Annotated in this window: 101 protein-coding genes and 2 pseudogenes; 49 read left to right on the top strand and 54 right to left on the bottom strand. The window is 67.8% G+C overall.

Annotated elements, in window-relative coordinates:
* The 6 genes from RMCN_RS28980 to RMCN_RS28955 form a co-directional block, all read right to left on the bottom strand.
* The coding region (locus RMCN_RS28980; protein ID WP_131808620.1) for a DUF222 domain-containing protein at positions 1 to 828 on the bottom strand (828 nt) is incomplete at its 3' end.
* A 187-nt stretch (positions 829 to 1015) separates the two neighbouring features.
* On the bottom strand, positions 1016 to 1402 hold the full coding sequence (locus RMCN_RS28975) for a hypothetical protein (RefSeq protein WP_067396557.1): 387 nt from the start codon (positions 1400 to 1402) through the stop codon (positions 1016 to 1018).
* 32 nt (positions 1403 to 1434) lie between these two features.
* Complete coding sequence (locus RMCN_RS28970) at positions 1435 to 2685, bottom strand: DUF58 domain-containing protein (protein ID WP_064413782.1); 1251 nt, start codon at positions 2683 to 2685, stop codon at positions 1435 to 1437.
* Positions 2682 to 3647 carry an AAA family ATPase gene (locus RMCN_RS28965; RefSeq protein WP_064413781.1) on the bottom strand — a complete coding sequence of 322 codons (966 nt, stop codon included), beginning with the start codon at positions 3645 to 3647 and terminating at the stop codon, positions 2682 to 2684. The genes RMCN_RS28970 and RMCN_RS28965 overlap by 4 nt, the downstream gene beginning before the upstream one ends.
* Positions 3644 to 4129, bottom strand: coding sequence for a hypothetical protein (locus RMCN_RS28960; protein WP_067396524.1), 486 nt, complete (start codon positions 4127 to 4129; stop codon positions 3644 to 3646). Before RMCN_RS28960 ends, RMCN_RS28965 begins: the two co-directional genes overlap by 4 nt.
* Positions 4126 to 5091: a DUF4129 domain-containing protein gene (locus RMCN_RS28955; RefSeq protein ID WP_067396522.1), complete on the bottom strand. Its 966-nt coding sequence runs from the start codon at positions 5089 to 5091 to the stop codon at positions 4126 to 4128. The genes RMCN_RS28960 and RMCN_RS28955 overlap by 4 nt, the downstream gene beginning before the upstream one ends.
* A 54-nt stretch (positions 5092 to 5145) precedes the next feature.
* On the opposite strand from RMCN_RS28955, the gene RMCN_RS28950 reads away from it, so the two are divergent.
* Positions 5146 to 5805, top strand: a complete 660-nt coding sequence (locus RMCN_RS28950; RefSeq protein WP_064413778.1) for an O-methyltransferase — start codon at positions 5146 to 5148, stop codon at positions 5803 to 5805.
* Here RMCN_RS28950 and RMCN_RS28945 read toward each other — a convergent pair.
* Positions 5798 to 6628 carry an efflux RND transporter periplasmic adaptor subunit gene (locus RMCN_RS28945; RefSeq protein ID WP_067396555.1) on the bottom strand — a complete coding sequence of 277 codons (831 nt, stop codon included), beginning with the start codon at positions 6626 to 6628 and terminating at the stop codon, positions 5798 to 5800. The two genes, RMCN_RS28950 and RMCN_RS28945, sit on opposite strands and share 8 nt — an antisense overlap.
* Before the next feature lie 87 nt (positions 6629 to 6715).
* Here RMCN_RS28945 and RMCN_RS28940 point away from each other — a divergent pair, with 87 nt between their 5' ends.
* Positions 6716 to 8626, top strand: a complete 1911-nt coding sequence (locus RMCN_RS28940; RefSeq protein ID WP_067396520.1) for a potassium transporter Kup — start codon at positions 6716 to 6718, stop codon at positions 8624 to 8626.
* 5 nt (positions 8627 to 8631) lie between these two features.
* On the opposite strand, the gene RMCN_RS28935 is transcribed toward RMCN_RS28940, so the two are convergent.
* Together RMCN_RS28935 and RMCN_RS28930 are read right to left on the bottom strand one after the other, a co-directional pair.
* On the bottom strand, positions 8632 to 9498 hold the full coding sequence (locus RMCN_RS28935; protein WP_067396518.1) for a rhomboid family intramembrane serine protease: 867 nt from the start codon (positions 9496 to 9498) through the stop codon (positions 8632 to 8634).
* Complete coding sequence (locus RMCN_RS28930; protein WP_067396517.1) at positions 9495 to 9914, bottom strand: VOC family protein; 420 nt, start codon at positions 9912 to 9914, stop codon at positions 9495 to 9497. The genes RMCN_RS28935 and RMCN_RS28930 overlap by 4 nt, the downstream gene beginning before the upstream one ends.
* Positions 9915 to 10208: 294 nt before the next feature.
* Between RMCN_RS28930 and RMCN_RS28925 the strand changes: the two genes are divergently transcribed.
* The 4 genes from RMCN_RS28925 to lipE all read left to right on the top strand — a co-directional run bounded on the left by RMCN_RS28925 (position 10209) and on the right by lipE (position 12923).
* A complete protein-coding gene (locus tag RMCN_RS28925; RefSeq protein ID WP_067396515.1) occupies positions 10209 to 10607 on the top strand; it encodes a heme-binding protein in 399 nt (132 codons plus the stop codon).
* Between the two features lie 100 nt (positions 10608 to 10707).
* Positions 10708 to 11196 (top strand): Rv1352/Rv1906c domain-containing protein, encoded by a 489-nt coding sequence (locus RMCN_RS28920; RefSeq protein ID WP_084377835.1) that lies wholly within the window; start codon positions 10708 to 10710, stop codon positions 11194 to 11196.
* Between the two features lie 9 nt (positions 11197 to 11205).
* A complete protein-coding gene (locus tag RMCN_RS28915; protein ID WP_064413774.1) occupies positions 11206 to 11688 on the top strand; it encodes a peroxynitrite isomerase in 483 nt (160 codons plus the stop codon).
* Entirely contained in the window at positions 11685 to 12923 is a 1239-nt protein-coding gene (gene lipE, locus RMCN_RS28910; RefSeq protein ID WP_067396514.1) for a lipase LipE, read from the top strand. Before RMCN_RS28915 ends, lipE begins: the two co-directional genes overlap by 4 nt.
* Before the next feature lie 38 nt (positions 12924 to 12961).
* Here the strand turns inward: lipE and RMCN_RS28905 are convergent, their stop codons facing one another.
* The 6 genes and pseudogenes from RMCN_RS28905 to RMCN_RS31925 form a co-directional block, all read right to left on the bottom strand.
* Positions 12962 to 14089: an FAD-dependent oxidoreductase gene (locus RMCN_RS28905; RefSeq protein ID WP_067396512.1), complete on the bottom strand. Its 1128-nt coding sequence runs from the start codon at positions 14087 to 14089 to the stop codon at positions 12962 to 12964.
* Between the two features lie 35 nt (positions 14090 to 14124).
* Positions 14125 to 15126 (bottom strand): tocopherol cyclase family protein, encoded by a 1002-nt coding sequence (locus RMCN_RS28900; protein ID WP_067396508.1) that lies wholly within the window; start codon positions 15124 to 15126, stop codon positions 14125 to 14127.
* Between the two features lie 37 nt (positions 15127 to 15163).
* Entirely contained in the window at positions 15164 to 15970 is an 807-nt protein-coding gene (locus RMCN_RS28895; RefSeq protein ID WP_067396505.1) for a glutaminyl-peptide cyclotransferase, read from the bottom strand.
* 48 nt (positions 15971 to 16018) lie between these two features.
* Positions 16019 to 19933 (bottom strand): ATP-dependent RNA helicase HrpA, encoded by a 3915-nt coding sequence (hrpA, locus tag RMCN_RS28890; protein ID WP_067396502.1) that lies wholly within the window; start codon positions 19931 to 19933, stop codon positions 16019 to 16021.
* 22 nt (positions 19934 to 19955) lie between these two features.
* The gene (locus RMCN_RS31930) at positions 19956 to 20225 is read right to left on the bottom strand and encodes an MmyB family transcriptional regulator (RefSeq protein ID WP_263987680.1); all 270 of its coding nucleotides are present in this window, start codon (positions 20223 to 20225) and stop codon (positions 19956 to 19958) included.
* A 67-nt stretch (positions 20226 to 20292) separates the two neighbouring features.
* Positions 20293 to 20463 (bottom strand): annotated as a pseudogene (locus RMCN_RS31925) (MmyB family transcriptional regulator); the annotation flags it as partial.
* A gap of 8 nt (positions 20464 to 20471) precedes the next feature.
* On the opposite strand from RMCN_RS31925, the gene RMCN_RS28880 reads away from it, so the two are divergent.
* A complete protein-coding gene (locus tag RMCN_RS28880) occupies positions 20472 to 21083 on the top strand; it encodes an SDR family oxidoreductase (RefSeq protein WP_234787824.1) in 612 nt (203 codons plus the stop codon).
* A 216-nt stretch (positions 21084 to 21299) separates the two neighbouring features.
* Here RMCN_RS28880 and RMCN_RS28875 read toward each other — a convergent pair whose 3' ends face one another.
* Positions 21300 to 22223 (bottom strand): aromatic acid exporter family protein, encoded by a 924-nt coding sequence (locus RMCN_RS28875; protein WP_067396500.1) that lies wholly within the window; start codon positions 22221 to 22223, stop codon positions 21300 to 21302.
* A gap of 37 nt (positions 22224 to 22260) precedes the next feature.
* Entirely contained in the window at positions 22261 to 23154 is an 894-nt protein-coding gene (locus RMCN_RS28870) for a mycobacterial-type methylenetetrahydrofolate reductase (protein WP_067396498.1), read from the bottom strand.
* A gap of 194 nt (positions 23155 to 23348) precedes the next feature.
* Here RMCN_RS28870 and RMCN_RS28865 point away from each other — a divergent pair, with 194 nt between their 5' ends.
* Genes RMCN_RS28865 through RMCN_RS28850 form a run of 4 tightly spaced genes read left to right on the top strand, consistent with a single transcriptional unit; the run spans position 23349 to position 26470 of the window.
* Positions 23349 to 23603, top strand: a complete 255-nt coding sequence (locus tag RMCN_RS28865; RefSeq protein WP_067396495.1) for an ANTAR domain-containing protein — start codon at positions 23349 to 23351, stop codon at positions 23601 to 23603.
* A 30-nt stretch (positions 23604 to 23633) separates the two neighbouring features.
* A complete protein-coding gene (locus tag RMCN_RS28860; RefSeq protein WP_067396492.1) occupies positions 23634 to 25091 on the top strand; it encodes a protein adenylyltransferase SelO in 1458 nt (485 codons plus the stop codon).
* 22 nt (positions 25092 to 25113) lie between these two features.
* The gene (locus RMCN_RS28855; protein ID WP_082680829.1) at positions 25114 to 25341 is read left to right on the top strand and encodes a hypothetical protein; all 228 of its coding nucleotides are present in this window, start codon (positions 25114 to 25116) and stop codon (positions 25339 to 25341) included.
* A 58-nt stretch (positions 25342 to 25399) separates the two neighbouring features.
* Positions 25400 to 26470, top strand: a complete 1071-nt coding sequence (locus tag RMCN_RS28850; RefSeq protein WP_067396489.1) for a M42 family metallopeptidase — start codon at positions 25400 to 25402, stop codon at positions 26468 to 26470.
* A 13-nt stretch (positions 26471 to 26483) separates the two neighbouring features.
* Here RMCN_RS28850 and RMCN_RS28845 read toward each other — a convergent pair whose 3' ends face one another.
* The 4 genes from RMCN_RS28845 to RMCN_RS28830 all read right to left on the bottom strand — a co-directional run bounded on the left by RMCN_RS28845 (position 26484) and on the right by RMCN_RS28830 (position 29226).
* Positions 26484 to 27140 carry a hypothetical protein gene (locus tag RMCN_RS28845; protein WP_067396486.1) on the bottom strand — a complete coding sequence of 219 codons (657 nt, stop codon included), beginning with the start codon at positions 27138 to 27140 and terminating at the stop codon, positions 26484 to 26486.
* 175 nt (positions 27141 to 27315) lie between these two features.
* The gene (locus RMCN_RS28840) at positions 27316 to 28011 is read right to left on the bottom strand and encodes a DUF899 domain-containing protein (RefSeq protein ID WP_067396483.1); all 696 of its coding nucleotides are present in this window, start codon (positions 28009 to 28011) and stop codon (positions 27316 to 27318) included.
* A 68-nt stretch (positions 28012 to 28079) separates the two neighbouring features.
* Positions 28080 to 28235 (bottom strand): DUF7218 family protein, encoded by a 156-nt coding sequence (locus RMCN_RS31170; protein WP_165595640.1) that lies wholly within the window; start codon positions 28233 to 28235, stop codon positions 28080 to 28082.
* Positions 28236 to 28359: 124 nt separating this feature from the next.
* Positions 28360 to 29226 carry an SDR family NAD(P)-dependent oxidoreductase gene (locus RMCN_RS28830; protein ID WP_067396480.1) on the bottom strand — a complete coding sequence of 289 codons (867 nt, stop codon included), beginning with the start codon at positions 29224 to 29226 and terminating at the stop codon, positions 28360 to 28362.
* Positions 29227 to 29318: 92 nt separating this feature from the next.
* Here RMCN_RS28830 and RMCN_RS28825 point away from each other — a divergent pair, with 92 nt between their 5' ends.
* Positions 29319 to 30920, top strand: coding sequence for a GMC family oxidoreductase (locus RMCN_RS28825; protein ID WP_067396477.1), 1602 nt, complete (start codon positions 29319 to 29321; stop codon positions 30918 to 30920).
* On the opposite strand, the gene RMCN_RS28820 is transcribed toward RMCN_RS28825, so the two are convergent.
* Positions 30907 to 32100, bottom strand: a complete 1194-nt coding sequence (locus RMCN_RS28820; protein WP_067396474.1) for a cytochrome P450 — start codon at positions 32098 to 32100, stop codon at positions 30907 to 30909. The two genes, RMCN_RS28825 and RMCN_RS28820, sit on opposite strands and share 14 nt — an antisense overlap.
* A 79-nt stretch (positions 32101 to 32179) precedes the next feature.
* Here RMCN_RS28820 and RMCN_RS28815 point away from each other — a divergent pair, with 79 nt between their 5' ends.
* From RMCN_RS28815 to RMCN_RS28800, 4 genes are read left to right on the top strand one after another with little or no spacing between them, the layout of a single operon-like run.
* On the top strand, positions 32180 to 33550 hold the full coding sequence (locus RMCN_RS28815) for an LLM class flavin-dependent oxidoreductase (RefSeq protein WP_067396471.1): 1371 nt from the start codon (positions 32180 to 32182) through the stop codon (positions 33548 to 33550).
* 54 nt (positions 33551 to 33604) lie between these two features.
* Positions 33605 to 34237, top strand: coding sequence for a TetR/AcrR family transcriptional regulator (locus RMCN_RS28810; protein WP_067396468.1), 633 nt, complete (start codon positions 33605 to 33607; stop codon positions 34235 to 34237).
* Between the two features lie 60 nt (positions 34238 to 34297).
* Positions 34298 to 35050: an SDR family NAD(P)-dependent oxidoreductase gene (locus RMCN_RS28805; protein ID WP_276019326.1), complete on the top strand. Its 753-nt coding sequence runs from the start codon at positions 34298 to 34300 to the stop codon at positions 35048 to 35050.
* Positions 35047 to 36399: a cytochrome P450 gene (locus RMCN_RS28800; RefSeq protein WP_067396465.1), complete on the top strand. Its 1353-nt coding sequence runs from the start codon at positions 35047 to 35049 to the stop codon at positions 36397 to 36399. Before RMCN_RS28805 ends, RMCN_RS28800 begins: the two co-directional genes overlap by 4 nt.
* A gap of 5 nt (positions 36400 to 36404) precedes the next feature.
* Here RMCN_RS28800 and RMCN_RS28795 read toward each other — a convergent pair whose 3' ends face one another.
* Genes RMCN_RS28795 through RMCN_RS28785 form a run of 3 tightly spaced genes read right to left on the bottom strand, consistent with a single transcriptional unit; the run spans position 36405 to position 38498 of the window.
* Positions 36405 to 36836, bottom strand: a complete 432-nt coding sequence (locus tag RMCN_RS28795) for a VOC family protein (protein WP_067396462.1) — start codon at positions 36834 to 36836, stop codon at positions 36405 to 36407.
* 1 nt (position 36837) lies between these two features.
* Positions 36838 to 37608 carry an SDR family NAD(P)-dependent oxidoreductase gene (locus RMCN_RS28790; protein WP_067396549.1) on the bottom strand — a complete coding sequence of 257 codons (771 nt, stop codon included), beginning with the start codon at positions 37606 to 37608 and terminating at the stop codon, positions 36838 to 36840.
* Between the two features lie 38 nt (positions 37609 to 37646).
* A complete protein-coding gene (locus tag RMCN_RS28785) occupies positions 37647 to 38498 on the bottom strand; it encodes a TIGR03619 family F420-dependent LLM class oxidoreductase (RefSeq protein WP_067396547.1) in 852 nt (283 codons plus the stop codon).
* Between the two features lie 97 nt (positions 38499 to 38595).
* Here RMCN_RS28785 and RMCN_RS28780 point away from each other — a divergent pair, with 97 nt between their 5' ends.
* Entirely contained in the window at positions 38596 to 39795 is a 1200-nt protein-coding gene (locus tag RMCN_RS28780) for a cytochrome P450 (protein ID WP_234787823.1), read from the top strand.
* Between the two features lie 81 nt (positions 39796 to 39876).
* Here the strand turns inward: RMCN_RS28780 and RMCN_RS28775 are convergent, their stop codons facing one another.
* Both RMCN_RS28775 and RMCN_RS28770 read right to left on the bottom strand, forming a co-directional pair.
* Positions 39877 to 40665: an SDR family oxidoreductase gene (locus RMCN_RS28775; RefSeq protein ID WP_067396459.1), complete on the bottom strand. Its 789-nt coding sequence runs from the start codon at positions 40663 to 40665 to the stop codon at positions 39877 to 39879.
* Between the two features lie 7 nt (positions 40666 to 40672).
* The gene (locus tag RMCN_RS28770) at positions 40673 to 41230 is read right to left on the bottom strand and encodes a nuclear transport factor 2 family protein (RefSeq protein ID WP_067396455.1); all 558 of its coding nucleotides are present in this window, start codon (positions 41228 to 41230) and stop codon (positions 40673 to 40675) included.
* A gap of 128 nt (positions 41231 to 41358) precedes the next feature.
* Between RMCN_RS28770 and RMCN_RS28765 the strand changes: the two genes are divergently transcribed.
* The gene (locus RMCN_RS28765; RefSeq protein WP_067396452.1) at positions 41359 to 42024 is read left to right on the top strand and encodes a nitroreductase family protein; all 666 of its coding nucleotides are present in this window, start codon (positions 41359 to 41361) and stop codon (positions 42022 to 42024) included.
* 87 nt (positions 42025 to 42111) lie between these two features.
* On the opposite strand, the gene RMCN_RS28760 is transcribed toward RMCN_RS28765, so the two are convergent.
* The 5 genes from RMCN_RS28760 to RMCN_RS28740 form a co-directional block, all read right to left on the bottom strand.
* Positions 42112 to 42978: a hypothetical protein gene (locus RMCN_RS28760; protein WP_067396449.1), complete on the bottom strand. Its 867-nt coding sequence runs from the start codon at positions 42976 to 42978 to the stop codon at positions 42112 to 42114.
* Positions 42979 to 42984: 6 nt separating this feature from the next.
* Complete coding sequence (locus tag RMCN_RS28755; RefSeq protein ID WP_067396447.1) at positions 42985 to 43410, bottom strand: cupin domain-containing protein; 426 nt, start codon at positions 43408 to 43410, stop codon at positions 42985 to 42987.
* 30 nt (positions 43411 to 43440) lie between these two features.
* On the bottom strand, positions 43441 to 44163 hold the full coding sequence (locus RMCN_RS28750; protein ID WP_067396444.1) for an SDR family NAD(P)-dependent oxidoreductase: 723 nt from the start codon (positions 44161 to 44163) through the stop codon (positions 43441 to 43443).
* 13 nt (positions 44164 to 44176) lie between these two features.
* Positions 44177 to 44785: a sigma-70 family RNA polymerase sigma factor gene (locus tag RMCN_RS28745; protein ID WP_064413746.1), complete on the bottom strand. Its 609-nt coding sequence runs from the start codon at positions 44783 to 44785 to the stop codon at positions 44177 to 44179.
* A gap of 105 nt (positions 44786 to 44890) precedes the next feature.
* Positions 44891 to 45556: a nitroreductase gene (locus RMCN_RS28740; protein ID WP_067396442.1), complete on the bottom strand. Its 666-nt coding sequence runs from the start codon at positions 45554 to 45556 to the stop codon at positions 44891 to 44893.
* A 163-nt stretch (positions 45557 to 45719) separates the two neighbouring features.
* Between RMCN_RS28740 and RMCN_RS28735 the strand changes: the two genes are divergently transcribed.
* On the top strand, positions 45720 to 47450 hold the full coding sequence (locus tag RMCN_RS28735) for an FAD-dependent oxidoreductase (RefSeq protein ID WP_067396439.1): 1731 nt from the start codon (positions 45720 to 45722) through the stop codon (positions 47448 to 47450).
* Here the strand turns inward: RMCN_RS28735 and RMCN_RS28730 are convergent, their stop codons facing one another.
* The 6 genes from RMCN_RS28730 to RMCN_RS28705 form a co-directional block, all read right to left on the bottom strand.
* Positions 47451 to 50246: an ATP-binding protein gene (locus RMCN_RS28730; RefSeq protein ID WP_067396436.1), complete on the bottom strand. Its 2796-nt coding sequence runs from the start codon at positions 50244 to 50246 to the stop codon at positions 47451 to 47453.
* A 167-nt stretch (positions 50247 to 50413) separates the two neighbouring features.
* Positions 50414 to 51169 (bottom strand): SDR family oxidoreductase, encoded by a 756-nt coding sequence (locus RMCN_RS28725; RefSeq protein WP_067396434.1) that lies wholly within the window; start codon positions 51167 to 51169, stop codon positions 50414 to 50416.
* A 230-nt stretch (positions 51170 to 51399) separates the two neighbouring features.
* Complete coding sequence (locus tag RMCN_RS28720) at positions 51400 to 52503, bottom strand: spore photoproduct lyase family protein (protein WP_067396431.1); 1104 nt, start codon at positions 52501 to 52503, stop codon at positions 51400 to 51402.
* A 2-nt stretch (positions 52504 to 52505) separates the two neighbouring features.
* A complete protein-coding gene (locus tag RMCN_RS28715) occupies positions 52506 to 53714 on the bottom strand; it encodes a flavin-containing monooxygenase (protein ID WP_084377833.1) in 1209 nt (402 codons plus the stop codon).
* Positions 53715 to 54791, bottom strand: coding sequence for an NAD-dependent epimerase/dehydratase family protein (locus RMCN_RS28710; protein WP_067396430.1), 1077 nt, complete (start codon positions 54789 to 54791; stop codon positions 53715 to 53717).
* A gap of 38 nt (positions 54792 to 54829) precedes the next feature.
* Entirely contained in the window at positions 54830 to 55951 is a 1122-nt protein-coding gene (locus tag RMCN_RS28705; RefSeq protein WP_067396427.1) for an alpha/beta hydrolase, read from the bottom strand.
* Between the two features lie 228 nt (positions 55952 to 56179).
* On the opposite strand from RMCN_RS28705, the gene RMCN_RS28700 reads away from it, so the two are divergent.
* Positions 56180 to 57151, top strand: a complete 972-nt coding sequence (locus tag RMCN_RS28700) for an aldo/keto reductase (RefSeq protein WP_067396543.1) — start codon at positions 56180 to 56182, stop codon at positions 57149 to 57151.
* Here the strand turns inward: RMCN_RS28700 and RMCN_RS28695 are convergent.
* The 5 genes from RMCN_RS28695 to RMCN_RS28675 form a co-directional block, all read right to left on the bottom strand.
* The gene (locus RMCN_RS28695) at positions 57148 to 58953 is read right to left on the bottom strand and encodes a fatty acyl-AMP ligase (protein ID WP_067396541.1); all 1806 of its coding nucleotides are present in this window, start codon (positions 58951 to 58953) and stop codon (positions 57148 to 57150) included. The two genes, RMCN_RS28700 and RMCN_RS28695, sit on opposite strands and share 4 nt — an antisense overlap.
* 56 nt (positions 58954 to 59009) lie before the next feature.
* Entirely contained in the window at positions 59010 to 60167 is a 1158-nt protein-coding gene (locus RMCN_RS28690; RefSeq protein WP_067396424.1) for a metallophosphoesterase, read from the bottom strand.
* A 142-nt stretch (positions 60168 to 60309) separates the two neighbouring features.
* Positions 60310 to 61401 carry an acyl-CoA dehydrogenase family protein gene (locus tag RMCN_RS28685; protein WP_067396422.1) on the bottom strand — a complete coding sequence of 364 codons (1092 nt, stop codon included), beginning with the start codon at positions 61399 to 61401 and terminating at the stop codon, positions 60310 to 60312.
* 7 nt (positions 61402 to 61408) lie between these two features.
* On the bottom strand, positions 61409 to 62581 hold the full coding sequence (locus RMCN_RS28680) for an acyl-CoA dehydrogenase family protein (protein WP_064413738.1): 1173 nt from the start codon (positions 62579 to 62581) through the stop codon (positions 61409 to 61411).
* A gap of 93 nt (positions 62582 to 62674) precedes the next feature.
* The gene (locus RMCN_RS28675; protein WP_067396419.1) at positions 62675 to 63394 is read right to left on the bottom strand and encodes an NUDIX hydrolase; all 720 of its coding nucleotides are present in this window, start codon (positions 63392 to 63394) and stop codon (positions 62675 to 62677) included.
* Between the two features lie 83 nt (positions 63395 to 63477).
* Between RMCN_RS28675 and RMCN_RS28670 the strand changes: the two genes are divergently transcribed.
* Genes RMCN_RS28670 through RMCN_RS28655 form a run of 4 tightly spaced genes read left to right on the top strand, consistent with a single transcriptional unit; the run spans position 63478 to position 66381 of the window.
* The gene (locus RMCN_RS28670) at positions 63478 to 63726 is read left to right on the top strand and encodes a hypothetical protein (RefSeq protein ID WP_064401961.1); all 249 of its coding nucleotides are present in this window, start codon (positions 63478 to 63480) and stop codon (positions 63724 to 63726) included.
* A 13-nt stretch (positions 63727 to 63739) separates the two neighbouring features.
* The gene (locus RMCN_RS28665; protein ID WP_067396540.1) at positions 63740 to 64984 is read left to right on the top strand and encodes a cupin domain-containing protein; all 1245 of its coding nucleotides are present in this window, start codon (positions 63740 to 63742) and stop codon (positions 64982 to 64984) included.
* Positions 64981 to 65883, top strand: a complete 903-nt coding sequence (locus RMCN_RS28660; RefSeq protein WP_067396417.1) for a ferredoxin family protein — start codon at positions 64981 to 64983, stop codon at positions 65881 to 65883. The genes RMCN_RS28665 and RMCN_RS28660 overlap by 4 nt, the downstream gene beginning before the upstream one ends.
* Positions 65884 to 65895: 12 nt before the next feature.
* On the top strand, positions 65896 to 66381 hold the full coding sequence (locus tag RMCN_RS28655; RefSeq protein ID WP_067396415.1) for a DinB family protein: 486 nt from the start codon (positions 65896 to 65898) through the stop codon (positions 66379 to 66381).
* Positions 66382 to 66384: 3 nt separating this feature from the next.
* Here RMCN_RS28655 and RMCN_RS28650 read toward each other — a convergent pair.
* A pseudogene (locus RMCN_RS28650) lies at positions 66385 to 67243 on the bottom strand (acyl-CoA thioesterase).
* A 28-nt stretch (positions 67244 to 67271) separates the two neighbouring features.
* The gene (locus tag RMCN_RS28645) at positions 67272 to 68336 is read right to left on the bottom strand and encodes a threonine aldolase family protein (RefSeq protein ID WP_067396413.1); all 1065 of its coding nucleotides are present in this window, start codon (positions 68334 to 68336) and stop codon (positions 67272 to 67274) included.
* A gap of 95 nt (positions 68337 to 68431) precedes the next feature.
* Here RMCN_RS28645 and RMCN_RS28640 point away from each other — a divergent pair, with 95 nt between their 5' ends.
* Both RMCN_RS28640 and RMCN_RS28635 read left to right on the top strand, forming a co-directional pair.
* Positions 68432 to 68914, top strand: a complete 483-nt coding sequence (locus tag RMCN_RS28640; protein ID WP_064413732.1) for a MarR family winged helix-turn-helix transcriptional regulator — start codon at positions 68432 to 68434, stop codon at positions 68912 to 68914.
* Entirely contained in the window at positions 68911 to 70161 is a 1251-nt protein-coding gene (locus tag RMCN_RS28635; RefSeq protein WP_064413731.1) for an MFS transporter, read from the top strand. The genes RMCN_RS28640 and RMCN_RS28635 overlap by 4 nt, the downstream gene beginning before the upstream one ends.
* Positions 70162 to 70173: 12 nt before the next feature.
* Here the strand turns inward: RMCN_RS28635 and RMCN_RS28630 are convergent, their stop codons facing one another.
* The 3 genes from RMCN_RS28630 to RMCN_RS28620 form a co-directional block, all read right to left on the bottom strand.
* A complete protein-coding gene (locus RMCN_RS28630; protein WP_067396411.1) occupies positions 70174 to 71013 on the bottom strand; it encodes an SDR family oxidoreductase in 840 nt (279 codons plus the stop codon).
* Positions 71014 to 71065: 52 nt separating this feature from the next.
* On the bottom strand, positions 71066 to 72424 hold the full coding sequence (locus RMCN_RS28625) for a WS/DGAT/MGAT family O-acyltransferase (protein ID WP_067396410.1): 1359 nt from the start codon (positions 72422 to 72424) through the stop codon (positions 71066 to 71068).
* Between the two features lie 144 nt (positions 72425 to 72568).
* Positions 72569 to 74146, bottom strand: coding sequence for an FMN-binding glutamate synthase family protein (locus RMCN_RS28620; protein WP_064413728.1), 1578 nt, complete (start codon positions 74144 to 74146; stop codon positions 72569 to 72571).
* A gap of 104 nt (positions 74147 to 74250) precedes the next feature.
* On the opposite strand from RMCN_RS28620, the gene RMCN_RS28615 reads away from it, so the two are divergent.
* Positions 74251 to 74982, top strand: coding sequence for a ZIP family metal transporter (locus tag RMCN_RS28615; RefSeq protein WP_067396538.1), 732 nt, complete (start codon positions 74251 to 74253; stop codon positions 74980 to 74982).
* Between the two features lie 9 nt (positions 74983 to 74991).
* Here RMCN_RS28615 and RMCN_RS28610 read toward each other — a convergent pair whose 3' ends face one another.
* Complete coding sequence (locus RMCN_RS28610; RefSeq protein WP_067396408.1) at positions 74992 to 75594, bottom strand: TetR family transcriptional regulator; 603 nt, start codon at positions 75592 to 75594, stop codon at positions 74992 to 74994.
* A gap of 230 nt (positions 75595 to 75824) precedes the next feature.
* Between RMCN_RS28610 and RMCN_RS28605 the strand changes: the two genes are divergently transcribed.
* The 7 genes from RMCN_RS28605 to RMCN_RS28575 all read left to right on the top strand — a co-directional run bounded on the left by RMCN_RS28605 (position 75825) and on the right by RMCN_RS28575 (position 81292).
* A complete protein-coding gene (locus RMCN_RS28605; protein WP_067396536.1) occupies positions 75825 to 76568 on the top strand; it encodes a hypothetical protein in 744 nt (247 codons plus the stop codon).
* Positions 76565 to 77314 (top strand): hypothetical protein, encoded by a 750-nt coding sequence (locus RMCN_RS28600; protein WP_067396406.1) that lies wholly within the window; start codon positions 76565 to 76567, stop codon positions 77312 to 77314. Before RMCN_RS28605 ends, RMCN_RS28600 begins: the two co-directional genes overlap by 4 nt.
* Before the next feature lie 109 nt (positions 77315 to 77423).
* Positions 77424 to 77942, top strand: coding sequence for a cytochrome c oxidase subunit 3 (locus RMCN_RS28595; protein ID WP_201029000.1), 519 nt, complete (start codon positions 77424 to 77426; stop codon positions 77940 to 77942).
* Positions 77943 to 77992: 50 nt separating this feature from the next.
* Positions 77993 to 78244, top strand: a complete 252-nt coding sequence (locus tag RMCN_RS28590) for a cytochrome C oxidase subunit IV family protein (RefSeq protein ID WP_067396534.1) — start codon at positions 77993 to 77995, stop codon at positions 78242 to 78244.
* A gap of 32 nt (positions 78245 to 78276) precedes the next feature.
* Positions 78277 to 79116, top strand: coding sequence for a class I SAM-dependent methyltransferase (locus RMCN_RS28585; protein WP_110765962.1), 840 nt, complete (start codon positions 78277 to 78279; stop codon positions 79114 to 79116).
* Positions 79117 to 79303: 187 nt separating this feature from the next.
* Positions 79304 to 79768, top strand: a complete 465-nt coding sequence (locus RMCN_RS28580; protein ID WP_064413725.1) for a hypothetical protein — start codon at positions 79304 to 79306, stop codon at positions 79766 to 79768.
* 54 nt (positions 79769 to 79822) lie between these two features.
* Complete coding sequence (locus RMCN_RS28575) at positions 79823 to 81292, top strand: amidase (RefSeq protein ID WP_067396403.1); 1470 nt, start codon at positions 79823 to 79825, stop codon at positions 81290 to 81292.
* On the opposite strand, the gene RMCN_RS28570 is transcribed toward RMCN_RS28575, so the two are convergent.
* Positions 81289 to 82437 (bottom strand): RNA polymerase sigma factor, encoded by a 1149-nt coding sequence (locus tag RMCN_RS28570; RefSeq protein ID WP_084377841.1) that lies wholly within the window; start codon positions 82435 to 82437, stop codon positions 81289 to 81291. The genes RMCN_RS28575 and RMCN_RS28570 overlap by 4 nt on opposite strands.
* 11 nt (positions 82438 to 82448) lie before the next feature.
* Complete coding sequence (locus RMCN_RS28565) at positions 82449 to 82856, bottom strand: YciI family protein (protein WP_067396397.1); 408 nt, start codon at positions 82854 to 82856, stop codon at positions 82449 to 82451.
* Between the two features lie 122 nt (positions 82857 to 82978).
* Between RMCN_RS28565 and RMCN_RS28560 the strand changes: the two genes are divergently transcribed.
* The gene (locus RMCN_RS28560) at positions 82979 to 83752 is read left to right on the top strand and encodes an enoyl-CoA hydratase/isomerase family protein (RefSeq protein ID WP_067396394.1); all 774 of its coding nucleotides are present in this window, start codon (positions 82979 to 82981) and stop codon (positions 83750 to 83752) included.
* A gap of 3 nt (positions 83753 to 83755) precedes the next feature.
* Here the strand turns inward: RMCN_RS28560 and RMCN_RS28555 are convergent, their stop codons facing one another.
* A complete protein-coding gene (locus RMCN_RS28555) occupies positions 83756 to 84571 on the bottom strand; it encodes a formate/nitrite transporter family protein (RefSeq protein WP_067396392.1) in 816 nt (271 codons plus the stop codon).
* Positions 84572 to 84764: 193 nt separating this feature from the next.
* Here RMCN_RS28555 and RMCN_RS28550 point away from each other — a divergent pair, with 193 nt between their 5' ends.
* The 8 genes from RMCN_RS28550 to RMCN_RS28520 all read left to right on the top strand — a co-directional run bounded on the left by RMCN_RS28550 (position 84765) and on the right by RMCN_RS28520 (position 94884).
* Entirely contained in the window at positions 84765 to 85193 is a 429-nt protein-coding gene (locus RMCN_RS28550) for a hypothetical protein (RefSeq protein WP_234787822.1), read from the top strand.
* A gap of 117 nt (positions 85194 to 85310) precedes the next feature.
* Positions 85311 to 86405, top strand: a complete 1095-nt coding sequence (locus tag RMCN_RS28545) for an acyl-CoA dehydrogenase family protein (RefSeq protein ID WP_067396386.1) — start codon at positions 85311 to 85313, stop codon at positions 86403 to 86405.
* 1 nt (position 86406) lies between these two features.
* Entirely contained in the window at positions 86407 to 87597 is a 1191-nt protein-coding gene (locus tag RMCN_RS28540; protein WP_067396382.1) for an acyl-CoA dehydrogenase family protein, read from the top strand.
* A gap of 42 nt (positions 87598 to 87639) precedes the next feature.
* The gene (locus RMCN_RS28535; RefSeq protein WP_067396380.1) at positions 87640 to 89943 is read left to right on the top strand and encodes a CaiB/BaiF CoA-transferase family protein; all 2304 of its coding nucleotides are present in this window, start codon (positions 87640 to 87642) and stop codon (positions 89941 to 89943) included.
* 64 nt (positions 89944 to 90007) lie between these two features.
* Positions 90008 to 90940, top strand: a complete 933-nt coding sequence (locus RMCN_RS28530) for a LysR family transcriptional regulator (RefSeq protein ID WP_067396377.1) — start codon at positions 90008 to 90010, stop codon at positions 90938 to 90940.
* Positions 90933 to 93464, top strand: a complete 2532-nt coding sequence (locus tag RMCN_RS28525; protein ID WP_234787821.1) for a DEAD/DEAH box helicase — start codon at positions 90933 to 90935, stop codon at positions 93462 to 93464. Before RMCN_RS28530 ends, RMCN_RS28525 begins: the two co-directional genes overlap by 8 nt.
* 132 nt (positions 93465 to 93596) lie before the next feature.
* The gene (locus RMCN_RS31920; RefSeq protein WP_263987676.1) at positions 93597 to 93728 is read left to right on the top strand and encodes a hypothetical protein; all 132 of its coding nucleotides are present in this window, start codon (positions 93597 to 93599) and stop codon (positions 93726 to 93728) included.
* A 61-nt stretch (positions 93729 to 93789) separates the two neighbouring features.
* Positions 93790 to 94884: an NADH:flavin oxidoreductase gene (locus tag RMCN_RS28520; protein WP_067396372.1), complete on the top strand. Its 1095-nt coding sequence runs from the start codon at positions 93790 to 93792 to the stop codon at positions 94882 to 94884.
* A gap of 60 nt (positions 94885 to 94944) precedes the next feature.
* On the opposite strand, the gene RMCN_RS28515 is transcribed toward RMCN_RS28520, so the two are convergent.
* Complete coding sequence (locus tag RMCN_RS28515) at positions 94945 to 95214, bottom strand: metal-sensitive transcriptional regulator (RefSeq protein ID WP_064413713.1); 270 nt, start codon at positions 95212 to 95214, stop codon at positions 94945 to 94947.
* A gap of 133 nt (positions 95215 to 95347) precedes the next feature.
* Here RMCN_RS28515 and RMCN_RS28510 point away from each other — a divergent pair, with 133 nt between their 5' ends.
* The 5 genes from RMCN_RS28510 (at position 95348) to RMCN_RS28490 (ending at position 101424) form a co-directional block, all read left to right on the top strand.
* A complete protein-coding gene (locus RMCN_RS28510; protein WP_067396369.1) occupies positions 95348 to 96727 on the top strand; it encodes a rhodanese-like domain-containing protein in 1380 nt (459 codons plus the stop codon).
* A 210-nt stretch (positions 96728 to 96937) separates the two neighbouring features.
* A complete protein-coding gene (locus tag RMCN_RS28505) occupies positions 96938 to 97711 on the top strand; it encodes a sulfite exporter TauE/SafE family protein (protein ID WP_067396366.1) in 774 nt (257 codons plus the stop codon).
* A gap of 17 nt (positions 97712 to 97728) precedes the next feature.
* Complete coding sequence (locus tag RMCN_RS28500; RefSeq protein ID WP_067396363.1) at positions 97729 to 99081, top strand: MBL fold metallo-hydrolase; 1353 nt, start codon at positions 97729 to 97731, stop codon at positions 99079 to 99081.
* Between the two features lie 59 nt (positions 99082 to 99140).
* Complete coding sequence (locus tag RMCN_RS28495; protein ID WP_067396361.1) at positions 99141 to 99935, top strand: TspO-related membrane protein; 795 nt, start codon at positions 99141 to 99143, stop codon at positions 99933 to 99935.
* Positions 99936 to 100164: 229 nt separating this feature from the next.
* On the top strand, positions 100165 to 101424 hold the full coding sequence (locus RMCN_RS28490; RefSeq protein ID WP_067396528.1) for an oxygenase MpaB family protein: 1260 nt from the start codon (positions 100165 to 100167) through the stop codon (positions 101422 to 101424).
* On the opposite strand, the gene RMCN_RS28485 is transcribed toward RMCN_RS28490, so the two are convergent.
* Entirely contained in the window at positions 101425 to 102096 is a 672-nt protein-coding gene (locus RMCN_RS28485) for a L,D-transpeptidase family protein (RefSeq protein ID WP_064413707.1), read from the bottom strand.
* Between the two features lie 186 nt (positions 102097 to 102282).
* On the opposite strand from RMCN_RS28485, the gene RMCN_RS28480 reads away from it, so the two are divergent.
* Complete coding sequence (locus tag RMCN_RS28480) at positions 102283 to 103563, top strand: HNH endonuclease signature motif containing protein (protein ID WP_067396526.1); 1281 nt, start codon at positions 102283 to 102285, stop codon at positions 103561 to 103563.
* The last annotated feature ends 99 nt before the right edge of the window (positions 103564 to 103662 follow it).

Raw genomic sequence — 103662 nt, 5'->3', positions numbered from 1 at the left:
CGGCGGTCCGATCTTGGACCACCCCGGACTTACACAGATGGAATGACACGCCCCGGCCGAGGGACATTGCGGGCTGCCGCACCGGCACGGCAGTCCTTGGGCACCCGCGGCGATGGCTCCCAGCGCTTCAGAGCGGCGCTGCCCGAGGGTGCGCGGATCATCGGGGCACACCTGGCTGATCATCTGCGCCAACCGACGCTCCAGCAGCACCCCATCAGTGGTGCTCAACCGGCCCCACAACGACATCGTGCCGGTCACGTCATCGCGCTTGCCCACCCGCACATCACGGTTCTGGGCGGCCTGACGCAAGCGCCGCCGCGCGTCGGGATCGTACTGATCGACCACCGCATCAATGGCGGCTTCCAACCGCGCCACCGACAACACCCCCCACGTGGCCGCACGCTCGGCGATCGCGGCATCCACGCGCGCAGCGACCGCCGAATCCACGATCAGCTGGGTGCGCCAGGTGATCGTGGACACCAGCCCCGCACTCAACTGCCCCCGCACAAACAGCGCTGCGACCTTGGGGAGCCGCTCACGCAAGGCCATCGCGATACACATCTGGCCCGAAGCGGCCCGATCCCCCACCCCCATCGCCGCCGAGATCTCCGCCGAGGCCATCCGCCACCCATCCACGGCGAAATGATCACGGTCCTCATCGGGTTCGGTGTAGCGCGCGGTCAACTCCGCCACCGCGGCCAACCGCCGCGCCGCCCACACCGCCTCGGTGCGCGCACACTCCTCGATCGCAGCCACCACGACCGCGTCGTCAGCACCCGCGAACTCCGACTCGAACATGTGTTCGAGTATGCCACCGGGGTCTGACACGTTGGCGGACTCTACGAAAATGCGTGCCAGCACCGCAGTGGAAAAGGACGTGCTTGAGGCTTCATTGACAGCCACCACTTGAACTCAGAGGCAGAACTGTCACCGATGTCCTGATGCACCAGAATCTGACACGTCAACTCATTGAAATGCGCGCGTAGACACGCATCTGCGTCGAGTGGCGCGGGGTTCACCGCCCCGAGGCGCTCAGCCAGAACGGCCGCGTCGCGAGCACCACAACCGCCAACACCGCGAGCGGCGCCGTCAACGGCAACCACGGCAACTCCGGTGAGAGTAGTACCGCCGTTAAGGCGATACCTGTAAACCCCAGTGCCCCCACGACAGTCGGCACGGTGACATCGCTGGTATGCCGCAACACCAGATACGCCGCACCCGACAAACCGCACAGTGCCGCCAACACCGGACTCGCCGATGCCACCACGATCGCCGCAGCGGCCAACAGCACCGCCACCGTGGCAGCTAGCCCAAACACATTGCCCAGCAGCACCATAACCACGGCAACGCCACACACCACCAGCGCAATATCGTCAGCGGATAGCGCGGCCGCAGCCACCATGACGAAACCGAACCCCGTCGACAGCGCGCGATTCACCGTCGCCTCCGGACCGGTCGGCGGTGCTGGGGCACCAGCTGCATGGCCTGGTCGAGCGTGTCACCCTCGCGCCACGCCACGATGTCGACGCCAACGGTGCCCATGTCTCGATACATGAAAGAGCGTTGCAGCGCCCACATCCGCGCCACCAACGCGTCACACCCCTCCTCGAACGGCGCACCCTGCAGGACGTCCACCGCCACGACGGTGTGGCCACGCTTGCACAGATCGATCAGCGCCAGCGCGAACTCGGTGTCGAGCATCGTGGAGAACGCGACGACGATCGCACCCGGCGGCACCGCCGCGCGCGGCGCCAGAGTCCCCGACGTGGTGTCGTAACCACCGCTGACACCGAGCATCGCGTCGAGCACCCGGTAGAACTGCCGTCGGCCGATGTCCGCGCTCAGCCACCGCGGGTGCCGGTCGCCGAGCGCGACGATCCCGGCCCGGTCGCCGCTGCGCAAAGCGCTCTGTACCACCTGCACCACACCGCGCGCCGTGCGTTCGGCGGCCTCGGTCGCCGGCCCCGCTGGCTGGGGGTAGTTGTCGATCAGCACGACCACGTCAACGGCGCGGTCGGTCAACCGTTCGGTGACGTGCAGGCTTCCCCTACGCGCGCTGACAGCCCAGTTCACCGTTCGCAGTTGATCTCCCGGCACGTATCGGCGAACGTCGGCGTACTCGACACCGGGGCCGATGTGGCGGGTCAGGTGGGTGCCGAGCCGGTCGAGCAGTTCGGTGCGCGGGACCGCCGTCGACTGTGGCGGCGCCATCGGGAACACGAAGACGTCGGCGACGTCGACCTTCCCGATCCCCTCGACCAGACCGCCGCGCGCAGCGACCGTCAAGTGTGCCTGCAGCGGATAGCGGCCCCAGCGTTGCGCTGTCGCCACCACCGTTTGTCTCGCCCTTCCCGCCTCGGCGACCTCGAGTGTCATCCCAGAGACGGTGCCGCTCAGCAGTTTCGCCGTCTCGCCATCTGCCTCCACCCAGATCGTGACGCGCGCCGGCTCGCCTTCGAAGCAGCGGTGGATGCCGGGCTCGGCGCACACGCGCACCGTGGGAACCTCTCGCTGCCACGCGACCGAGCACAGCACTCCGATCAGTGGTGCGGCGAACGCGATGAGCTCCCAACGTGACCCGAGAACCGCCACAGCCATGGCGACCGCCGCACAGGTCAGCAGCGCCTGGGCCAGAGGTGAAGCGCGCCAGCGTAACTCGGCCTCGGTGCAGCGGTTTTCGGTCACGGGTCGGTACGCGGCACCGGTAGCCGCCGCAGTAGCTCGTCGACCACATCGCTGCCCCGGACTCGTCGCACCCACATTTCCGGCCGCAACGTGATCCGGTGCGCAACTGCCGGAACGGCAAGCGATTTCACATCCTCGGGCACGACGTAGTCACGTCCCTGCAGCAGTGCGCGGGCGCGGGCCAGCTGGACGAGATCGAGTTCGGCGCGGGGACTGGCGCCGACGGCGATCTGCGGGTGGTTCCGGGTGGCGGCGGCCAACGACACCACATAGCGCAGCACGTCGTCGTGCACGGTGACCTGTTCGACCGACTCCCGCATCGCGACGAGATCGTGCGCGTCCACCACCCGGGCGACCGTCGGTTCGGCCGAGCCGCGGTCGAGGCGGCGGCGCAACATCGACACCTCTTCCTGTTCGGAGAGATACCGCAGTTCGAGCCGGATCGTGAAGCGGTCGAGCTGAGCCTCGGGCAGCGGATAGGTGCCCTCGTATTCGATCGGATTGTCGGTCGCCAGCACGATGAACGGGGCGGGCAGCGGGTGCGTCGCGCCGTCGATGCTCACCTGGCTCTCCGCCATCGCTTCGAGCAGCGCGGCCTGTGTTTTGGGTGGTGTGCGGTTGATCTCGTCGGCGAGCAGCAGATTGGTGAAGATTGGGCCGCGGCGGAATTCGAAACGGCCCGACTGCATGTCGTACACCGTCGAGCCGAGCAGATCGGCGGGCAGCAGGTCGGGGGTGAACTGCACGCGCTTGAACTCCAGCCCGAGCGCCGCGGCGAAGGACCTCGCAATGAGCGTCTTACCCAGGCCCGGCAGGTCCTCGATCAGAACGTGTCCGCCTGCCAGCACGGTCGTCAGGATCAGCGACAGCGCACCGCGTTTACCGACCACCACCCGCCCGATCTCGTCGAGCACCGCTTCGCAGTTGGCGGTGGTGGCCGCCGCAGGCAGTCCCGTGGTCATACCCGCTCCAACCGTTGCAGGATCTCATCGAGCGTCACCCGGCCGGGTCCGGGTTCGTCCGCCCCGCGTTTGGCGACATTCTCGGGGTTGACCCAACCCCACAGTTCCGGGCCGAACAGCATCTCGCCGGTGGCGTGGTAGGCGGTGCCGTTACGGGTGCGACGTTGGCCGGTCGCCAGCTCGAACTGCCGCGCGAGCATCGGCCGCAGGTGCCGGTCCCAGTCGGTGCGGGTGGCCTCGGCACGGTTGATCAGCGTCTCGGTGCGTGAGCGCCAGCGGCGCAGCGACTCTGCGGCATCGTCGGAAGTTGTTTGGACCTCACTGGTTTCAGCCTCCCGGGCCAGCTGCCACCGCAGACCCAGTAACGCCAGCGCCAGCGCGACGCCGGAAACGACCAGGATCAGCTCACGGTCACGGCTGGCGACCGCGATCAGTTCCGCGCCTGCCACAAACAGAAACGCTGCTGCCGCAATCCTTCTCACGTTGACACACCAGACATGCGTTGGGGTAGTTCGGTCAGCACCCGGTTGAGCACCCGCACCGCGGCGTCGCGGTGCTGCTCGCTCATCACGTGCGGCGAGAACCGCGCCTCCTCGAACAACTCGACCAGTTCGGTGGCGCTGTCGGAACGCAAGGCCCCGCTGGCGACCGCACGCGCGAGTACCTCGGTCGGGGTGTCGTATGCCTGCGGCGCCGCCCCGGGAACCCGCGTCAGTTCGCGTTCCATCGCGGCGTAGCAGGCGATGATCGCTTCCCGCGGTTCGCGGCTCAGGTCGCCGATCTCGGCGAGCCCGACCTCGGCGGCCCTGGCGAGCGATGCCGCGCTCGCCGGTGTCGCCGGCTCGTCGAGAGCCTCGACGAAGGGGGATGGGGTCGGGGGGCGCGCCTGTCGCCGCGATGCGACCGCCGTTCCGACGACGATCAGCGCCATCAGCAGGAGCATCGGGGGTATCAGGTAGTTCACGACGTTGCCGTCGGCGGCATCGTCCTCGACGGGACGCGGCGGGACGGGATCGCCGGGATCGCCGGAAACAGGAGCGTCGGGTGTGACGGCCGGCGGCGCCTCTTCGGTTGGCACCGGTAGCGAAAGCCGCGCCAGCAGCGCGACCAGAAGCACCAACCCGATGAGCACCGCCAGCGCGACAAGCGTGAACCGCCACGATGGCCGGTCGCCGGGCCGTCGGTCCCGAGGCAGACTCCCGGCCGGCGCTGGGAGCGGCCGCTTGTCCCGCATCCGCACGATGACCGCGAATCCGATGATCGCCACCGCCGCGCACAGCAGCACGATGACCGCCGCCAGCGCCAGCGGATTGCTCTGGCGTTGCTCCACCTGTTCGGCGGTTCGCTCGACGCCGGGAACGTAGCCGCGCAGTGCCCAGGCGGCAAGCACCATGAGCGCGATCACCGCGATCACGCGCCGCGTCGACGTGCCGGTTGTGCCCATGGCTCTGTGGTCATCCTGACACGAATGGCCGTCGGCCCGATACGTTCGACAACTATGACCATCACACTGCACGAGTCCCGCGTTGCCGGGGCGATCGACCGGATGTACGCCGAAGCGCGGTATCAGATGGAAGCACTCCGGCGCGCCGACTTCGCCCGCCTGTCGGAGGCCACCCCGCAGGAGCGCGCCGACGCTCTCAGTGAGTTCTACCTACCGGTGACGCCGGAAGCCGGCCGATTGCTGTACGCGCTGGTGCGGGCGAGTAGACCCGCCACCGTCGTCGAGTTCGGCATGTCCCTCGGCCTCTCCGCGATCCACCTGGCCGCGGCGGTGCGGGACAACGGCAGGGGCCGCGTGGTAACCACCGAGCTGAGCGCCGCCAAGGTCGCCGCCGCGACCAAGACGTTCGTCGACATCGGTCTCGACGACGTGATCACGGTGCTCGCCGGCGATGCGCTGCATACCCTGCAAACCCTGGCCGGCACAGTCGATTTCGTCCTTCTGGACGGATGGAAGGAGTTGTACGTCCCGGTGCTCGAGCTTCTGGAACCGCGCCTGACGCCGGGTGCGCTGGTCGTCGCGGACAACACGTCGATGGACGAACTGGTCCCCTACCTCGACTACGTCCGTGACCCGGCCAACGGCTACGTCAGCGTCCCGATCCCGGCGCGGGAGAGCGACAGTATGGAGATCAGTTGCCGCGCAATCACTTAACGCGACTCAGGCGTGTCTTGGCCTCCTTCACCGCGGCGGCGGCGTCCCGGCCGGCCTGCTTAGCCTTGTCGTAAGCGTCCCCGGCCGCGGCCAGTCCTTGCTCGGCTTCCTGCAATCGGCGTCGGGCGTCCTGGTGCCGCAGACGGGCGGCCGCCAGGTCGGACTGCAGTTCGGACAGTGCGTCGTCGGCTTCGGCCTTCGTGCGCTCGGCGGCGGCCAGTTCGGCGCGGGCCTGCTGCCGTTGTCTGCGCGCCTCCGCGTCCTTGCCGTCGCGTCCATCGTCGCTCGGCTCTGCGGGCTCGGGCTTGGGTTCGTGCTTCGGTTTACGTTTCGTGGTCGCACTGAAAACGATTGCGGTGTCTCCGAACTCGCCGAATCCGGACCACTCCTCGGCCTTGGTCAACCGGCCGAGCCGATCCGCCACATCGGGGTCGGCGACAGCGGCCTGCAGCGTGCCGGTGACGTCGTCGCGCAGCGCTCCCGTCGGGCTTTTGAGCTCAGCCTCCTCGAACGCGGTACGGGTCAGATCGTTGACCAGCCGGCGCTGTTCGGTGGACAGCTCCCGGATCCGCTCACCGTCCATCGCCGCGTGTGCGTCGCGCAACCGTTGACCGAGACTCTTCAGGCGTTGCTTGACATCGTCGTCGCCGAGCGCGAGCCGGTTGACCACCCATGCAGCGGTCGTGGGTTTGCGCGCTGCGGAGATCCGCTTGGCCGCCTCCGTGTCGCCACGTTTTTTCGCCTCACCCGCGAGCCTGGTGCGCAGCGCGGTGAAGTCCTCGAGCTTGGCGGCATACAGTTCGTCGAGCGCGTCGTCGGCCACGACCTCATCCTCCCAAAACCACGCGGGTGCGTGCCCATCCGTGAAGAAGGGCCGCGAACCGGTCCCCACTCGGGCCATGATCATCGGATGCGGGCAGGGCCGGATACCACGTCGCTGCGCCCTGCCGTGGTGATCGCCGCGCTCGGGATCGTGTTCGGCGATATCGGCACCAGCCCGATCTACACCATCCAGACCGTGTTCAATCCGCACGATCCGCATCCGGTACCCGTCGCGCACAGCCACGTCTACGGCGTCGTCTCACTGATCTTCTGGTCGGTGATGATCATCGTGACGCTCACCTACGTGACGCTGGTGATGCGGGCCGACAACCACGGCGAGGGCGGGATCATGGCGCTGATCACGCTGTTGCGCCGGTGGACCGGCCGGCGCGGACGACGGGTGACGGCGACGCTGGCCGCATTGGGTCTGTTCGGCGCCGCGCTGTTCTTCGGCGACAGCATGATCACGCCCGCGATCTCGGTGCTGTCCGCGGTCGAGGGCCTCAAGGTGATCGACCCGCAGCTGGCGGACTTCGTCGTTCCAGTCACCGCGGTGATCATCGTCGCGCTGTTCTCGGTGCAGCGCCGCGGCACCGCGACCATCGGGCGGTTCTTCGGCCCGGTGATGATCGTGTGGTTCGTCTCGATCGGGTTGTGCGGGGTACGCGGCATCGCCGGGCATCCGGAGATCCTCAAGGCGTTGTCGCCGACGTACGCCCTGACTTTCATCACCGAACACTTCCACATCGGGTTCTTCGCGCTGGCGGCGATCGTGCTGGCGGTGACGGGCGCCGAGGCGCTCTACGCCGATATGGGCCACTTCGGCAGGCGGGCAATCACTTTCGGGTGGCTCGGCCTTGTCCTGCCCGCGTGCACACTGAGCTACTTCGGTCAGGGCGCGCTGGTGCTGGGCGACGAGTCGACGGTGGCCGCCCCGTTCTTCCTGCTGGCACCGGAGTGGGCGCGAATTCCGTTGGTGCTGTTGGCCACCGCCGCGACGGTGATCGCCTCGCAAGCCGTCATCACGGGCGCGTTCTCGGTGACCTCACAGGCCGCCCGCCTCGGTTACCTGCCGCGGCTGCGCATCGAGCACACCTCGGCGTCCACCATCGGGCAGATCTACGTCCCCTGGATCAACGGCGCCCTGCTACTGGGAGTGCTGATCCTGGTGTTCGCCTTCCGCAGTTCGGCGTCGCTGGCCTACGCGTTCGGAATGGCGGTGACGGGCACCATCACGATCACCACGACGCTGTTCTTCTACTACGCGCGCACGCGGTGGCGGTGGCCGCTGTGGGCGGTGCTGCCCGGCGCCGGCGCGCTGCTGGTGGTCGACCTGATGTTCTTCGGCGCCAACCTCACCAAGCTGGTGCACGGCGCGTGGTTGCCGCTGACCATCGCCGTGGCGGCCTTCACGGTGATGACCACCTGGCAGCGCGGCCGGGCGGTCATCACCGCCGCACGGGAACGTGCCGAAGGCCCGTTACGTGAATTCGTCGCCGACCTGCCGAACCGCGAACCGCCGCTGATCCGCATACCGGTCACCGCCGTGTTCCTGAACCGCAGCATGCACACCGCACCGCTGGCCATGCGGACCAACGTCGAACACAACCGCGTCCTCGCCGAGCACGTGCTGATCGTCTCCGTCGAGACCGAGACCGTGCCGCGGGTGCCCGACGCCGAGAGGATGACGCACGACGACCTCGGCTACACCCGGGACGGGATCGTCCACGTCGTCGCGCGGTTCGGTTACATGGAACGGCCCAACGTGCCGCGGGCCCTGGCCCTGCTCGACCCTGCGGACACCGAGGGACCGGTCGACCTGGCCACCGCGTCCTACTTCCTGTCCAAGCTCGAGATTTCTCCCGGCGACGCCCCGACCATGGCGCCGTGGCGCAAACGGCTGTTCATCGCGACATCGCACATCACCGCCGACGCCGCGGCGCACTTCGGCCTGCCGCTCGACCGCACCGTGATCGTCGGCTCCCGCATCGAGCTGTAGCGGGTTCAGGCCAGACCGAGGGACGCCAGCAGATCGGCGGTACGCCACCAGATCAGGGCCGCGAAGATCACCAGAGCCGCCGCGCTGGCCCCGGCCTGGACCATATTGCGCGAGCCACGCGGCGCGTACACGTAGGCCGTCGCGATCGCGGCGCCCGTGACGAGTCCCCCGATGTGGCCCTGCCAGCTGATGTTCTGCGAGCTCACCAGCGGGATGATGAACGTGAACGCCAGGTTGATCGCGATGATCGCGCCCACCCACCGCACGTCCATGTTCAACCGCTTGCCCACCACGAATATGGCCCCGAAGAGCCCGAACACCGCGCCCGACGCCCCCGCGGTCTGCGCGACCGGCGAGGACAGCAGGTAGACGAGCACGGATCCGCCGAGCGCGCTCAACAGGTACAGGGCCGAGAACCGCAACCGGCCCAGCGCCGCCTCCAGCGGGGGGCCGACGACGTAGAGGGCCCACATGTTGAGCAGGATGTGGGCGGGCCCGTAGTGCAGGAACGCCGACGTCAGCAGGCGGTACAGCTCTCCATCAGCGACGGCGAAGGACTGCAGCACGAGTTCGCGCTGCAGACCGGGAACCGCCATCTGCAGCGCGAACATCACCACGTTCGCGGCAATCAACACGTAGGTGACCATCGGCTTGTCCGTTGGCACCCCGCCGAACTGCGTCCCCACCGGGCGCACTTGTTGAGCGCCGGCGTTCACGCACTCCACGCACTGATGTCCGACCGCCGCGTCACGCATGCATTCGGCGCAGATGTAGCGGTTGCACCGCGCGCAGCGGACATAGGTCACCCTGTCGGGGTGCCGGTAGCACGTCGGCGCCCCGGGCGGGGTCGGCGCGGGTTGGAAGCCGGTCACAGCGTTCCGAACATTTCGATCCAGTTGCCGTCCGGGTCGGCGACGAACATCCAGCCCATACCCGGCACCGGCGCGAACTCGGTCAGCGGTTCGACGACGTCGTACCCGGAGGCGGCGAATTCCTCGGCGATGCCGCGCAGGTTCTTCACCCCCACCGTGAAGTACCGGATCCCGGCCTGCGCCCTGCCACCTCCGGAAGCAACCGGTTGCGGCGGCGGTGTCTCGTAAGTCACCAGCTTGACCACGCTGCCCCCCAGTGAGTACCGCCGCTGCGAACCGCCGGGGAACTCGATCTCGCCTTGGGGTTCGAGTTCGAGGAACCCTTCGTAGAAGGCGACCATCTCGTCTCGGTTCGTGGTGACGAGGCCGACTTCGACACCGGGGCTCAGCAGGTCCAACTTCACGAGGACCACCATATGTTCAGGCTCATGTTCGGCGCCTGCGCCCATAGGCGCGGATAACAATTCGGTCACCATGCAGATCACGATCAATTAAAGATCGCCAGCTAATTCTCAGAGTTCTTGAAATTTCTGGTTGCACGCTTATCGAATTCGGCCGAAATTGCGGTACAGATCACGCCGCTGCGGTGTAACGCCTGCGTGTGGTTCGATTCCGCGTCTCGCTGCGGCGTTTGTCCGCATTTGCCATGGGTACCTTGGTTTTCGGGGACGGGGGAAACAGCGACAAACGCAATGAAGGAAAGAAACGATATGAAAATCCGTGGTATCGCCGCGCGCCGGCAGATCGCCGGCGCCTGTGCCGCCAGCCTGCTCGGCGGCCTGGCCGCAGCAACCATCGCCGCGCCGTCGGCGATAGCCGCACCGGACTGCAGCGCAAGCGCCGTGTCCGGCACCGTCAGCAATGTGACGGGTGCGGCCCGTACGTACCTGGACAGCCATCCGGGTGCCAACCAGGCCGTGACCACCGCGTTCGGCCAGCCTCGCAACGAAGCGTCGGCCACCCTGCGCGGGTACTTCAACGCCAACCCGCAGGAGTACTACGACCTGCGTGGCATCCTCGCGCCGATCGGCGACGTGCAGCGCACCTGCAACATCTCGGCGCTGCCGCCGGAGTTGGCGTCGGCCTACGACGAGTTCATGGCCGGCTGAGTCCGGTCGACTCCGTTGAACAGAGCCCGTCGCCGCAGCTCCCCGCTGCGGCGACGGGTTTTTTCTTTCCCAGGCCCGCTGTCCGTTTAGACTGGCTCGCATGACTTTGCCGCGACTGGCCGCCGTTGCCGCGACGGCGCTCCTCGCCCTCGGCGGGCTGGGTGTCGCGCAGGCCCAACCGGACGAGCCGCACCATCCCGATCCGGGGGCCCCGGGACCGTCGGCTGCGCCGGGCCCGTCCACTGAGCCGGGACCGCCCCCCGCCGGGCCGCTGACCTCCATCGACAAGGACGGCACCTACAAGGTCGGCACCGAAATTCTGCCGGGTACGTACTCGTCGGCGGGTCCCGTCGACGGCGGCGCCTGCTACTGGAAGCGGGACAACAACGACCAGGTCCCCGACAATGCGCTCACCAAGAAGCCCCAGGTGGTGCGCATCGAGGCGACCGACACCGCATTCACCACGCGAGATTGCCAGCCGTGGCAGCAGACGAACGCCGCGCCGCCGCCGCAGGCCTCCCCCACCGACCTGCTGAGCCAACTCGGGTCGTTCATCGGCAAGGGAATCCTGAGCGGCGGCCCCCGCTAGCCTGGCGGTGTGGTCGAACTCCACCCCGACATCGCCGTGCTGCGCCCACTGCTGGGCGTCTGGTCCGGCCGCGGCGCGGGCGAATATCCGACGATCGAACCGTTCAATTACACCGAGCAGATCGCGTTCGACCACGTCGGCAAACCGTTCCTGACATACCGCCAGGCGACCGCCGCCGACGATGGTCGGCCCCTGCACGCCGAGACGGGCTTTCTGCGGATGCCGTCGCACGGCCGCGCGGAATGGGTGTTGGCCCATCCGAACGGGATCACCGAGATCGAGGAGGGCACCCTCGTGGTCGAGCGCGCGGTCATCGAGCTCGAACTGACCGCGACCTCGATCGGCCTCACTTCTACCGCGAAAAACGTTGCCGCGCTCGGCCGTTCGATCCGGGTCGACGGCGACGAACTGGTCTACTCGTTGCGGATGGCGGCGATGGGCCTGCCCCTGCAACATCATCTCGGCGCGACCCTGCACAGGACGGCCGAATGACGGCAGCCGACGGCAGGATACGGGTGCCCGACGATCTCGACGCCGTGACCGCGGTCGGCGAGGAGGACCACTCCGACGTCGACCCTGCGGCGATCGAGCGCATCTGGCAGGCCGCCCGCCACTGGTATGCGGCGGGGATGCACCCCGCGATCCAGGTGTGCCTGCGCCACAACGGCACGGTCGTGCTGAACCGCGCGATCGGGCACGGATGGGGCAACGGTCCCTCCGACCCCCTCGATGCGGAGAAGGTCCCCGTCACCACCGAAACACCGTTCTGCGCGTACTCGGCGGCCAAGGCGATCACGACGACGGTCGTGCACATGCTCGTCGAGCGGGGCGTCTTCTCTCTCGACGACCGCGTCTGCGAGTACCTGCCCGGCTACACCAGCCATGGCAAGCACCGCACCACGATCCGGCACGTGATGACCCACAGTGCGGGCATCCCGATCCACACCGGCCCGCGACCGGATCTGCGCCGCATGGACGACAGCGAGTACACCCGGGAGAAGCTCGGCGAACTCAAACCGCTGTATCGGCCGGGCCTCGTGCACATCTACCACGGGCTGACCTGGGGACCGTTGATCCGCGAGATCGTCGGTGCGGCGGCCGGACGCAATATCCGCGACATCCTGGCCACCGAGATCCTCGAACCACTGGGCTTTCGGTGGACGAATTACGGCGTTGCGCCGCAGGATGTTCCGTTGGTCGCACCGAGCCACGCCACCGGCAAGGAGCTGCCCCAGCCCGCCGCCACGGTGTTCCGTTTGGCGGTCGGCGGTTCGCTGTACAAGATCATCCCGTTCTCGAACAGCCCGCAGTACCTCACCAGCGTGCTGCCGTCATCGAACACGGTCTCCACGGCCTTCGAGCTGTCGCGATTCGCCGAAATGCTGCGCCGCGGCGGCGAACTCGACGGTGTGCGCGTCGTTGCACCCGAGACGCTGCGCAACGCGACCGCGGAGGCCCGGCGGCTGCGCCCCGACGTCGCGGTCGGGCTGGCCCCGCTGCGCTGGGGCACCGGCTTCATGCTCGGGTCGAAACGGTTCGGGCCGTTCGGTCGCGGTGCCCCCGCCGCATTCGGGCACACGGGGCTGACCAACATCGCCGTGTGGGCGGATCCGCAGCGTCGGCTCGCCGCGGGGGTGATCAGCAGCGGCAAGCCCGGCCCGCACCGCGAGGCCAACCGCTACGGTGCCCTGCTGGACACGATCGCGGCGGAACTGCCGCGAGACTGAGCTTCTGCTCGACGGCTCGCGAAAAGTGATGCACATCTTCAGTTTCGCGACGCAGACTCCGGCCGCACGCCGCGGTAGAAACCGCGCCAGACGATCCACGGCATCAGCACGCGATCGATCGACCACCCGGGGAAGCGGAACGCCTGACCCTTCGGCGTGAACACCTCGAGGCCGTCGGCCTGCGGGCCGAGCACCGAACCCCACCGCCGGCTCGCGGGCCGATAGGCGCGCAGCGGTTTGCCTGCGAAGTGGGCGCGGATGTTGTGGGCGAGTAGCCCGTCGGCGCGGTTGCGGGCCGAGCTTCGCAGCGGGTCGGTCGCCGCGACGTCGCCGACCGCGAATACCCCGGTGGCCCCGGGCACGCGGAGTTCGGGGGTGACGCGCACGAAACCCTGCTCGTCGAGAAACTCGGGCGGCAGCCACTGGGTATTGGGCGAGACCCGGCCGATGGCCCACAGCACCGCGTCGGCCGACGACGCCGGCTGCCCGGTGCTCCACTGCACGGGTGCGTCGGTGATCTCGTCGCAGCCGAACCCGTCCGGGAGCACCGCGCGGTGGCACGCATGCAGGCCCACGCCGAGCCCGGCCAGTTGACGGCTGATCCGCTGCCACACCCGCGGGTGGTGGTGCACGAGCGCGCGCTCGGAAGGGAAGTAGAGGTCGACGCGCTTGTCGGGCCACGCCTTGGCCAGGTTGGCCGCGCTGCTGACGGCCGCGGCGCCCCCGCCGATGATGATCACCGACCGCGCGGACGCCAGCCGCTGGTGCGCCGTACCGAGTTCGGTGGTGATCTCGTCGGCCGTCTGCAGATGCGGTCGCCGCCAGAAGCCGTTGCTGACGCCCGTCGAAATCACCAGCGCGTCATAGGGTTCGGCGACCGCACCGCCGTCGGCGGTCTCGACGAGCACTTTCTGCGCCGACGGGTCGAGCCCGGTCAGTGTGCCGTGCACGGTGCGAACGTGGTCGAGTCCGCGGAACCGGTGGAACCCAATCCAGTTGTAGCGAGCCCAGTCCTGCGGCCTGCTGATGCGCATGCCGAGTTCCTGGCCGCTGAGCAGCCCCGGTTTGGCGGAGACACCGACGACGTCGGCGTGCCGCGCAAGCTTGATCGCGGTCAGCACACCGCTGTCGCCGAGGCCCGCGACGACCACCCGCGGGCGGGTCACCGCCCGCCGATCCTGCCGAGTCGCATTCGGTCACCCTAGCCACCGGGCAGGCTGCCGACCTCCAGACCCGCGATCTCGGATTCGCCGTCGAAGATCACCCGACCGAAATCCTTGACCACACAGCGCAACCTGCCGGCGAGGTGTTCGAAGTCGGTGTCGACGTTGCGCCGCTCGGCGGGCAGTGGCACCGGAAGCACGTGCGGCTCGAGATGCGTTCCGTCGCCGTGCAATTCGATCTGGTACCGAAGCGACATCGCCCGCAGGGTCCACGTACCCTCGCCGATGTCCGAGCGCACCCAGGCCGTCGGCGGGGTCAACCGCAGCACCTTGTTTCCGAGCCGTACCACGACGCCTGCCACGTCCTGTTTGAGCGGTCCGAGCGCGAGCAGCCCTCCCGAGAACGCCACCGAGACGTCGGCGTCGCCGAAGTCGTGTGCCTGCCCCCACCACCACCGCTGCGGGAACCCAGCACCCCAGTTGCGTTCGGTGTAGAGCTTGGCGCGGTCGAACTGCCAGCGCTCACCGTCGAATTCCACGGTGCCGCTGGCGGATCCGCCGAGCCGGTAGGGATGCCAGTACTGGTTGAGGAAGGGGACGACCGAGGCGAGCCCGCCGCCGGCCAGCGCCTTGGGCCAGCGGACCGGGTCGTCGAACCTCATGTCGACGCGCACGCCGGGGAGGTCGGCGCGTAGCCGGTCGTAGGTCGCGTGAAACCGTCCGTCGTCCGCGTCGAGCCGAAACGGCTCCGCCCCGGCACGGGCACCGTCCAGCGCCGCGCTGTACACCCGCTCGCCCGGGTGCAAAGCCACCGCGGTGGTCGCCCAGTCGCCGTCGGGATGCTTGTTCACGCTGAACAACGCCACCACGACGCGTCCCGACGCGGCGTCGGTCAGGCGCCAGAACCAGCCCTCCATCTCGGTGCCGTGCGAGGTCAGCGGGTCGCTGAAGGGCAGATCGGCGCCGGTGCGTCGATAAGCGCCGGCGATGGGCCCCGCGACAAGCCTCGTCGCGTCCCTGGTGGTGTCGAGAGCGGTCATGACCGCTACGTTGACGGTTCAGCCGTGGCGCAAACCCTCAGCTCGGCGGGTCGAGCCGAACCCGGTACATGGACGGCCAGAACTTGCCGGTCAGCAGGTATTCGTCGCCGTCGACGTGCGCGATGCCGTTGAGCACCTTCTCGGAGTCCTCGCCCTGACCGGGCCACAATCCGGCGGCGTCGACGACGGCGTCGACCCGCCCCGTCGCCGGGTCGATGCGCACGATTTCGTCGGAGTGCCACACGTTGGCCCACACCTGGCCGTCGACGCACTCCAGCTCGTTGAGGTTGCGCAGCGGCTCGTCGTCGCGAGTGACGGCCACCGAGCCTGTCTCGGCGAAGGTCGCCGGGTCGTGGAAGCGCAGCCGGTCGGTGCCGTCGCTGCGGACCAGCCGGTCACCGTCGTGGCACAGACCCCAGCCCTCCCCGTCGACCGCCGCCTCCCGCACCGGGGTCAGGGTGGCCCTGTCCCATTCGACGGCCACCCCGTCGCGCCACGTCAGCTCCCAGATGCGGTCGCCGACGACGGTGATGCCCTCGCCGTAGTAGTTGTTCGGGGCCGGTGCGGCGCGCCGCACGGCGCCGGTGGCGGGGTCGAGCTCGCGCAGCTGCGACCTTCCCGCGATGCCCGTGCCCTCGTATAGGGAGCCCCCGTCGAACTCGAACCCCTGCGTCCACGCCGTGACATCGTGTGGAATCTGCTCGAGCACAACTGGTTTGATGACCGGCGCAGGACCGGACGGGGTGGGTGTGTCGCTCTGGGCGGTCGGTGACGGGCCACCACACGACACCGTCGCGACCGTGAGCAGGACGGCCGCCGCGCTCCGGACCAGCGAGGCATACATAGGGTTAATGCCTACCGGATGGGCGGGCGTCGCGTGCGGCTATAGGGCTCAGCGGATCAGCGCCGCGTCGATCGCGCGGTAGATGCGCTGCTCGCTGACCGGGCGCGGAGTGCCCAACTGCTGCGCCCACAGGCTGACGCGTAGCTCCTCGATCTGCCGGCCGATGTCGCGGATGTCGGCACCGGCGGCGCGCGCGGGCGACAACGCGCGGACCAGCTCGTCGTACGCGTCCTCCACGGCATGCACGCGGTCCATCCGCTCGCGGTCGGCGGCAGGTCCGTGCGGCAGCCGTTCCAAGCGCTTGCTCATGGCCAGGAGATAGCGGTTCAGATCGGCCAGGTGAGCGGCTCCGGTGGCGGCGACGAAGCCGCGTGGCAACAACCGGGCCAGTTGTGCGCGGATATCGGCGATCGCGTCGGCCTGCGCGGCGGACGGCGCCGTCGGTAGGGCCACCTCGACGTCATGCGCCGCCGCGAGCGCCTTCTCCACGCGGGTGACGATTCCCGCGGTCGTCGGCACCAGGTCGGCGGCGACGCGGTTGCGCAGCGCGGTGAACTCCTCGCGTGTCCACGCCGGAGCGGGCGCGAGCAGATCGGTCGCGGCGTCGGCGCAGTCCTCGAGCAGCGCCTGCAGAGATCCGTCAGGATTGGCGCCGAGCATGAGCTTGGTGCGCGGCTGCAATTGCCGCTCAACGGCTTTCACGGGTGAGGGCACCGCGAGGCGCAACAGCCTGCGGGTGCCGGGCCCCATCGACGCCTGTTGTTCGGCGGCGGTCGGGAACACATGCAGGTCGACGGCGTCTCCCGTGTCGACCAGCGCCGGATATCCACGCACGGTGTGGCCGCCGACGGTGCGCTCGACGCTCCGCGGCACCTCGTCGAGATCCTCGGGCCACGTCCGCAATCCGGTGCGGTCCAGGCCGCCTGCCACCGCATCGGCGACCGCGCGCCGCACCGGCGCGGCGAGTTCATGCTGCAACGCATCGAGGTCCTTACCGCGCGCCAGCTCGGTGCCGTCGGCGCCCTCGACGGCGAAAGTGACCCGCAGATGCGACGGCAGCTTGTCGAGGTCGAACGCGTCGATCGGCACCAGCACACCGGTGCGGCGGTTCAGTTCGCGCTGCACGGCCTCGAGCAGTGGTTCGGCGCCCGGAGTGATCGCGGCCAGCACCGCGCGCGCCGTGTCCGGTGCGGGAACGAAGTTGCGCCGCAGCGCTTTCGGCAGGGAGCGGATCAGCGCGGTGATCAGCTCCTCGCGCAGCGCGGGTACCTGCCAGGCGAACTCGTCACCGCCGAGCCGGGCCAGCACCTCCACGGGTACGTGCACCGTCACACCGTCGTCCTCGGCGCCCGGCTCGAAGCGGTAACTCAGCGGCAGCGCCAGATCGCCGGCCCGCCACGCGTCCGGCTGGCCATCGGCCGCGTCCTCGGTACGCAGCAGATCGTCGCGGGTGAACGTGAGCAGCTCAGGCGTGACGTGGCGCTGCTTCTTCCACCACGCGTCGAAATGCCTCGCGGACACCACATCCGACGGGATGCGGGCGTTGTAGAACGCGAAAATCTCCTCATCGCCGACCAGCAGGTCGCGGCGGCGGGCCTTCTCCTCCAGTTCCTCGAGCTCCTCGCGCAGCCGGGCGTTGTCGCGGAAGAAGTGATGCCGCGTCTGCCAGTCGCCCTCGACCAACGCGTGCCGGATGAACAACTCGCGCGCCAGGTCCGGTTCGACCTGTGAATAGCCGACCCGTCGACGGGGAACCAGCGGCAGCCCATACAGGGTCACCCGCTCGTAGGCCATCACCGCACCGCGCCGCGCGTCCCAGTGCGGTTCGCTGTAGGTGCGCGCCACGAGATCGCCCGCGATGCGCTCGACCACTTCAGGTTGGATGCGGGCCCCGATGCGGCCGAACAGCCTGCTGGTTTCGACGAGGTCGGCGACGACGATCCATCGCGGCGGGCGTTTCGTCAGCGCCGAACCGGGCGCCAGGACGAACTTCGAGTTGCGCGCGCCCTGATATTCGCGGCCATCGCCGTCACGCAGCCCGATATGCGACAGCAGCCCGGCCAACAGCGCGGCGTGCACGCTTGCCGGGTCGGCGGGTTCGTCGGACTCCCTGATTCCGAGGTCGCGCGCGATGCTGCGCAGCTGCCCGGTGAGATCCTGCCACTCCCGGATCCGCAGATAGTGCAGGAACTCGTCACGGCACATCCGGCGAAAAGCATTGCCCGACAGTTCTTTGCGCTGCTCACCCAGGTATCTCCAGAGGTTGAGGTAAGACACGAAATCCGAATGCTCGTCGGCGAACCTGGCGTGCTTCTGCCGCGCGGCGTCCTCGCGGTCGGCGGGGCGCTCCCGAGGGTCGGGGATCGACAGCGCCGCGGCCAGCACCAGGATCTCCCGCACGCAACCCTCGGTGTCGGCCTGCAGGATCATGCGGCCCAGACGCGGGTCGACCGGAAGCTGCGCGAGCCTGCGCCCGACATCGGTGATCGCGCCGTCGGCGTCGAACGCGCCGAGTTCCTGCAACAGCTGCACGCCGTCGCGGATGCTGCGCCGGTCCGGCGGGTCCAGAAAAGGAAAGGTCTCGATCTCACCCAACCCGAGCGCCGCCATCTGCAGAATCACCGACGCCAGGTTGGTCCGCAGGATCTCGGGCTCGGTGTAGCGCGGTCGCGCCGCGAAGTCCTCCTCGGAGTACAGCCGGATGCACACCCCCGGTGCGGTGCGCCCGGACCGCCCGGCCCGCTGCGCCGCCGATGCTTGGGAGATCGGCTCGATCGGGAGCCGCTGCACCTTGGTTCGGCGGCTGTAGCGGGAGATGCGGGCGGTGCCCGGGTCGACGACGTAGCGGATGCCGGGCACCGTGAGCGACGTCTCGGCGACGTTGGTCGCGAGCACGATGCGGCGCCCGGTGTGGCGGGGCGCGAACACCCGTTGCTGGTCGGCCGTCGGCAACCGCGCGTACAGGGGCAGCACTTCAGTGCGCTCATCGACAACGCCGGCCAATACTTCACGGAGGTCACGGATTTCGCGTTCGCCGGACAGGAACACCAGCACGTCGCCGGGCAGCTCGGCCTCCAACTCGGCGATGGCGTCGACGATCGCCTCGGTCTGGTCGCGCATCTGCGTGCGGACCACCTCGTGGTCGGGATCGTCGGGGTCATCGGCGTCGTCGGCGGGGACAGCGACTTCCAAAGGGCGGTAACGGATCTCGACCGGATAGGTGCGCCCGGACACCTCGACGATGGGTGCTGGGCCGCCGACGGTGCCGAAATGCTCAGCGAAGCGCTCCGGTTCGATCGTCGCGGAGGTGACGATGACCTTGAGATCGGGTCGGCGGGGCAGCAACTCGCGCAGATAGCCGAGCAGGAAGTCGATGTTGAGGCTGCGCTCGTGCGCCTCGTCGAGGATCAGCGTGTCGTAGCGCAGCAGCCGGCGGTCCCGCTGGATATCGGCGAGCAGGATGCCGTCGGTCATCAGCTTGACCAGGGTGCGGTCGCCGGCCTGGTCGGTGAAGCGCACCGTGTAGCCGATCGTGTCGCCGAGCGGGCTGCCCACCTCGTCGGCGATGCGCTGGGCGACGGTGCGGGCGGCCAGGCGTCGCGGTTGGGTGTGCCCGATCGTGCCGCGTACGCCGCGGCCGATGTCGAGGCAGATCTTGGGCAGCTGGGTCGTCTTTCCGGAACCGGTTTCACCGGCGACGATCACCACCTGGTGCTCGTTGATCGCCCTGGCGATCTCGTCGCGGCGCTCACTGACCGGCAGCTCGGGATAGGTGATCGTCGGCACCGCGGCGAGGCGGGTCGCGACAACCGCTTCCGCCGCGGCGATCTGCTCGGCGAGTTTGGCGACTTTCTCTACCGGGGCGCCGCGCATTTGGCGAAGCCGCCTGCCGAACCGGGCCGCATCGCGAATCGTCAGCCCGTCGATGCGATTGCGAAGCTCAGCGACAGAGGGGCCCGACACTCCGGCCAGGATAGGCGTCCGGTCAGGAGGTCGGCAGGTCGGCGTCGCGGTCTGCCGTCGACGGGGTGCCCGTCCAGTTGGCCAACAGGCGAAGCGCGTTCTCCGAAGGCGACCCGGGCTCGGCGGTGTAGAGGCACAACGTCTGTTCTGGGTCGCCGAGCACGGCGACGCTCTCGTAGTTGATCGTCAGATCGCCGACCAACGGGTGGTGGTAGCGCTTGATCCCGTGCGTGCGTTCGCGGACGTTGTGGTCGGCCCACCACCGGCGGAACTCGTCGCTCTTGACGGCCAGCTCCCCCGACCAGTTCGGTCAGCAGCGGATCGTCGGGATGCCTCCCGGCGTCCAGGCGCAGGATCGCGACGTTGTCGCGTGCCACCTCTTCCCAGTCGGTGTAGAGCTCGCGGGCGGATTCGTCGAGGAAGGCGAACCGCAACAGGTTTCGCTCGCGCGGGGAGAGGGCCTCGAAGTCGCCGATCAACGCCCGCGCCAACCGGTTGGCTGCCAACATGTCCATCCGGCGGCCGAACACGAATGCCGGTGTCACATCGTCGAGCGTCTCGAGTAACCGGCGGATGCCCGGCCGGACCCACTGCACGGGCGCATGCCGCCGCCGAGCGGGTGTCCGACGAACTCGGCACGGTCGATGTGCTGTTCAACAACGCCGGAGTCATGCTGCCATCGCCGATCGACGAACAGCGCTTCGACCAGTGGCAGCAGCAAATCGATCTCAATGTCGCCGGGTTGATGAACACGATCGGCTCGTTCGTTCCCCAACTGGTGAAGGCGGCCGAAGACAAGGGCGTCGCCGACCTGATCAACACCTCGTCGATCGGCGCGCAGAACATCTTCCCGAACTTCGCGGTGTATTCGGGCACGAAGGCGTTCGTGACGCACATGTCCCGCACGCTGCGGGCCGAACTCGGCGCCAAGAACGTGCGGGTCTCGGCCATCGAGCCCGGCATCGTCGAAACCGAGCTGCAGGGCCACGTCACCGATGCCGGAGCCACGGAGTGGTTGGACGGCACCCGTGACCACATCGAGTGGCTGGACCCCGCCGACGTCGCCGCGGCGATCGATTTCCTGGTCGCCCAACCGGCGCGGGTCAACGTGCAGCAGCTGACGATCACGCCGACGCGTCAGGCGTCGTGACGCAACGGGGGCGCGGTGCGGTCCTACGCGGGCCGCACCGTGCGGCCGCGTCCGGGGGTCGCGTAAGCCTCACGGGCGGAGTCGATCTCGTCGCACAAGCGCTCGGCGTCGGTGTACAGCCCGCCGAAGATCGCCCACTGGGTTGGGCGGTCGAGTTCACGGCTCGCGACATGCGCGGTCAGTTCGTCGAACGCAGCGCGGCACCGGCGGGCCTCGTCACCCAGCGGCTGCCCGCACGGCCGTCAGCAGCGTGCCGTAGCGACGAAGGAACTCGTCGTGCTGAGCCTCCGACTCCTCCCGCGCGACGGCACGGGCGATCCCCGTGGCCACCCATCGCAACTCTTCGCCGATCCGCTCGAGCGCGTTGATCGTCACGCGCTGCTCCGCCATCGCGGTGCCCGGGTGGACCACCAGCCGGCGCACGTTGAGCTTCGTGGTGCGCACGGCGTGGTCGAGGGTGTGACGGGCCTGCGCCGCCTTGTTCGGCAAAATGTCAGCGCGCCACCGCCAGTCCCGCACGACCTCCTGGCTCATGTCGCCGTCCGCCAGCCCGTCGGCCATGTCCGTCAGCAGGTCGACCATCGAACCGCTGACCGATTCGACGGCGTACCGCGCGCTGCGATAGCGCAACGGCGGCGCGATGACCAGCGTCACCACGAGCGCCACCGAGGCGCCCAGCAGCACCATGCCCGCGATCGACGGGAGCGGGCTGCCGGCCGACGCATCACCGGAAGGCAGTGCGAAGGCGCCGTAGGCGAAGATCGCCGCCACCGCGACGTTGATCCCCTGGCTGCCCAGCCGATGCCACCGCCCGATCACCAGCGCCACGACGAGCATGGCCGGGAACAGCCACACCACCACACCCCACACCCACACCGCCGCCCCCGCCAGACCGATGCCGGCAAGCATCGCGGCCGTGTACCGAACGGCCTTCGCGATCGAGTCGGCGATCGTGATCTCGACCAGCATCAGGGCGGAGAATGCGGCGAAGGTGGCGTGCGAGGAACCGAACACCCTGGTCGCCAGGAGCCACGCGACCGTGCATGCGATGGCAGCTTTCAGCAGCGCCAGAGCGGTCTCGCGATCGAGCCGCACGTGATGGAACGCGTGCAGGGCGCGGGATAACAGACTGCCCACCACGTGGTCAGGCCTTCCCGCTGTCCGGAGGCCCTAACCGTCAGGGCTTGTCGGGCGCCCAGTAGTCGAGCATCTCGGCGAACGTCTCGAACGCCGGAACCGACACGCCGTAGGTGGCCTCGAGGTGGATGCTGAGCGGGAAACCGAGGTCGCCGACTCCGTCGATGACCCGCTTGTACAGGTCGACCATCAGCTTGCGCTTCTCCCCCGGCTCGGTGGCGGCGAGCTTCTTGACGAACTCCTGCTCGGCGGCGACGGCCGGGTTGCCCGGGTCCTGGATCAGCCAGTTGATCAGGCCGACCTTGCTCTCCATCTTCGGCACGAATCCGAAGGACAGCAGGATCTCCGGGCGGTGGTCGGTCTCCTCGGTGAAGTCACGCAAGAACCCGACGATCGCGTCGGAGTAGAGCAACTGGGTCATCCCGTAGGTGGCGCCCTGATCGCACTTGAAACGGAACCGGCCCTGCTCACCGTCGCGGGTGGGGATGAGGATCGCGCCCCGGTTGGGCACCACGTCGGAGTAGATCGACAGTGCGTCGGTCGGGGCGACTCCGGTGCCCTCGCCGTCGCTCATCGTGCGCGGAACCCCGACGAACGCGATGCCGTCGAACCCGGCGCCGGACAGGTCGGTCAGCCGCCGGCGCAACGTCGGTTCGTCCATGAACGCGGTGACCTGGGTGCACAGCCCGTTCATCCCGGACAGCTCGGGGGTGATGATCGCCCAGAAGTCCAGCACGTCCATCTTGGGCTTCATCTCGATGGGACGGTCGTCGTCCTCCTCGATCATGCCGGGGATCATCACGTGGCGGATGCGGCCGTCGAGACCCGTTTCCGCGGAGCATCGCAGCACCTTCTGCGCATCTTCCAACGCCTGCTCGTGCCCACGCTCGACGTTCGGCGGCACGAGCTCGAGCGCGATGGTGTTCAGCGTCACCGGGCTGCTCCTCATCAGACGGTTACTCCCCGCGCGCGGCAGGTCCTCTCTGACCACTATCCGCGCTCGCCAGGAAGCCTCACCATACAGACAGCGCCGTCCAGACCCGTTCCGGCTCCGCCGCTCGATAGCTCGCAGCTGTTTCCCAGCGTTTGACCACCTGACTACCGGCCGGCATCGGTATCAACGGAGCCATGACACCCGGACGACAATGCCTGGACACCGCGGAAGGTGTTCTCATCGCGCTTCGCCACTGCACGGTCGACGACGCTTTCCGCGAGATCGTCCGCGCGGCGCAACAGCATCAGGTGCCGCTGTTCACCCTCGCCGACGCGCTCGTCACGGCCGCGGGCGGTAAAGCGGACTGCCTGAATGCGGCGGCGCGGGCCGCGGTGCTCGCCGAGTGGGGTTCCCTGTTGGCAACTCCGGAGCGTTTCGCCGTCGGCTGAGGCGCCGGTGCCGCTCGTACTGTGGAAAGGGTGAGCACCGCACCGACCGCCGTCACCTTCGCCGACCGCTACGCGCGCGACCTACCCGAGCTGGCGGTCCGCTGGCAGGCCGAATCGGCGCCCGACCCGCGGCTGCTCGTCCTCAACGAACCGCTGGCGGCCGAACTCGGCATCGACGCCGAGTGGCTGCGCAGCGCCGACGGCCTGCAGCTGCTGGTCGGCACGCAGATTCCCGACGGTGCGAACCCGGTCGCGCAGGCCTATGCCGGTCACCAGTTCGGCGGATATGTCCCCCGGCTGGGTGACGGCCGCGCGCTCCTGCTCGGCGAACTCACGACGACCTCCGGCGAGCTTCGCGACCTGCATCTGAAGGGGTCCGGCGCGACGCCGTTCGCCCGCGGCGGCGACGGGTTGGCTGCCGTCGGCCCGATGCTGCGCGAGTACATCGTCAGCGAGGCGATGCACGCGCTGGGGATTCCGACCACCCGCTCGCTGGCCGTGGTCGCGACGGGCCGCCAGGTGCAACGCGAGACGCCGCTACCCGGTGCGGTGCTGTCGCGGGTGGCCAGCAGCCATCTGCGTGTCGGCACCTTCCAGTACGCCGCGAACACCGGCGACGTCGATATGCTGCGGCGCCTGGCCGACCACGCGATCGAACGGCACCACCCCGAAGCCGCCGGTGCGGGCAATCCTTATGTCGCGTTGTTGGAGTCGGTGATCGCGGTGCAGGCGACGCTGATCGCCAAGTGGATGCTGGTCGGCTTCGTCCACGGTGTGATGAACACCGACAACATGACGATCTCCGGAGAGACCATCGACTACGGGCCCTGCGCGTTCATGGAGGCCTACGACCCCGAGACGGTGTTCAGCTCGATCGACTCGTGGGGCCGCTACGCCTACGGCAACCAGCCGGCGATCGCGGTGTGGAACCTGGCCCGGTTGGCCGAGGCGCTGCTGCCGTTGTTCGCCGACGACCAACAGCAGGCGATCGCGATCGCCGAGGGCAGCCTGGGTGGTTTCGCGCCCAAGTTCCAGGACGCGTTGTCTGCGGGCATGTGCGCCAAACTGGGGCTGACGGACACCCCGGAGGAGATCGCGGTGCCGTTGATGAACGACCTGATCACACAGTTGCATCAGAGCCACGTCGACTTCACGTCGTTCTTCCGCCACCTCGGGCATGCGGCCCGCGGCGACGACGAACCCGCGCGTGGCCTGTTCCTCGATCTCGCCGCGTTCGACGAGTGGCTGTCGCGGTGGCACGCGTTGCGGCCCGACGCGACGGTGATGGATCGTGCCAACCCGATCTACATCCCTCGCAACCATCTGGTCGAGGAGTCGCTGACCGCCGCGACCGCAGGGGATCTCGACCCGCTGTACCAATTGCTGGACGCCGTGACCGCGCCGTATGACGAGCGTCCCGGTCTGAAGCGGTACGCCGAGCCCGCGCCCGAGGATTTCGGGAAGTACCGAACCTTCTGTGGGACCTGAGCCACGCACTTAGACTGCCCTCATGACTTTGCGACGGTCACTGATCGCGGGGCTCTTCGCGGCTGCACTGGCCGTACCGGTGTCCCCCGTCGTCGCCTCCGCCCAGCCGGGCAACTGTTGCTGCCCACCGGGGCAGACGGGCGTCATCTACGGTTGCGCATCGTTCTGCGTCGACGGAAAGGCCTTGGACACCAGCACGGGGTTGTGCGTGCCGGTCCCGCCGCCGTATCCGCATCCGCCGGTGGCCTGACGCACTTCGACCGGTCTGCCGAAGGTTAGGCCGACGCGGTGTCGGCAATTCAAGATCTATGCCCGACGAAACCCTGCGCCGTGACCTGCTGCAAGAACTGCTCCACGCGTACTGCCCCTGCGGTCAGGAAGATGACGTGCGCGAGGTGTGCCGCCGCGAGTTGGAGCCGCACGTCGACGAGATGTGGGTCGACGAGGCAGGCAATCTGATCGGCCTGCTCCGCGGTGAGGACCGCGAGGCCCAGCCGGCTCGGGTGATGGCCCACCTGGACGAGCTGTCGATGCTCGTCAAGCGGATCGAGTCCGACGGCACCCTGCACATGACACCGCTGGGCACGATGTATCCGGGCAACTTCGGCCTCGGGCCGGTCGCGTTGCTCGGTGACCAGCGGACGGTGTGCGGCGTGCTCACCCTGGGCTCCGAGCACACCACCAAGGAGAGTCAGCAGATCTGGGAGACCAAACCGGACCAGGGTGATCAGGCGCTCGACTGGCTTCACGTCTACGTCTTCACCGGCCACACTCCCGAGGAGCTGGCCGAGGCGGGCATCAGAGCGGGTACGCGCGCATGCGTCCACCGAAGCAAGCGCACGCTCATCGACGTCGGCCCCGACTATCTCGGGTGCTACTTCATGGACGACCGCGCTGCGGCGACCGCACTGCTCGATGTGGCCGGCCGGCTGGCTCCCAGCGACGGGCGCCCGGCGCGCGACACCTACCTGGTGTTCACGACCGCAGAGGAGGTCGGCGGTGTCGGGGGCTCCTACGCCAGCCGGACGCTGCCCGGTGACCTGACCCTGGCGTTGGAGGTCGGTCCGACCGAAGCCGAGTACGGGACCTCCTGCAGCGGCGGCCCGATCGTGGCGTACAGCGACGCCGAGACCATCTACGACAAGTCGGTGGCCGATGCGCTCCTCGAGGCCGCTACCGACCTGGGCTTGGCACCTCAGCCCGCAGTGCTCGGCGCGTTCGAATCCGACGCTTCGCACGCGAAGGCCAGCGGGCTCACCCCGCGGGCCGGTCTGCTGTGCCTGCCCACACTCAGCACGCACGGCTACGAAGTCATTGCGCGGCGAGCGATTCCGGATATGGCCGCGGTGCTCGCCGAATTCCTGCGACGGGGCGTGTGAACGGCCGGGTGCGTCAGCCGCCGAGTTCGCCGGCGATACCGCGCTCGATCGCGACGCGGGCCCGCTCGGGCAGCACCACCAGGCCCTCGAGTTCACGGCGGGCGAGCTCATAGCCGCGTTCGCGTTCCTGCGGAGTGGCCGCGGTGTCGGTCGCGACGCGCAACATGCTCTGGGCGCGGGCGATGCGCTGCTGGTCCTGTGCGGAGAAATCGCTGCGCCGACGACGGAGCGCCTCGATCTCGGCGGCCTCGAACGCGGTGACGTAGTCGGTGACGGCGTCGACGTACTCGCGCGCCGCTTCGACGTCGTCGACGAGATCCTCGGCCTTGCCCGGACGCAACAAGTCCGCGCGCAACTTGGTCCGATGGAACCGCTCGGTCAGCGGGTCGCGCATGTCGGTCATCAGCGGATAGTCGAGCAGCTTCGCGACGTCGAGCTCGTATCCGAGCCAATGGGTGTCGGTGCGGTCGTGCGCCTTCACCGCACGCGCGATCGCCTGCCACTGCATCGCCGTTCCGCTCGCGGGCTGCGGGGCCGTGTCGGCGGATTGCTCACGGCCGGCGTCCTGGCGTGCGCGCGCCGCCGTCAGCGCCCGCCACCCCCCGTAGAGCACGCCGGCGAGCGGAACGAGCACGATCAGCAGCTCGAGCAGGCGGATGATCAGGCCCATACCAACCCCATGAAGCCAGGATGCCACCGTCGCGCCGACCATGAACGCGGGCGGTCGCGGCAACAGCCGGTCGGGAGACCGTTGGGCTAGTGCCCGCCTAACAGCGAAACTTTCGTTGTCAGCGAATTATTCGCTGAGAGGTGGGCAGTCGCGCATCAGCAATGCCTGGAGAGTTTCAGCCCGGACCGTACGCTCGCGCGATGTCGGGCGAATCCAGCCAGCCCGAATACGTCGGCCGCTGCGGCCAACCCTCCGGCGAATCCTGCCACTCCTCCTGGCGGCCCCACGGCAGGAGGTCGATGAGCGCGAACGAGTGGCTGAGTTGTTCTGTGCCGCGACCGTTGGTGTGCCAGGTCCGGTAAACGGTGTCACCGTCTCGCAGGAACACGTTCACCGCGAAGCCTTCACCGGGCGCGGCGTCGACGTCGGCCCCGAACGAACTCTCCGACGACGAGTACCAGTCCATCCGGTTGCCGACCTTGGTGCGGTAGGCCAGCACCTCTTCGATCGGGCCGTTGGTGACGACGACGAAGCGGGCGTCGTAGTTGTCGAGGAATTCCAGCCGAGTGAACTGCGAGGTGAACCCGGTGCAGCCGCCGCACTGCCACTGCGCGCCGTCGGTCCACATGTGGTTGTAGACGATCAGCTGGGAGCGCCCCTCGAACACGTCGGCGAGCCGGACCGGCCCGTTCTCCCCGATCAACGTGTAATCGGGCATGCGGACCATGGGCAGCCGTCTGCGCTGGGCGGCTATGGCGTCCAGTTCGCGTGTCGCCGCCTTCTCGCGGCGGCGCAGGTCGTCGAGGGCGGCGCGCCAGGTCGCCTGATCGACGACGGGCGGTAGGGCGGCCGGTTGAGTCGGGACGGACATCCGATGTTCCTCCTGCGGTGGTGGTGGCACTCGCAGGTTATGACCGACTCAGCGGCCGAAAGTCATCGTCAGCTCTTCTTGGATCCGCCAGATTTCTTGCCGCCCTTCTTCGACGCATCGGGCGTGTTCGCGATGGCCGCCGCACGCGACTTGCTCATGCCCTTCTTGCGCAGGCCTTCGTACTGTTTGTCGTTCTTGACACTGGAACCGTGATCCTTTGCCATCGTGGCCTCCTCGCGGGTGGTTGCACGTTTGTACCGAATACCCGCGAGCGTGCATGTCTGCACACGACGCGCCGCGAAATTTCGGCGGTTCGCGCACGCTCACACCTCCGCCAGCGTGCGCAAATCACCGCATGACGTGCGGATACTGCTTGGCCGGGTGAACGTCGAACATGTCGCGGTATGACGGTGGCTGACGATCGCCGTCGTCTTTGATGCCGTACTTGACCGCCAACTCCGCCCCGATGAGCGTTTGGCCGCTCACCTCCGATAGATCCGGATCGCGATACAGCGCCCAGATGACATGCCCGGTCAGCTCGGGTGTTTCGGCGGTATCGGTGATGTGCCCGAACTTCTCGGGGTTGCTCGCGATGATCCCGCGGACCCGCTCGGTCAACAGCGAACCCATCCAAATGGACACCGCGGCAATCCCGAATTCCCGGAAGTCGAAAGCCATGTCAGCGGCCATCTTGTCGGTACCGGCCTTCGGCACTCCGTACGCCGGCCCGAACGCGTAATGCGCGGCGCCCGACGACGACGTGAACGCGACCAGGCCGCTGCGCTGGGGAAGCATCAGCGGCGCGGCATAGACGGTTGCGACATAGCTGCTGCGCAGCCCGACGTCGAGGGTGTCGATGACATTCAGCGGTTCTTCCCAGAACTTCGTGCGGCCCATCATCTCGTCGCGGATCAGCGCCGCGTTGTTCACCAGGATGTCGACGCGCCCCTGCTCGCGGGCGATCCGATCGAACAGCGCCTTGACCTGATCGTCGTCGCCGTGGTCGACGCGCACGGCAATACCCTTGCCGCCCGCGTCGGTGACCGCCTGCGCGGTCTCGTCGATCGTGCCCGACAACCGCGAACCCTCTGCGTTGCCGCCGTTCTGGGTTCGCCCCGTGACGTAGACAGTGCACCCGTGGCTACCCAGTGCGCGTGCGATACCCGCGCCTGCACCGCGGCTGGCCCCTGTCACCACCGCGACGGTTCCGCTCACCTGATCACTCTCCTCGAACGTCGGATCGACTTCGAGGCTGTACTGTACGCTCGTACAGCGGATCAGTTCGACCCGGGCTCGGAAGGACCAGAATGACCACGTACGACTACATCGTCGCCGGGGCCGGATCGGCCGGATGCGTTCTCGCCAACCGATTGTCAGCCGATCCCCGAGTCTCGGTGCTACTCGTCGAGGCCGGCGGTCCGGACCGCCATCCGTTGCTTCGGATTCCCAAGGGCTCCGGGATGCTGTTCGAGAACGAGAAGTACATGTGGCACTACACCACCACCCCCTTCGGCCCGGACCGCCATAGTGAACAGTGGATGCGCGGCAAGGTGCTCGGCGGCTCCAGTTCGATCAACGGGATGATCTACAACCGGGGCAACCGCGCCGATTACGATCACCTCGAACGGCTCGGCAACAAGGGCTGGGGTTGGGACGACATGTTGCCGATCTTCAAAGCCCTCGAGCACAACGAGTTCGGCGCCTCCCCCACCCGCGGCACCGGTGGCCCACTGCACATCTCGGTGCCCAAGAACCCCGATCCGTTGTGCGAAGAGATGATCACGGCGACCACCCGTGCAGGTTTCGGCAGGGTCCAAGACATAAACGAGTCCGACGCCGAGCGGGTCGGGTACGCCACCTCCACCATCCGCGACGGGCGGCGGGTGAGTGCGGCCCGTGCATTCCTGAAACCGGCTCTGCGGCGGTCGAATCTGACCGTCGCAACCAACACCGTCGCCCGCCGTATCCTGATCGAGAACGGCAGGGCGGTCGGATTGGTGATCCACGGTCCGCGCGGCGCCGCCGAGGTCCGGGCCCGCCGAGAAGTCATCCTTTCGCTCGGCAGCCTCAATAGCCCACGACTGCTTCAGCTGTCCGGGATCGGCCCGCGGGAGGTCTTGAAGGCCGCGGGCGTGCCCGTCGTCCTCGACCGGGACAACGTCGGCCGCCGGATGCGCGAACACCGCTGTGCGGCATTGCGGTTCAGGCTGAAGGAGGACCTCGGGTACAACAAGTTGCTCTCGAGCAACGTCGGCCAGGCCATCTCCGGCATGAAATACCTGGCGAGCCGGAAGGGCCCGCTGGCCGCACCGTCGTTCGACATCGTGGCGTTCGCCAAGTCACATGAGGACGCCGACCGCGTCGACGGCCAGATCATGATGGGCCCATGGACGCTTCCGCCCTACAACACCAGCGGCGAACCGGTGAGCATCGAACGTGAGCCCGGCATCTCCTGCCTCGGCATGGTGCTGCGCCCGACGTCACAAGGAAGCGTGGAGATCACCTCGAACCGGCCCGACACTGCGCTGCGGATCGACCCCAATTACCTGTCCAGCCCCGGGGACCGGGACACGACGGTGCGTCTGCTGCGCCGGATGCGCACCATCTTCGAACAGTCGCCGATCGCCGAGCGGATCAGCCACGAGACGTACCCCGGTCCCCAGGTGTGCAGCGACGATGAACTCGTCGATGCCGCCCTCGAGGGTGGATACTGCGGCTACCACGCCATCGGTACGTGCGCGATGGGCCCCGGCGACGACGACGTGGTCGACAACGAGTTGCGCGTCCGCGGAGTCGACGATTTGCGGGTCGTCGACTGCTCCGTGTTGCCGACCATGGTGGCGGGCAACCTCAACGGGCCGATCATGGCGATGGCTTGGCGGGCCGCCGACCGGATCATCGACGGCTGACGACCGCCGGCATGGTGTCCCACCCGCGCACGGTGGAAGACCGTGAGCGGCGGGCGTTCTCAAGGTCGATGTCCCATTCGGGCCAACGCTTGAGCACTTCCTCCAACGCGATCCGGCCCTCCAACCGGGCCAACGGTGCGCCGACGCAGAAGTGCGCCCCACGGCCGAAGGTCAAATGCCCGCCGGGCTTGCGGTGGATGTCGAAGCGGTCGGGGTCGGCGAAGTGGCGCTCGTCGCGATTGGCCGACGCCAGCATCATCAACAGCGCGCTGCCCGCGGGCACGGTTCGTCCCTGGAACTGCACGTCCTCGGTGGCGACGTAGCGCGCGACGTGCGGACCCGGCGGCTCGTAGCGCAACAGTTCTTCGATGGCGCCCGGCACCAGGGACAGGTCGGCGGCCAGCTCCTTGCGCTGAGCCGGATGTTCGGCGAGCACCTTGCCCATCCAGCCGAACAGCCGGCCGGTCGTCTCGACACCCGCACCGGCCACGACGGCCAGAAAAACGACGATCTCCTCTTTGGTGAGCCCGCGGACGGCGCCCGTCTCATCGGTGAACTCCACGTTGAGCAGTTCGGTGATCAGGTCGTCGGACGGGTTGTCCTCGCGCCACGCAACGTAATCGGCGAACATGTCTCCGTCGAAGTAGTGGTCCTTGTCCACCGGCAACGGCTTGCCCGGCTCGTTGCGCAGCGTCTCGTGGGCGTGGGCCCGGACCGCCGGTTGTTCGGCGTCGGGGATACCGACCAGCATGCCGATGGTCTTCATGGGCAGTTCGGCGCCGAGGTCGACCACGAAGTCGAAACGGTCGCCATCGATCAACGGGTCCAGACACGCGACGCAGAAGGCCCGGACCTTCTCCTCGACCGCCCTGATCCGCTTGGGTGTGAAGGCCCGGGACACGATCGCGCGGTGGATGGTGTGCAGCGGCGGGTCCTCGTTGATGAACACACCCGGCGGCATCACCGGGTCGACCATGACGACCTCGAGAATGTCGCCTTTGGCCGAGCTGAGCCGCGCCGTGTCCCGCAACGCGGCGTCCACGTCGTCGTAGCGGCTGACGGCCCAGAAGCCGTGGCGCTCATTGTGATACAGCGGAGCCTCGTCGCGCAGCCTGCGGTACGTCGGATAGGGGTCGAGATCGATTGCGACGTCCCAGGGGTCGTAGTAAAGGTCGCTCACACCGTTTCTCCTCGGAAAGTTTGTACGAGCATATAGCATCGGCTGTACGGTCGTATAGGGACGAAGAAGGAGCGAGTCGATGGCCAAGCGCATGATCTTCACCCTGCTCGTGATGAACTCGGTCGGTCACAACTTCCACGGTGGCTGGCGGCATCCGCGCGCCCGCAACCGGGATTTCAAGACCTTCGACCTGTGGACGGACCTGGCGCGCAAGGCTGAGGCCGCCAAGATCGACGCGTTCTTCTTCACCGACACGCTCGGTGTGCAGGGCGAGTACAACGGGTCGGGCGACGTGGTCTTCGAACAGGCCATGAACGTGCCGATCGGCGACTGCACGATGCTGATCCCCGCGCTCGCACGCGAGACCGAGCACATCGGGTTTCTCTACACGAGTTCGGTGATCCAGCAGCACCCGTTCGTGTTCGCCAGACAAGTCTCGACGCTCGACCATCTCAGCGGCGGCCGGGTCGGCTGGAACATCGTCACCTCGGCCAACGAACGCGCTTTCGCCAATCTCGGCGTGCCCGGCGGGATGTCACACGACGACCGTTACGAGTGGGCGAAGGAGTACGTCGACGTCGCCTACAAACTGTGGGAAGGGTCCTGGGACGTCGGCGCGGTGGTCGACGACCCGGCACGCGGTGTCTACACCGATCCGGCGAAGGTGCACGAGATCAATCACGTCGGACAGCGCTACAGCGTTCGCGGTTACAACCTGATGGAGCCGTCGCCGCAACGGGTCCCACTGCTGGCACAAGCCGGCGGCTCGCCTGCGGGCCTCGAATTCGCAGCCCGTCACGCCGAACTGATGTTCCTGTCGGCGTTCACCCCCGAGACCATCGCCCAGCAGGTCGCGACCGTGCGGGGATTGGCACGCCAGCACGGGCGCTCCGAAGCGGACATCTTGTTCCTGCAGGGGCTGATGTTCGTCGTCGGTTCCACCGACGAGGAGGCCAACCGCAAATGGATGGAGCTGGAACAGTGGCGCAGCGCCGAGGCGCAGACCGCGTACTTCGCCAGCCTGAGCGGCATGGACCTGGGCCAGTACGACCCGGCGACACCGCTGGTCGATCTCATCGACGAGATGCCGGGGATCCGCGGAGCGTTTCTCTCGTTGATCAACGCGTGGCCCGACGGCGGAACGCCGACCATCCACGACTTCCTGTCGACGATGTCGATGCCGCAGATGGTGGTCGGATCGCCGGAGACCATCGCGACCCGGTTGCTCGAGTTCCAGGCCGCCGGGTCGGACGGCGTGCAGATCATGAACATGCTGATGCCGGAGAGCTACGACGAGTTCTTCGACCACGTCGTACCGGTGCTCCAGGACAAGGGCCTGATGCAGGCCGAGTACCGTCCCGGCACTCTGCGGGAGAAGATCTTCGGCGCCGACGACCCCCACATCAGCCCACGACATCCGGCGTTCGGATATCGAGGCATGTTCAGCTGAGGGCCGCGGCGCGACGGGTGCGAGAATGTTCGTCAGCCAATCTGAGAGGTGACGATGGCAGCAGCGCCCCGCCGTGTCGGCGCGGAGACGTCCAAGACGCGTGACACCCTGCTCGACTCCGTCGAGAAGATGATGCTCGAAGAGGGATATGCCAGCGTGAGCTACCGCGCGCTGGCCGCCCGAGCGGGCGTCACCGCGAGCCTGGTGCAGTACTACTTCCCCTCGCTCGACGACATCTTCCTCGCCGCGATCCGCCGCTACTCCGAGCGCAACCTCGCGGTGCTGAGCAAGGCGCTCGAGACGCGGTCCGAGGACCCGTTGCACGCCCTGTGGGAGTACAGCTGGGACGAGGCGACCGGCGCACTGATCACCGAGTTCATGGCCCTGGGCAACCATCGGAAGTCCATCGCCTCGGAGATCGCCGAGGTCACCAACCGGGTCCGCAAGATCCAGATCGACGCGCTGGCACAGCGGTACGGCGCTCGCACCCGGTTGGATGGCGACCTGTCGCTGGGCGCCGCCGTCCTGCTGATCACCGGAATCCCTAAATTCCTCAACCTCGAAGAGGGTGTCGGCGTCGACGCCGCCCACACCGAGGTCGTCAAGGCGGTCGAGAAATACCTCGACGCGATCGAACCGCGGCCCGCGCGTCGCAAGCCGCGGAAGGGCTCGACCGCTCGCCGCTGACCTTGCTATACGACTGCATAGGTTGTACGTTCGTACAGCAGGAAGTGCTATGGCGAGGGGATGGACGACGTGAACCGCGTGGCAGTGGTCACCGGCGGCGGCTCGGGGCTGGGCCGCTCGATTGCCGAACATCTCGCCCGGGCAGGGCATTCCGTCGCGGTGCTGGATGTCAACGGTGACTCCGCATTCCAGGTCGCCGACGATCTGCAGGCTGCGAGAGCCCACGCGGTCGGTATCTGTGCCGACGTGTCCGATCAGGCAGCCGTGCATCGGGCGTTCGAGACGGCACGGAAGTCGTTGGGCCCGACTGAAATTCTCGTGACCAGTGCCGCGTTGGCCGGGTTCACCAAGTTCGAGGAGATCACCCTCGACGAGTGGAACCGCTACCTCGCGGTCAATCTGACGGGCACCTTCCTGTGCATACAGGCCGCGCTGCCCGACATGGTCGCATCGCAGTGGGGTCGGATCGTGACGATTTCGTCGGCCGCGGGTCAGAACGGCGCCGTCCGTCAGGGTCACTACTCGGCGACCAAGGGTGGGGTCATCGCGATGACCAAGACGGTCGCCGCGGAGTATGCGGCGAGGGGAATCACCGCCAACACCGTCCCGCCCTTCGTCATCGACACCCCGATGTTGCGCGAACAACAACGCGCCAACAAGCTGCCGCCGGCCGAGATGCTGGTACGCGCCATTCCCGCCGGACGCCTCGGCACCGGCGACGACGTGGCGGCCACCTGTGCGTTCTTGTGCTCGGAGGGTGCGGGTTACGTCACCGGTCAGGTCATCGGAGTCAACGGAGGAGCGGTGCTGTGAGTACAACCGACGAGATCGCACGGCGCGAGTACCACTTCGACCGCCACCGACCGGAGTACCGCAACCAATTTCTGAACATCACCCACGAGATGCATCGCAAATGCCCGCTCGCGTGGACCGGCACCTACGGCGGACACTGGGTCGCCGCGGGTGGTCACGAGGTCTTCGAACTGGCCCGGTGCCCGCACGTGTCCAACGACCACGATGTGCACAACGAGCGGCGCGGCTACAAGGGCATCTCGATTCCGACCATGCTCGATGCGGGCAATTTCCGCGGCGGCATGCTGGAAATGGACGACCCCGAGCACCGCTACTACCGCGACGCGTTGAACCCCTACCTGTCTCCGGCCGCGGTCAAGCGGTGGCAGCCATTCGTCGACGAGGTGGTACGCGCCTGCCTGGACGACCACATCGAGTCGGGGCGCATCGACTTCGTCGACGACCTCGCGAATGTCGTGCCCGCGGTGTTGACGCTGGCCATGCTGGGAGTCCCACTGGCCAAGTGGCGGATGTACAACGAACCGGCACACGCGTCGGTCTACACCCCGCCGGACTCACCCGATGCAGAACGCGTTCGGGAGCTGTACATGGCGATGGGCGTCGACCTGTTCACCAATCTCGCCGAGATCCGCGACAACCCGCGTCCGGGCATCATCGACGCGCTGGCCCGGTTACGGATCGACGGTGAGGCGCCACCCGATATCGAGCTCATCGGCATGCTCAACCTGCTCATCGGTGGAGGCTTCGACACCACGACGGCTCTGACCGCACACGCACTCGAGTGGCTCGGTGAGCACACCCACCAACGCGAGCGGCTCAGCACGCAACGTGCGGCGTTGCTCAACCCGGCCACCGAGGAGTTCTTGCGCTACTTCACCCCCGCGCCGGGCGATGCCCGGACGATCTCGGCGGACATGGATCTTGACGGCATCGCGCTGAAAGAGGGCGAGCGCCTGTGGCTGTCGTGGGCGATGGCGAATCGTGACCCATCTCTGTTCGACGATCCCGATGACCTCGTACTCGACCGGAAGGCAAACCGGCACTTCAGTTTCGGGCTCGGAGTTCACCGATGCATCGGTTCCAACGTCGCCCGGACGGTCTTCAAATCCATGCTGTGCGCGGTGCTCGACCGTATGCCCGACTACCGGTGTGATCCGGACGGCACCGTCCACTACGACACCATCGGCGTCATCCAGGGCATGCGTCACCTGCCCGCGACCTTCACGCCCGGCCGGGCGCTCGGACCGGGCCTGGACGAAACGGTCGACCGGTTGCAGCGGATCTGTGACGAACAGGGCCTGGCCCGCCCGATCACCGAACGCAAAGAGGCTGCGGTGATCGATTTCTAGCCTGATCAGGCGGGCGGCACCGGCCGCACCTTGTTGTGCACCAACTCGATCAGCTGCCCCTCGGGATCGCGTGCCATGCAGGCGAATCCGCCGCCGGGGTCGGCGACGATCGTGCCGCCTGCGGAGGTAACCGCGGCCTGTGCCGCGGCGATGTCATCGACGGCGATCGACAGGTGCGTCAGGCCCGCACCGACCATGCCGCGTTCGGGCTCATCGGGTGCCGGGTGCCCCGAGAACGTCAGCAGCTGCAGGACGAAGCCGTCATCCTGCTGCAGATAGGCGGCTTCGAACCCGATCGGCGGTGAGAGCGGAAGAAGCCCGGCTGCCATCTCGTCGGGGATGGTCAACCTTTTCACCTCGGTGAAGCCGAGCGCTTCGTAGAACCGCTTCGAGGCGTCGATGTCGCGCACGCGCAGACCGACATGACTGACACCCATGTCACACCCCCGCCGGACCGGGGCCGCCGTGCATGTACAGCGTCTGGCCCGAGCAGAAGCTGGAGGCATCGGAGGCGAAGAACAGCACGCCGTGGCCGATCTCGTCGGGTTCGCCGACACGCCCGGCACCGTTTGTCTGGCCGATCATGTCGATGTCGAAACCCTGGCGCGCAGCGTCGGATTCGAGGCCCGGCGTACGAATCGCTCCGCAGGCGATCGCGTTGACCCGCACGCCCTTGCGGGTCCAGGCGGCCGCCATCGATCCGGTCAGGTTGTTCAGTCCGGCCTTGGCCGCGGCGTACGCCACCGCCTGAGGCATGGCCAGCAGGCTGGCACCCGACGAGATGTTGACGATCGCCCCCTTGCCCTGCTTGATCATCGGCTCGACCGCGGCGCGGGACAGATACCAGGCACTGGACAGGTTCAGGTCGAGGACGTGCTGCCATTCATCGTCGGTCCACTTCATGATCGACTTCGTCTCACCGCCGCCGGCATTGTTCACCAGCACGTCGAGGCGGCCGAACTCGGCCAGTGTCGTGGCGACCAGCTCGCGGCATGCGTCGGCCTGGGTCACGTCCGTCGGCACGGCGAGCGCACGGCGCCCGAGCGCCTCGATCTCGGTGACGGTGGATTTCAGCGGTTCGGTCCGGCGGCCGGCGAGCACGATGTCGGCGCCGCGCTGGGCCAGTGTCAGTGCCGAACCGCGGCCGATGCCGGTTCCGCCGCCGGTGATGACGGCGACCCGTCCCTCCATCGAGAATCTGTCGTTCACATGCACGTCCTTTCTGGTGTGGTCTATCAGGTTGGCGGTCAACGGAGTTCGTCGACGACACGCGCGTAGCGGTCCAGGTAGTCCAGCGTCGTCGACGGGTCGTCGCCGTCGCGGCGGCCGCCGCCCAGCACGGCCCGGTTGAAGCCGAGATCCCGGTACCGCTTGAGCCGCTCGGGTTTCGGGTCGCCCCAGGCCATGACCGTCAGGTCCAGCGTCGCCGGGTCGCGGCCCGCGTCCTCGGCCGCATGCCGGTAGTCGGCCAGCGCCGCCGCAAGATCGCGGAACGCCGCATCTCCGGGCAGCCAGCCGTCGGCCCAGGCCAGACACTCGCGTGTCGCCTTCGGGCCGGTGGTGGCTGCCAACAGCGGTGGGTTCGGTCGCTGAAACGGCTTGGGCTGGGACCAGACCGGCTCGAATTCGTAGAATTCTCCGTGGTGTTCGGCTTCGTCGTCGGTCCACAGCTTCTTCAGCGCGGCGACCATGTCGGCCAGCGCCCGGTACCGGTCCCGCCACGCGATCGGACTGCTCGTCTCCAGCTCCGCGCGCATTCCGACCCCCACGCCGAGCACGAGGCGCCCCTGGCTCAGCTGGTCCAGGGTGGCGACCTGCTTTGCGAACGTGAACAATTCGCGCTCCAGCGGCAACACCACCGAGGTGCCGACCCGTAACGTCGTCGTCGCCCGCACAGCGACCAGCAGCGACAAGAATGGATCCCACATCTGTTTCTGCGCGTCGAGCAGGCCGGCGGGGAGCTGACCGCGTGCGGCCACGGGAATCTGCGGGTGTTCGCCGACCCACAGCGACTCGAATCCACGGGCTTCGAGCTCGACGGCAAGAACGTCGGGTTGGAGGTCGCGCGGTGTGTTGAGCGAGACGAAACCGAGGTCCACCGTCACGCTCCTTTACGCCGCCGCCTGTTGTGCCATACGATCGTACAATGCCATACGTTCGTACAACAAGCGCAGCTCCGGCTCGAAGGCTTGCATCGTGACCGCGCCCATCACCGACGAGCTGTATTACGACCCGTACGACGTGGCGATCGACGTCGACCCGTATCCGGTGTACCGACGGCTTCGCGACGAGGCACCGGTGTATTACAACGACAAGTTCGGGTTCTGGGGCCTGAGCCGGTTCGCCGATGTGGAGGCGGCGCTGCGCGACGCCGAGAACCTCAGCTCGGCCAAGGGCGACATCCTCGAGGTGGTCAAGGCCGAACCGGTTATGCCGCTGGGGGTGTTCATCAACGAGGACCCGCCCCTGCACACCGTGCACCGCCTGTTGGTCTCCCGCGCATTCACACCGCGCAAGATGGCGGCCATCGAGGACCAGGTGTGGAACTTCTGCAGGGCATGCCTGGATCCGTTGCGCGACGGCGATCGCTTCGACTTCACCACGGACCTCGGCGCCGAGATGCCGATGCGCGTCATCGGGATGCTGGTCGGCATGCCGGACTCGCTGCAGCGATCGGTGCGCAGCGTCGCCGGTCGCCGGCTTCGCAACAAGCCGGGTGAGCCGTTACCGGTCAGCAAGGACAACTACTTCAACGGCAACATGTTTGCCGACTACGTCGCCTGGCGCGAACAGAACCCGTCAGACGATCTGGTCACCGAACTGCTCAACGTCGAGTTCACCGACATCGACGGCACGGTGCGGCGGTTGAGCACCGACGAGCTTCTGGTCTTCCTCGGCGTGATCGCCAACGCGGGGACCGAGACCGTTGGCCGGCTGTTCGGCTGGCTGGGCAAGCTGCTCGGCGAACACCCGGACCAGCGGCGCGAGTTGAGCCGCGACCCGCGCCTGATCGCGAATGCCGTCGAGGAGGTGCTGCGTTACGAGCCGCCGGTACACCACATCGCACGTTACGTCGCCAATGACGTTGTGTACCACGGGCAGACGATCTCGGCCGGCAGCGCGTTGCTGTTGATGAGCGGCTCGGCGAACCGTGACGAGGCCAAGTTCGACGATCCGGACACCTTCGACATCCACCGGGTCGCCAACAACCACCTGTCGTTCGGGCGGGGCACGCATTTCTGCCTCGGCGCATCGCTGGCCCGGGTCGAGGGCCGGGTGGCCCTGGAGGAGATCCTCAAGCGCTGGCCCGACTGGACCATCGACGCGGACAACGCCGTGCGGGCACCGACGGCCACGGTACGTGGCTGGGACTCGATGCCCGCGGTGCTCGGCTGAGGCCTTCAGTGCGCCGACTGTGCGTTCAGCTACGCGACACGCCGGAAACCCGTCGCAGGACGCACAATCGGCGCGCGGTGATCAGCGTCGGGAGCGCCTCGCCGGCACGTTGAGCCGATTGTCGGGCGTGTCGAGTTCGGTGAATTGCATTGGCCACGGGTCGGTTCCGTGCTGGACGACCCAGCATGACCCGCTGGCGTCAAGTGGCGCCGTCGCCGCCGCGACGACGGCGTCCGCGCTGGCTTCCGGCTCCATCACCGGCACTCCGATGCCCTCGACCAGCGCCCGCCGGTCCCCGAGGGCGCCGGTTTCTGTGATGCCCGGGCAGATGGTGTGCACCGCGATGTGCTCGCCGGCGAGGCCCGGAGCGACCGAGCGCATCAACCCGACGACGGCGTGCTTGCCGAGCGAGTACACCGGGTCGGGATGCCACGGCATGAGTCCGGCGAGCGACGCGGTGGCCAGGATCGCACGGTCGCCCTCGCCCAGGGTCCGCATCGTGCGCACCGCGTTGACCACCCCGTACACCACACCGTCGAGGTTCACGCCCAACGATTTCCGGTACTCGGCCAGATCGAGTGTGCCGATGTCACCCGACCACCGCACGGTGATCCCGGCGTTCAGCAACGCGAGGTCGAGCCCGCCGAGTTCCTCGAGGCACTGTGCGAACGCCGTCGCCACCTGGTCGGCGTCGGCGACGTCGCACGTCAGCGACATCCCTCCGAGCGGCTCGGCCACCGCACGCGCGGCGTCGCCGTCGATGTCGAGCACGCAGACGCGCATACCTTCGGCCGAAAGGCGTTGAGCTGCAGCCCGTCCGATACCCGACCCGCCGCCGGTGATCAGCGCGACCCGCCCGGCCAGGTGCATCACCGCCTCACCACCGGTCGACGGGTTCGCTGTCCATCTGCAGCGGCCGGGCGTAGGACAGGTCGGTCCGATCCCACCTGCCCTTGATGAAGCCCTTCACCGCACCGGACGCCAGCACCGACGAGTCGCCCTGCATCATCCATTCGATCGTGCAGCGCCGCAGCGCGATCTTCCACTCATCGTCACGGCGTTCGAGGCGGTCGAGGTAGCGCCCGCCCATCAGCGCGACCACCTTGCCCCCCTTGGCCCGCATCGAGCCCATCACGTAACTCTCGGCATGGGCGACGTCACCGTCGATTTCACAGGTGTGGGTGGTGATGTTGTGCAGGTGATCCTCGAACACCGCGCTGTGTGCGGTGTTGGCGTATTCGGCGTACTCGGCTCCGACCTTCACCACGGGACCGTGTTCGTCGACGCCGTCGGAGAAGTAGACACTCGACATGAGTTCGGCGTCGTGACGGTCGTGGCCGCGGGCCTGATTCATCACGCAGTCCAGGATCGCGATCCTGTCCTCGACGTACTGCAGCCGGCTGCGCAGCTGGTCGAGATCGTCGGCGGTGGTCATGGCGGGCCCCTTCCGTGGCGTCTTATACGGGCGTACAGCACGTTATACGATCGTATAGCATTCCCTCAACGCGCCGGTCCTTCCCGCTAAGGTCGACGGGCAGGAGCAGGACCGCCGAACGGAGGAGCATGCCGCAGCCCACCAACGATGTCTGGGAGACGCTGGCCACCGCGCGGGCGATCCGCCGGTTCACCGACGAGCCGGTCGACGCGGCCACGCTTGACCGCTGCCTGGAGGCCGCGACCTGGGCTCCCAACGGCGCCAACGCCCAGCTGTGGCGGTTCGTCGTGCTGGACTCGCCCGAACAGCGGGCCGTCGTCGCGCAGGCGGCTCAGGCGGCGCTGCGGTCGATCGAGTCGATCTACGGCATGAGCCGGCCCGCCGATGACGACCACAGCCGGGCCGCCCGCAACAACCGCGCCACGTACGAACTCCACGACCGCGCAGGCGAACTCATTTCGGTGCTCTTCACCGCATTCCGCAACGAGTTCTCGTCCGAGTTCCTGCAGGGCGGCTCGATCTTTCCCGCGATGCAGAACTTCTACCTCGCGGCCCGCGCGCAGGGTCTCGGCGCGTGCTTCACCAGCTGGGCGTCCTACGACGGGGAGGCGCTGATCCGGGGGGCGGTAGGGGTGCCGGACGAGTGGGCGCTGGCCGGGCACATCGTCGTGGGCTGGCCGCGCGGCAGGCACGGCCCGGTGCGCCGACGGCCCATCTCCGACGTCGTCTTCCGCAACCATTGGGACGCCGACCGCAGCGACATCATCTACGGCGCAGGCGCCCGCAAGCGCTGACCACCCCTGGGGCGAGCGACCGTGTTTGCGCCCGGACACGCCGCGCTTTGGCGACATTCCGCGGTCGCTCGCGGCGCCTGAGGGGCCTCAGCCGGCCACCGCCACCCGCGCGGCGGGATGCAACCACGCAGCGACGTTGCGGACATAGTCCTTGAACGCATCCAGCCGCGACGGATCCTCCTTGATCTGCGAGCCGGGCCGCTCGGTCACGAACGATGGTGCGCCGCAGTCGATATCCCAGTTGTAGTCGGCGAAGTGATGAAACGTCGACTCGGCGACGGCCCGGCCCATCGGCCTGCCATCCGGCGCGCGTTCCCCGTCGAGCAGAACCGCGAGGTTGAACACCCGTCCGGTTGTCGCGCTCCGGCCTTGCGCGAGCACGGTGGCATTCGGCACGCCGTCCGCCGAGACCAGCCCTTCGTGCGGGTGCGCGGGGAACCACTCGATCCGCCCGCTGTCGGTGCACCCGGTGCGAAGCAGCTCGTGAGCCGGCTCGGACGTCAACACCCGCTGGTAGTCCCCGTTGGCCCCGGAGTGGTAGTTGGGCCACGAGATGGCAGGGGTGTCTCGGTCATCGCACATCGTCTCCGGATCGATTGTGGCGTCGTGAAACTCGTTGACAAGGCCGAGCGAACCGAGCCGATTGAGACAACAGCCGAGGTCCTGGTGGTCCCGCGCGGTGAGCACGCCACCGCCGGCGTAGCGAAACCGCATGATCGCCGCGGCTTCGGCTGCGGTCAACCCGCTTCCGACATCGACGGCCATCAGCCACAGCTGGTCGTAGCCGAGCCGGTCGAGGTGGCTGAGCACCGGATCGTCGTCTCCGTCGACCCGGTTGCGTGTGAGGACCTCGTGGCCTGCGGCGCGCAATTCGTCGGCCAACAGCGAAAACCTCGAGACGTCCCAATCTTCGGGGTGAGCACAGATCGTCGTCTGCAACAGGATTTTTGACATCGGAGTTCACTCCTGCACAGCGGACTCGGCGGGCACCCGAAGATGCTTGCGCGCTGCGAGTTCTGCTTCGTCGACCAGTACCAGCATCGGCTGATCCGGAGCGCAGAGCATCGTCACGGTGAACCGGCAGCGCGTGTCGTCGCGGTTGTTGGCGTCGGAGTAGTGGATGACGTCACCGCCGGGTTCCCAGAACGCCTCGCCGGCCCGGATCACCCGCGGCGGTTGGCCTTCCAGCTCGAACAACATCTCGCCTTCGAGCACATATCCGAACGCGGGACCACCGGGGTGCCGGTGTGGCGGGGCACCGGGACTCCCCGGCGGGTAATCGATCACGACGGTCATGGCGTGTGCGTCCGCGGGGATGAACGGCGGTTGCGCCCCCTGCACAACGGTCAGGGCGTTCTCCCACGAAGTGTCCTGATTTTCGGTCATTGTCGTTCTCCTACGGTCGTTTTGGATGGGTCATGTGGCCGAGCCGCCACCGTCGACGTGCAATACCGAGCCGGTGATGAAGCTCGCGCGCGGTGAGGCCAGAAACAGCACCGCCTCGGCGATCTCCCTGGGCTTCGCCGTGCGCCCCAGGGGCAGCGCGCGGCCGAACTCTTCATTGGTCTCACCCCATTCAGCCTCGACCCCTTCGGTTTTCGTCGGTCCGGGAGCGACGCTGTTGACACGAACGCCACCAGGGCCGAACTCAGCGGCCCACGTACGGGTCAGCGACTCGATGGCGGCCTTGGATGCGCTGTAGACCCCGGCTCCCGGCACGCCTTTGGACGCGACCATCGTGGTGACGTTGACGATTGAACCGTGTCTTCGCTGCAGCATTCCCGGGACCAGACCCGCCGCCAGAAAGTACGAACCACGCACGTTGGTGTCGAAGGTCAGCTCGAACGCGCCGACCTGCTGATCGACGGTGGTCGCCGCGGGAAAAGCGGCGGCGTTGTTGACCAGGATGTCGACGTCGCCGGCCTGCTCGAGCAGCGATGCGACCGAATCCATGTCCGAGAGGTCGGTCCGGACGAAGCGCACGTTGCCGTCGATACCGGATGCGGCCCGCTCCCCTCGTTTGCCGTCTCGACCGGTGATGATCACCGCGGCTCCCTCGCGCGCGAACAGCCGCGCACAGGCGAGCCCGATCCCGGCTGTGCCACCGGTGATCAATGCGTTCTTGTAGGCCAACTCCATTGGTGTTCTCCAGTCAGGCGATGCAGTGTTCGAGGGTTTCTGCGGGGTCGTGGGCGAGGTGGGCCAGCGCGACGCGCAGTCGCTGCCTGGCACGCGAGATCCGCGACATCACGGTGCCCATCGGGATGTCGAGGATCTTCGCCGTCTCGGCGTAGGTGTATCCCTCGACGTCGGCGTAGTAGAGAACCTCGCGGAAGCCGTCCGGCATTGCGGCCATCGCGGCTTTGACGTCGCCGTGGGGCAGGGTGTCGAGCACCTCGGCTTCCGCCGACCGCAGTGCGCCGGGTTGGTGTGCGGCGCAATCGAACAATTCGGCTTCGGTCATGTTGTCCGCCGGGACCTCGGTCACGCGGCGTTGTTTGCAGCGGTGCGCGCTGACCCAGCGGTTGTGGAGGATGCGGAACAGCCACGCCTTGAGGTTGCTGCCCTCCCGGAAGGACTCGAACCCGCTGTAGGCGTGCAGGAGCGCATCCTGGAGCAGGTCCTCGGCATCCGCGTCATTGCGGGCCAACCGGCGCGCTCCCCGCGCCAGTACCTCGAACAGGGGTTGAACGTCGCGCGTGAACCGCGCGGCGAGTTCTGGGTCCGGGGCGGTCCTGGTGGGAAGGGACGTGATGGTCATGATCCGGTCTCCTCGAGTCGCGGGTGTCACACCTCACGCTCGTCGCCGCTCAGGCAAATGGAACCCTTGAGAACCCGTAGTCCACGGTCCGTAGTCCGTAGTGGGTCAGTCGCCGACGAAGCTGACGGTCTCCTCGAGCGGGGCCCGGCCCGTGCGGATATAGCTCTCGTCGGGGTCCTGGTAGCCGATCGACATACCGCAGAACAACATGAGCTCGTCGGGCGGTTGTACGGCGTCCGCGACGGTCTCACGGACCTGGGACCAGGCCATCTGCGGACAGCTGTGCAGACCCTCGGCGCGCAGGAGCAGCATCACGGTCTGCAGGTACATCCCCAGATCCGCCCACTGCGGCCGGCCGAGATCGCGGTCGATGTAGCAGAACAGGGCCGCGGGGGCGCCGAAGCAGTCCCAGTTCGCGATCGCGGCCCGCTGCCGGGCCTCCCAGTCCTCGCGCTCGATGCCCAGTGCGCTGTAGCGCTCCCTGCCGAACGCCGATCGGCGTTCACCGTAGGGGGATTTCAGCTCTGGCGGGTACAGCTGGTACTCGCGCTCATCCCACGGGTCTCCCGCGGCCACCCGCTCCGTGGCGAGCTTCTTGAGCCGCTCCAGCGGTTCGCCGGTCACGACGTAGATCCGCCACGGCTGCAGGTTGGACCCCGACGGTGACCACCTGGCGGCGTCGAGCACACGCTCGAGCACCTCCAAGGGGACGGGTTCGTCGGTGAAGCCCCGCACCGCCCGTCTGCTCTTGACTGCGTCGTAGACGTCCATGGCTCCTCCGCTTTCTGAAGATCACGCCTTTCGTGACCACGCCTTTCGGCTGTGCTTCAAGCCTCGCTTGATCGGCGATCGGCCGAACCCTTGAACGCCCGTGGTCGCCGGGGTCTACGAAGTCCGCGGATGATTCGGTCGGCGGCCATCCGTTCTTGTCGACATGACCGGCGCAGAGCGGCAGATCGCGACCTCAGTCCTGGTGATAGGAACCGGCGGCGCGGGTCTGCGTGCTGCGATCGAGTTGGCGGAGCGAGGTAGCGATGTTCTCCTCATCGGCAAGCGGCCCATCGGCGACGCCCACACCACCTTGGCCGCCGGAGGCATCAATGCGGCGCTGGGCACGATGGATCCCCAGGACACTTGGCAGCAGCACGCGGCCGACACACTGACCGAAAGCTATCTGCTCGCCGATCCGGCCACGGTGCAGATCGTGACCGAGGGTGCGGCCGAATCGATCCGGGACCTGGAGCGCTTCGGTATGACGTTCGCCCGCGAGCAGGACGGACGGATCTCTCAACGGTTCTTCGGCGCCCACACCTTCCGCCGCACCGCGTTCGCCGGTGACTACACCGGGCTGGAACTGCAACGCACGCTGGTCAAAAGGGCAACACAGCTCGCGATTCCGATCCTCGACTCCGCCTACATCACCCGCCTACTCGTTCGGGACAACACGATCTTCGGCGCGTACGGTTTCGACCTTCGAGACGGCACCCGCTACACCATCCACTCCGACGCGGTCATTCTCGCTGCAGGTGGGCACACTCGGATCTGGCGCCGCACCTCGTCGCGGCGGGACGAGAACACCGGGGACTCTTTCCGATTGGCTCTCGAAGCAGGTGGGCGGATCCGCGATCCCGAACTCGTCCAGTTCCATCCGTCCGGTCTGATCGAACCCGAGGACTCGGCCGGGACGCTGGTGTCGGAGGCCGCCCGCGGAGAAGGCGGGATTCTGCGCAACGATCTCGGCGAGCGCTTCATGAAGCGCTACGACCCGGACCGGATGGAGCTCTCTACTCGCGACCGCGTCGCGCTCGCCGCCTACACCGAGATCAAGCAGGGCCGCGGCACCCCTCGCGGCGGGGTGTGGCTGGACGTCTCGCATCTGCCGCGCACTCAGATCATGGAGCGGCTTCCGCGCGTCTATCAAACATTGATGGATCTGCAATTGCTCGACATCACCACCACGCCGATCGAAATCGCCCCGACCGCCCACTATTCGATGGGCGGAGTGTGGGTGCGGCCCGAAGACCACAGCACGGACGTCACGGGGTTGTACGCGATCGGTGAGGCGTCAAGCGGTCTGCACGGGGCCAATCGACTCGGCGGCAATTCGCTGATCGAGCTGCTGGTCTACGGGCGGATCGTCGGACGGGCGGCCGCCGCCTACTCGTCGGGATTGGGAGCCCAACTACGCTGTAGCGCTGCAACTTCCGCGGCCCGCGACGAGGTCGACGAAGTGCTGCTCCGCAACGGCCAAGAGAACGTCCGGTCCCTGCAGCGCGCGCTGCGCAATGCGATGACCGAACACGCCGGCGTGGTGCGTGACGAAACCGGGCTGCGTACGGGTTTGACCGAGCTCGACGACATCGAACGGCGGCTTTCCGATGTCGGCGTGCACCCCGACATCGCGGGCTTCCACGATCTCGCCCACGCGTTCGATCTCAAGGCGAGCGTCATAGCCGCGCGCGCGACGCTCGAGACCGCACTGGAACGACGCGAGACCCGAGGCTGCCACAACCGCTCGGACTACCCGGAACTCGACGATCGACTCACCGTCAACCTGGTGTGGTCCGGGCCAGGGCGGATCGAGCGCGAAGCGATCGCGGGCATCCCCGCCGACATTGCCAGCAGGATGCGCGCGGTGTCGGCAGACGGCAAGCTCGTCGAGTGACTAGCTCGCCCACGACACGCCGCGAAGCTGTCTGCGCGAGGTGATTCCGAGCTTGACGAACACCTTGCGCAGATGCCACTCGACGGTGTGTGTGCTGATGAAGAGCTGGGCGCCGATCTCCTGGTTGGTCAGGCCGTCGGCGGCGAGCCGGGCGATCTGTGCTTCCTGGGCGGTCAGCTCGCCGCCCGGGCTCTGCTGCTGTTTGCGCACCTTCTCTCCGGTGGCCACCAGTTCGCGGCGCGCGCGTTCGGCGAAGGCCCGCGCGCCGATCCGCGTGAACGTCTCGTGGGCCTCGGTGAGTTCGCGGCGGGCGTCGATCCGCCGGTTGGCCCGGCGCAGCCATTCACCGTAGAGAAGCCGGGCCCGCGCGACGTGTACGACGATGCCGGCGCGCTCCAGGCGTTCGATGGCCTCGGTGAACAGCCGATCCGCGTCGTCGCCGTCGGCCACCAGGGCCTGCGCATTGGCCAGCGCGCCGAGTCCCCAGTCGGTGCCGCTGGCGCCTGCCCGCTCCTCGAGCCGGCCAACGGCCCACCTAGCCGCGTCGTCGGCCCCGGCGCGCGTCGCCGCCTCGATGAGCTCGAAAAGACACCACCCGTGGATTCCGAAGTCGTCGTAGTCGCATGCCTCGCGCGCTGCGGCGAGCGCCTCCTCGTAGCGGCCGAGCCCGTTGTACAACAACGCGGTCGCATAGCCGGTGAGCCCCAACAGGCGTCCCTCACCCCTGGCGATTCCGTCGGCCGCGGCGCTCTCGAGCAGCGAAACGGCCTCCGCCGCGTCGCCGCGCCACGCGCTCAGCAGCACCCAGTGGTACCGCACCGGGGAGTTGTGGTCGGTGGCCGCGGTGATCGACGCGGCCTCTTCGAGAAGCTCCGCTGCCGTGGCGAATTCACCGGCCAAAGTGTGCACGCCAGCCCGGTAGATGAGTGCCCGCGGCAAGCCCGCGAGCGCCCCGGTTGCACGGGCATAGCGCACCGCGGCGGTCGACAACTTTCGCAATGTCCGCTCGTCCCACAATTCGTGGGCCGAGGACTCCTGCAATATCGGGAATCCGGGTACCTTCAGCCATCGGCCGACCGCGGTTTCGTCGGACTCCGCCTGCTCACACATCGCCTCCAGCCCCGCCCGCAACGCGGCCCAACCCTGTCCGACCCCGCCGGTGATCCGTTCGGCCACCCCTTTGAGCAGATGGTCGATGGCGCGCGGCAGTTCCGAGACATCCTGCAGCGCAACGCGTGCATCCTCGGCGGCTCGTACGAGCGCACCGGACTCCCCCAGGCGGCCCGCGTACATCAAAGCCGCGATCCCCTCGAGGTAGCTCTCCCTGGACGAATAACCGTCGACGCCGTGGAGGCGGCGGGCGGCGTCCAGCAGCGGTGGCGCGGTCTGTGACAGTCGCGGCGCACCGGCTTCGCCTGCCCGGCTCCGGACGAAGTCCATCTGTGCCCGCAGCCGCGCTATCTGTGCCCGCTGCAGGTCGGTCAGGGGGCCGAGTTCGGCGATCGCGAGGAGTTCGTGCGCAGCTCCCGGTGCCGCGGCGTCCCGTTTGGCGTAAGCGGCCGCCAGCGCCCTCGCCCCACGCAGAAACGGGTCGGAGGTCAACGCGGTGGCGCGCTCCAAAAATGTTGCCGCCGCGGCCATTCCGCCCCTGCCCTGGGCCCGGGCGGCGGAGTTCTCCAGCTCGGCAGCGATCCCCTCGTCTGGGCCCGCCGCGGCGTTGGCCGCGTGCCACGCGCGACGGTCCGGGTCGACCGAAGGATCGGTGACGTCGGCGAGGGCGCGGTGGACGGCACGGCGGTCCGGCAGCTCTGCGGCACGGTAAGCGGCCGAGCGGATCAGCGGGTGATGGAACCGCATCCGTGGGCCGAAGTCGATGAGTCCGTCGGCTTCCGCGGGGGCGAGCTCGTCGACCGGGATGCCCAATTGCGCTGCAGCGCCGAGGAACAACGCCGCGTCGCCGATGGGTTCGGCGGCGGCGATGAGCAGCAATTGCCGGGTGGGTTGCGGTAGCGCCTGGATACGGCGGATGAAGCCCTGTTCGACCGCTGCCGCCGACGAGCGTTTACCCGATATCCAGAAACCACCCGAGAGTTCGGTCGCCGACACGCTGCGCGGCACCTCGAGGATGGCCAGCGGAATGCCGCGCGTCTCGGCGACGATGCGGTCACGTACCCGAGTGTCGATGCCGCCGAACATCACCGATTCCAACAGTTCTCGCGCATCGGTGTCGGACAGCCCGTGGATCGGCAGCTCCGGCAGGCCCGCCAGCAGTTCGGGTCGGTCACGGACGGCGAACACCAACGCGACGGGTTCGGCGAGCAACCGGCGCGCGATGAATCCGAGTGTTTGCACCGAAACCTGGTCAAGCCATTGCGCATCGTCGACGACGCAGAGCACCGGTTGTTCGTCGGCCGCGGCGGCCAGCACGCTCAGCACGGCGAGGCCGACGAGGAACCGGTCCGGCGTCTCCCCGACGCCGCGGCCGAACGCGACGTTGAGCGCTTCGCGCTGCGGTTCGGGAATCGCGTCGAGATGCGTCATCAGCGGAGCGCACAGCTGTTGCAGGCCCGCGAAGGCGAGTTCCATGTCGGACTCCACCCCGGCGACGTGCACGACCTGAAATCCGGACGCGGTTTCGCAGACGTAATCGAGCAGGGCCGTCTTACCGACGCCCGCCTCGCCGCGCAGGACCAGCACCTGACAACTACCCGATCGCACCGTCGCGACCAGGTTCTTCAGCGCCTCGCATTCGCGGGTGCGGCCACGGAGGGCTTGTGCTCCACCCTGGCCAGACATAGACACCACCGCGCTCTGGGGTGGACCCGCGACGGTCGCCGGTTTACCCGATCTGATCTTGGATCGTACGAGGCCCGCGACGACGGGTCCACACCGCGATTTGTGAGTGATTCCGCTCGCTGGGCAAACGTTTTCACTCACAAATCGCCCCCCGCCCGGGGGCCGGGTTAGGCCGTCGCGGCGGTCTCCAGGATCCAGTCCTCGAACCGAGTGCCGAACAGCGTCGCGCCCTCACCGGGCACCAGCGTGCGTTCGGCCAGGTCGATGCCCCAGTACTTCGCCGACGGGTCGGCGACGACCTGACGGGTATCGCCGCGGGCGGTCAACGCTGTCCGGATCAGGTCGGGAAGCAGGAACTCGACCGGTCCGCCGATCTCGACGATTCGGTTCACCGGCTCGTTCACCGCGGCGATTGCGAGCCCTTCGGCGACGTCGGCGGCGGCCATCGGCTGGAAGTACGCCGGCGGCATCCGCACCGTGTCACCCTCGGTCGCCGAGTCGGCGAGTGTCTGGAGGAACTCGAAGAATTGGGTGGCGTGCACGATCGTGAACGGGATCGGCCCGTCGCTGATCAACCGTTCCTGGTCGAGCTTGGCCTGGAAGTAGCCGCTCTGCGGGGCCATCTCATCGGTGCCCACCACCGAGAGCGCGACGTGATGGCCGACGCCTGCGGCCTGTTCGGCGTCGAGCAGGTTCGTCGTCGCGGTCTGGAAGAACTCTCGGGCCGAGTCGTCGAGTTGCGGCGAGTTCGAGACGTCGACCACCACCTCCGCCCCTTCGAGCGCGTCCCGCAAGCCCTCGCCGGTGAACGTGTTGACGCCGGTCGACGGCGCCGCAGCGACCGTGTCGTGGCCCTGCCGGTCCAGGATCTGCACCAGTTTCGAACCGATGAGGCCGGTTCCGCCGATGACGACGATCTTCATGATGAGCCTTCCGTTTGGTCGACAGCTTCCTGCCCACCAGAACGGATAGCCGCACGCGAACTCATCCCGGCCGCCCGGAAACCCCCTCCCGCGAGCGACCGGGTCTGCACGCGACACGCCGCGCACAGCTGGCGTTGCGCGGTCGCTCGCGGCACTTGAGGGACCCACTGGCGACAGTTGAGGGACCCGCTGGCGACAGTTGAGGGACCCGCTCGCGGCAGCTGAAACCGTCAGAACGCGTAGCGCACCCGGCACGTCGGCAGCTTGGCGGCGATCAGGTCGGTCAGCTCGCCCACCCAGCGGCCCTTCCACGGCGTCTTGTAGCGCACGTTCCACTGCCCGCTCTGGCTGCGCTTGGCCTGCTGAAGATCCGGCCGCCACAGCAGATCCTCACCTTTGGGATGCCAGCCGAGGTTGACGTCGTGCAGACCCTCGTTGTGGGTCAGGAAGATGATCTCGGCGGCCAGCTGCTGCTTGGTGCGGTCCGACGTGCCGTCGGCGACCTGCTCGAGCAGCTCCGCCCAGTCGGACAACCAATTCTCGTGGACGACAACGGGACTGAAGTTCAGGTGCACTTCGTATCCGGCGTCGACGAAGTCGTCGATCGCGGCGATCCGCTCGGCGATCTTCGACGTGCGCACGTCGAGCACCCGCGACGTCTCGGCCGGCATCAAGCTGAACCGCACGCGGGTTCCGCCCCGCGGGTCGTAGGAGAGCAGGTCGCGGTTGACGAGCTTGGTCGCGAAGCTGGCCTTGGCGTTGGGAATTCGACCGAACAGCGCGACCAGATCGCGCACGTTGTCGGAGACCATCGCGTCCACTGAACAGTCGCTGTTCTCGCCGATGTCGTAGACCCAGTCGACGGGGTCGCACTGGTTCGGTTGCGGCTTCACACCTTGGCGAGCGGCATGCCGCTCGAGGTATCCGGTGATCTTCTCGATGTTGGTGAACACCGTGATCGGGTTGGCGTAGCCCTTGCGGCGCGGAACGTAGCAGTATGAGCACGCCATCGCGCATCCGTTGGCGGTGGACGGTGCGATCCAGTCGCTGGAGCGCTCGTTGCGCCGCGCGCTCAGGCTCTTCTTCTCCCCCAGCACCAGGACTTCCCGCTTGTTGCGGACCCAGTCCTCGACGTTGCCCTCGTTTCCGTACAGACCCGGTATCGCCTGGTGCGAGGGCACTTCGATGCGCTCGGCGTCGGGGAAGCGCTCGAGCACCTGACGTGCGCGAGCGAACCGTTCGATGTCGGGCTCGTGGTAGATCCGCTTGATGTCGAGCAGCCGGTCGGCCAGCGCGATCGGGGTGCGTCGCGTCACGGAGTCTGGGTCGGCCATCGTCACGCCTCGTTCAACGAACGCCGGCCGCGCTCCGATGCAGTTGATCTTGTTGAGCTCCAATGATGTTTGTCACGTCCGCCGAGATGGCTGGCGATGTCGCGCGCGATCGGCGAGGCCTGCAGCCGGAAGGACCGCAGTGGCCCGATCAGCGGCTCGTCGTAACCGGCGAACCACAGCCCCGGCGCGGCGCACGGAAGCCCGTTGACCTCAGGCCGGCCCGCCTCGTCCAGCACGCCGTGGTGGCCGACGAGCGGTTCGAGTCCCCGCCGATAGCCGGTCGCGGCGATCACCACGTCGGGCGCCAGCGAGCTGCCGTCGGCGAGCACCACCCTCTCACCGTCGAACGACTCCACGGCGGCGACGATCTCGATGCGTCCCGCTTTGACGTGTGCGACGAGCTGGTCACCGATCGTCGGGATCTGTTCGTCGGTCAGCAGCGCCGAATAGATCCCCCGCCGCGGCACCGGCAGGCCCTCGCGACGAAGATCTCCGAGCCACACCCTGCGCATCAGGGCCGCCGCCTGATCGAGCACCGGCACCGGAAGACGCTCGAACGCGGGACTGAACGCGTCGACCGGAATTCCGGCGGCCGACCGCGGTACGAGATGCGGGGGCGTGCGCACCGCCATCCACACCCGGCGGGCCACCCCGTCGCTGAGCTGCAACGCGATGTCGGTCGCCGAGTTCCCCGCGCCCGCCACCAAAACGTCCCGGCCGGCGAAAGGCGCGGCGTTGCGGTAGTGCTCGGAATGCAGGACCTCGCCGGTGAACTCCTCGATTCCAGCCCACTCGGGTAGCACCGGCGTGTGATAGTTGCCGGTCGCGACGACGACGGCCGCCGCGGTGAAAGGCGCGCTGTCGGTCTGCAGCCGCCAGCCGCTCCGCCCCCGGTCTATTCGAACCACGTTGCACCCCAGAGCTATTCGTAGATGCTGTCGGCGCACGTACTCGTCGAAGTAGTCGACCATGTCGTCGCGGGTCGGCCAGCGTCCGTAGCGCAGTGGTATCCGCTGCCCGGGCAGATGTGACCACCACCCACAGGTGTTGAGCCGGAACCCGTCGTAGCGGTTCCGCCACGCCGATGCCACCGAATCCGCGCGATCGACGACGAGCGCGTCCACACCGCACTCGTGGCGCAACTGTCGTGCGATCGCCAGCCCGCAGGGACCGGCGCCGACGATGACGACGGACTCGTCGTGCTCGGCCATCTACGGCAGGCGTCGTGTCGTCAGCAGGCCCTCGGTGAGGTCGCGTTGGAACTGCTCGATCAGCGACCGGCGTCGCAGGGGCGGACTCTCGGTGTGCGCTTGTCGGGCCACCCCGCCGATGACGTCGGCGAGCGCGTCGACCGCATTCCACCGGGGGCTCCAGCCGAGTTCGGCCTCGGCGCGCCCGCAGTCCAGCAACGGAACGCTGAACGCCATGTCGAGCCAGCCCCGGTTGATCGGTTGCAGCCGCGCCCGCCAGCTGACATCGACCAGAGCCCCGAGCACTCCCGAGGGCACGTGGACCGGTTTCGCACCCAACACCTCGGCGACCTGCTCGCGGCCCACCGGCGGTTCGGCCGCCACGTTGAACGGCCCGCTCGCACCACGCTCGACCACCCTGGCCAATGCGTCGGCGACATCGTCGGCATGCACGAGCGGGATGCACAAGCGCCGGTCCAGCGGCAACACCGGCAACAGGGGAATCGCGAGCATCGGCACGTAACCGGGCAGCGCGTATCGCATCAGGCCGCTGGCCGCGTCGCGCTGCACGATGAAGCCGGGCCGCATCCGCGCGATGGGAACGCCCGCCTCCCCGTTCTCGCGTTCGTAGGCGTCCAGCAGCGCTTCGGCGTCCGATTTGTCGCGGCTGTAGGGGGAGGTCCGGATGCCGGTGGTCGGCCACGACTCGTCGACGTACTGCCCGTAGCGGCCCGGCGCGTACGCGCCCACCGACGACTGATGCACGAGCCGGCCGACCCGCGCGTCATGGGCCGCCTCGAGGACGGCCGTTGTGCCGCCGACGCCGACGCGGTTCAGGTATTCGGTGTTGCGGGTCGGTTGAAACCCCCATGCGAGGTGGACGACGGCATCCGCGCCGTCGAAGACCCCGCGCAGCTGGGTCCCCGCGTCCGGATCGGCGAGGTCGAGTCGGTGCCAGCGGACCCGACCGTAGACGCCGGTCGGCTCCGGCGGCCTTCGTACCACCCCGACGATGTCGTGTCCGGTGTCGCTTTCGGTGAGCCGCCGCAGCAGCGCGGTCCCGACGTTGCCGGAAGCCCCGGTGATGACGATGCGCATGCGACAAGACTTCCCGCATCGCGCCCGATCAACACGGGCTAGACGGCCGCGGCGGTTTCACCCTGCAGTTGGCGGGACCGGACGTCGTTGAGGAACCTGCCGACCTCGACCGCCAGCCGACGCGCATGCGACGAGTCGACGAGGTCGAACGCGTGTCCCGCACGCCGGATTTCGCTGTATTCCACGACGTTTCGTGACACCGCGCTGAGCTCTTCGGCGAACACCCTGGCCTCGTCGACGGGGATGATGGTGTCCTGGTCCCCGTGGATGAGGAAGAACGGCGGCGCATCGGAGTGGATGCGAGCCCGCGGTGACGCGGCAGCAAAGATGTCGGGGTGCCGGGACTGCTTGCGTCCCACGACAACTCGCTCCAGGAAGTTCTGGAAGTTCTTGCGGGCAGGGGTCGACCGGTCCTGCCAGTCGTAGCGCCCGTAGATTCCGACCACTGCGTCCACCGTGGTGTCGGCGTCCTCGGTGAGCTCGCCGCGGAACGCCGGGTCGCCGGGAGTGAGGGCCGCCAGGGAGGCCAGGTGCCCGCCCGCCGAGCAGCCCGCCACCGCGACGAAGTTCCGGTCGCCGCCGAACTTGTCGACGTTGGCCCGCGCCCATGCGATCGCCGCGTTGACATCGGCGATATGGCGGGGCCACCGGTTCACCGGGGAGACCCGGTAGTCCATCGTCAGACAGACCCAGCCCTGCTTGACCAGGTGGTGCAGCATCGTGTGGCCCTGCATGACGCGGGAGCCCTGCACCCAGGCGCCGCCGGGAACGAACAGCAGCACCGGGGCGTCGGGCGGCAGGTCCGGCAGCCGCCACACGTCGAGCAACTGCGCGGGGTGGTCGCCGTAGCGCACCGAGCTGCGATAGAGGCATCGCTGACGCTGGGCGCGGAAGCGCAGGTAGGGCGGCATCCGGTTCCCGCGCCCAGGCGTGATGGCCTCATCGGAGACATCGGCGGGCGCGGCGGCCGCGGGATCGGCGCTGAGACGACGCGACACCATGCCACGCAGCGCTGCCGGTGCGTAGTGGTGGCCGTACATCATCATCGCGGTCAGGCCGGCGAACGGCTCGAGGTGCCTGCCGACCACGGGGAGTGACGCGTACATCCGCGTCGAAGCCATGACCAGGTCGAACGGATGCAGTGAGCGGTAAACAGACATGGTCAGCCGGCCATCGCCAGGTCGGTGTCGCCGGCCCGGCCGCTGCAGGACTCGCAAACCGCCTCTTCGAGATTGAAAAACCCGCACGTGGGGCAGATGAACTCGAGCATGCGTTACGCCTTTCGAGACTTGTGTCATGCCGACTTTCTGCAGCCCGCCTCACATACCCCGGCCTCGGGGCGCCAAAACCCGCCGTTATCGATCTGCCGCGTCAGTACTGTGGCCAACGTGAAGTACTTAGACGTCGAGGGTGTGGGGCGGGTCAGCCGTATCGGGCTCGGGACCTGGCAGTTCGGGTCTCGGGAGTGGGGGTACGGCGACAGCTACGCCGCCGGTCCCGCTCGAGAAATCGTGCAGCGTTCGCTGGCGCTGGGCGTCACGTTGTTCGACACGGCGGAGATCTACGGTTTCGGCAAGAGCGAGAGGATCCTCGGCGAGGCGCTGGGCGATCAGCGCGCCGACGTGGCCGTGGCCAGCAAGGTCTTCCCGGTGGCCCCGTTCCCGGCGGTGGTCAAGCAACGCGCGCACGCCAGCGCGCAGCGGTTCGGGCTGCAGAAGATCCCGCTGTACCAGATCCACCAGTCCAACCCGGTGGTGCCCGATTCGGTGATCATGCCGGGGATGCGCGACCTGATCGATGACGGTGTGATCGGTGCGGCGGGTGTGTCCAACTACTCGCTGTCGCGCTGGCAGCGGGCCGACACCGCGCTCGGACGACCGGTGATCAGCAATCAGGTGCACTTCTCGCTGGCCCATCCCAAGGCGCTCGATCGTCTGGTGCCGTTCGCCGAACGGGAGAACCGCATCGTGATCGCCTACAGCCCGCTGGCGCAGGGACTGCTCGGTGGCAAGTACGGTCCCGACAACCGGCCTGGCGGCGTGCGCGCGACGAACCCGCTGTTCGGTACCGAGAACCTGCGGCGCGCCGAACCGCTGCTGCAGACGCTGCGCGATGTCGCCGCCGACGTCGGTGCCAAACCCGCGCAGGTCGCGTTGGCGTGGCTGATCCACCTGCCCAACGTCGTCGCGATCCCCGGTGCATCCAGCGTCGAACAGCTCGAGTTCAACGTTGCAGCCGCCGACATCGAGCTCAGCGCCGAGGCGCAGGAGGCGCTCACCGCCGCTGCCCGCGCGTTCCGCCCGGTGTCTGCAGCCCGCTTCCTCGCCGACACGGTGCGTGAGAAGCTCGGTGTTGGTTAACCTTTCAGCTTCCCACTGAGGTACTCGCTGCGGCAGGCTCCGCGAGCCAGCTTGCCGCTGGTCGTGCGCGGGATGACACCTGCGGCGACAAAGCGGATGTCAGCGACCGGGATCCCGTGCCGCACAAGCACATCGGCGCGGATCGCGTCGATCTCGGGCGCCGGATCGTTGCGCGCGGTTCCGGTGGCGCGTTCGGCGACGATCACGAGCGCATCGCCGTGGGGGGCGGGCACCGTGAACGCGGTGACGTGGCCTGGGCGCACCATCGCCGAGGCGCCTTGGGCGGTCGCCTCGATATCCTGCGGATAGTGGTGCCTGCCGTCGATGATGATCAGATCGGCACGCCGTCCGGTGACGAACAGCCCGCCGTCGAGGTAGACGCCGAGATCACCGGTGCGCAGCCAGTTCGCCTGCTCGTCAACACCTTCCGCATGGCTCGCAGATAGGCGGGACGTGAGCCGGGCCCCGAAGGCGTGCCGCGACTCGTCGGGCCGACCCCAGTAGCCGCGCCCGAGATTGTCGCCGTGCAGCCAGATCTCACCGACGGTTCCGTCGGGCAGTTCGGCGCCGGTGTCGGGATCGACGATGACGGCCCACTGGCTGCGCGCCACCCGTCCGCAGGACACGTGGGCCACCGCATCGGGTGAATCGGCGGCGACGGGTACCGCGCGGCCCCCGCTGAGATGCGTGCGGTCGAGGTACACCGCGGCGGCGTGGGCGTCGGGTTCAATGGTGGCGACGAACAGCGTGGCTTCGGCGATTCCGTACGACGGCCGAAACGCGTTCGGCGGCAGACCATATGGCGCGAACGCGTCGTTGAAGGCGGTGATCGCGTCGATGCTGACCGGCTCCGAGCCGATGATCAGCACCGCCTTGCTCAGGTCGAGGTCCTCGCCGTCCGTGGGTCGGCCGCGTTGCGCCGCGTATTCATAGGCGAAGTTCGGCGCGGCCGTGACCACCCGGCCCTCACGCGACCCGTCCGAGAGCGCCCGAAGCCAGCGTTGTGGGCGGCGGATGAACGCGGTCGGGGACATCAGCGTCGAATGTCCGCCGTACACGGCGGGAAATCCGATCATCGACAGGCCCATGTCGTGGAACAGCGGTAACCAGCTGACGCCGTGCACTTTCCGGTCGAGCAGATCGATGGACAGGATCATCTGGATCAGGTTCGTGCCGACCGCGCGATGCGTGATCTCGACGCCGGCGGGAGGCCGCGTCGCACCGGAGGTGTACTGCAGATGGGATACGGCGTCGAGCGCCAGCTCGACCGGCTCGAAATCGCCTGTCGCACCGATATCGTCGATCACGACGACCCGAGGCGCCGGTACGCCGTCGAGGTCAGACAGGAAGCTGCGCACGTTCGAGGCCGCGGCCGCTGTGGTCACCACGACGGACGGTTCGCAGTCGCTCAGCGCGGTGTCCAGTCGTTGCGCGTGCCCCTGCAACTCGGGTGCGAACAGCGGGACCGCGATCGCGCCCGCCTTGATCACACCGAAGAACGCGACGAGGTAGTCGAGTCCCTGCGGCGCCAGGATCGCGACCCGGTCGCCTCGCCGGGTCACGCGCTGCAGGGTCGCGGCGACCGCCCGCAGGCGTACCCCGAGTTGTCTCCAGGTGAGTTCGTCGACCCGTCCGTCACCGGTGTGATCGAGGTAGCGGTAGGCCGGCGCGTCGCCGACGTTGGCGATGTTGCGGTCGATCAGGGAGATCAGGTTCACCCCGGCGGGTACCGCCACCCGGCCGTCGGCGTCCAGGCAGTCCTCGATCCGCAGCAGGCCGTCGTGCGGTACGGAACGGGCCATCATGGGAGCAGTCTAAGGAGCGCCCGCGTCGTTCCTGGTACGGCCGTACCAGGCGACTATGGCTCCAGCGCGAGCACCGTGATATCCGGCGGAGCCCCGATGCGCACCGGCGGACCCCAGAACCCCGCGCCGCGGGTCACGTACAGCTGGGTGTCGTCGACTGTCGAAAGGCCCGCGAGCGAGGGTTGCACGGCGCGCACGAGGTAGTGGAACGGCCACATCTGCCCGCCGTGAGTGTGCCCGGACAGCTGCAGGTCCACTCCGCGCGCGGCGGCCTCCTCGACGAGCACCGGTTGGTGCGCGAGCAGCACCGTCGGCCCGGCCGAGGAGACACCCCTCAGGGCGCGGTCGAAATCCGGTCCGTCCGAGACTCTTTCACCGGCGATGTCGTTGACCCCCGCCAGGTTGAACACGGCACCGCCGCGGCGGACCACGGTGTTCTCGTTGCGCAACGGTTGGATGCCCAACCGCTCCATCTCGCGTAGCCACTCGAGTGTGTCGTCGACGAAGTACTCGTGGTTTCCGGTGACGAAGAAGGCGCCCTCTCGTGCGCTGATATCACCCAATGGCGCTGCGGCCGGGCCGAGTTCGGTGACCGAGCCGTCGACCACGTCACCGACGATCGCGACGAGGTCGGGGCCGGTCTCGTTGATCATGTCGACGATCCGCTCGGTGTGCGCCCTGCCTGCCAGCGGTCCGAGGTGGATGTCGGACACCACCGCGACGCGAAACCCGCGAAACGCCGGGTCGAGATTGCGCAGCCGCACCGGTACCCGCAGCACATCGGGCGGACTCAGCGCGGTGGCCGTCCCGACACCGACCAGACCCACCGACGCTGCGCCTGCGGCGACGGCACTCGCGCGGGCCAAAAACAACCGGCGGCTCAGCACGTTCGCGTCCTCGGGTTCTGCAGCCGCATCCCCGCGGACCCACCGCCGCAGCGCCAGTCGCACGGGTTCGAGTACCAGCAGCGCCAACAGCAGGTACGCGGCCAGGCCGAACCACACGTAGCCCGGCCAGGCGTACCAGCCCGCGTCGGCCGGACCTGTCAGGCGGGGCAGGAAGAGCGCGGCGAGCAACAGTCCTGCCAGCCCGGCGAAGGCGGCGCTCAGTATCCAGCGCACTCGACCGGGCCGGGTGGTGTCCTTGATCAGCCGCTTCCACAGATAGGCGTGCATCAGCACCAGCACCGTGCCGAGGATGACGATGAACATGCACACCCTTCGCTGCCGAGCATCCGCGGCGATGCGCGGGCTCACCCATCATGCCCTCAGCCCAACAAGCCGCCGGGCCGAGCACTCGCCTCGTACAGCTACGCGGCCGGAGACCGTACAAGGGTGCGCGCTCGCGCAGGACCTACAGCGACACCGTTCCGTAGTCGCCGACGTGTCCGATGAGCGTGCGGAGCTGGTCGTCGGTGGTGCCGAACGTGTTGTCGATGGCGGTGAGCCGCGCCGCGTAGTGGCCGACGGGATACTCCGCGGTCATCCCGATGCCGCCGTGCAATTGGATCGCCTCCTGCGCGATGTGCCGTCCGGACCGTCCGATCTGGAACTTGGCCCGTGCGGCGATCAGCGGGTCGAACCTGCCGTCGGCGATCGACATCGCGGCGTAGAAGTTCATGCTTCGCGCGAGTTCGAGCGAGACGTACATGTCGGCCGCGCGCTGCGTCAGGGTCTGGAACTTGCTCAGCGGGACGCCGAATTGCTTTCGGCTGGTGAGGTATTCGGTGGTGAGCCGCAGCGCCTCCTCCATCGCTCCGACCGCCTCCGCGCACAGCGCCGACTGATAACGGATGACCGTGCGGGTGACGTGTTCGGTCGCATCCCCGCCGTCGCCGAGGGGTTCGGCCGGTGTGGAGTCGAAGTCGATTTGGGCACCACCGCGGCCGTCGAACGTCCGATACGGCGCCCGGTTCACCGCCGCACCGTCGACGACGAACAGCCCCACCCCACCGCCGGGCAGCGCCGCGGTGACGACGATGGTGTCGGCGGTGTCACCGGCCAGCACGGGATTCTTGCGACCGGTGAGCGTCCAGGCATCGCCGCTCTGTTCGGCGCGCGTGGTGGGTTCGGCGGCCGGAAGCCGCGACCCGGGCTCCGCGTGGGCGAAGGCCAGCAGGGTCTCACCGGCCGCCACGGCGTCGAGGATCTCCTTCTGCTGGTCGCTGCCCACCTCGGCGATCAGGACGCCGGGGATCATCGCGGCCTGGGCGACCGGTTCGGGCGCGAGCCGTCTGCCGATCTCGGTCAGCACCACCATTGCCTCGATCTGGCCGGCCTCGTCGGGATCGAATCCGAGCCCGAGGATGCCGACTTCGGCCAATTGGCCCCAGACCTCACGGCTCCAGCCCGGGTCCCCTTCGGTCCGGACGCTCTCGCGGCCCGCCAGCACGTCGCGGGTGACGTCACGCAGTAGTTGCTGTTCCTCGGTCAGGTCGAAGTCCACGGCAGGCTCACAATCCCAGGATGGTCGAAGCGATGATGGTGCGTTGAACCTCGTTGGTACCGCCGTAGATCGACGTCTTCCGATAGTTCAGGTAGCGGGGCGCGGCGTCCTGCGCCCAGGTCGGCACGTCGAGGTCGCCGGCGTCGAACGGTAACGCCTCCGGCCCGGCCACCTCGACGAACAACTCGGTTGCGGCCTGCTGCAGCTGGCTGCCGCGCAGTTTGAGGATCGACGACGCGGGGTTCGGCTTGCCGTCGGCCTCCGATCCGCTGACCCGCATCTGCGTGAGCTCCAGCGCGAGCAGTCCGGTCTCGATCTCGGCGACCCGCGCGGCGAACAACGGGTCCTCGAGCAGCGGTGTGCCGTTGACCTCGAGCTTGGCGGCGTGTTCCTTCACCTGTGACATCCACAGTTTCGTCAGCCCGATGCGGGCGATGCCGGTGCGCTCGTTGCCGAGCAGGAACTTGGCGTAGGTCCAGCCCTGGTTCTCCTCGCCGACGAGTTGATCGGCGGGAATTCTCACGTCCTCGAAGAAGACCTCGTTGACCTCGTAGCTGCCGTCGATCAGCTCGATCGGCCGCAGCGTGATGCCCGGGGTCGACATCTCGGCCAACAGGAAGGAGATACCGGCCTGCCGCTTGGGCGCGTTGGGGTCCGTGCGCGCCAGCAGGAAGATCCAGTCGGCGTACTGACCGAGCGTCGTCCACGTCTTCTGGCCGTTGACGACGTAGGTGTCCCCGTCGCGGACGGCCGTGGTCCGCAGCGACGCGAGGTCCGAGCCGGCCTCCGGTTCGGAGAAGCCCTGACACCACCAGATGTCGATGTTGGCCGTCGGCGGCAGGAAGCGTTCCTTCATGGCCTGCGAGCCGAACTGGGCGATCACCGGGCCGACCATCTTGGTGTTGAATGCCAGCGGTTCGGGCACGCCGGCCAGCTGCATCTCGTCCAGCCAGATCTGGCGCTGCAGCGGCGTCCATTCCTTGCCGCCCCACTCGACCGGCCAGTTCGGCACGGCCAGCCCGTTGGCGTGAAGAATCCGCTGGCTGGTGACCATGTCCTCGGGAAACTTCGAGTGCCCGGTCTTGCCCCGCTCGCGGATGTCCTCGGGGATCTCGGAGGTGTAGAACCGTCGCAGCTCCTCGCGGAATGCCGCGTCCTCGTCACTCAACGCCAGTTTCACGGTCTACCCCGTTCCTCTCGTGCGGTTGCCGGCCGGATACCCGCCTTCGGCCCCGCTTGCCCATCCATGTCGCTTCATCGCATTGTGCTCGTTCTACTTCCAGGCGAAGACCGGTTGCTCGAGTTCGTCGACCGGATCGTGCCGGCCCTCCAGTCCCAGCCAGCGCAGCTGCAGGAGCACCGCTCCGGTCGGAGCGTGGATCAGGTCGTTGCCCAGCGGGACCTGCACCACCGGCCGTGGGCTCTCGGGGATCTCGATGAACCGCGGGGAGTCGGGGCGCTGCAGCTGATGCAGCCCGACCCGGTACACCGCGACGACCTCGTCGGGCGCCGGGCGCGGAGCGAGCCGTCCCCCGCCCCAGATCACCACCGGGGTGATGACGTATCCCGACCGCGTCGGGTAGTCGTCGAGCAGACCCAGCACCGTCGAATCCGGCAGCCTGACGCCGACCTCCTCGTCGAGCTCGCGCAACGCCGCGTCGACCACCGTCTCGCCCGGGTCCAACCGGCCACCGGGCAGCGCCCACTGCGCGGCGTGTGAGGTCAGCCGGGATGCCCTGCGGCACAGGAAGAAAGCAGCGCCCCCGGAGACGTCGACCATGCGGCCGTCCAGACCGGCGTCGGGCATCCCTCGCCCGTCGTTCCAGCCGTCGACGTCGACCGGGTCGACCCTGTCCTCGCCGACCTCGGAATCGACGAGCACGACGGCGACCGCGGCGTGCCTTTTCGTCGGGTCGCTCACGGCGCGACGTTCGTGTCCCGACAGGTTCGCTCGGATCCGCTCGCGCAGCGACTCGTCGTAGGAGATCGTCACCGCTCGACCATAGTTTCGCGGTGTTTCGTCGGCACCGTCCGGGGCAACTCCCTGGGGACCACAGCCCAATGGAAGGGATCGACATGGCACTCGACGATGACGACATCACCACCTCGGGCGCAGGCGGCGAGGGTACCGCCGACGGCGGCTCCAACCCCGAAGGCCACGACGGGGGCGCCGACGGCACAGCCGGTGGTGAAGGCCCCGCCGACGGGGGCTCCAACCCCGAAGGCCACGACGGCGGCGCCGACGGCACAGCCGGTGGTGAAGGCCCGGCCGACGGCGGCTCCAACCCCGAAGGCCACGACGGGGGCGCCGACGGGACCGCGTGATCCTCACCCGATGATGCTTGGGCGCTGCGCTGCGGTTGACGCCCGGCGGTTCGCCGACGAGTACTGGGGCCGTCAACCGTTGCTCACGCGGGCCGAGGCGTTGCCCCGCGACTTCAGCGATCTGCTGTCGCCAGAGGCGGTCGACGAACTGATCGCCGAGCGCGGGGTGCGCGCGCCGTTCATCCGGCTGGCCAAAGAGGGCGACGTCCTGCCCAGGGACTGCTATCTCGGGCCCGCCGGCTTCGGCGCGGAGATCGGCGACCAGATCGACTCGGCCAAGCTGCTGAGCCAGTTCGCCTCGGGCGCAACGATAGTGCTGCAGGGCCTGCACCGGCTGTGGCCTCCGCTGATCGATTTCGTCCGGCAGGCGGTCGACGATCTCGGTCATCCGGTGCAGGCCAACGCCTACATCACCCCGCCGGTCAACCGGGGTTTCGATCCGCACTACGACGTGCACGACGTCTTTGTTCTGCAGGTCTCGGGTCAGAAGCGCTGGATCGTGCACGAGCCGGTGTTCGAGCACCCGCTGCCGTCGCAGCCGTGGACGGGCCACCGCGCTGCCATCGAGAGACGAGTCGCCGAGGACGCACCGATCATCGACACGGTGCTCGAGGAGGGCGACGCCCTCTATCTGCCGCGCGGGTGGGTGCATTCGGCTCAGGCGATGGAGATGACGTCGATCCATCTCACCATCGGGGTCTCCCCGGTGACGGCGCTCGACGTGGCGCGCGCCGTCGTCGACCAGTTGGCCGCCGACGCGACCTTCCGTGAGTCACTGCCCATGGGTGTCGCCGATGCCGATGAGACGATGGCGACGGTGTCGAAGGTCATGGCGGAAATGGTCGGCTCGGTGCGAGACGATGCGGCGACTCTGGGCGCGGGAGCTGCCGCGCACTTGTCACGGCGTCACGCCGACCGGACCCGCCCGGTGGCCGTGCGGCCACTGGCCTCTCTCGCGGCGGCTGATCGGGCCGAGGAGACGATGGTGCGGTGGCGACATGGGCTGAGCGCGACCGTCGACCGGTCCGGTGACCGGATCGTGTTGCGCCTGCCCGATCGGACGATCACGTTTCCGAAGATGTGCGCCGAGGCCGTTCGGGCCGTGCATCAGGGCAGCACCGTGGATGCCGCGAACATGCCCGGCCTGGACGCCGCCGATGCGGCGGTCCTCATCCGGCGGTTGCTGCGGGAGGGCGTCCTCGTTCCGGTGAACAGCGCCGTTCCCGTGCAACGAAACTCTCCGGCAGATGCCGGATGACGGCCGCCAAGAGAATCCCGTGCAGCGACCAATCGCTGGCCCGCGACGACCCGATGTACGGCACCGCATCGGCGGGTTCGTCGTGGTTGCTGCTGGAGCTGAACGGCGCCTGGGGACCGTCGGCGTTTCTGCAGTCGCCCAACTGCATTGACCCGCAACTCGGCCGTGCGATCGTGCGGCGGGTGGAGAAGGCGGGAATGCGCATCACCGCGATTCGCAAGCACGGCCGCCGACCCGATACGCCGCGATGGCGCTGGTATGTGGCGCACTGCGGGGTCGGGGACGAGGCGCTTCACCACGGTGAGGTCGACGACCCCCGAGATTTTCTCGAGCTCGCGCTGGACGGCAGTGACGGCAGCGTGACGACCGATCCGGTGATCGCGATCTGCTCGCACGGCAAACACGACCAATGTTGCGCGGTGCGCGGTCGCAGCGCGTGCCGCGCGATCGCCGCCGAGTATCCGGAATTCACCTGGGAGTGTTCGCATCTCGGTGGTGACCGGTTCGCGGCCACCATGCTCATCCTGCCTGAAGGCCTGTGCTACGGCCGGGTCGACTCCGCCGACGCCGCGGGGCTGGTACGCCTGTACCTCGAGGGGCGGTTGGACAACCGGTTCCTGCGCGGACGCACATCGCTACCGCACGCCGTGCAGGCCGCCCAGTATTTTGCCCGCGAGCGCTACGGCGACGATCGTATCGATGCGCTGCACCCTCTGCACGTCGAACGCGGTGAACACCGCATCCAGGTCCTGCTCGACGGTGAAGCCGGGCCCATCGAGGTGATCCTGCACGAGGAGTTGTCCGAACCCCTTCTGTCGCAATGTCATGCGAAGGTCGCCGGCCAGGTTCGCGTCTTCACGCTCGGGTCATTGGGCGAGACCGCACACCAGCCGGGATGAGATAGTTCGACGGTGTCGCAACGACGTCGAGATCATCGGCCACCCTCCACCGGTTCGACCGAGAAGGAGGTACTGGTCGGGTTTCTCGATTATCTGCGGACCTGCGTCGTAGACAAGGTGCGAGGTGCACCCGAACCCGCGGCGCGCGCCGCGGGTGTGCCCTCCGGCACCAACCTGCTCGGGTTGCTCAAACACCTTGCGTACGTGGAGCGCTACACGTTCCTCGGTGAGCATGTCGATGACTGGTCGGCGACCTTTCACGCCGGACCGGCCGAAACCGTCGACGGTCTGGTCGACGCATACCGAGCTGCCGTCACCCGGGCCAACGCCGTCATCGCCGCTTGTGAGGACCTGGAGTCGCGCGCACCACGACCGGCCAAGGGCGGCTCCGGGCCCTCGATGCGGTGGGCGCTGGTGCACATGATCGAGGAGACCGGTCGGCACGCGGGCCACATGGACATCCTGCGTGAACAGATCGACGGGGCGACCGGGCGCTGACGTTCAGGCGGCCGCCCGGCCGAAATACAGTTCCTGGGTGGCCAGGCAGACGAGCTGTCCCGCCCGGTTGTACATCGTCGAGGTGCTCAGCCCGCGCCCGGCGATACCGCTCGGCGAAAACTGGTCCGACAGCACCCAATCCGACATGTCGACCGGCCGGTGAAACCACAGCGCGTGGTCGATCAGCGCGTTGAACGTCCCGATCGGGGTGGCGCCGCGCATGGCCAGCGCCGTTTCGACCATGGTGGTGCCTGACAGATAGGCCAGCAGGCAGCTGTGCAGCACCTCGTCGTCGGCTACCGGCTCACCGGGCCGCCACCACATCCGCATCCGCGGCGACGGCTCGCCGAGCTCGAGCGCCAGGCGCGGCGGCGCGTCGACGTAGCGCAGGTCGAAGGGCTGTGGCCGTACCCAGAAGCCGTTGTGTTCGTCGGCGAAGTCCGCCAGTTGCTCCTGCACCGGCGGGAGCGAATCCGGTTGTGGCACATCGGGTATCGGCTGTTGGTAGTCGAGTGAATCGACGGGCGCGCTCAGCGACACCAGCGCCTCGAGCAGGATCTGGTCGTCCTGGCGGGCGGTGACCTGGCGGGTCGACAGCGTTCCGCCGTCGCGGGCGACGTCCACGTGGAGGTCGACCGGATAGCGGGGCATCGCCTGCGCGGACGTAGTAGACGTGAGCACTGTGTGGGGTGCGGCCGGGGGCCGTCCTGCTGGCCGCCATCAGGGCTTGGCCGGCGATGTGTCCGCCCACGATGTGGTGTGCCGGGTTGTCGAGTTGCGTCGCGACGAAGTGGCGGTCGCCCCGTCGGTCCACCTCGAGCGTGGCGACGATCTCGGCGAGGGTCGGAACGCGATAAGTCACCCCGGCATCATGCCAGTGCGGTTCGGCGTCACAGCTCGGCGACGATCACCGCCACGAACTCGTCGACGTCGGCCTCGGTGGTGTCCCACGCCGTCATCCAGCGCACCTCGCCGCGCGACCGGTCCCAGTCGTAGAACCGCACCCGCCGGCGGATGCGGTCGGCCGCGTCGGTCGGCAGCGTCGCGAAGATCGCGTTCGCCGGACTGTCCTGGGTGAACGCGAGCCCACTCAGCCGTCCCTCGGCCATGTTCGCCTCGAGCACCGAGCGCAGCCGCGCCGTCATCGCATTGGCGTGCGCGGCGCTGCGCAGGCCGAGGTCGTTCTCGAAAAGCGTCAGCAGCTGGACCGAGGCGAAGCGCATCTTGCTCGCCAGCTGCATCGTCAGCTTCCGCAGATACCGCAGGCCATTCGCGCGGGCCGCGTCGAGCACGACGACGGCCTCGGCGCCGAGCAACCCGTTCTTCGTCCCGCCCAAGCTGAGGATGTCGACACCCGCGTCCGCGGTGAACGCCCGAAACGGCACGCCCAGCGCGGCCGCCGCGTTCCACAGCCGCGCGCCGTCCATGTGCACCGCCATTCCGTTGGCATGGGCGAAGTCGGCCACCGCTCGCACCTCGGCCGGGGTGTACACGGTGCCCATCTCGGTCGTCTGGGTGATGCTCACGGCGAGCGGCTGGGCCCGGTGCTCGTCACCGAATCCCCACGCTTCGCGGGCGACGAGTTCGGGGGTCAGCTTGCCGTCCGGTGTGGACACGGTCAGCAGCTTGATCCCGGTCATGCGTTCGGGCGCGCCGGCTTCGTCGGTGTGAATGTGGGCGGTCGACGCGGTGACAACGGCACCCCATCGCGGCAGAACGCTGGTCAGCGCAACCACATTCGCGCCGGTGCCGTTGAAGACCGGATAGACCTCGGCGCCGGCGCCGAAGTGTTCGCCGACCACCTCCTGCAACCGCGCGGTATAGGCGTCCTGCCCATATGCGGGTTGGTGACCGCCGTTGGCGGCGGCGAGCGCGGCGAGCACCTCTGGATGCACGCCGGCATTGTTGTCGCTGGCGAAACCTCGCCGGTCGGGATCGTGCAGACGAGACGTCACGCCTCATCCTTTCACCGTCCGGGTGCGGCTCCGACACGCGAGGAGCGACCCCACTCGGTCCGATGCCCATCGACGATTTCCCGCCGAATATATGTATGTGCTATGCATACTTAGTGCCACCGTCCCGATACGACCAACTCGACGAACTGCTGACCCGCATCGCGGTCGCGCGGCAGCGGCCGGGCTGGCGGGATCGCCTTCTCGTCGGCGCAGGCCCCGTGACCAGCGCCTCGACCCTGCGGGTGCTGCGCGCGGTCGAGCAGTGCCAGCAGCTTTCCGGCGGCGCCTCCATTCGCGACGTCGCCGATTTCCTTGCCGTCGACCACTCGACCGCGAGCCGGTCGGTGGCCGCGGTCGTTTCCGCCGGCCTGGTGACGAAGACCTTCGCCGCCGACGATCAGCGCCGCTGCATGCTCGTGCTGACCGAATCCGGTCACCAGGCGTCGCAGACGGTGACCGATCGACGGCGCGAGTTGGTCGCCGAGATGATCGAGGACTGGCCCGACACCAGCGTCGACACCCTGGTCGATCTTCTCGACCGGTTGGCCGAACGGTTCGAACGGGCGTCGGCCCGATGACCGCCGAAGCCACCGCCCCACCGCAGGCCCGCGGTGCGTTCGGGTTGATCTTCGACCCGGTGTTCGGCGCTCTGTTCTGGGGCAAGATCTTCTCGGTCGTGGCCGTGTGGACGCACGGCATCGTCGCCGCGATCGTGATGTACGACGCGACGCGATCGGCCCTCATGGTGGGTTTGGTCGGCGTGGTCCAGTTCGCACCGCAGTTGATCCTGAGTCCCATCAGCGGCAAATGGGCCGACACCGGGGACCCGGCGCGACAGATCCTGCTCGGCCGCGTGTTGTGTGTGGCGGGCTCCGGCTTCACCGCGGTGTGGTTGCTGGCCGATCCCGCCGGACACGACATCTCCGATGCCATTCCCGTGCTCCTGGGCACCTTGCTGGTCGGCTTCGGATTCGTGGTGGGGGGACCGGCGATGCAGTCGATCGTGCCGAACCTCATCCGCGACGGTGAACTGTCGACGGCGATGGCGCTCAACAGCTTTCCGATGACCGTCGGACGCATCGTCGGGCCCGCCGCGGGCGCGTACATCGCCGCGCACCTCGGTGCCGGTGCGGCGTTCGGAGTCAGTGCCGGACTGCATCTCGTGTTCGCGCTGTCCCTTCTCGCGGTGCGATTCCCCGCACCGCCGACCCGGCACGCCGACACCGACTACCGCGTGCGCGTGGCGCTCCGATACGTCTGGCGGGATCGCCCGCTGTTCCTGGCGCTGCTCGCAGTGACCACCGTCGGGCTGGCATCCGACTCGTCGATCACCCTGACCCCGTCGATGGCCGACGAACTGGGTGGCGGCGCCAGTTTGGTCGGGACGCTGTCCGCCGTGTTCGGTGTCGGCGCGGCGGTCGGGATGGCGACGCTGGCGCTCATGCGGGGCCGGATGGCGTCACAGAACGTGTCTGCATTCGGTATGGCCGGGCTCGGCGCGGGTTGCGCATCGCTGGCCGTAGCGCCGACCCCCGCGCTCGCGCTGGCCGGGTTCGCGCTCGCCGGGCTGGGGTTCGGCTGGGCCATGACCGGGCTCAGCACCCTCGTTCAGGAACGGGCACCCGAGGTGCTGCGCGGCAGGATCATGGCGCTGTGGCTCGTCGGCTTCCTGGGTTCACGGCCCATCGCCGCGGCGCTGCTCGGCGGCGCGGCCGACCTGTTCAACGTGCAGGTCGCCTTCGGGGTGGCGGCGGTGTTCTGTCTGACCGCCGCGCTGTGGAGCCGTCCCGCCAAACTGGTGGGCCCGCTACCGTCGCACATCTGAACCAACTGCGCCTCAGGCGCTTTCGGCCGCCTTACGCGCCCGCTCCGTCATCGAGGCGACCACTCCGCCGTCGTTCAGGATGTCGGTGCCGGTGAGGTAGCTCGCCTTGGAACTGACGCAGAACGCGAACAGCTCGGCCATCTCCTGCGGTGTGCCCCATCGCGGGACGGCGGCGTCGGCGACCATCGCGCCGGCGCCTGCCTGCTCCTCCAGCCTGCCCATCTCGGTGTCGACGGATCCCGGTGAGACCGAGACGATGCGCAGGCCCTTGCCGTTGAACCGTTCGGCCTGAGACGAGCTGTACCACCGGACGAAGCTCTTGCTGATCGCATACGCGATGCCCGAGCGCGCCTCCGGCCCGGCGATGTCGCATGCGGCCAGCATGTCCTCCATGAACGCGTCCTGAGCGACCATCGCTTGCGGGAACTTGCCTTTGGGGATCATCTCGTCGGGCAGCATGTGCGCGGCCATGGATGCGACGTTCACGATCGCCGCGCCCTCGGAGGCCGCCTCGAAGAACGCCTCGTTGACGTTGACCGTGCCGATCGCGTTGGTGCGCATCACATATTCGGCGTCACCCATGCTGGGGCTCACCCCGGCGGTGTGGATCACCGAGGCGATGGTTCCGAGCCCGGTCGCCGTCTCGAACAACCGGTCGACCGCCGCCCGGTCGGTGACATCACAGTGCACGGCGGTGGCCGCGATCCCCGCGTCGGCCAACTCCGCGGCAGCGGTGTCGAGCCGGTCCTTCCTGACGTCGCACAGGACCAGGGCATGGTCGTGGCCGAGGATGCGGGCGGTCGCCTGACCCATCCCACCGGCACCGCCCGTGATGATCGACACTCGACTCATAGCGGGAACGGTATACCGAAAGCGCGACGGGATGCCCGACGGGTGGCGCTCGCTAGACGCCGACCGCGCGCTCCAGATCCTTCAGCGACGTCTCGAGGTGGCCGAGCAGCCGCTGAAGCGACGGCACGCTTCGCCGGTCGCCGACCAATCCGAAGTCGAGGTTGTCGGCATTGTTGGCCAATGTGATGTTGAGCGCCTGCCCGTCGAGCGGAATCGAGAACGGGTAGTTGCCGTCGAGTCGCGCGCCGTTGAGATACATCGGCTGCCTCGCGCCGGGAACGTTGGAGATCACGATGTTGAACGGCGGTGGCGAGGTGGAGACGAAGCCCGGCAGCAACCCGAGCGCCAGCCCGCCCACCAACACCGCCGACACCGCCAGCTGCTGAACCCGCGGCAGCTCGGAGAAGACCCTCTTGTTGTCGCGCATCGACGTGGCGATCGCGTCGAGCCGTTGCACGGGATCCCCGAGATCGGTGGCGAGATTGCACAGGACCGCGCCCACCAGGTTCCCGCCGCCCTCGGCGTCCTTCTCGGTGCGCAGGTTCACCGGGACCATCGCAACCAGTGGCGCGTCCGGCAACGCGTTCTCCTCCGCCAGATACTCCCGCAGTGCCCCCGCGCACATGGCCAACACGACGTCGTTGACGGTCACGCCCGCAGCGCTTTTGACCTTCTGGATGCGCTCCAACGCCCACGACTGGGCCGCGACTCGTCGCGCCCCGCCGATGCGCACGTTGAACATGGTCTTCGGCGCGCGAAACGGAAGGGTGAGCTCCTGTTCGATGAGGGCGGCTCGCGCCAGCGACAACGTGGTCGGTGCGAGACCGGCGACAGAGCTCGCGGCCTCGCTCACCGTCCGCAGCAGTGACGGACCGGATTTCGAGCCCGACCGGCGCCGCGGCGGCAGGCTCCACAACGCCTGAACGGATGTGTCGGTGGGGTCGGTCGTCAGCGACCGCTGCATCAGCTTCATCGCCGATACGCCGTCGATCAGCGAATGGTGGAACTTCGTGTAGATCGCGAAACGTCCGTCGGCCAGTCCCTCGATCAGGTGGGCCTCCCACAACGGGCGATGGCGGTCGAGCAGCGTGCCGTGCAGTCTCGAGACCAGCTCCAGTAGCTCACGCACCCGGCCGGGCGCCGGGAGCGCCGATCGGCGCAGATGGTATTCGAGATCGATGTCCTTGTCGGAGGACCACACCAGGTTGGTGAGCCCGCCGAAGAACGCCGGATGTTTGCGGAAGGTCGGCTGCACGTCGGTCTGCTGCACCAGGGTGTCGTAGAGCTCGTGCAGGAAGTCGGGTCCGGCCCCCTCCGGTGGCACGTACAGCGTCAGACCGCCGACATGCATTGGGTGTTCCCGGGATTCGCCGAGCAGAAAGATCAGGTCCGTCGGTGATATCGGTTGCATGCGGGCCTCCGGCTTCGATGCTCGAGAACGCTCGAGACTTGTCTGTACATCCCCCGCGCGCTCGTAGCACAAACGTGCGTTGCGGCCGCGCAACGCCGAGGGGCACCGCTCCCAGCCTTGCACTCACGGTGCGACCGCGCGAGGTCATCCGACGGCGGACGACGAAGGCGGCGCGGAGTGCCCCTGCGGCTCGACGTCCGTCATCAACCGGACGATCTCCTTGCGGTCGGCCTCCGACGGCAGACCCATGTCCGGCGTGTAGCCGTACACCTCGTGCAGCGGTGTGGAATCGGTGCGGGTGTCGAGGATGTCGACATCTTCGGTGCTGATCAGTCCGGGATGTTCGACGCCGCACGCCTCGGCCACCTTGACCAGGTCGCGGCGCAGCGTCTTGACGTAGTTGGCGACCCGCTCGGCCTTGACGTCAGGCACCAGGCCGCGCGCCAACCATGCGTTCTGGGTGGCGACTCCCGTCGGACAGGTGTCGGTGTGGCACTTCAGCGCCTGGATGCACCCGATGGCGAGCATCGCCTCGCGCGCGACATAGACCAGGTCGCAGCCGAGCGCGAAGCCGACGATGGCGTTGTCCGGCAGTCCGAGCTTGCCTGCGCCGATGAAGACGACATCGTCGTGCAGACCCCGCTCGGCGAAGATCCGGTACGTGCGCGCGAAGCCGAGTTGAAAGGGCAGCGACACGGTGTCGGTGAAGATCAGCGGCGCCGCGCCGGTGCCACCCTCGCCGCCGTCGATGGAGATGAAGTCGACGCCGCGGCCCGTGTCGCGCATGAGATCGGCCAGATCGCACCAGAACTCGAGATCACCGACGGCCGACTTGATGCCCACCGGCAGGCCCGTCTCGGCGGCAAGCAACTCCACCCAGTCCAGAAGGCTGTCGACGTCGGAGAATTCGGCGTGCCGCGACGGGCTCACGCAGTCGCGGCCCTCGGGGATCCCGCGCGCGGCCGCGATCTCGGCGGAGACCTTCGGTGCCGGCAGCAGCCCTCCCAGCGTCGGCTTGGCGCCCTGGCTGAGCTTGATCTCCAGTGCCCGCACCGGCGCGCCCGCCACGACGTCCTTGAGCTTGGCCAGATCGAAGCGACCGTCGGCGTCCCGGCACCCGAAATAGGCGGTGCCGATCTGGAAGATCAACTCCCCGCCATGGCGGTGGTAGCGCGAGATGCCGCCCTCACCGGTGTTGTGCAGACAGTCGGCCAGTGCCGCGCCCCTGTTGAGCGCCTCGATCGCGTTGGCCGACAGCGATCCGAAACTCATCGCGGAGATGTTGACCACCGAGTTCGGCCGGAATGCGCCCGGCCGGCCACGCGCCGCCCCGATCACCTTGGCGCAGGGCACCTGTATCTCGCGGCTGGTTCCCGGCGACGACGGCGGGACGGCCCTGGCGAACGTGCGATGTTTGATCACCGGATAGCCGGCCGTGTACTCCAGGTCGTTGTCCGTGCCGAAGCCGAAGTAGTTGTTCTGTTTCTTGGCCGACGCGTACACCCACCGTCGCTGGTCCCGGGTGAAGGGCCGTTCCTCGTCGTTGGCCGCGATGATGTACTGCCGCAACTCCGGTCCGATGGCTTCGAGTAAGTACCTCGCATGCCCGACGACGGGGAAGTTTCGCAGGAGTGCGTGCCTGCGCTGGAACAGATCACGCGCGGCCACGGCACCCAATGTCGAGGCGGCCGCGGCGGCGAGACCACGTACGGTCCGGCCCATGGCGTCAGGGTTTCCGCCCAGCCGCGGGCCGAAACCCGGCCCGTCGCTACGCGCCGCCAGGTCGCGCTGGTTTGAAGATCGGCATGCCGGGGCATCAAGGCGCCGTGCTGACCGCAGTGTGGTTCGGCCTGGCCGCATCCAGCGCCCTCGTCATCGGCTCGCTGGTGGGAGCGAAATGGAACCCGCCGAAACGGGTGACCGGTGTTCTGCTCGCCTTCGCGAGCGGGGCGCTGATCTCGGCGCTGGCTTTCGAGCTGTTCGAGGACGCGTATCACATGGGCGGTGCGGTGCGCTCGGGTCTCGGCCTGCTCGCCGGCGCCGCCACGTTCGTCGCCGTCGACACCGCGTTGGACAAATACATCAGCGGGAAGTCCGGGCCCGACACCCGGGAGGTCGCCACCTCCGGAGCGAGCGGAGGGGTCGGTTTCGCCTTGTTGGCCGCGGTGACGCTGGACGGTGTGCCCGAGAACCTCGCGCTCGGTGTCTCGCTCGTGGGCGGTGTCTCACTGTCGCTGCTGGTGGCGATCTTCTTCTCGAACCTGCCCGAGTCCCTGGTCGGCGCGGTCGCGATGCGCGAGTCGGGAACCAGCGCCCGCGCCGTCATTCTGACGTGGTCGCTGTGCGCGTTGTTGCTGGCCGCCGCCGTCGTGCTGGGCCGTTCGGTCGCTTCCGGGCTCGACGACACCCTGCTGGCGGTCGCGTTGTCCTTCGCCGGCGGCGCGGTGCTGGCCTCCCTCGCCGACACGCTCATGCCCGAGGCCTTCGAACACGGCCGGCCGCTCAACGCGTTCGCCACCGCCGGTGGGTTCTTCCTGTCGTTCGTGCTCGCCGGCTGATGGCGCCCCTCATTGGGCGCGCAACCCGTACATGTACGTGGTGAGGTATTCGTCGATGACCGGACGGCGGATCTTTTCAGCCTCGGGCATGGTGATGAGCAGCGCGTAGAGGCCGACCAGGAACGAGATCCCGTTCAGCGTCACATCGACGTCGCCGGGAATCTCGCCGCGTTCCTGCGCCCGGCGCAGCTCCTCGACGACGGCGACGATGACCGGGTGTACGGTCCACTCTTCGGAGGGGGCTCGAGTCGTGGAGAAGTGCAGGGCGAGAAAGTCTTTGAACAAGCGTGGGCCGAGCCTGCGTTCGAGCGCCTCGAGGGCGGTGACCGCCTTCGCCAGCGTAGCCCGCACATCGTGAGGCCGTCGGTAGTACCGCGTCAGCTCCGCGGCCATGCGCTCCTGTTCGCGTAGTTCCAGCTCGAGAAGGACGTGTTCCTTGGTCGGGAAGTGGAAGAAAAAGGTGCCGTGCGCGACGCCGGCGGCCGAGACGATGGCACCGATGTCGGCCGCCGCGATACCCCCGCGCTTGAACTCGGCGATCGCCGCGCCGAGCAGGCGCTCACGCGTCTGCAGCCCCTTCCTACCGCGCTCGGTCTTCTCGATTTTGGGCACTGATGTCCGTTCCGTCCTCGGGGGCTCCGCTTGCGGAGACTCTACGCGTGTCACACATATAACTGACTCAAATCAGGTTTTGGGGTTCCCATTCGGGTCGCGAACCGATACGGTCCTGCAGGAACACTGGCGGAATGCCAATGCTTTTGGTGGTCAGCTCGAGGTGGGGAGCGGTTCACTCCGCGCCATCCGAGCTGCGCAGAATTGACTCTAGTCAAATGGAGGGTGCGGTGCAGATCCTGGAAGAGGTGCAGGACCTGCCGAAGGCGGGCAACATCAGGGCACAGTGGGTGAGCCTGTGGACCGGGCCGGCGGTCGGGGTGGTGCTGTTGGCCGCACTGCTGGCGTTCCCCGGTTTCTGGCCGCCACTGTCACCGTTGCTGTCGGCCGACCAGGTGGCGGCGTTCTACGCCGACAACACAGCGTGGATCCGATTCAGTCAGGTGACGTTCAACCTGTGCGGGATCATGATCCTGCCGTTCTTCATGGTGATCGTCGTCCAGATGAAACGGATGAAGACGCAGAGCCACGTCTTCGCCTACTGCTATCTCACCGCGATCGTGAGCGGCGCAACGATTTTCGCGTTGTCGAACATCTTCTTCCTGGTCGCGGCGTTCCGGCCCGACCGTAACCCCGACGTCGTGCTGGTGCTCAACGATCTGGCGTGGATCGTGTTCATCGCCCCGGTCGGCATGGTCGTCACGCAGTTCGTTCTGCTGGCCGTGGCGGTCTACTTCGACGACGGGCCCGACCCGGTCTTCCCGCGCTGGGTCGGGCATTACTCGCTGGCGACCGGCGTGGCGATGGTGCCCGCGGCCGGTGCGGCCGTCTTCCACACGGGCCCGCTGGCCTGGGACGGGCTGCTGTCCTTCTGGGTGCGCAACGGGGCGTTCGCGGTGTTCGTCGTCGTGATGTTCTTCGTGCTGCGGCGTGCGGTGCTCAAACAGGCGCACGACGAAGGCGTCACGCGGTGACCACGCTGCTCACGCGCCGGTTCACCCGGGAATCCGACGGGCCACCCGGCGGGAAACCCGATGTGCGACTGGTCTGCTGGTTCTTCCCCGCCTGGTACGCGGTTTTCGGCGTCATCATCTGCGTACTGGCCAGGGTGACGCCGCCGCCGCGTCCCGACGTCACCGCCGCCGACAAGGTCGCGTTCTTCGCCGAGAACGGGCTGACGATTCGCGTCGGCTTCTGCGTGTTGCTGATCCTGCTCGGCGGGGCGGCCGTCACCAACGGTTTGGTGGCGTACTTCATCCTGCGCATGTCGGTCGGCTCCGTGTTCGCCTACGGCTACATCGGCGGCATGGGGGTCGGGGCACTGCCGGGGTTCCTTCTCGTCGCGGTCTGCTTTCTGACCGCCACCTTCCGGGTCGACCGCGACCCCGAACTCGTCAGCATGCTCTACGACCTCGGGATGCTGTCCTACAACGGCTCGCTGGGGTGTTTCTCGGCGGCCTATCTGGTGTTCGCGCTGGCGATCCTCTACGACAAACACGACATCTTCCCGAAATGGTTTGCCTACGTGACCATCTGGCAGATCGTCACCGAGGTCATCGCCACCCAGATGTTCGTGGCCTACTCGGGTCCGTTCGCCTGGAACGGTTCACTCGCGTTCTGGTGGTCGGTCGTGGTGTTCAGTCTCTGGCTGGGCGCGCTGATCGTCCTGCTCAAACGGGCCACCAACCGCGAGCCGATCGATGCTCCGGCCCTGGATTGAGGATTGCGCTGTGACACAGTCTGATTCACGGGAACTACCGACTCACGCCGGCGCCGCGCCGGTGTCCGCCACGGCCCCATCGGCCGGTCATCTCCCCGGCGACATCCACATGTGGGTGATGGTGCTCGGTGACCTGATCATCTTCGCGGGATACTTCGTCATCTTCATGGTCTACCGGGCCATGAACCCCGACGAGTTCCTGGCCGCTCAGCAGCACCTCGACATCAACATCGGGGTTCTCAACACCGTGATCCTGTTGACCAGTTCGTGGTTCATCGCCCGGAGCGTGCTGGCCGCCCGGAGCGGTTCCCACATCCGAGCGATCAGGTTCGTCTACGCGGGCGGCTTCTGCGGACTGCTGTTCATCGGGTTCAAGGGCTACGAATGGGCCAGCAAGATCTCGGCGGGCCACACCAACTCCGAGATGTTCTACTCCTTCTACTACGTGCTGACCGGGGTGCACCTGGTGCACGTGCTGATCGGCCTGATCGTGCTCGGGGTCATCGTGCGCGAACTGAACAACCCCGGCAGGCGCAGGACATCGATGGTCGAGTCGGGCGCCGTCTACTGGCACATGGTCGACCTTCTCTGGGTGATCATCTTCGGACTGCTCTACGTGATGAGGTGACGGTGACCAGCACATCGCAGACTCGACGGCGGGGCACCGCGACCCGCACCATGGCGTGGACCTGGCTCGTCCTCACCGCGATCACGGTCGGCGCATGGTGGCTGGCGCCGGCTCACTTCACCGACACCGTGCATGCGAGCACGTCGATCACCGCGCTGGTTCTGGCACTGACCTTCGTCAAGGCGCGGTTGATCATTCGCAACTTCATGGAGGTGAACACCGGTCCACGCTGGCTCAAACGGTCCACCGACGCCTGGCTGGGCCTGCTACTGGTGACGGTGTTCGTGATCTACCTGGTCTGACATCGAGCTCGTCGGCACCGGGTACGTTCGGTGTGGTGGATGACGCAGACGACCGGAAAGCCGACAACATCGCCCTCACCGGGGTGTCGGAGACCGCGCTGCTGACGCTGAACGGCAGGGCGCATCAGGCCCGTCACCCGAATGCGATCATCGATGACCCGATGGCGATCCGCCTGGTCGACGCGATCGACTTCGACTTCGACAAGTTCGGCCGCAAAGGCCAGGAGATGGGCTTGCGCTCGCTGGCGTTCGACCGGGCGGCCGGCCGCTACCTGTCCGAGCATCCGCGCGCCACCGTCGTCGCGCTGGCCGAGGGGCTGCAAACCAGCTTCTGGCGCCTGAACACCCTCCTACCTCATGCCGAATTCCGTTGGCTGACAGTCGATTTACCGCCGGTCATCGACCTGCGCGAGCGCCTGCTGCCCGCATCGCCGCGGATCACCACTCTGGCCCAGTCGGCGCTGGACTATTCGTGGATGGAGAAGGTCGACGACAGCAACGGCGTCTTCATCACCGCGGAGGGCCTGCTGATGTATCTGCAGCCCGACGAGGCCATGGGGCTGATCGCCGCGTGCGCGGCTCGCTTCCCCGGCGGCCAGATGGTCTTCGACCTTCCGCCGGTCCTGGTCAAGAAGCTCGCGCCCAAGGGGATGCGGTCGTCGCGCCGATACCGCGTGCCGCCGATGCCCTTCAGCCTGTCCGCGGCGCAGTTGGCCGCACTCCCCGACACCATCCCCGGGATCCGCGCCGTACACGACCTCCCCATGCCGTCGGGGCGGGGCTGGTTCTTCGAGAAGGCCTTTCCCGCGTTCTGGCGGTTCAAGCCGACGCGCAACTTGCGCGGTGCATACACCTTGCTCGAGTTCGGCTGACCCCGATCGCACCCCGGCCAACGCGCTCTCGACCTGGAAAACCGGCTCTGAGCTGCGGCTACGCACACCTTCGACGTGATTGAATCGTTACCGAGGTTTGTCACTTTCGTCACTCGGGTAACTTTGATAACAGACCGGTCACACGGCCGGCGCCCACACCGAAGAAAGAGACGAATGGGAATTCGCCATGAACACCGTCCTGTACTTCAGCACCAACGGCCCCGTTTATGAAACCCGCGCGTACACCACCGCGGATATCGACCAGCTCGTAGAGGATCAGGGCCTGCAGTGCCTGACCAGCGCCGACCGGCAGTTCGACTTCTGGTTCAGCCCGTCGACGCAGCGCTGCCAGCGGCGCCCCAACCGAAAGGCCACCGAGCTGCTGCTGGCGACCAGCACGTTCACTGCCAAGACGGTTCCCCTGCTGCGGGGATGCGTCGTCGTCGCCACCCATGACGAGGACGGCGAGCTCGACGGGCTCAGCTGGCAGCAACTCGATCTCCTGGTCAGCCGCAGGCGCGCGCTGACCAAGCGCGAGGAGCGAGCGCTGCACAGGCGAATCGCGCGCGATGAGCGTAAGCAGCAACCGATGGTCCCGAGTCTGGCGCCTGTCGCCGTCGGCTGCGCCAGGCCGCGCTCGGCCGTGCACTGACCCGTCGGCCGAGCAGGCGCCCACCGTCGCGGCGGCGCCACGTACGGTCGAACGGTGAACTTCGAGGAATACCGCCGTCACGACGCCACCGGGTTGGCACAGCTCGTCGCCGACAAAGAGGTGACCGCCGCCGAATTGCTGGACCTGGCGAGAAACCGTGCCGCCGCGGTCAACCCGCGGATCAACGCGGTCGTCCGTGACGTCCCGGCCTCGCCGACGGATGCGGCGGAAGGCCCGTTCTCGGGCGTTCCGTTCCTGATCAAGGACCTCGCCCAGGACTACGCGGGGTTGCCGACGTCGCGGGGATCGCGCGCCCTGATGTCGACACCGGTGGCCGAACACTCGGAGATCGTCCGGCGCTGGCAGGACGCCGGCTTGGTCATTTTCGGTAAGACCAACACCCCCGAGTTCGGGGCCAAGGGGATCACCGAACCCGACGCGTGGGGCCCGGCGCGCAATCCGTGGGACCTGACCCGGACGCCGGGCGGCTCGTCGGGTGGGTCGGCCGCCGCGGTCGCAGCCGGGATCGTGCCGTGCGCGGGGGCGAACGACGGCGGCGGTTCGATCCGCATACCCGCGGCATGCTGTGGACTCGTCGGGCTCAAACCGGGCCGCGGGCTGACCCCGTCGGGACCCGCGACCGGTGAATCCATGCACGGTGCGGCCGTGCAGGGCGTGGTGTCACGCACTGTCCGGGACACGGCGGCGATGCTCGACGTCGTTCGCGGTGGCGAGCCATGGGGTCCGTACGTGCCCGGCATGCCGTCCTCGACATTCGCGTCCTGTGTGGGGGCCGATCCCGGCGCCCTACGTATCGGTGTGCGGGTGCCGTCGGCGATCAATCCGTCACCGCATCCCGAGGCCGCGGCCGCCGTCGAGGCGACCGTACGGACACTGACCGAACTCGGCCACCACGTCGACGAACTTCCGCGTGCCCCCTTCGACGACGCGGCCCTGGCGCGCGACTTTTTGCTCACGTGGTTCGTCTACACCGCGTGGGAACTCGATGAAGCCAAACGCATCTCGGGCGCCGGGGACGACGCGTTCGAACGCGACACGCTCATCCTTGCCGCGCTCGGCCGGGCCACGAGCGGCGTCGACTACGTGGACGCCGTGCAGCGGCGCCACGAACACACGCGCAGGCTCACCACGTTCTTCGAGTCGTACGACCTGCTGTTGACGCCCGCGCTGGCGACACCGCCGCCGACCATCGGCGAGTTCGACCTGCCGGTCGTGCTGCAGCGCGCCGCGGATGTGCTGATCAAGACGCGCACGGCAAAAGTGTTGCGCTACACCAAAATCGTTGACGACATGGTGGACAAGAACCTCGGTTGGGTGCCCTACACCCAGCTCGCCAATCTGACCGGACGCCCGGCGATTTCGTTGCCGCTGCACTGGACCGCGGGCGGGCTGCCGCTGGGCGTTCAGTTCGTCGCACCGCTGGCGGGCGAGTCGCTGCTGATCCGGCTGGCCGCCCAGTTGGAGCAGGCGATGCCCTGGTCCGATCGCTTGGCACCGGTCTAGGGGCCCGACATCCGCTGACGCAGCTTCGCGGCCTGCAAGGTCAGATGGTTGCGCTCGGCCAGGTCTTGCGCTTTGTCCGCAGCCTCCACGTAAAGCGCTGTGGCCGTAGCGAGGTCCCCGGCTCGCTCGGTGAGGTAAGCGGTCGCGGCGGTGTGGCGCGGCAGGGCCGGATCGAGTTCGGACAGTGCCGCCAATCCCGCTTGCGCCCCGTCGGCCTCGCCGACCGCGACGGCGCGATTGAGTCGCACCACCGGGCTGTCGGTCAGGCGGACCAACTCGTCGTACCACTCCACGATCTGCACCCAGTCGGTCTCGCCGGCGGTCTGCGCGTCGGCGTGCAGTGCGGCGATCGCGGCCTGCGCCTGGTACTCCCCCAACCGGTCCCTGGCCAACGCGGCCTGCAGGACGGTGACGCCCTCGGCGATCAGGTGGCGCCGCCACAGCCGCCGGTCCTGTTCGGCGAGCGGTACCAGACTCCCGTCGGAGCGTGTGCGCGCCGGGCGCCGCGCATGGTGCAGCAGGAACAGGGCGAGCAGGCCCGCAACCTCGGGATCGTCGGTGGCCGAGGCGAGTTGGCGGGCGAGCCGGATCGCCTCGGCGGCCAGGTCGACCTCGCCGGTGTAGCCCTCGTTGAACACCAGGTACAGCACGCGAAGGACGGTGTGAAGATCGCCGGGACGGTCTAAGCGGACGTCGCTCACGGTGCGTTTGGCCCGGCTGATCCGTTGCGCCATCGTCGATTCCGGTACGAGGTAGGCGGCGGCGATCTGGCGGGTCGTGAGGCCGCCCACGGCCCGCAGCGTCAGCGCGACGGCCGACGCCGAGGTGAGGCTGGGATGCGCGCACAGGAAATACAGCTGCAGCGTGTCGTCGACGGGCGCGGCCGGGCCCGGGGCGGGTTCGTCGGCGGCCTGCTGCTCGCGCCGGTGCCGGGCGACGTCGGAGCGGGTGAGGTCGAGGAACCGGCGCCAAGCGGTGGTGATCAGCCAACCTTTCGGGTCCTCCGGGTACCGGTCATCCCAGGTGTCGAGCGCGCGCAGCAGGGCCTCCTGGACCGCGTCCTCTGCGGTCGCGAAGTCCGCACCGCGGCGGACGAGGGTCGCCAGGACCGCGGGAATCAGGTCCCGCAGCGCCGCCTCGTCCACCGCGCCGGACTTCACTCGGTGACCGTCGGCGGCGTGGTCAGGAACGGCCGGACCTCGAGCCATTCGTGGATCGGCCGCCCGCCCGCACCCGGGGCCGCCGACAGTTCTCCGGCCAACTCGACGGCGCGTTCGTAGGAATCGACGTCGATCACCATCCAGCCGGCGACCAGATCCTTGGTTTCGGCGAAGGGGCCGTCGACCACGGGCGGCTTACCTTCTCCGTCGGAGCGCACCCAGGCGCCCTCCGGCGCCAGGGCCGCATGGGTGACGAACTCGCCTGTGGTCTGAAGGCGCGCCGCGAAGTCGTTCATGTACTTGATGTGCGCCTCGATCTCCTCGGGTGTCCACCGGTCCATCGGCACGTCGTTGACGCTGGCCGGTGCGCCTCGGTAGTGCTTGAGCAGCAGATACTTGGCCATGGTTGTTCCTTTTGTCGTTCGGGTCGCGACCCTAGTTGGTCGCTCATCCCTGGGACGGAGCCATCGCGGGATTCTCGACATCGTCAGACATCGGCGCGATGTCACCTGGCTAGGGTGCAGCCATGAGCCTCGTCACCTACGAGTTGGACGATCACATCGCCACCATCACCCTCAACCGGCCCGAAGCGCGCAACGCGATCAACGGCGCGCTGCGCCGCGACCTGAACGCGGCCTGGGAGCGGTTCCGCGACGACGAGGACGCGTGGGTGGGGATCCTCACCGCCAACGGCGACGTCTTCTGCGCCGGCGGCGACCTCAAGGACGGCGAGGGCTCGGTCGGCACCTTCGGGGGCACGTTCTGGGAGAAGCCGACGATCAACTCGTTCGAGAGCGGCATGGAACTGTTCAAGCCGACGATCGCGGCGGTCAACGGCCCGTGCATCGGCTACGGTTTGACCGGCGTCCTGTTCTGTGACTTCGTGATCGCCTCCACCGCAGCCACTTTCGCGTTCCCGGAGGTCTCCATCGGCGTGCCCACGATCGTCGGCGCGATCCGGTTGCCCGAACGCGTCCGGTGGGCCGATGCGATGGAGTTGCTGTTGACCGGCAAACCGATCGACGCCGAACGCGCCAAGGAGATCGGGTTGGTGTGGCGACTGGTCGAACCCGGTGACCTGCGAGCCGAGGCACAGTCGTGGGCACGCACACTCACCGAGGCCGCCCCGCTGGCGCAGCGCGCCACCAAGGAGGTGGCCTGGCGCACGGCCAACATGGGCTGGATCGAATCGGTGCGGTTCGGCGAGACGATGCGCAAGGTGGCCGCCGCGACCGAGGACGTGCGCGAGGGCATCACAGCGTGGCAGGAGAAGCGCGCACCGCGATGGCGCGGCCGCTGAGGTTCACGACTCCTCCGCATCCTGTCGCTCATCTTTCAGACGGTCCTTGCTGCGCAGCAGACGTAGCAGGGTCACGAGCAGCAGACCGCCCACCACGTTGCCGACGACCGTGTAGCCGAACCACGTCGCCCAGTCGCCGTACCCGAACGGGGCACCGGCGATGAGCGCACCGAAGATCAACAGCGAGTCCAGAATCGAATGGAACATCTGCAGGCCGGCAAGCAGGAAACCACCGGCGACCGCGGCGGCGATCTTGCCGAACGTCGACTCGGTCCCGTGCTGCATGCGCGTCATCAACGTGATGACCATGCCGCCGAGCAGCGACAGCGTTACCGTCTCCGCCGACAGCGGGGCGGTGGCGAAGTGGGTGGCCGACTCGATGGTCTGCGCATGCAGTTTCGGGTAGGCCGTCATGATCAGCCACATGATCGCCCAGCCCCCAACGAGATTGGCGATCAGCGTCCCGCTCCAGAGCTTCAGCAACTGCCCGACGCTGGCGCGTTTGGCCACGACCGTGGTGACCGGCACCAGGAACCCCTCGGTGAACAGCTCGCTGCGGCCGAGCAGCAGCGCGAGGAACCCGATCGAGAACGCGATACCGGCGAGCAGGTGGTTGTGCGTGGCGGCCAACACCGACAGGTAGGCGAGTACGCCGACCGCGACCTCGGTGCCGCCGAAGAAGCCGGTGACCAGAACTTCGCGCCAGGTCCGGTGCAGACGCTGGGTGCCTTCGTCGACCATCCGCGCGAAGGCGCCCTCCAACTCGTCCTCGATGGGGCTGTCGGTATCGCCCAGTTGACGCTTACGCGTATCGCTCATGTGCGGCCCTTCCCGATTCGATGACGGTCAGGGGTACCCGTCCACCGCCGCGCCGAAGCACCCCGGCCCGTGCTCACGGCGTTGTGGGACGGCGACAACCGGCTGCGTCGGGGTTGTCGGGCACCGGCAAGCGAGCGTCGGCGATCAGGCTCACCATGGGATGAAAGAGGTAAAAGCGCGAGAGGAGAGCACGGTGTACCGCCCGGGTGGCAACGATCAACCCCAGACCACCGCTCGGTTGGGTGACGACCAGGGGTGGGCCACCTTCACCCTCCGCGTGCCCCGGTGGCCGGCGCTGATGCGTCTGCGGGGGCGCGATCCCCTGGTCCGCTCCGTGGATCGGATCGAGGCCGTGATCATCACCGTGGCCGTCGCCCTGTCACTGTTCGCCGTGCCTATCGCCGGCGCCGTCGGCACCGCACTGTTCGACTCCAAGCGCGGGGCTCCCCACGCGGCGATGGAAGCCGTCACGGCGGGCGCACTCGTCCTGCTCGCCGCCCTCGGGACGGCGGCGGCTGTCATCCTGATCACCCGCGCGGTGTGTAACCGCGTCCGCTCCGCCAGGTGGCAGCGGGGCCTCGACAGCCTGATCGACGGCCGGGGCCAGGCTCATATGCAGTAGCGACCCGGCCGCCTCTCGGATGTCCCAATCGGAAACCCCCCGGTGTCGCGATTCGTGATTTACACCCGGCCGCCGGGGCCCAACCATGGACCCAGCTAGCCAGGAGAGGCGGTTGGGATGACGATCAGTGCGGCCGAGCGCGCACAACTGCGTTCGGCGGTGCGCGAGTTGCTGGGTGACAGGTGCACCGAGGACGACGTGCGCGGGGTGATGACGTCCGACGACGGCTTCGACCGAGACTTGTGGCGCCGGCTCGCCGATCAGGGCTTGCTCGGCATGCTCGTCGACGACGAACTCGGCGGTCTGGGCTTCGGTGCACTCGAGCTCGAGGCCGTCGCCGAGGAGACGGGTGCGGCACTTCTGCCCGCACCGTTCATCTCGAGCGCCGTGTTGGCGGTGACGCTCGTGCAGGCCGCGGGCTCCGACGAGGACAAGCGCCGACTCCTGCCGGGGCTGGCCGACGGCACGGCCATCGGCACCGTCGCGGTCACCGGGCAGTCCGGCTCCTGGACGGCGCAGGGTGTCGACGTCGAGGCCGGCGCCGACGGCTCCCTCACCGGCGCCGCACACTACGTCACCTGGGGTCAGGTGGCCGATGTCGTGCTTGTCGTCGCGCGTACCGCCGAGGGCGTCGGTGTCTTCGAGGTGGCGCCCGACGCCGAGGGTCTCACCCGCACCGCGGTCACGGTTTTCGACCCGACCGTGCGGTTGTCGACGTTCACCTTCGCTTCCACACCCGCGCGGCGGCTCGGCACCGCCGGGTGGGACGCCGTACAGGAGGCCCTGGACCACGCCGTGATCGCCTCGGCAGGCGAGCAGGTGGGCGGCTCGCGCCGGCTCTTCGAGTTGACCGTCGACTACCTCAAGACCCGCGTCCAGTTCGGCCGCCAGATCGGCAGCTTCCAGGCGCTCAAGCACATGGCCGCCGACCTGCTGATCGAGGTCGAGAACGCGACATCGGCCGCCCAGCACGCGGCCGCCGAGAAGGCCGCGCGCAGTGAAAGTGCCGACGGGGCGGTCGCATTGGCCGGTTTCGCCTGCGCCGAGGCCTACGAGACCATCGCCATGAACGCGATCCAGATGCACGGCGGTATCGGTTTCACCTGGGAGCACCCCGCCCACCTGTTTCTGCGGAGAGCGCGCACCGGCCTGCAGTTGTTCGGCGGTCCGCGCCTGCATCGCGAGCGCTACCTCGTCTCGAAAGGTGCCTGACATGACCAGCCCGCTGCCCACCGCCGACGAGCTCCGCGCCGAGGTCCGGGAATGGTTGCGCGACAACTGGACTCCACTTCCCTCCTCCGACGACCCGTGGGTGTCGTCACCCGAGCGGATCGCCTGGCTGGAGAAGGTGCTCGACGCCGGTTACGCCGTGCCGACCTATCCCACCGAGTGGTTCGGCCGCGGATACCCCAGTGACCTCGCGGCCGTCATCGGCCAGGAGTTCTCGGCGATCAAGGCGCCGGGGTCGCGGCAGGACAAGTACAACATCCCGGCCAACACCACCCTCAAGCTCGGCACCGAGAGAATCAAAGGCGATCTGCTGCGCGATTTCCTGGTCGAGCGGTCCCGCACCTGCCTGCTCTACAGCGAACCGGGCGCCGGTTCCGACCTGGCCAGCGTGCGCACCACCGCCGTCCGCGACGGCGACCAGTGGGTCGTCAACGGGCAGAAGGTGTGGACGTCGGGCGCGCTCACGGCCGATTACGCGCTGCTGCTGGCCCGCACCGATTGGGATGTGCCCAAACACAAGGGCCTGAGCCTGTTCATCATGCCGATGAAGCAGCCGGGCATCGAGGTGCGCCCGCTGGTGCAGATCACCGGTGAATCGCACTTCAACGAGGTGTTCATCAACGATGCGACCGTCTCCGACGACTACCTGCTGGGCGGCGAGGGCAACGGATGGCGCGCGCTTCAGACCGCGCTGGCCTACGAACGGTCCATCATGGGTGACAGTGGTCGCGGCTCGCGTAACCGCAAGGCGGACAGTCTGATCGAGCTCGCCCGCGAGTACGGCGTCCTCGACGATCCCGCGGTGCGCTACCCGCTGGCTAAGGTGCTGGCAATGCGGGAGCTGAACCGGCTCAACAACGCGCGCGCGAAAGCCAGTACGTCACAGGGCACGTCGAGCTCGATCATGTCGCTGGGCAAGCTTGCGATGTCGAAGATCCTGCACACCGAGGCGGCGATGAAGACACAGATCATCGGCGCGCAGGCCTTGTTGGCCGGCCCCGAGAACCCGGTGGCCGACGATGTCAACTTCCTGACTCTCAACGCGTTCTTCACCTCGATCGGCGGCGGCACCGACCAGATCCAGCGCAACATCATCGGCGAGCGCGTGCTGGGGCTGCCCAAGGAGCCCGAGGCCGACCGCGACATCCCGTTCCGTCAGGCCCGCAGGAGCTGACCCGTGTCCCACGCTGCCGCATACGATCCGCCGCTGTCGGGGATGCGGATCCTCGACCTGAGCTCGGGCCCGATGAGCGCAATCGGCCGGCTGCTCGCCGACCTCGGGGCGCGGGTGACGGTGCTGCGCCTGCTCGGTGTCACCGACGACGACGTGGTGGGACCGCACCTGGCAGGGGTAGGTGTGCAGACCGCCATCGACCGGCACGGCATGGAGACCGTCGAGCTGGCTCCGTCGACCGCGGCGGGGCGCGACGGGTTCGCGAAAATGGTTGCCGGGGCCGACATCCTGATTGAGAACACCCGGCCCGGGTCGCTCGCCGAGGCGAAACTGGCGGTGCGTGAGATCCGCGTACAGCATCCGGCGCTGGTGATCCTGTCGCTCAGCGACTTCGGCCGCGACAACGACTACCGCACCTGGCAGGGCACCGGTCCGGTGTTCCACGCCTTGACCAGCGAGCTGTCGCGGTCCGGCATCCCGGGCCGCGAGCCGTTGGTACCGCCGGGCGAACTGCCCTACCACGTGGCCGCCGCGCAGGCCGCGGTGATGGCCGTCGCGGTCTACCTCGACCGCTTGCGCACCGGCGAGGGTGACCTGATCGACTTCTCGATCCTCGACGGGGCAATGCAAACGCTCGACCCGCCGTTCGGCTCGGCGGGCAGCGCCGCGGCGGGCGTCGCGGTGAAGCTGCAACAGCGTGACTGGGACGCCGAACGCCAGCGTTATCCGATCATCCCCTGCAAGGACGGCCACGTCCGCATCTGCATCCTGGCCAAACGGCAGTGGCGCGGAATGTTCACCTGGATGGGCAGCCCCGAGCAGTTCGCCGACCCCTCCTACGACAAGCTCGGAAAGCGGTTCCGCTCACCGCATCTGCTCGATGCGATCGCCGCTTTCTGCGCCGACAAGACCCGCGTGGAGTTGGAGTCCCAGGGTCAGGCCCACGGTGTTCCCACGGCGGCGGTGCTGACCCTGTCGGAGGCGTTGACCGCCGAACACTTCAGCGCGCGTGGCTTTTTCCGTGACGTGGAGCTGGCACCCGGCGTGGTGGCTCCGATCCCGGTGGGCGTCAGCGAGATCGACGGACACCGGGCGAGCGCGCTGGACATCGCGTCCGAACGCTCCGAACGCCTCACCGCCGCTCCGTTGTTGGCTAGCCGCCGGCGCCAGGGCGAGGGCCGCCCACTGGAGGGCATCCGGGTGCTGGACCTCGGGGTCATCGTCGTCGGCGCCGACACCGGGCGGCTCTTCGGTGATCTGGGCGCCGACGTCGTCAAGATCGAGCACTCCGCGCATCCCGACGGCCTGCGCGTCGGCAAGCTGAACACGATGACCCAACCGTTCGCCGCGGGGCACCGCAACAAGCGCTCGATCGGACTCGATCTGCGCACGGAGGAGGGCCTGGAACTCGCCCACCGCCTGGTGCGGGTCTCCGATGTGGTGCTGACGAATTTCAAACCCGGCGTCGCCGAGGCGTTGGGCATGGATTATGCGACGCTGCGACGGATCAACCCGGGCATCGTCGTGGTGGACAGTTCCGCTTTCGGTCCCAGCGGTCCGTGGGCCAACCGCCTGGGCTACGGGCCGCTGGTGCGCGCCGCCGTCGGGTTCACCAGTCAGTGGGTGTACCCGGGCGAGCCCGAGACATTCTGCGACACCGTCACCGTCTACCCCGACCACGTCGCGGCCAGGATCGGCGCCCTGTCTGCGATTGCGCTGCTCCTGCGCCGGGAACGCACCGGCGAGGGCGGGTCGGCGAGCATCGCCCAGGCCGAGGTCATGCTCAGTCATGTCGCCGCCGACATCGCCGCCGACGCTCTCGAGCGTGCCGGACACCCCCGCTCCGGCACGGGAGGCAGGACACCGTGGGGACTGTTCCCGGCCGCGGGCGACAACGAGTGGATCGCGATCACCGTGCGCGACGACGCCGAGCTGCAGGCGCTGCGCTGGGTCATCGGCCTGCCCGGCGACGGTGAGGTCGACCCCGACGCCGTGCGCGCCTGGACCACGCGGCATTCGCGGACCGAGGCGATGGAAAGGCTGCAGGCCGCGGGCGTGCCCGCGGGTGCCGTCATGCACGCCGACGAGCTCCCGTCGTGGGGGTACTACCAGCAGCGGCGATCGTTCCGCGAGGAGCTTCACCCGCACGCAGACGTCCCGTTCACGATGGAGAACGTGCAGATCCACTGCGATCACGTGGCCGATCCCCCGTTGCTGCAGGCCCCGCTCATCGGCGAGCAGACCGCCGAGATCGCCACCGAACTTCTCGGCCTGAACCCGGCGGAGATCGAGGCGCTGCATCGGCTAAGGGTGCTCGAGACCACCACAGGCGACGTGCAGGTCTGACCCGGGTGCACCGGTGATCTCGTAGCATTCGGGTGGCACGGCACCCGTACGAGACACCGCAGGAATGGACATCGACTTCACCAGGCTCAGGTACTTCGTCGCCGTGGCCGACGAACTGCACTTCAAGCGGGCTGCCGACAAGCTGATGATCACGCCGCCCCCACTGAGCAAGCAGATCAAGCTCCTCGAGAAGGAACTCGGCGGACCGTTGTTCGAGCGCGGTTACCACGACGTGCGGCTGAGCCCGCTCGGCGAACGGTTGATCGGCCCGGCCCGCGAAATCCTGCGACAGGTCGAAGAGTTCAAAGCCACCGCGAAGCACGGTGTGCAGGGTCCGGCGCCGCTTCGGCTGAGCGCCACCGCCTATGCGCCGTCCGACCTGCTCGCGCAACTGGAGACGGTGCTGACCGACCTGCCCGTCCCGACGGAGTTCGGAGTTCCCGGGTCGGGTACCGAGGTCGCCGCCAAGCTGATCGCCGGACAAGCCGAGCTGGGCCTGATCCACCTGCCCGCCGGTGACAAACGCCTGCGTCACAAGGTGGTGGCCAGCTATCAGGGTGCGGTCGCGGTGCGCTTCGACGATCCCCTGGCCGCCAAAGACCTTGTGGCGATCGAGGAACTGCTCGACCGGGAGGTCGTGATCGACTTCGCCCGGCCCAATCCGGTGGTGCTGGCCGGGCTGACCCGACAACTCAACAGCCGCGGTGTGCACCGCATCGTCCGCACCACCAACCAGCGCGGCGGCGAACTCGAGATGGCCACCGCCGTGTTCAACCGGCATCTCGTCGCGCTGGTGAGTTACGCACCCGACTCGTTCATCGGCAAGATGTTCTCCCCGCCGGAGTTCAAGTTGGTGCCGATCGACGAAAGCAACTGGCCCCCAGCGCGAATCGCACTCGCTTGGGCGCCCGAGCGGCTGCGGAGCAGGCTCACCGAGGTCGAGCAAGCCGCCGAGCAGATCGCCGACCGGCTGGGGCCGGTGCATCGAGGTGCCTGAGGCTTCACTCACCGACATCGCACAAGGGCTGGGCGCCGATCCCGACGCGCTGTTCACGGCCTTCGCCGCCTGGGCCGAGGCCAACGGCACCGTGCTGTATCCGGCGCAGGAGGAAGCGCTGATCGAGTTGGTCAGCGGCGCCAACGTCATCCTGGCAACCCCGACCGGTTCGGGGAAGTCGCTGGTGGCCACGGGCGCGCTGTTCGCGGCGCTGGCCCGATCCGGTGCACGGCACGGCCGCAGCTTCTACACCGCGCCGATCAAGGCGCTGGTCAGCGAGAAGTTCTTCGCGCTGTGCAAGGTGTTCGGCGCGGACAACGTTGGCATGCTGACCGGTGACGCCGCGGTCAACGCCGAGGCGCCGATCATCACCTGCACCGCCGAGGTACTGGCCAACATCGCGCTGCGCGAAGGGGCCGACGCTGACATCGCGTTGGTGGTGATGGATGAGTTCCATTTCTACGGCGATCCGGACCGCGGATGGGCGTGGCAGGTTCCGCTGCTGGAGCTGCCGAAGGCGCAGTTCCTGCTGATGTCGGCGACGCTGGGTGACGTCTCGTTCCTGCGCGACGACCTCACCCGGCGCACCGGCCGCCCGACGGCGCTGGTGGCCAACGCCGAACGCCCAGTGCCGCTGTTCTTTTCGTATTCGAACACTCCGATGCACGAGACGATCGGCGATCTGCTCGAGACCGCGCAGGCCCCGATCTACGTCGTGCACTTCACCCAGGCCTCGGCGTTGGAGCGCGCGCAGGCGTTGATGAGCGTCAACGTCAGCACCAAAGAGCAGAAGGCCGAGATCCGGGAGATGATCGGCGCGTTCCAGTTCTCCACGGCCTTCGGCGCGACGCTGTCCCGGTTGGTGCGACACGGTATCGGAGTGCACCACGCCGGGATGCTGCCGAAGTACCGGCGGCTGGTCGAACAGTTGGCGCAGGCCGGTCTGCTCAAGGTGATCTGCGGCACCGACACGCTGGGTGTCGGCATCAATGTGCCGATCCGCACGGTGGTGTTCTCGGCGCTGTCGAAGTACGACGGGGTGCGCACCCGGCTGCTCAATGCGCGCGAGTTCCACCAGATCGCGGGTCGGGCCGGGCGGGCCGGCTACGACACCGCGGGCACCGTCGTCGTGCAGGCGCCCGACCACGAGGTGGAGAACCTCAAACAGTTCGCCAAGGTCGCCGACGACCCCAGGAAGCGCCGGAAGCTGGTGCGCCGCAAGGCTCCCGAGGGCATGGTGCCGTGGAGCGAGTCGACGATGAACCGGTTGATCGAGGCCACGCCCGAACCGCTGACCAGCAACATGCGGGTGTCGACGGCGATGATGCTCGACGTCGTCGACCGTCCCGGCGACCCCTTCGAGGCGATGCGGCGGCTGTTGACCGACAACCACGAGCCGCGCAAACGGCAGTTGCAGCACATCCGTGAAGCCGTCGGCATCGCGCGCTCACTGCTACAGGCCGGTGTGGTGGAGCGCCTCGACCAGCCCGGTCCCGACGGCAGCAGATACCGGCTGACCGTCGACCTGCCGCCGAACTTCGCGTTGTATCAACCGTTGTCGACATTCGCTCTGGCCGCCGTCGATGTGCTCGATCCGACATCGGAAACCTTTGCACTGGATGTGGTTTCGGTGATCGAGGCGACGCTGGAGGATCCGCGTCAGATCTTGGCGGCGCAGCTGAACAAGGCCCGCGGCGAGGCCGTCGCCGCGATGAAGGCCGAAGGCATCGAGTACGACGAGCGCATCGAACTGCTCGACGACATCACCTACCCCAGGCCGCTCGAGGAGTTGCTCGAGCACACCTTCGAGGTCTACCTGCAGAGCAACCCGTGGGCCGCCGACGCCGCGCTGTCCCCGAAGTCGGTGGTGCGCGAGATGTGGGAACGCGCCATGACTTTCCGCGAATACGTCAGCGAGTACGGCCTGACCCGCGCCGAGGGGGCGGTGCTGCGCTACCTGTCCGATGCGTACAAGGCGCTGCGGTCCGGGGTTCCCGCCGCGGCCAGGACCGAGGAACTCGCCGATATTGTCGAGTGGCTCGGCGAGCTTGTCCGCCAGGTGGATTCGAGCCTGCTCGACGAGTGGGAGCAGCTGACCGACCCCGACCAGCCACATGACGCACCGGCGGCGGTGCCGAGCACGCCGCGCCCGCTGTCCGGCAACCAGCGTGCGTTCACGGCGATGGTGCGCAACGCGTTGTTCCGGCGGGTGCAGTTGTTCGCCCGGCAGCGCTGGGACGAACTCGGCGCGCTGGACAGCGGTTCGGGATGGACGGCGGCGCGCTGGGAGCAGGTCGGGCAGGACTACTTCGACGAGCACGACGACGTCGGCACCGGCGCCGACGCGCGCGGCCCGGCGCTGCTGATCATCGACCGTGCGCCCGAAGTGTGGCGGGTGCGGCAGATTTTCGACGATCCCGCGGGCGACCACGACTGGGGCTTCACCGTGGAGGTCGACCTTGTCGCCTCCGACGAGGCCGGCGCGGTCGTATTGCGGGTCGTCGACGCCGGCCGGTTCGACTGAGCGACGCGCGACGCCTTCTTGCCGAGTGTGGCCTTGCGTCACATTTGTCGCGGATTCGCGTGACACAACCCCACGCTCGGCGGAACGCTTTTGTGTGATTACCGGTGAGCGCCTACGGGTACGGAGTCGGACATGACATCTCCAGACGAGAACGTAACGCCAGAGCCCGCCACCAAGGACGCCGACGTGATGGCGCCCGCCACTCCCGGAGCCGAGGCGCTGCCGCTGCCCGAGGACCAGGTCGACAAGCCCTCCGAAGGTTAGGTAAGCCCGCGCCGCGTGGCCCGATGGAATCGGCCCGCGCGGTCTCGCGTTGGATCGGTTCATGGCGATTGACGATCTCTTTCGACCGTTCACGGTCCGCTCCCTGACGGTGCCCAACCGGTTCGCGATGGCCCCGATGACCCGTCAGGCCTCGCCGGGCGGGGTGCCGGGCGCCGACGTGGCGGAGTACTACCGTCGGCGGGCCGCGGGCGGGGTCGGGCTGATCATCACCGAGGGCATCCGGCTACCGGATGCGGCCGCCGGATACCCGGCCAGCATCCCGACGATCGCGGGCGACGAGGTGCTCGCCGGCTGGCGGCGTGTCGTCGGCTCGGTTCATCGCGAGGGCGGCATGATCGCCGCGCAACTGTGGCATCAGGGCGTGCAGCGTGACGACGCCGACGGTGTGGTGCCCGTCGGCCCCTCGGGTGTCGACGGCCGCGGTCGGCCTCGGGGCCGGGCGCTCGAGGTCCGCGAACTACACCGACTCGCCGATCAGTACGCCGAAAGCGCCGCCACCGCTCGGGAGGTCGGCTTCGACGCGGTCGAACTGCACGGTGCCCACGGCTATCTGCTCGACGAGTTCTTCTGGGACCGAACCAATTTGCGCACGGACGAATACGGCGGGTCGCTGACCGCCCGAACCCGCTTCCCTGCCGAGGTGGTGGCCGCCGTCCGCGCCGCCGTCGGCCCGGACTACCCGATCATCTTCCGGTTCTCTCAATGGAAGGGCACCGACTACACCGCGTCCGTCGCCGCGGATCCGACCGAACTGCAGGAACTGCTTGCGCCACTGGTGGATGCAGGGATCGACGTTCTGCACCCGTCGACCCGCAGGCACTACGCACCGGCGTTCCCCGACCACGACGGCGAGTTGAGCCTGGCCGGCTGGACGAAGAAGGTAACCGGCGTGCCCGTCATCGCGGTCGGCTCGGTCGGGCTGGAGACGCAGTTCCGCAGCGAGAAGCAGGGCCAGGTGATCCAGCCTGCCCCCGTCGACCGTCTGGTCGAGCAGTTCGACGCCGACGAGTTCGACATCGTCGCCATCGGTCGGGCCCTGCTCGCCGATCCGGCGTGGGTCAACCGCCTGCGCGACGGCCGCCTCGACGGGTTCGCCGGATACGACCCCGAGGCCGCGCTCGCGAAGCTCGCCTGAGCGTTTCCGACGACACCTCGCAGCCCCCGATCGCTCCGACCTCCTCCTCGAGCGAATCTGTCAGGCCAACGCCAGGAAGAGCTTCTCGAGTTCTTCCTCGGTCATGGGCCGTTCATTACCCTCGTGGTCCCCGGTCATGCACTCGCGTAGGCCCGTCGCGACGATCTTGAAGCCCGCGCGGTCGAGCGCCCGCGACACCGCCGCGAGCTGAGTGACGACGTCCTTGCACTCACGGCCCTGCTCGATCATCCCGATCACACCGGCGAGTTGTCCCTGCGCACGCCGTAGCCGGTTGAGTACGGCTGCGATGGCCTCCTGGTCACCAACCATGGCTTTTCCTTTCCACTTCGCTGTCCAGATTACCCGCGGGGGTATTTGCGGAATAGATACCCCCGGGTGTATTGTCGACTATACCCGGAAGGGTATCGAGCCGACACCCCGACGATGAGAAGGGACAACGAAGATGATCCTTGAGCAGTACTACATCGAATGCCTGTCACACGCGTCTTACCTGATCGGTGACGAGTCGACCGGACGCGCGATTGTCGTGGACCCGCGCCGCGACATCACCGAATACCTGGCCGATGCGCGTAGACACGGGCTCATGATCGAGGGCGTCATCAACACCCACTTCCATGCCGACTTCGTCTCCGGGCACCTCGAACTCGTCCATGCCACCGGCGCTTGGATTGGCTTCGGAGAGGCCGCCGAGACCGACTATCCGATCCGCCGCCTGGCTGACCGGGAACACGTGTCGCTGGGGGACGTCGACCTGGAGATCCTCTCGACACCGGGCCACACCTGGGAATCGATCAGCGTGCTGGTTCGCGAGCGTGCCGACGCCGAGCCGACGGCCGTCCTGACGGGCGACTCGCTGTTCATCGGTGACGTCGGCAGACCGGATCTGGTCAATATCGGGGACGGCTCGGCCAGCGACCTGGCTCGTGCGATGTTCCACACGATCCACGACACGTTGATGAAACTGCCCGACCACGTGAAGGTGCTGCCCGCGCACGGCGCCGGCTCGTCGTGCGGCAAGAACCTGTCGACCGAACTCACGTCGACAATCGGCGAACAGCGGGTGAGCAACCCGTCGGTTCAACCGATGAGCGAAGACGACTTCGTCTCGATGCTCATCCACGGTCAGCCCGCCGCACCGGCATATTTCGCCGTCGACGCCGCGATGAACAAGCGGGTTCACCCGCTGCTGCCAGAGCAGCGCATGGTCGCCAGGATGACCCCGGAGCAGATGCGGGCTGCACTCGCGGACGGCGTGCGCGTGGTGGACGCGCGCAGTGTCGACGATTTCGCCGCGGGCCACCTGCGCGGCTCGGTGAACGTCGGTTTCGACGGGCGGTTCGCCGAGACCGCCGGGATGGTGGCCGAGGTCGGGGAACCGATCGCCCTGATCACCTATCCGGGAGAAGAACAGCAGGCCGCGCTGAGGCTGGCCCGCATCGGCTCGGACAATGTGATGGGCTATCTCAACGTCGACCGCGATGATCGGTTGCCCGCCGAGCTTCGGGATCTGGTGCAGATTGCGCCTCGGACAGAGGTTTCCGAGCTCGACGAGATGCTGGCCGCCGAAGCCGTGACGTTGATCGATATCCGCAACCCCGGTGAGCGAGAAGCCGGCGCCATCCCCGGATCGATCCACATCCCGCTGGCGCAGTTGCGGAGCCGCATGAGTGAAGTGCCGACCGACGAGCCGATCGTGCTGCACTGTGCGGGCGGCTGGCGATCCAGTGTCGCGGCTTCGTTGCTGCGCGCGAACGGTTTTCGGCACGTGTCCGACCTGGTGGGTGGATACAACGCGTGGATCGATGCCCACGCAACAGTTTGAGGAACCGGATCAGAAGGAGACAGCTGTATGTGTTACGCAATCCGATGCCCATTGTGCGGCAAGACCACATGGGACGGCTGCGGCCAGCACGTCGACGACGTGATGCGGTCGGTGCCGGCCGAACAGCGTTGCCGCTGTCAATCGGCGACCGCACCGCCGCGCCGTCCCGGCCGTCGGTTGTGGCGCCGATAGGCGGGTCGAGGGCAATTCATGGCGTTGGCGATCGGACTGACGCTCGGCGCGGTGATCGGTGTGCTGCTGGGACTGCTCGGCGGCGGGGGTTCGATCCTCGCCGTTCCGGCACTGGTCTACGGCGTGGGTCTCGGCATCGAGGAGGCCATTCCGATCTCTCTGGTCGTCGTGGCCGTGGCATCGGCCGTCGGTGTGCTGCCGAAAATTCGTGCCGGGCAGGTTCGGTGGCGGATGGCGGGTATCTTCGCGGCGGCCGGCATCCCCGCGACCATTCTTGGCAGCGCCATCAGCAGACATCTGCCCGAGTCAGCGCTGCTGATCGGGTTTGCGGCCGTGATGGTGGTCGCGGGCATCCGCATGCTGGCCGATCAGGACAACACCGGGACCGCCTGCGAGGTCCACGCCGGGCAGGTCAACTGGCGTCGGTGTGTACCGCGGTCGATCGGGGCCGGTCTTGTCGTCGGCTTGCTGACCGGGCTGTTCGGCGTCGGCGGCGGCTTCCTCATCATCCCGGCACTCGTGGTGGTTCTCGGCGTCGAAATGTCCACGGCCATAGGCACTTCGCTGCTGATCATCGTCGCCAACTCGCTCGCCGGCATCTTCTCGCATCTCCAGGGCATCAGCGTCGACTGGTCACTCACCGCGGCGTTCGTCGCCGCCGCGACGGCCGCCTCGCTGGTCGCGGGATACTTCGGCACCAAAGTCGACACCGATCGCCTGCAGCGCTGGTTCGCCTACCTCGTATTCGCCGTCGCGGCATACGTTCTCGTCGACACCATCTTCCTCCGTTGACCACAGAAGGGAAACCCATGGACGTCTCGATCATCGAAACCTCCGGGCTCGGTGACCGCAGCTATCTGATCAGTCACGGCGACGTCGCCGTTGCGATCGATCCGCAGCGAGACATCGACCGAGTGCTCGCGGTTGCCGGCCGCCGCAAGGCGCGCATCACCCATGTGCTGGAAACGCACCTACACAACGACTATCTGACCGGTGGACTGGAACTGTCACGCACCGTCGGCGCCGAGTACGTGGTGCCCGCCGGTGACGACGTGAGTTACGCGCGTCGTGCCGTCAGTGACGGTGACGTCATCGACGCCGGGCCGATCCAGTTGGAGGCGGTGCACACACCCGGTCACACCCACCACCACATCAGCTATGTGCTTCGCGACGACAACGACGACGTTCACGGTGTTTTCACTGGAGGATCGATGTTGTTCGGCACCACCGGGCGCACCGACCTGATCGGCGCGGACGCCACCGAAGAACTCGCACGCGCGCAGTACCACTCCGTCCACAAGCTCGCCGATCGCCTGCCCGCCGACACACCGGTCTACCCGACGCACGGATTCGGTAGCTTCTGTTCGGCCACACCGGCTTCCGGTGACGAGTCGACCATCGGTGAACAGCGGCACACCAACCCGGCACTGACACAGGACGAACAGGCCTACGTCGACGAACTGCTGGCCGGACTGTCGGCATACCCCGCGTATTACGCGCACATGGGCGTCATCAACAGCCGGGGACCGGCGCCCGTCGACCTGACACCCCCTGAGCCGATCGATCCCGCCGAATTACGGCGCCGTCTCGAGGCCCGCGAGTGGGTGGTCGATCTGCGCAGCCGGACCGCGTTCGCCGCCGGACATCTGCAGGGCTCGTTGGGTTTCGAGCTGTCGGGCTCGTTTGTCAGTTACTTCGGCTGGCTGTACGACTGGGGCGCCCCGGTCACGCTCATCGGAGAGTCACCGGAGCAGATCGCCGACGCGAAACGCGAACTGGTGCGCATCGGAGTGGACCTGCTGACGGGGGCCGCCACCGGAGACATTGACGAGCTACGCGACGGATTCCCACTCGGCTCATATTCCGTCGCCGACTTCGGCCGGCTGGCTCAACGACGCCGAACGGAGGCGGTGGCGGTGCTCGATGTGCGGCAGACCCACGAGTACGAGTCCGAGCGCATACCGTCCGCGGTGAACATACCGCTGCACGAACTGCCCAAGCGGCTCAACGAGGTTCCGCCCTCAACGGTCTGGGTGCACTGTGCCTCCGGGTATCGGGCGTCGATCGCGGCGTCGTTCCTCGACCGCGCCGGCCACGACGTCGTTCTCATCGACGACGACTTCGACAACGCCACAGCCCAGGGCCTCACCACGCGAACCTAGGTTCGGAATCCTCGCAAACGGGCATGCAGCGCACATCCGCGCGAACGTGAGGAGCCCACATGGTGAGCCGGACGGCCGACAGAAGATCGACCTCCACAGTGCTGTTGGCACTTGTCGTCGGTGTGGCCACCGCGGCCACGCTCGTCGTCAACTACCTCGCCAACAGTCTGCCGATCAACGGCCAGACCACCGGTGACGTCACCCGTCGCGTCGAGGTGTACTTCGTGCCCGCCGGTTACGTCTTCTCCATCTGGAGCGTCATCTACCTCGGGCTGATCGCCTACACCGTGTACCTGGGTCTGGCACTCGCGCAGCGCCGCGCCGACAGCGGCGCCGCGCGCGCGATCGCGCCCTGGTACGTGCTGACCGCCGCTGCCAACTGTTGCTGGCTGTTCGCGTGGCACCACAACCAGTTTCCGCCGAGCATGCTGGTGATGGTTGTGCTGCTGGTCGCCCTCATCGTCATCTACCGCCTGCAAGCCTCCCGCCCACCCACGTCGACGCTCGAGCGGTGGACGGTGCACATCCCGTTCCGGGTGTACCTGGGCTGGATTTCGGTCGCGACCATCGCCAACGCGACCATCACCCTCGATGACGCCGGCTGGTCGGGTTTCGGTCTCTCCGAGCCGACCTGGGGCGTCATCATGGTCGCGGTGGCGGCCGCACTCGGACTGGTGATGAACCTGCGCCACCGCGACATCGCCTACGGCCTGGTGATCATCTGGGCGCTGATCGGCATCGCGGTGCGCCTGAGCGACACCACGTCGGTCCTGATCGCCTCGTTGACCGGTGCGGCGGTGGTCGGCATCTCCGTGCTGATCTCCGCCCAACAGCTGCGCAGCCGAACCGCTTGATGGAGGTGCGCACAGGCGAATCGTGTCGACCTCAGGGGCGGTGCCGTCCTTTGTGATGATGCAGTGTCCGTCGATCTCCCGGATGCCGTTGGTGAGGAGATCGACGTGGTCGCGGTCCAGTGCCGGTACCAGTCATTGGCGATGAGCATGCCGTCCTTACACACGGACCGGATAGCGGTAGGAACGTGTTCGGCGTACAGGCGCGATGTGTATGCGATATGACAAAGCCATGCCGGAATCGATAGTTCGCCCGCCAGGGGCTCCGTCCGCTTTCCGGTACCCGGGGCTGACCGGCCGCCGCGGGCTCCTGCGGAATGCGGTGAAGCGACTCGCCCGTGTCGATCTGCTTCCCTCCGATACCACCGCGCGGGCGTTCATCGCCGGCCTCAACGAGGGCGACCCCGTCGCCGAACGCTTCGTCGCCGAGACCTATCACGGTGAGCTCGGTGCGAGGAAGGCCCGCGAGCAGGTCGAGAAGGCCCAGCGGGAAGGCATCGACCATGTGCCCGAGGCGCCCGAGTCGATGCGTGCATTGTTCGAGGAATTCGAACAACTCCCCGAGTGGGTCGACCCGGACCTCGTCGAGGAAGGAGCGGCGGTCTGGCGTCGGTGGGCTTACGCACTGGGCGCGCTCGGCAACGCCGGTACCAACGACACCTACACCGAGGGCTGGCTGGCGGTGCCCCTGTCGCTCTCCGGCGGTTACGCCGGCCAACGCGCCCTGCACCGGTATCTGGAGACATCGCGGTGGTGGATCGAAGTCTGCCGACCGGGCGCCATCCTGACGCCAGGATCGTTGGGGCGCAATATTTCCCTGCACGTGCGGATCATGCATGTCAGTGTCCGCGACCGCGTCCGAGCGCACCCGGAGTGGGACGTCGAGCGCTGGGGTCTGCCGATCAGCCAGTCCGCCATGCTGCTGACGCTCTTGGGCGGCAGCGTCGCACCGGCGTTCGGCCTGTTCCTTCTCGGCCACCTCACCTCACCGCGGGAGATGCGCGCCGTCCTGCATTTCAACCGCTACTGCGGCCACCTCGTCGGGGTCCGATGCGACGGCTACTTCCCCGAGACCGTCGCCGATGCATGGCGCATCCTGTTCATGTGCGACGCGGCGCGCAGCTATGACAGCGCGGACAGTGGCACCGAACTCGTTCAGTCCTTCGTTCCGGCTTTCGAACCCGCGACGTCGCACCGCGGCCTGGAGCGCCTTCGCGCCGAGTACCACTACCGCCTGCAAGCCGGGTATCTCGGGCTGTACATGCTCCCGTGGAATCGTCGTCGCTACCGGCTACCGTCGGCCCTGCCGGGAATCATGTTGCTTCTCAGCCGCTTTCCGATGATCCTCACCCTTGAGATCGCGCGGCGGTTGTCGCCCAGGCTCGACCGCTGGTGGCAGGCATCGAACCTCAAGCGGTGGGAAAACTGGCTGCAGTGGCAATCCGACGGCAAAGCAGCGGCTTTCGAGGCCGCGGTGCCGTTGCGCCGCTGATCACGCCCGCGACAGCACCAGCGACGGGCTGCCGACCCCGATGGTGATCTGCGGCGCCGCGGCGGGATCGAGCCACGTCAGCAGTGTGCGCATCTCCTCGCGCCCGATTGCCACACAACCCCACGTCGGATTCCCGTCGGTCACATGCAGGAAGATTCCCGACACCCGTCCCGGAATCCGCTGCGGGTTCACCGTGATGTTGACCGCGTAGTCGTAGACGGGACCGGAGTCATACAGGTTCTCGGCGATCGACGACGGTTTACGGGGCCCACGCACGTGGGTGTTGTACGTGGGTGAGGAGGCGTTCTCGTCCCACCAGTCCTGATTCGTGGTCTGGAAGTACGGCATCTTGGTGCCCGGGTTGGGTTGACGGCCGAAGGCCTGATCGAACGTGAAGGTTCCCACCGGCGTGCGGTGCACACCGTCAGCGGGTGCGCCCACGCCGAGGGCACCCACTTTGGCCGGCGTCGGCCCCAGGACGGGCTTCCATTGCTGTCCGGTCCGCTGAAAGGCGGTCAGGGTGCCCGAGGTGGCGTCGGCGGTGGGTACGCCGACGACGATCCACTGCGTCGTCCGTGCGGTTGCGGCGGCGGGCTGCGCCGCCGCCGGTGCGGCGAGCGGTAGCGCCAGGAGCGCAACACCGAGGTACGCCAGTGTCTTTCGCAGTCTCACGGGCTACCTCGCGAGGGTAATCGGGCACTCGAATGCAGAATCGAGACATCGTATCCGCGGTATATGGCGTCAACCGCTCCTCGAAACCTGTTCGCGGCCAATACGAGACCGTGTCGCTACTTGGCTCAGTCGGTTCGGCTGATCGGGCGTACCGGATTTGTCGGACCCTTCTGTGATGATGTGGTCATGTCGATCGCTTCTGCGGATGCCCAGGTGGATGTGGGTCCCCACGAGCGTTTGGTGGGCCTGTTGGAGCAGTTGGCCGAGTTGTCGGGACAGCGCAACGCCATCGATGGGCGCATCGTGGAAATCATCGCCGAGATCGACCGCGACGGCCTGTGGTCAACCGCCGAAGGTGTGCGCTCGGTCAAAGCGCTGGTGGCCTGGAAACTGGGCATGGCAGATGCCACCGCCAAAAACGTGGCCGCCGTCGCGCAGCGCTTCGACGAGTTCCCGCGCTGCACCACCCAAATGCGCCAGGGCCGCCTGTCGCTGGATCAGGTCGGGGTCATCGCCCAGTACGCCGGGGCGGGCTCTGATGAGCACTACGCCGACATGGCCTCGGTGGCCACGGTCAACCAACTACGGTTCGCGATCAAACTCGAACCGCGCCCCCAACCCGACCACCGCGACCCGCCACGGGGCATCAGCAAAACCGTCGGCGAGCAGGCCACCACCTACCGCATCACCCTGCCCCACCTCGAGGCCGCCGCACTCGAGGCCGCCCTGCAATCACACCGCGACGCGCTCATCGGCGAGCACACCGCCGATCACGGCCCCGACACCGGTGCTGACACCCACGAACGCCGACAGCTCGGTGATCTGCGGTGTCGCCCGCCGTTTCCCACCCTGGCCGATGCGTTCATGCGCATCGTGCACACCGCCTGGGACACCGAGGTGGCCCGACGCCCCCACGATCAACACACCACCGCCATCGTGCACCTGGACCTGGACAAACCCGCGGCCTGGCCGCATCTGGGACCGGTGCTCTCTGAAGCCGAGCGGCGCATGCTGTTGTGCGACACCACCTGCCAAGTGTGGCTCGAACGCCACGGCCAACTCATCGGATCCGGACGCTCCACACGGGTGATCAGCCGCCGACTACGCCGAGCACTCGAACACCGCGACCGCACCTGCCAAGTACCCGGCTGCTGGGCCACCCGCGGGCTACACGCCCACCACATCGTGCACTGGGAAGACGGCGGACCCACCGAACTGCACAACCTGATACTGGTGTGTCCCTATCACCACCGCATGCACCACCGCGGCCAGATCATCATCACCGGCCCCGCCGACCAACTGCGCGTCACCGGCAGCGACGGCCAACCCCTCGACCCCGGATCACTCGCACACCCACCCACCGGATCACCACCAACGGTCCCACCCTGCCCAGGCCCCCGCGGCGAACGCGCCGAATGGAAATGGTACGACCCCTACGAACCCCAACCACCACCAAGCGATAACTAGGGATTTTGGCCCAAACACTCTGGCGAGCAGCATTTTTCGCCGTCAGATTTCTAGAGAAGGCAAGAATTCCGTCGCGTGTGGCGACGTCTTCAGGTACTC

Source organism: Mycolicibacterium novocastrense, assembly GCF_001570485.1.
GTDB lineage: Bacteria > Actinomycetota > Actinomycetes > Mycobacteriales > Mycobacteriaceae > Mycobacterium > Mycobacterium novocastrense.
This window is presented reverse-complemented; position numbering and strand designations above follow the sequence as displayed.

Coding starts and splice junctions, on each gene's coding strand:
- RMCN_RS28480 (WP_067396526.1), top strand. CDS start 102,283: ATGTCGATCGCTTCTGCGGATGCCCAGGTGGATGTGGGTCCCCACGAG.
- RMCN_RS28825 (WP_067396477.1), top strand. CDS start 29,319: ATGACCACGTACGACTACATCGTCGCCGGGGCCGGATCGGCCGGATGC.
- RMCN_RS28625 (WP_067396410.1), bottom strand. CDS start 72,424: ATGCAACCGATATCACCGACGGACCTGATCTTTCTGCTCGGCGAATCC.
- lipE (WP_067396514.1), top strand. CDS start 11,685: ATGACGGCAGCCGACGGCAGGATACGGGTGCCCGACGATCTCGACGCC.
- RMCN_RS28810 (WP_067396468.1), top strand. CDS start 33,605: ATGGCAGCAGCGCCCCGCCGTGTCGGCGCGGAGACGTCCAAGACGCGT.
- RMCN_RS28735 (WP_067396439.1), top strand. CDS start 45,720: ATGACCGGCGCAGAGCGGCAGATCGCGACCTCAGTCCTGGTGATAGGA.
- RMCN_RS28740 (WP_067396442.1), bottom strand. CDS start 45,556: ATGGACGTCTACGACGCAGTCAAGAGCAGACGGGCGGTGCGGGGCTTC.
- RMCN_RS28815 (WP_067396471.1), top strand. CDS start 32,180: ATGGCCAAGCGCATGATCTTCACCCTGCTCGTGATGAACTCGGTCGGT.
- RMCN_RS28580 (WP_064413725.1), top strand. CDS start 79,304: ATGAACACCGTCCTGTACTTCAGCACCAACGGCCCCGTTTATGAAACC.
- RMCN_RS28630 (WP_067396411.1), bottom strand. CDS start 71,013: ATGAGTCGAGTGTCGATCATCACGGGCGGTGCCGGTGGGATGGGTCAG.
- RMCN_RS28590 (WP_067396534.1), top strand. CDS start 77,993: ATGGCGTGGACCTGGCTCGTCCTCACCGCGATCACGGTCGGCGCATGG.
- RMCN_RS28930 (WP_067396517.1), bottom strand. CDS start 9,914: ATGGTGGTCCTCGTGAAGTTGGACCTGCTGAGCCCCGGTGTCGAAGTC.
- RMCN_RS28535 (WP_067396380.1), top strand. CDS start 87,640: ATGCGGATCCTCGACCTGAGCTCGGGCCCGATGAGCGCAATCGGCCGG.
- RMCN_RS28705 (WP_067396427.1), bottom strand. CDS start 55,951: ATGTCTGTTTACCGCTCACTGCATCCGTTCGACCTGGTCATGGCTTCG.
- RMCN_RS31170 (WP_165595640.1), bottom strand. CDS start 28,235: ATGGCAAAGGATCACGGTTCCAGTGTCAAGAACGACAAACAGTACGAA.
- RMCN_RS28510 (WP_067396369.1), top strand. CDS start 95,348: ATGATCCTTGAGCAGTACTACATCGAATGCCTGTCACACGCGTCTTAC.
- RMCN_RS28845 (WP_067396486.1), bottom strand. CDS start 27,140: ATGGGCCTGATCATCCGCCTGCTCGAGCTGCTGATCGTGCTCGTTCCG.
- RMCN_RS28560 (WP_067396394.1), top strand. CDS start 82,979: ATGAGCCTCGTCACCTACGAGTTGGACGATCACATCGCCACCATCACC.
- RMCN_RS28555 (WP_067396392.1), bottom strand. CDS start 84,571: ATGAGCGATACGCGTAAGCGTCAACTGGGCGATACCGACAGCCCCATC.
- RMCN_RS28925 (WP_067396515.1), top strand. CDS start 10,209: ATGAAAATCCGTGGTATCGCCGCGCGCCGGCAGATCGCCGGCGCCTGT.
- RMCN_RS28660 (WP_067396417.1), top strand. CDS start 64,981: ATGACGGCCGCCAAGAGAATCCCGTGCAGCGACCAATCGCTGGCCCGC.
- RMCN_RS28540 (WP_067396382.1), top strand. CDS start 86,407: ATGACCAGCCCGCTGCCCACCGCCGACGAGCTCCGCGCCGAGGTCCGG.
- RMCN_RS28640 (WP_064413732.1), top strand. CDS start 68,432: ATGTGCTATGCATACTTAGTGCCACCGTCCCGATACGACCAACTCGAC.
- RMCN_RS28955 (WP_067396522.1), bottom strand. CDS start 5,091: ATGGGCACAACCGGCACGTCGACGCGGCGCGTGATCGCGGTGATCGCG.
- RMCN_RS28895 (WP_067396505.1), bottom strand. CDS start 15,970: ATGTATGCCTCGCTGGTCCGGAGCGCGGCGGCCGTCCTGCTCACGGTC.
- RMCN_RS28515 (WP_064413713.1), bottom strand. CDS start 95,214: ATGGTTGGTGACCAGGAGGCCATCGCAGCCGTACTCAACCGGCTACGG.
- RMCN_RS28940 (WP_067396520.1), top strand. CDS start 6,716: ATGCGGGCAGGGCCGGATACCACGTCGCTGCGCCCTGCCGTGGTGATC.
- RMCN_RS28805 (WP_276019326.1), top strand. CDS start 34,298: ATGGACGACGTGAACCGCGTGGCAGTGGTCACCGGCGGCGGCTCGGGG.
- RMCN_RS28950 (WP_064413778.1), top strand. CDS start 5,146: ATGACCATCACACTGCACGAGTCCCGCGTTGCCGGGGCGATCGACCGG.
- RMCN_RS28720 (WP_067396431.1), bottom strand. CDS start 52,503: ATGGCCGACCCAGACTCCGTGACGCGACGCACCCCGATCGCGCTGGCC.
- RMCN_RS28975 (WP_067396557.1), bottom strand. CDS start 1,402: ATGGTGGCTGCGGCCGCGCTATCCGCTGACGATATTGCGCTGGTGGTG.
- RMCN_RS28745 (WP_064413746.1), bottom strand. CDS start 44,785: ATGACCATCACGTCCCTTCCCACCAGGACCGCCCCGGACCCAGAACTC.
- RMCN_RS28620 (WP_064413728.1), bottom strand. CDS start 74,146: ATGGGCCGGACCGTACGTGGTCTCGCCGCCGCGGCCGCCTCGACATTG.
- RMCN_RS28840 (WP_067396483.1), bottom strand. CDS start 28,011: ATGTCCGTCCCGACTCAACCGGCCGCCCTACCGCCCGTCGTCGATCAG.
- RMCN_RS28760 (WP_067396449.1), bottom strand. CDS start 42,978: ATGTCAAAAATCCTGTTGCAGACGACGATCTGTGCTCACCCCGAAGAT.
- RMCN_RS28730 (WP_067396436.1), bottom strand. CDS start 50,246: ATGTCTGGCCAGGGTGGAGCACAAGCCCTCCGTGGCCGCACCCGCGAA.
- RMCN_RS28775 (WP_067396459.1), bottom strand. CDS start 40,665: ATGCACCTGGCCGGGCGGGTCGCGCTGATCACCGGCGGCGGGTCGGGT.
- RMCN_RS28750 (WP_067396444.1), bottom strand. CDS start 44,163: ATGGAGTTGGCCTACAAGAACGCATTGATCACCGGTGGCACAGCCGGG.
- RMCN_RS28530 (WP_067396377.1), top strand. CDS start 90,008: ATGGACATCGACTTCACCAGGCTCAGGTACTTCGTCGCCGTGGCCGAC.
- RMCN_RS28545 (WP_067396386.1), top strand. CDS start 85,311: ATGACGATCAGTGCGGCCGAGCGCGCACAACTGCGTTCGGCGGTGCGC.
- RMCN_RS28920 (WP_084377835.1), top strand. CDS start 10,708: ATGACTTTGCCGCGACTGGCCGCCGTTGCCGCGACGGCGCTCCTCGCC.
- RMCN_RS28565 (WP_067396397.1), bottom strand. CDS start 82,856: ATGGCCAAGTATCTGCTGCTCAAGCACTACCGAGGCGCACCGGCCAGC.
- RMCN_RS28850 (WP_067396489.1), top strand. CDS start 25,400: ATGCCCGACGAAACCCTGCGCCGTGACCTGCTGCAAGAACTGCTCCAC.
- RMCN_RS28690 (WP_067396424.1), bottom strand. CDS start 60,167: ATGTTCATCGTCATCCTCGGCACGGTGCTGGTGCTGATGCACGCCTAT.
- RMCN_RS28965 (WP_064413781.1), bottom strand. CDS start 3,647: ATGACCACGGGACTGCCTGCGGCGGCCACCACCGCCAACTGCGAAGCG.
- RMCN_RS28595 (WP_201029000.1), top strand. CDS start 77,424: ATGTGGGTGATGGTGCTCGGTGACCTGATCATCTTCGCGGGATACTTC.
- RMCN_RS28865 (WP_067396495.1), top strand. CDS start 23,349: ATGACACCCGGACGACAATGCCTGGACACCGCGGAAGGTGTTCTCATC.
- RMCN_RS28770 (WP_067396455.1), bottom strand. CDS start 41,230: ATGACCACCGCCGACGATCTCGACCAGCTGCGCAGCCGGCTGCAGTAC.
- RMCN_RS28520 (WP_067396372.1), top strand. CDS start 93,790: ATGGCGATTGACGATCTCTTTCGACCGTTCACGGTCCGCTCCCTGACG.
- RMCN_RS28635 (WP_064413731.1), top strand. CDS start 68,911: ATGACCGCCGAAGCCACCGCCCCACCGCAGGCCCGCGGTGCGTTCGGG.
- RMCN_RS28725 (WP_067396434.1), bottom strand. CDS start 51,169: ATGAAGATCGTCGTCATCGGCGGAACCGGCCTCATCGGTTCGAAACTG.
- RMCN_RS28670 (WP_064401961.1), top strand. CDS start 63,478: ATGGCACTCGACGATGACGACATCACCACCTCGGGCGCAGGCGGCGAG.
- RMCN_RS28715 (WP_084377833.1), bottom strand. CDS start 53,714: ATGGCCGAGCACGACGAGTCCGTCGTCATCGTCGGCGCCGGTCCCTGC.
- RMCN_RS28795 (WP_067396462.1), bottom strand. CDS start 36,836: ATGGGTGTCAGTCATGTCGGTCTGCGCGTGCGCGACATCGACGCCTCG.
- RMCN_RS28490 (WP_067396528.1), top strand. CDS start 100,165: ATGCCGGAATCGATAGTTCGCCCGCCAGGGGCTCCGTCCGCTTTCCGG.
- RMCN_RS28500 (WP_067396363.1), top strand. CDS start 97,729: ATGGACGTCTCGATCATCGAAACCTCCGGGCTCGGTGACCGCAGCTAT.
- RMCN_RS31920 (WP_263987676.1), top strand. CDS start 93,597: ATGACATCTCCAGACGAGAACGTAACGCCAGAGCCCGCCACCAAGGAC.
- RMCN_RS28855 (WP_082680829.1), top strand. CDS start 25,114: ATGACTTTGCGACGGTCACTGATCGCGGGGCTCTTCGCGGCTGCACTG.
- RMCN_RS28695 (WP_067396541.1), bottom strand. CDS start 58,953: ATGGCCCGTTCCGTACCGCACGACGGCCTGCTGCGGATCGAGGACTGC.
- RMCN_RS28665 (WP_067396540.1), top strand. CDS start 63,740: ATGCTTGGGCGCTGCGCTGCGGTTGACGCCCGGCGGTTCGCCGACGAG.
- RMCN_RS28755 (WP_067396447.1), bottom strand. CDS start 43,410: ATGACCGAAAATCAGGACACTTCGTGGGAGAACGCCCTGACCGTTGTG.
- RMCN_RS28765 (WP_067396452.1), top strand. CDS start 41,359: ATGCCGCAGCCCACCAACGATGTCTGGGAGACGCTGGCCACCGCGCGG.
- RMCN_RS28710 (WP_067396430.1), bottom strand. CDS start 54,791: ATGCGCATCGTCATCACCGGGGCTTCCGGCAACGTCGGGACCGCGCTG.
- RMCN_RS28495 (WP_067396361.1), top strand. CDS start 99,141: ATGGTGAGCCGGACGGCCGACAGAAGATCGACCTCCACAGTGCTGTTG.
- RMCN_RS28900 (WP_067396508.1), bottom strand. CDS start 15,126: ATGACCGCTCTCGACACCACCAGGGACGCGACGAGGCTTGTCGCGGGG.
- RMCN_RS28505 (WP_067396366.1), top strand. CDS start 96,938: ATGGCGTTGGCGATCGGACTGACGCTCGGCGCGGTGATCGGTGTGCTG.